This window comes from Vibrio intestinalis (assembly GCF_025195085.2).
GTDB lineage: Bacteria > Pseudomonadota > Gammaproteobacteria > Enterobacterales > Vibrionaceae > Vibrio > Vibrio intestinalis.
In genome coordinates this window covers 634388-749730 of the sequence record NZ_JANAVY020000001.1, presented here as the reverse complement: position 1 = coordinate 749730, position 115343 = coordinate 634388, and the positions used below count along the sequence as shown (strand labels likewise).

The following is a 115343-nucleotide window of genomic DNA, read 5'->3' as shown; positions in this document are numbered from 1 at the left end:
GTTCTAGAATTTAACAGCGACACGCGCGAAGGCCTAATCTCAGGTGAAGATGGCCAGCGTTACACGCTATCAGCTGATGACTGGCGTGGTCAAAGCCTACCTAAGCAAGGTAACAAGGTAGACTTTACAGTTGCTGATGGCGCAGCTCAATCTGTATTCCCTGAAGCTTCTTCAGGCGGTTCAGCAGGTTCTAAAAAACTAGTTGCTGCACTACTAGCATTCTTCCTAGGTGTATTTGGCGCGCACAAATTCTACCTAGGCTACACCAAACAAGGTGTAATCATGCTGCTACTATTCCTATTTGGTTTTATCCTATTAGGTATTCCTAGCCTTATCATCGCTGTGATTGCATTCATTGAATTCATCCTTTACCTAATCAAGCCTGATGATGAGTTTGAGCGTATCTACGTAGACGGTAAGAAAGCTTGGTTCTAATTTGAATTAAGTTCTAAAAGCAAAAAGCCAACGACATGTCGTTGGCTTTTTTCGTTTTTGACGCTGTGTTAAACGTTCGTCGCAGGTTGCTTGCTAGCTGGTTTGCGCTTTGGCTTATTATTGCTGCGCTGAGGGTTATTCCCTTTATTATGCGAGCCTTTGCCTTGTGGACCTTTACCTTGAGCGTCAGATTTATTTGATCCAAAGCGGCGCTTAGGTTTGTTTTTACTTGGCTGCTTATTCGCTTGATTACCAGACGGCTTGCCTGATTGATTCGCACCTTGTGATGACTTATCGCCGTCAGTTTTTACCTTTGGCTTTTTCGGCTTCTTAGGTTTTTTCGGCTTGATAGGGCGTGTGTCTAATTTCGACTCTGGCAGTTCGTTCGTTGGCTTGAAGCCCTCTAGCTCTAAGCGTGGTAACACTTGCTGAATTAGACGTTCAATACCAAACAGTTCTGCGGCTTCATCTGCGCACACTAATGAGATGGCTTTACCTACTTCGCCAGCTCGGCCAGTACGACCAATTCGGTGAACGTAATCTTCTGCAACATGTGGAATCTCAAAGTTAACCACTTGAGGTAACTGAGGGATATCGATACCGCGAGCCGCGATATCAGTAGCTACCAGCACACGCACTTCGCCCGATTTGAAGTTCGCGAGAGCTTTGGTTCGAGCCCCTTGGCTCTTGTTCCCGTGAATCGGCGCCGCGGTGATACCTTCATCATTTAAATAGTGAGCAAGGCGGTTTGCGCCATGTTTAGTGCGGCTAAACACCAACACTTGCTGCCAGTTACCATCTTTAATCAGTTTCACCAGCATTGGTGCTTTCTTGCGTTTATCCGCTGGGTAAATGCATTGTTCAACCGTTTTAGCGGTTGAGTTTGCCGGGTTTACTGAAATCTCGACTGGGTTGTTCACTAGGCCTTTCGCTAGCGCACGAATCTCGTCAGAGAAGGTGGCTGAAAACAATAGGTTTTGACGTTGACGAGGCAGTAGATCGAGAATCTTACGAATATCACGAATAAAGCCCATATCAAGCATGCGGTCAGCTTCGTCGAGGACTAAAACTTCAAGCTGAGAGAACTTCACTGCGTTTTGGCTATATAGGTCAAGCAAACGGCCAGGTGTCGCCACTAAGATGTCGCAGCCTTTACGTAGCTTAAGCATTTGTGGGTTAATTTTCACACCACCAAACACCACGGTTGAAGAAAGGCTCAGGTGACGGCTGTAGTGGAAGATGTTCTCTTGAATTTGCGCAGCCAACTCGCGAGTTGGAGTTAAGATCAGTGCACGTACGTGGTTACCTTTAGCGCGAGGTCCTTCACTTAAACGTTCAAGAATCGGTAGCGTAAAACCCGCAGTTTTACCTGTACCAGTTTGTGCTGCTGCCATTACATCTTGCCCTTTTAAAACAGCAGGAATTGCCTGTGCTTGAATAGGGGAAGGTTGCTGGTAGCCTTTTTCTTCAATCGCTCTAAGAATCGGGGTAGAAAGACCTAACGAGGTAAAACCCATAAATTACAATCTCAACATTATGTGGGGGACTGCTTACAAAAGTAGTAAGACAGAAAAGTGCGCCATTCTGAGGCTTTTGTGCGCAAGCATCAACCCATTATTGGTAAATCCGCAAAGTAAACGTTTGGGCTGAGAAGGAATGGTTCTGACAGGGATGATTCAATGGCTCAGTTGTGAGCGTGACTGGGCCATTGAATGTATTGATTGAGAAGGGGTTATGCCACGTCTTTGACTTCAGGCTCCGCTGGTTCAATAGATTTCAGTTTTGGCAGCGGATTACGAGATCCAACCGCCTCTTCAATGGAGTTGAATCCATCTTCTTTGAGCAACTTGACTAAGCCACGGTTGATTTCACTGATGCTTTGCGGGCCATCGAAAATCAGTGTGGTGATCATGTGCAGTAGGCTTGCGCCGGATGTGATCTTCTCGTAAGCATCTTTCGCGGTGAATATGCCGCCAACACCAATAATCGTCAGTTTTCCACGTGTACGGCGGTAAACATGGCGAATCACATTGGTTGAGATACGTTGTAACGGTAGACCACTCATTGCGCCTTTGTGGTACGGTAACTCTTCTTTAATGTACTCTTGGTTATGCGCAGGTTTAGCCAAGTTAGTGAGCACTACGCCATCGATGTTATGTTCCATGCAGCAATCAACAATGGTGTTGATTTCATCCAGCGTCATATCAGCAGCGAGTTTGACGTAGATTGGTCGACCTTCCACACGATGTTCGTTGACTGCAATGAGCAAAGCATCGAGATTGGCTTTGTCTACAAAGGGTTCGCCATCTTGAGTATTTGGACAACTGATATTGATGGTGTAATAGTCACCTATATCTTTAAATAGGCGCATGGTTTTGGTGTAATCATCAATCGAGTCTTGTAAATCGAACTCAGGGGTAATGTTCGATTTAGCTGCGTTTATGCCTACTCTAAGCGGGCCGAAATCCGTATCTTTTAAGCGTGAAGAAATCTTTTCAGCGCCTTGGTTGTTTAAGCCGTACCAAACTAAAATGGATTTTGACTTCACCATTCTAAATAGGCGCTTGCCCGGGTTTCCTGGACAAACTTCACCAGTGAATGAGCCAAGTTCAGCAAGGCCAAAGCCGATAGATGGGTAAATGCTTGTTAGCTCACCATCTTTATCAAAACCAGCAGAAAGGCCAACTGGGTTTCGATATTTGATACCATCAACCTCGGTGTTTAAGCTTTTATCTTCGTAGTTAAACAGCAGTGAGGTAAAGGATTTGGTGAGAGGGTTTGAGCCTAAAAATACACCGACACGTTTAAACATGTAGTGAGCGTTTTCTGGATCCATTAAGAAGATCAGTGGGCGTATGATGCGGTAGATTACTTTCAGCGTAAAGTTGCGCAATCCGACTATGAAACTCATCAGTTTCTCCTTACTTTCTTGTTTCACGTTGTTATTAAAATAATCGTGACCTGACTAATCACATTTAAATCTTAATAGTAATCATTCTCATTTTGATCTATATTTTGTGAAAACTGTGATATGAGGAGAGATTATGCGCAAGATGATGGCTCAGTTGATGAATAGAACTGCTGCACCAAGCTCATCGCCGAATACTCGCCCTAGGCAAAATCAAACCAAACAGTGGCATTCAAATGGCCATACCTATTATTTGCTTGATACGTTGAAGCTCTGTTATCAAAGCCACGCCGGGTTAGTGACTTATGAGCGAGTCTCTCAAGAGAGTATTGCGCCCTTATGTAGAGAGTTGTCTCGTGGCAATTGGGTTCGGCCAACATTGACGGCACATATGCCATCCTTGTTTACCTTATCGGTGTGTGGAGTCAGTTGGGAAGAGCACCAAGGCAGCACAAGAGTAAAAGCGGTGCCAGATGCGGCAGCAATGCGCTTTGAAGATATTGACCGCAGGGCGACTGAGGCAAAGTTTCAAAGTATTTATCGCCGCAGCGATGACGCCGTCACGCCATTTGCCGATATCGGTGAGTTTGATAAAGGGCTACGAAAAGTACACAACCTCTCAGTGAATGAGTTCTTAGAAATCCTACTGGAGTGCAATCAAGCGGTACCTGAACGGTTAAAACAAGTGCTATTGATTAAGCCAGACAACTTTGAATATCGATTTACACGCAGCGAAAGGCAGTTACTTGATCAGGTGAGCTGCGCAGTTACCCGTTAGCTGGCGTGTATTTATCTGAAAAGGGACAACAAAAAGGGGCGAGAACGCCCCTTTTGAATTTTGCGATTGGCTAAGTTAGTGCTTTTTCGCTTTTTTGGCACTTGGGCATGAACTACAGCCACTGCAACCCGGTTTTTTGAACAGCTTACGGTAGATGTAGTAGCCTGCTCCACCCACGGCTAGAGCAACGATGGCAATGTCCCAGAATTGTATTTCTTGACCATACATACTCGATTACTCCGTCATTTTAATTGGAATTTCTTTTGGCATTTTCCGCTTAAACCACCAATCTTTCATCGCAATAATGACTAAGCCCAATAAGCCAGTAAAGTAAGCGCCTGTCATCATTGCCACACCACTCAGGCTAAAGGCTGTACCTATGGTATAAACCGCAGTTGCTACCGCGAAACCAAGGGCTGTTGGTAAAAAGATCGATAGAAGCATCCATTTGTATTTACCTGTTTGAACTTTAATCATCATGACAGTTGCCAAACATGGTGGGTATAGAATGAAAAATAAGATCAGTGCCACTGCCGCCAGTTCACCGTGACCGCTTAGCTCTGATGATTCGCCCATTCGCTCTTCTAGCTTCTGGTTGCTGTCTTCATCTTGTTGGAATAGCACGCCGAGTGTCGCCACGCTGCTTTCACGAGCTGCAAAAGAAGAGAACAGCGCCACGTTAATCTTCCAGTCAAAACCTGCGTATTGCGTTACCGGTTCTAAACTGCGGCCCATGCTGCCAAGTAGCGAAGCTTCAAGGCGCTCTTCTTTCATTTCACGACGAATTTTCTTACGTGCTGACACCACTTTACGCAGCGCGCGGTGAGTTGTTTTTGCTTGTTTGTCTCCCTTCGCTGGCGCGATGATAGAGAAGAACAACTCGTCACGGGCTTTAAAGTTTTCGTTAACTTGCTTTGATGCCTCAGCACCTTTTGCGTTGAGCTTCGCGCGTTTGAAATCGGTGTAGAAGTTCACAAGCGCTGGAAGTGATTCGGTGGTGATGGATTCAGCGTAGTCGGTTTTCGCGATGGCACGCTCAAATTTGGTCACGGCTTTTTCTGCTTGAGCTTGATATTTCGCCTCACTCTCTTGAGGCACGCCTGGGAACTGCAGTAATACGAAAATCACCGTTGATACTGCCAGTACGATGGTGCCGACTTTCTTAATGTAAATCCAAGTACGTTCGATGGAACGGGTGATCACACTGCGTAAAGTTGGCATGTTGTAGCGCGGCAGTTCCATGACAAATGGCGATGGTTGCTGGTTACGTAATACGGTTGTTGTGAGAAGTTTGGCCACCAGAAGGGCTGCAATGATGGTGATGGTCGAGATGTAGAAAGTCATCAGCGACTTGTCTTCAACAAAGAAGATACCCAGCAGCAGCGTATACAGAGGGACTTTAGCCAAACAGTTCATAAATGGCACTGTCATGATGGTGGCTAAACGAGCACGGTTATCGGGAATGCCTTTGGTTGCCATGACGCCCGGCACCGCGCAGCCGCCGGCAAATACGCCAGCTAAGATCATCGGTAAGGTGCTTTGTCCGTGTAAGCCAAATTTGCTTAGAGCTTTATCGGCAATGAAGGCGATGCGCGCCATGTAGCCAGAATCTTCAATAATTGCAATTAGTGCAAAGAGAATTAAGAAGATAGGAATATAGTTCAGCAGTGTGTTGGCTGAATCAACTACCCAAAGTCCGAGTGAGCGGGTGTATGGGTCATGCAGGAAACCAGCATCAGGTAAGATGGCCGCGACAATTTCTCTAAACGAAGCCAGATATGGCCACCAATAGTTAGTGAGCTCGTAGCCATAAACGATGGCACTTTGGTAGATGATAAATACTGTTGCAATAAGAAACGCAGGTGCACCAAGGCGGCTTAGCACGACGCGATCAATTTTACTGGTGACAGAAGGCTTATCAGATTGGCTAACTTGCGTTAAACAGCTATCAAGTAGGTGAGCCACTTTCTTTTGGCGCTGAGCAACGATGTAGTCGTTGATTTGACCATCTAATTGCTCAATCAGTTGCCCTTGTTGGTTGGCTACGGTTTCTTCAATGGTTTGCCAGAATTGGCTGTCAGCATGCTTCTCTAGCCACTGTTTGGCTTCTTGATCGTTTTCAAGCAGGCGTAAGCTGAGCCAGCGCTTACTTGGTAGATCATCGATATTGGCCAAGGCTAACTGATTGCTGATTAATTCTATGCTTGCCTCAAGCTTAGGATATTCGATGTGGAAATCGCTCACTTTAGCGTGCGCAATTTCATTAGAAATTTCGGTTACCCCTTTACCTAAACGACCCACACATTCAATAACTGGCAGGTTAAGCTGTTTAGCTAGCGCTTGGGCGTCGATCTCCATGCCTTCTTTTCGCACCACATCCATCATGTTGAGTGCGACGACAACTGGCAGTTCTAGCTCTAGCAACTGAAGGGTCAAATGCAAAGAACGGCTCAAGTTGGCCGCATCCATTACGTTAAGTACGCAATCGGCTTGTTCTTCACGTAGCGCTTTACGGGCGACACGTTCTTCTAAAGAGAAGCTGGTCAGGCTGTAGGTGCCCGGTAAGTCGATAAGTTCAAATGCGCCAGCCGAGTTACTAAAGTAGCCAGTTTTCTTATCTACGGTTACGCCGGGGTAGTTTGCTACGTGCTGGCGAGCACCGGTAAGCATATTGAAGATGGTCGACTTACCAGCATTCTGCTGTCCGGCCAGTAGTATTTTTTTTCTTTGCATTGCTACAACTCCATTTCTGCGATGCTACGACAGGGTCTCGATCAACACGGTTTCAGCTTCTGCCGCACGGATAACCACATTGGTTCGGCCTACTTTGATTTCGATCGGATCACCGAGGGGGGCATAACGAACAAATTCGACTTCGGTCTGTGGAATGAGACCTAGATCAAGCAATCGTTGTCGTACCATACCTTCAGAAAAATGTGCAGAAATTACGCCAGTGTCACCTGGTTTCAGGCTCGTAAGTCTTTGTTTCATAATTGTTATCAGTAGTTTTCGGGCTTGGGGTAAAGGAGGGTGTTAACTCTCACATGCAAATGATAGTAAGAATCATCCGGTTTAAGTTTGATTTGGATCAATACGAGTGAAACTGATAATCGCTATCAATTCACACTCTGGTCAATTGGGGTCTGGATATGCACCTAATTGACAAAATTAAAGATAAAACACCATTACTCGACTACTTCACAGAGTGAGGATATCTCATGAAGAAATTAACTTTAGCTATGCTAATTGCCGCTGGCGTACCGAGCATCGCAATGGCTCATACACCTCTATTTTCTTGTTACGATTTCGGTGACAACACGATCCTATGTGAGGGCGGTTTCTCGGATGGCTCTTCGGCAGCAGGCGTAGAAATGTTAGTTCTTGATGCAGACGGCAAAGAGCTTATCAAAAGCGAAATGACTGAAGATGGCGAATTTGAATTCCAAAAGCCGGAAGGCCAATACAAAGTGGTATTCAACGCAGGCCCTGGCCATGCATTAGAAATTAACGGCGAAGATATCGTCGAATAATTAAAACATTTATATCTGTATATTTTTTAAGGGAACAAACAAATGAAAAAGATTTCACTATTGGCAGGTGCAGCAGCACTGGCAGTTTCTGCAGCGTCTCACGCGCACTTCCAATTACTGTACACTCCAACGTCACAGCTAGAAAAACCAGCAACTCTAGACATGAAACTTGTGTTCGGTCACCCAATGGATAACGGTCACGTTATGGACATGGGCGCACCAGAAGAGTTCTTCGTTGTATTCAAAGACGAAAAAACTGACCTACTGAAAAACCTAAAGCAAATTAAATGGTCTGGTCACGATAACCAAGCAGACGCTTACCAAGCAGAATACAAAGTACGCCGTAACGGTGACTACATCTTCGGTGTAGTACCAGCGCCTTACTACGAAGGTGGTGAAGACATCTACATCCAACAGATCACTAAGCGTTACATCAACAAAGGTGGTCTGCCTACTGGTTGGGATCAACCAATCGGTCTGAAAACTGAAATCGTGCCTAAGAACAAGCCTTACCAAGTATTCGCAGGCAGCACGTTCACAGGTCAACTTCTTTCTGAAGGCAAACCTGCAGCTGGCGTAGAGTGTGAAATCGAGTGGATCAACACTAAGATTGACTCTGCTGCGAACTCATTCGGTAAAGATACATTCCGTGAGCCACCTGCATCTGCAATCGTAGCGGTAACGGATGAGAACGGTATGTTCACTTTCGGTATCCCAACTGCTGGCAAGTGGGGCTTTGCATGTCTAGGTTCTGGTCCTGACACAGAGCACAAAGGTAAAGAACTATCTCAAGACGCAGTTCTTTGGATTGAAGCTCAAGAGCTTTAATAGCCAATCAACTTCATCTAATACAAAGCTGGCTTAGGCCAGCTTTTTGCCCTTTAGCATTAACCCAAAGGATGCTGTGATGAATAAAACAATATTTGCCATGATGGTGGCTTTGACGGCGACACCAGCAATGGCACATACCGCGTTAATGGCTTGCTATGACGAAGGCAACGGCTATATCACTTGCGAAGGCGGATTTAGCGACGGCGCAAGTGCTGAGGGCGTCGAGTTTCGTATTGAGCAAAATGGCTCTGTGGTGATGGAAACGAAACTTGATGAATTTGGCGAAGTTTACTTTGAGAAGCCAAAAGGTGATTTTACGGTACTGCTTAATGGCGGGGAAGGCCATGTAGTGCATGTCGATGGACGAGACATAACGGAGTAGTCGATGAGTCATTCTTCAGCGGTTATTTCAATTGAAAACTTAAGCCACAGCTATGGCGAGAAGAAGATCTACCAAGACCTTAATTTAACCATTGAGCCGGGAACTAAATTTGGCTTACTGGGCAAAAACGGGGTGGGGAAATCAACATTGATCAACTTGTTGATGGGTTACTTAAAACCTCAGCAAGGTGAATGTTTGATTTTTGGTGAGCCGGCGCACTACTTAACAGCGGATACGCGTGCTCGCATTGCTCTGCTTTATGAAGGGTTTATCAGCTATGACTCAATGAGCGTCGAGCAAATTGAGCAGTTCTTTTCTTCTTTCTATCCTCGTTGGCAAAAACGATACTTTAATGAGCTGGTCGCGCTGATGGATATCAGCATGCAACAGCCTCTTTCTTCGCTTTCTTTCGGACAAAAATCTCAAGTCGTACTTGGCCTATTGTTGGCTCAAGATGCTGACTTACTAATCCTCGATGATTACTCGATGGGGTTGGATGCAGGCTACAGACGTTTGTTTGTTGATTACCTGTCAGACTACCTCGAAGGGACAGATAAAACAGTACTGATTACCACTCATGTTATGAGTGATTTGGAGTCACTGGTTGACCAAATTGCTATCGTCGATCGCTCTACAGATGTTTATCAAAGCAGTATGCAGTCTTTCAATCAGCAGTTTGCTTGTTACCAAGCAGCTAATGAAGTAAAGGCGCAATCCAGTGCGAAAATTCATCGGGTTGAACACTATCGTAATCAACATTTGGTCTACTCTTTTGCGCCTATCGAAGAGTTGCAACAAGAGCTAGGCATTAATCTTCAGCCAGTAGAGATGAACTTCGAACAGCGCTTTTTAGGTTATGTAGGGAAATACTGATGAGACTAAGTGCAATCTATCAAAAAGAGTGGTTAAAGCTGCGTCGGGGATTTGCCGCTTTGCTTATCGCTAGCCTATTTGTGGGTGGTTATTTTGTGTTTGATTTGATGGGGCAATTTGCCAACATCGAACCAGAATCAATGATGTGGTACCGCTTAGTTCACTTACAAGATAAACCTTATTCATGGTTGAGTTATGGGTTTATTTTTATCGCCGTTATTGTGGCTTGTTGTCAGTACATACCCGAAGTCCAAGGCAATAAAGTGCGTATATTGGCCCATCTACCTTGGTCTTTGAACAAAGTAGTGGCTCAGCACGTTATCGCGGGTTGTGTGGTGATATTCATTGCCAATGCGATCATTATTAGTTTTGCCTTAGGGGTAATGAATCATTATTACCCGATAGATTTAGTTTGGCTAACGGCGCAAGATTTACTTTATGGGCAGCTTGCGGCCATGGCCGCTTATTTAGGCTTAACAGCAGTCATAGTGGAAAGCAATTGGTGGCGTAAAGCGATAAAAATCGTCGCGACGTCATTGACGGTTATTCTATTATTTAAGCCGCATTTCGAATGGCTAGACTTGCTCTATTCTGCGTTGATTTTCTGGTTATTATTACTGGTTAAAGACAGCTTCTTGAGTGTGAAAACTCGACGTATAGAGTGGGTGGGTTTTACCGCTTCGTTGCCTGTGATTATTGCCGCTTTGTGCGTATCAAATAGCTGGGATTTCTATCAAAAATACGCAGTGCAACATACGAAGTTTTATTTGTTTCACTCGGCGATGTTGGGCGATTTTGTTTTTCAAAGAAATGCGGAAAATCATCAGTTTTTCTATGGAACCACCCAAGTAGATTTAACCAAGCAGGAATTTGAACAAGCGCTGCCGTTTGTTTATTGGAAAAACTTGGACATTCAAGGAAAGCTACCAATTACGGTTGGAGAAATCACCTACAATAAACAACAAATTCGTACCTCACGTTTAAGTTTGCAATACGATCCTACTCGTTTAGAGCAATTAGAAGTACCGCTTTACCCATTATTTAACCCTGACAGCGCCCTTGGTGCTATTCGTTTTCCTGAGCAAGTGTTTGTCACTCATGCTCAGCAGTTAACGGTTTATGATGCAGAAACCGCAAAGGTAAATGCCGAATTAACTCAGGAGCTTAATCAGTTAGCACAACAACAAGGTATGCACTTCCCAATTCAACATGTCTGGGGTAAAACCACTAACATGAAGCCATTTGATTGGGGGTACTTTATCTATGATGCACAGGGTAGCTTGTTTAATTTAAAACGTGGCGATGACGTTGTTTCATTAACTAAGGTCGATATTGCTTCCGATATTGATGAATTGGTTTATGTTCAAGTTTCGGAAAACCGCCATAAAGCGTTTTACGGTTATGCGGTTGCTCAAGATAGCCAAGTTTATTTGATTTCGTATCCAGATTATCAATTTATTCCGCTGGCTCTTGATGAGTTCGATCACCATACCATGTCATTCCAACTGTTGTCGGATCCATTGAATTATTTGGTGCGCTACGATGACGGTGACCAATATCATGCGGTGACTTTCGATAAGCAGTATAAAAAATTGGCCAGTACCCAATTTGAATAAACTAAAGGCGCTACTTAGCGCCTTTTTTATTAGCTAATTTGTATTTTTACATATTGTTTATAACAAATTGGTCTTTAAGTAATTTATAAAACTATCTTTACCCATTGGTCATAATTTGTATAATTGCCATCTCAAATGGAAATGATAACTATTACCAATGAAAAGACTCGCTTATCTAATGCTTATTTTGCCTTTCGCTAACTCAGCGCTCGCTCAATTCGACTCTCTTGAACAAAGCTTTACAGTGGACAAGCACAAGGTCGTGCCGATTACCCTTGAAAAGGGCCAGTATCTTCGCGGTGGGGTGCAAAGTGATCTCGCTTTAAAGTCAGCCTCTATTGTTAATAGTCAAGGTGAGGTTGTAAAGCCGATTATTGGCCTAGGAGAGCGAGATGGTGAGTTATTCTGGCTAGTGGACCAAAGTGGTGACTATCAGTTGCAGTTGGTGACTGCTGGGCAAACAAGCCAAATTGATGTTGAGATAGCCGCGAAAGCGCTTAAATCTGATCAAACGGTTAACCCGAAAGAAGCCGTGATCAGTACTCGGCTAAAACAAGTGCAAGCTGAAATCGCTCAGGGTAACACTGACGCAGAGCCGGCATTTTGGCATTCTATCGCTAAATCAGGCACCCCGTTGATAGAGCCACAACCGGATGGTAGCGCAGTCTTGACCTTTTTGTGGAAGGGGAACGAGAGCAATGTCCGTTTGTTTGGCGCGCCTTATGATGGCCATGTCTACCTCTCTCGAATAGACAACAGCGATATTTGGCATAAGAGTTATCATGTACCTAATGGTAGCCGTCTCTCTTACCGCATTGCGCCAAACGTGCCTCAACTCAAGTCTGGAGATTGGCGAGAGCAGCGCCGTGCAGTGCTCGCGACATCAGCATTCGACCCTCTTAATCTAAGGCCTGTATTTGACGGTGATGATAAATTTGGCCCAGCATCCACAATAGAATATGGCGATGTGGTTTCGGATCAGTATACCCATGATATCGGAAATCCTGCGGGTTCTATCAGTGCTTACGAGGTGGAAAGCGAGATTCTATCCAATAGCCGTAGCGTAAAAGTTTACCAGCCACACACAAGTTATGACTTACCTAAAGACGCGCCGCTGCTGATTGCTTTCGATGGTGATCAATACCTCAGCCGTGTACCTACGCCCATCATTTTAGATAACTTAATCGCAGCGGGAAAAATCCCGCCAATGCGGGCGCTATTTATTAACCATCCACAAAAGCAATTGCGTGGAAAAGAACTGCCACCAAACCCTAAGTTTGCTCAATTTATGGCAACAGAACTCATACCTTGGGCAAAGCGTGAACTACAAATCGAACCTTTGGCACGTGATACCGTCCTTACGGGCTCAAGCTATGGTGGGTTGGCGTCCATGTATGTCGCTCAGCAATATCCGCATGTATTTGGCAAGGTGCTGAGCCAATCGGGTTCTTTTTGGTGGGGGCCGTCAAAATTTAGCGCTGAGTGGCTAACCGATGAAATTGAAGATAAGCCCAAGAATACGATTCAAATTTATATGAATGCAGGTGTGTTTGAACTTCAACCCGAGCACGCCAACATCATCGATACCAATCGAAAACTCTATAAAGTGCTGCAGGAGAAACAGTACAAGGTTGAATTTGAAGAACTGGCAAGCGGGCATGATTACTACAGTTGGCGTGTCACCATAGCCAACGGCCTAATACATCTATTCAAATCATAAGTGACCACTTAAAAAGGAATATTATTGTGTTTAAATCAAAACCCAGTGTAGTGGCGGCTGCACTGGCACTTAGCATACCTTCAGTTTATGCAAACACTAGCTCAAGCGACGTTTCGGAAGTGATGGTTGTTACGGCAACGAAAACTGAGCAATCGATCCAAGATGCGCCAGCATCAGTAACGGTTGTAACAAGTGAAGAGCTCAATCGTTTACCAGCAACGGACATCACTACAGCACTACAAAATGTAGCCGGTGTACGTATTTCTAAAGCAACCGGAAGCGAGCCAAAGATTGTCATTCGTGGCCTAAAAAACCAAAATTCAGCAAATGATAACTTTGCATTAGTGCTGGTTAACGGTCGTCGTGTTACTTCGAGCGAAACGCTGATTCGTGGCGCAACGTTCGACCTATCCAGTGTCCCTATGAGTGCGATTGAGCGAGTCGAAGTGATTCGTGGTCCAATGTCGGCGCTATACGGTAGTGAAGCGATTGGTGGTGTAGTAAACATCATTCTTAAACAGCCTACGAACGAAACCGAAGGCGCATTCTCTGTTACTTACAGCACCCCAGATGACAACAGTCCAGACGCGTCTAACCAAGGTGACGATGGCGAGTTTACTAACTTCCGTGGTTATTTGAGCGGCGCATTAGTGGACGACAAACTGCTGTACACTGCGTCAGTTGATCTCAGTGATCGTAACCGTTGGAATCCAGAGAATGCCGGTCCGACATTCCAATCTCAATCAGAGCAGCAACGCTCAAGCTTTAACACTAGTCTTATTTGGCTTGCGTCTGAAAGCACTACCGTAACATGGGATGCCGGATATTCTGATGATGAGCGTGTCGAAGGTACTTCAAGTTCTGAAAACCTCTACGATACGCAGAAGTTTACATCAGGTCTTGAGCTACGTAATGATTGGTCATGGGGTAGTAGCGACATTCGTTACTTCTATGAGCGCACGCATATCGATGAACAGGCTGCTCACCCAGCGGTAGGCTCAGGTGAAATTGAGCAAATAAACCATACCCTTGATGGCAAAGTGGCAGGAAGTATTGGTGATATCCATTATGTCACTGCTGGCTTTGATGTTTCTCACACAGATTTAGAAAATGAGCGTAGCTACTCACAGCAACCATCAGTACAGCAAAGTGCGTTTTTCCTACAAGATGAAATCAGCTTTACTGATGATTTAGCGCTGACGTTAAGTGGTCGATTTACTCATCATGACCAGTTTGGTAGTGATTTAAGTCCTCGTGCTTACCTAGTTTTCAATGCTACTGAAAATCTCACCTTTAAAGGTGGCTATGGTGAAGGCTTTAAAGCGCCAACCATGTTCCAATCGGATGAAAACTTTAGTCTGATTAGCTGTGGTGGTGGTTGTTACCTGATTGGTAATAAAGATCTAGTACCGCAAACGTCGAAAACGTATGAGTTTACGACCTTATACAGTCAACCGACTTGGTACGTGCAAGGTACGATCTTCTTCAACCAAATTAACGATTTGATTGATCGTGATACCACCACTCAAGTTGGCACTGCACCAGACGGTAAACCTCAAATTCAATATGTAAACTACTCTCGCGTAGAGACTCAAGGTATCGAGTTAGAAACGCAGTTTGACGTAACGGATAGCATTTATGTGTCAGCCGCTGCGACTTATATTGACTCTGAAGATAAAACTACCGGTCTTGAGATGCTTAACTCACCAGATTGGTTAGCAAATGCAAACATCAACTGGGCACCAAACTATGATTGGAATCTATTTGCGGGTGTGAACTACACCGGTAGCCAGTTTAACGAGCAGCGCAATGTTCCACGTTACGAGCTTGATGGTTACTCAACAGTAAACCTTGGTGCAAGCTATGCCGTAACGGATGTGTTTACCGTTAAAGCGGGTATTACTAACTTGTTTGATGAGCGTTTAGATGAGTCTGAACTTCAATACGAAGAGCAAGAGTTTGGTCGTACTTACTATCTAACAATGGATCTTCAGTTCTAATCTTTATTGGTTGATAAGAAGTGTAAAACGCGCGGGGAAACTCGCGCGTTTATTCGTTAATTGTCATAAAAAATTCATTTTATATGCATTGTAGAAATTACAAAAATTCATCATATTGTAATCATGGTGTAATAAATCGACATTAGCGAAGAGGTAACTATGCAACAACAAGAAATGATTCAACCTTCTAATTTTGGTGTAATTAGCCGAACTAGCCTTTTCTCTTTGGTTGGTATTTTAGGCGTCTTTCTACTCGTATAATTGTTCACAACTCAGCTGTGAATAAGCTTATCAAGCGTGTGGGTACTAACTTATTGTCATTATTTGGCTAGATCCCACAAACTTGACTATGCTAACTTGCCACTACAAAGACCTATTCACGGATTGTATATGGCAGACCTTTCATCACTACGTATCTCACATCGTTTTAGCCAGCTTCCTGCTGCATTTTATTCCCATGTTCAACCTCAGCCGTTGGATAACACTCAATGGATTGCATGGAATGGCTCATTCGCCACCGAATTCGGCTTGCCTGCTCAGCCGCCAACAGATGCTCTCAAGCACTGGCTAGCTGGCGAAGTGACTACAGAACGTTTTAACCCGTTGGCGATGAAATATGCAGGTCACCAGTTTGGCGTTTACAATCCCGATCTCGGCGATGGCCGAGGTTTATTACTTGCTGAGTTGACCAACAATCAGGGCGAGGTGTTCGACCTGCATTTGAAAGGGGCGGGTTTAACACCTTATTCAAGAATGGGTGATGGCAGAGCCGTACTGAGATCAACCATTCGCGAATATTTGTGTAGTGAAGCCATGGCGGGTTTGGGGATTGCCACTACGCGCTCATTGGGAATGCTCAGTAGCGACACACCAGTATTCAGAGAGAAACAAGAATCTGGTGCGCTGCTACTGCGTATGGCGCAAACTCATATCCGATTTGGCCACTTTGAACACTTTTTCTATACCAATCAACTGGCTGAATTACGTTTGTTAGCTGACAAAGTTATTGAATGGTATTGGCCGGAATGCCAAAACGCAGAGCAGCCTTATCTCGCGATGTTTGAGAGTATTGTTGAGGCAACGGCTAAGATGATAGCTGATTGGCAAGCGGTCGGCTTTTGCCATGGAGTGATGAACACCGATAACATGTCGATACTCGGTCAAACGTTCGATTATGGGCCATTTGCCTTTCTTGATGATTATGATCCCCACTACATCTGTAATCACTCTGACTACCAAGGTCGCTATCGATTTGACCAACAGCCAAGAATCGCATTATGGAATTTGTCTGCTTTGGCTCACTCGCTATCACCGTTAATTGATAAGAGTCTGCTTGAGCAAGGTCTGGCGCAGTATGAAGTCAAACTAGGGCGCTTTTTTAGCTTTAATATGCGTGCAAAGTTGGGCCTACAAACCAAGCAGCAAGGTGATAGTGAGTTGTTTCAATCGCTATTTGATTTATTGCAGCAAAACCAAACCGACTACACTCGCTTTATGCGTCAGTTATCTATGCTGGATGGCGGTGAACGGGCGCAGCAAGCTGTATTGGATCTATGTGTCGATAGAGAGTCGGCCAGCAGTTGGCTTAATCGTTATATGCAGCGCTGTGAGCTAGAGCCGACGTCAGCCACTGAGCGTTGCGCAGCCATGCGTTTGGTCAACCCGAAATATATATTACGCAACTATCTTGCTCAGTTAGCTATCGACAAGGCAGAGCAGGGCGACTTTAGCCAAGTGCATACTTTGGTGACAATTTTATCTCAGCCATATCAAGAGCAACCAGAGCACTCTGCTTACGCTAACCTCCCGCCAGATTGGGGCAAAAGCATGGAGATTAGCTGCTCGTCGTAGGTGCATCCAAATATGAGCAGTTATCCACTCATCCAAGCTTTTTAGATGGGTGGATATCCACCCAAAACAGTGCTTGTTCGACGTTTGAAAGTGTTGAATAGATAAAGGACTAGATTGTTTAAGTTAATTAAAACAAAGGTTTAATTAAGTTTTGCCTAGGTTGGCTTAGTAATTGCCCTTATTGAACTATCAATCCCCAGTGATGGGGGTGTTCATTCAATAAGGAGAATAATAATGTTTAAGCCTTTGACCCTACTGTCTGTATCTGTTCTTGCTGCCACTAGCTTCAATGCATTGGCTAACTGTGATCCCGGTGAAACCGTGATTAAGTTTAGTCATGTGACCAATACAGATAAGCACCCGAAAGGGATTGCGGCTTCACTGCTTGAGCAGCGCGTAAATGAAGAGATGAACGGTAAAGTCTGTATGCAGGTTTTCCCTAACTCGACTCTTTACGATGATAATAAAGTGCTAGAAGCACTGTTAAATGGCGACGTGCAACTTGCTGCCCCTTCTCTGTCAAAGTTTGAAAAGTTCACGAAAAAATACCGTATCTTCGACTTGCCTTTCTTGTTTGAAGATGTGGATGCTGTTGATCGCTTCCAAAACTCAGAATCTGGCGACAAGCTGAAAAACGCAATGAAGCGCCGTGGCCTGCAAGGCTTAGCGTTTTGGCACAATGGCATGAAGCAGATGTCTGCCAACAAACCTCTTATTACCCCACAAGATGCAAAAGGTCTTAAATTCCGTGTGCAAGCATCAGATGTGCTAGTGGCTCAGTTTGAACAATTGGATGCCAACCCACAGAAGATGTCATTCAAAGAAGTGTATGGCGGTCTACAAACTAAGGTTATTGATGGCCAAGAGAACACATGGTCAAACATCTACGGTAAGAAGTTCTTTGAAGTACAAGACGGCATTACCGAAACCAACCACGGCATTCTTGATTACCTAGTGGTGACCTCAACTGATTTTTGGAGCAAGTTACCAGAAGATCAGCGTGAGCAACTGAACACTATTATTCAAGAAGTCACTCAAACCCGTAACTCAGAATCTACCCAAGTGAATATCGCCAATAAGAACAACATTATTGAAGCGGGTGGTGAAGTGCGTCAGCTCACCTCAGAGCAGCGTCAACAGTGGGTTACTGCGCTGCAACCTGTTTGGAAGAAGTTTGAAAAAGACATCGGTTCGGATCTGATTCAAGCCGCACTGGATTCTAATAATAACTAGTCACTCCCCCTTTGGGCTCTCTTATCGGGAAGAGGGCCCACTTTTCTCTTTTATCCCGACACTGTTTTTCAAATAACAATGAAAGAAGCGATTTACTATGGAACAGTCAATTTTCGCCCGAGTGGGTAGGGTAACTGATGCGATTGAAGAGACGCTGATAGCGTTTTTTCTTGGCGCGATGACTTTGCTAACGTTCGCCAACGTTATTTTTCGTTATGTGTTTAACGACAACATTCTTTGGGCACTTGAGCTCACGGTATTTATGTTCGCGTGGATGGTGCTTGTGGGTGCATCGTATGGTGTGAAGAAGCATTTTCATATTGGTGTCGATGTGATCATTAATATGGGCTCAGAGAAAACGCGTAAGGCTTATGCACTAGTTGCGGCTGCGTGCTGCCTTGCTTTTTCTACCTTACTACTCATCGGTTCTTGGAATTATTGGTATCCATTTGCGACTGATCGCGCTTGGTATGAAACCGATGATATTCCAATGCCAGAAATGTTGCAGTTTCTAGCAGACTGGCTCAATGAAGGCGAACGCTACGAAAAAATGCCGCGCTTTATCCCTTATATGGCTTTGCCGATAGGTATGGCCTTACTCACATTTAGATTCGCGCAAGCAACATGGCAAATAGCAACCGATCAAGTTGACCGTCTGATTGCAGGTCACGAAGCGGAAGAAGATCTTGAAGCATTAAAAGCGGAAATGGCCGAAGCTGGTGAAGCAATGGCTGAAAGCTCAACGGATACAACCAACAAGAACAAGGAGCGCTAAACCATGGATATTTTGTTTTTGTTCATCATGGTGATTGGCTTCATGCTGATTGGTGTGCCAATTGCCGTTTCGCTCGGCTTGTCGAGTATTGTTTTTTTGATGATTCATTCCGATGCGTCCCTGGCGTCGGTCGCGCAAACCCTATTTAACGCTTTCGCTGGTCATTACACTTTGTTAGCCATTCCATTCTTTATTTTGGCCTCCAGCTTTATGTCTACTGGTGGGGTAGCAAAAAGAATCATCCGCTTTGCGATTGCGATGGTGGGTTGGTTCCGCGGTGGCTTGGCGATGGCATCGGTAGTCGCTTGTATGATGTTTGCTGCGCTTTCGGGCTCGTCACCTGCAACGGTGGTAGCCATCGGTAGTATCGTGATCGCTGGTATGATCAAGAACGGCTACTCAAAAGACTTTGCTGCTGGGGTTATCTGTAATGCGGGTACGCTCGGTATTCTTATTCCACCGTCGATCGTAATGGTGGTATATGCAGCCGCAACGGATGTATCGGTCGGCCGTATGTTCTTAGGTGGGGTTATTCCGGGTTTGTTAGCTGGGGTGATGCTGATGATCGCCATATACATTGCGGCGCGTGTAAAGAACCTGCCTAAACAGCCTTTTGTTGGCTGGCAAGAGATGTTTGATTCGGCTAAAGATGCGAGCTGGGGATTATTGCTGGTGGTGATCATCCTTGGTGGTATTTATGGCGGAATTTTCACACCAACGGAGGCAGCAGCGGTTGCTGCGGTGTATTCGTTCTTTATCGCGAATTTTGTTTATAAAGACATGGGACCTTTTGCAGATAAAGAAAATACCAAGCCCGCACTGGTGAAAATTTGCCAAGCTTTTGTTCACCCAGATACCAAGCACACCCTGTATGAAGCGGGTAAGCTAACCATTATGCTGTTGTTCATCATTGCCAATGCTTTGATCCTTAAGCATGTGTTAACTGAAGAGCGCATTCCTCAAATGATCACAGAGTCAATGCTTTCGGCTGGTCTTGGGCCAATCACGTTCTTGATTGTGGTGAACGTGTTGCTGCTGATTGGCGGTCAATTCATGGAGCCATCGGGCTTATTGATCATCGTTGCACCTTTGGTGTTTCCTATTGCGATTGCACTTGGTATTGACCCGATTCATCTAGGTATCATGATGGTGGTTAACATGGAGATAGGCATGATTACGCCACCTGTAGGGCTTAACCTGTTTGTCACCGCGGGTGTGGCCAAGATGTCTATGATGCAAGTGGTGAAAGCCGCACTGCCATGGGTGGCTGTGATGTTCTTGTTCTTGATTATCGTGACTTATGTACCTTGGGTATCCACATGGTTACCTACCACTTTGATGGGGCCTGAAATCATCACCAAGTAATGATTAGATGATGGAGAGATTTGAACTCATCAACGTACGGTTGGTGGGTCAAATTTCTTCATCAATGGTTTTTCCTCGTCTTAGCCTCGGGTCACCCGAATGCCTTCTTTCATAAAACCGCCACTTCGTTGTGCGGTTTTTTCGTCTGTCTTTGCCAGAGCGCTGCTCAGCTTGATAGACGCCATCGACTTCGACTGCCTCAGCAATGATTGGGGTTTTAGATTTATCATTCATCGCGCGTTCTCAGCAATAGGGCCATTAAACTAAGTATTGGCGAATTTGTGCAAAAGGCCAAAATGGGGGGCGAGATGGAGATGAAAAAAAGAACCCAGCAGCGGAAGAGTATGCTGCTGGGGGAATCACTTTTAGCGGTTAAAAGCAAAGAAGAGTCGAGTTATGAGCTTGTAGGAGTCGTTCTTACAGCTAAAAACTCAACGTGCTCGCAGTGGAGCAGATACCGAGAGCCATCCTGTCATAATGACCATGAAAAAAACGTGAAATTTAACGCTCCATAATTCCAAATGGGAGACGTTAATGGGCTAAATCTCTAATAAAAATAAGTGTTTGTTGAGTCGCGATACAAAGATTGGCAGGATAGACACACTTTGATATCTGATAACATCAACAACATGAACAAGTTACTTCTGGTTGCGGGATGGCTTTTACTATCTTTCAGCGCGGTTGCGCAGTCGAATAATCTGCAAGTTGAACCGCAGTTCGTCTATCAAGACTTGGTTGGCGGTCCGTACTTTGATGAGTGGTCTGTCGCAGGCGATATAGAGAACAACAGAGATTTAGTGCTCTATCGCGCAGGAAAATCGGGTGAGCTAAAGGTTCCGGTTACAATGGATTGCCAATCTGGTCGTCTATCAGCATCAGGCAATGGCCTTTTGTTTGCTTACGAAAGTATTTCAGCGCAGGCTGCTGAAGAGTATTTTCCGCAGGGAATGACACAAGCGCTCTATGAATTAGTGTGCAATTAACGGAATAAACAAAATGAAGTACCAAGCAATAAAGGAATATACCGACCTACCTGAGAAGCCTATCAGAGTGGAAAAAGGCGAGCAGCTGACCTGGACTGAACAGTCTGATCCATTGGGAGATTGGCCGAATTGGGTCTATTGCCAAGGGCGAGATAAAGCTGGCTGGGTACCGAAACAAATTTTGCGTTTAGAAGGTGATAGCGCATTTGTTGAGGCAGACTACTTTGCGCATGAACATCTTCTCGTGGTAGGGGATGAGCTGCTAGCGCAATACGAGCTTAATGGCTGGATTTGGTGTGAGCACTTGAACCGAAATGGCGAGTTAGGTTGGGCTCCGTTGAACCATCTGAAAGTGGTGTCTTGAGCATACGGTTTGAAGCGATAGGTCGTAAAAAGTTAATTGATACTTGGAAAGTAAAATGACAATGAAAAAATGGACGGCTTTACTAGGTTTACTGCTAGTGTCGATGAGCACAATTGTAAATGCTGCGGGTGATACGGATGCATTTATTGATCGTGCGATATTAGGTTCCCACCCATTCACGTTGCAGTGGATTAATGACGCAAATGCGCTAAAGCCTGGCGAGATTATGTTTGTTCGAGATGGGAATGAATTAATCGCTAAAGGGTATCAAGAGGAGCCTGTTTCTGATGGCGTAAACTTCATGAAGTTAGAGGGTAAAGTGAAGGTCATTAATCCGCGAGAGCTTAGAATTACGGGCTCGTTGATTACGCGCGTTGATCATATTGCGGGTGGTGAAGTTCTTCTTCGTGAGGGGGAGTTTGTATTTAAGGCTCATGGTCAAAGACAATATTGGCGCATGCAAAATATGCGCGTTCATGAAGTAACGGATTACGTCGATATTCATTTTAAATGGTAACAAGCTGAGCGGTGGCAATAGTGACAAAAGGATTTGGTTACAAATGGATAGTATTGTTAGGTTTGCTAGCAACGCCTTATGGTGCAGTTGCGAAGACATTTCCTGACAGTTTAGTTTCGGCAGTCATGGAGCGAACTCAACACCAAGTTCGTTATGATGGCAGTTACCTGAGAATTGATTACCCCAACGGTGATGTGCCAGAAAGCATCGGCGTTTGTACTGATGTGGTTATTCGTAGTTATCGGACATTGGGCGTGGATTTGCAGCAATTAGTCCACGAGGATATGAGAGCAAATTTTGCTCAGTATCCTTCTAAGCGTATTTGGGGGTTAACTCGTCCTGATACCAACATCGATCACCGCAGAGTGCCTAATTTGCAGGCATTCTTTGAACGTCATGGTAAGTCGATTCCAGTCTCGCAACAAAGCTCTAGTTACAAAGCAGGTGACATAGTCACTTGGATGCTTCCGGGTAATCTTCCCCATATTGGCATTTTAGTGAGTGAGAAGTCTTCTGATGGTCAAAGATCTTTGGTGGTACACAACATTGGAGCAGGACCTGTAATGGAAGATATGTTGTTTGACTATAAGATTACAGGTCATTATCGATATGAGCCTTAAACCGTTTCTGTTTTGCAAAAGACGATCATTGGTAGGATTACCATGGCGTGGTTTTGTATTCGGTAGCTTCCTTTTGAGTAGCCTGCTATTTAGCGGTCGATGTTTAGCCGAGAGTGAATCCCTCACTGCAGTTAATTTTCAATGGTATCTCGATAATCATCAGCAAATTGTTGAAACCATTCAAGATGGCCAATCGGCAGAGGTTATCCCTATTGTGAATACTCTAGGCTCGATTTGGCAACGCAAGGATGGTGCTGTCTGGGTTGAAGTCGCTCCTGCTATTGCGCAAGCGTTAATGCACCAAAATGAGCTGATGTTGACTTGGTTTATTGCTCACCCCACCGCTTGGCAAGAGTGGCAGAGCAATATGACCAATGCCTTGTTTACCAATTGGGATGGCTCTGACCAACAAACCCAGCAGTTAGAAGCATTGCGTCAAACCATGCTGGATAAATTGGCTAAGTTGACCAAGTCTCCGACTAGTGAACAGCAGTCAGCAATGAATCAAACCTTACACGCGCTTATTTCTGCTTCATCAGTTCGTGTTATTGACTGAACATTCATTGGTTTGCTTTGTAGTCTTGTTTGTCTAAACCATATTTTTGCATTTTGTCGTATAGGGTTTTTCGCGCCACTTGCAACACTTCGAGCGTCTCATTAATTTTACCCTGATTTTGATTGAGTGCTTGTTCGATAGTGAGCTTTTCAAACTCGGCAACTTGTTGAGCAAGGGATAATTGTTCGTTGTTACTGCTAGGCTGGCTTAGGTCGCCTAAGTTTCCGAGTAGGACAAACCGTTCAGCGCAATTTCTGAGTTCACGAACGTTGCCCGGCCAATCATGGCTAATTAGAGCTTGTAGATCTGCGCTAGGCAGCGAACTTGCATCTTTGCCAAAACGTGCAGCCGCGACCAATAAAAAGTGATGAAATAGCGCGGGTATATCATCTATGCGTTGCCTTAATGGCGGAAGGTCTAAGGTGACTACGTTTAAGCGATAATACAGGTCTTCTCTGAAATCCCCTTGGGCAGCGGCTTGTTTCAAATCGACTTTCGTCGCTGCTATGACTCGAATATCAATAGGGCGTAATGTATTAGAGCCCACACGCTCTATGCTGCGCTCTTGCAGTACGCGCAATAGGCGAATTTGCGCCTGCATCGGCATCGACTCAATTTCATCAAGGAATAAAGTGCCTTTGTCGGCATGTTCAAACTTACCGATTCGCCGGCTATCTGCGCCAGTAAATGCGCCTTTCTCGTGCCCGTACAGTTCACTTTCTATTAGGTTTTCAGGCACTGCGCCGCAGTTGATGGCGACGAAATTTTCTTCTCTGCGAGAGCTTTGTTCGTGAATCGAACGTGCGAACAACTCTTTGCCTGTGCCTGTCTCACCAAACAGCAAAATGTCTGCGTTGGTATCTGCGATGTGAGTGATGGTGTCACGTAAGTTCTGAATTGATTGATTGTCGCCGATGATCCGTGGTCCGAGTGTTTGGCTCGCTTTTAAACTGCGTTTAAGCGCTTGGTTTTCCAGTGTTAAAGCGCGTTTGTCTAATGCGCGTCTGGTGGTATCAATTAAACGATCAATCGGAAATGGCTTCTCAATAAAATCGTAAGCGCCATTATGCAGTGCATTGACCGCCATCTGAATATCACCATGGCCGGTAATGAGAATGACCGGCACATCTGCATCTTGATGTAACACACTAGAGAGTAGGTTTTCACCTGATAGCCCGGGCAAGCAAATATCAGTAATCACCACTTTCGGCATTCCTTGCTGTTTGATGGCCAGTAACGCCTCTTCTGCATTCGCAAAAAACTGGGCAGAAATATCTTCAAGCTCAAAGCTCTGTTCAATGGCAAGTCTGATATCGCTCTCATCATCGATAAAAAATACGTCTTCCATTGCTAATCCTTTATTGGCTGTTTTGCAGTGGGGAGGGTGACTGTAAATCTAGCCCCGCCGAGTGGTGAGAGTCCGTAACTCAGTGACCCGCCCATTGCCTGCATAATTTGTTGTGAAATCGACAAACCAAGCCCTAGGCCATTTTTCTTGGTGGTGTAAAACGGCTCAAATAATTTGTTTTGTTGCTGCATAGATAAGCCTTCACCGTTGTCATCGATATGAATCTTCACTTGCGAAGCTTCAATTTGGCTGTGAATTTGTATTGCTCGCTCAGGTTGGTCGTCCATGGCCTGTATGGCATTGGTCAGCAGGTTGATGATTACTTGCTCAAATTGGATTGGATTGACGTCCACTTGAACTGGTTGCTCATCAAGCGACATAGTGAGTTGAATTTGATTTGATTTTAATTGCGGTGCAATTAAATCTCGTGCAGCAATGATCAGTGGTGTGAGCATAACAACTTGCGTCTCACTAGCATCGGATTTGCGGGCAAAAGATTTAAGTTGCTCGCTGATTTTTGCCATGCGGTCGGTTAAGGCTGAAATGCGCGCTAAGTTGTCATCGACTGTGTCATGTTTGCCTTTTACTAAATAGCGTCTGCCGTTATCTGCGAAGCTTAGAATCGCCGCGAGCGGGTTATTAAGTTCATGGCTGATACTCGCCGACATTTGCCCAAGTACCGCTAGCTTAGCCGCTTGAACCAACTCATCTTGAGTTTGCCTCAACGCCTGCTCGGTTTTAATTCGCTCGTTGATCTCGGCATGCAGTTCAGCGGTGCGCTCCATCACTTGAAACTCCAGCTTTTGCTTTGCTTCAGATTGCAGTTGTTCAAATTGGCGCTTTTTCAGGTGTCTCTGATAAAAAAGTTGCAGCGATAAATAGGCAATAACAAATAACAGCGTGGCAAATAAAATAAAACTCTGTACAGACCACAATATGGTGCGTTTGGGGGTTAACACCCGAATGGTTAACGCCACATTGGCCAGAGGTTTGGAGGAGACAATATAGTCGCCTTGCCAACCCCCTTGGTGACGGTTAGTGAGCTCTGTGTGCGTGTCGTTAGATATCTCACCGGATAGCCCGATAGAATTAAGAGGGGCATCTAAGTATTGGCGTGATTGATAAATACGTTTTTTTTGAATCTCGCTAAGAGCGGTGAGGCTATGAAATAACCACTGACTTTTGCTCGACATAAAGATCACTTGGTTTGGGTCAGTGGCAACAAACAAACTGCGTTCGCTACTCCAGTTATCTTCAATGCGTGATAGATCCATTTTGATCACGATAACCCCAATAATTTCGGCGGCATAAACCACGGGGTAGGAGTAGTAATAGCCTCGCTGCCCAGAGGTAGAACCAAGCGCGTAATATTGACTGCTTTGGCCTTGAATGGCTTGAGAGAAGTATGGTCGCCATGCAAAATTCTTACCGACAAAACTGCGGGATAAATTCCAGTTGCTAGCGGCAATGGTGTTGCCTTGAGCGTCTAATAGGTAGCTATCCGCGGCTTTTATTACTTGATTTACATCGCTTAAATAGCGATTGGTTAAATCCACTTGGGCGGAATTGCTTGGGTGATTAAGGGCAGCGATAATTTCGCTGTCTTGAGCAAGTAATTGTGGCAGATGCGCATACTTATCGAGCTGGGTTTGAATGTGGCTTGCGAAGCGTTCTAGCTCGGAATCGTGTTGTTCAAGTTGGCTTTGGTAACGCGCGCTCCAAACCCAACTTGCACCGAGTAAGGTACAAATAATAAACAGGGTAAACAGGTAGATATTGGCACGCCGAATCGTCACTCTGTCCTCCTGACTTTATTATTTGAGTTTAGATAGATTACTGGCTTTTGTTACTAAGGTGTTGTGATAGGTTACGAAAATGGGCGCTAAAACCGGACTTAGATCTCCTTTTACTATTCGAAGTAAAAAAAACGCTAGTTTCTCTTGAAAAAGCCATTAATGTCCCCATTTCTGACAACGTTACTGTTTAATCCGTTCGTTTTTGGAGCAGTTAACTGAGAATTTAGGATAATCCCGGCATGTTATCGGTGATTGGCTCGACAGCACTGGCGTAGGTCGTTAGAATGCTGCGTCTAAAATTATATCCTGAGACTAATCGGAGATACCTTTTACTCTTTGCAGAGAAGATATCGCTAATTAGTTTGCCAACAAGCTTAGATTTTGTTGGTGATTCTCTAAATTGAATGGTGCTCTTTGAGTACAAACAAGGATGCAGCTACCACGCTTAAAGTCGGTAGCTCATACGCTCAGCAACCCTGAGCCAGTATTGAGGTTAATGAATAATGCAAGTTACTGTTGAAACGCTAGAAGGCCTAGAGCGCCGTCTTAACATTACTGTTCCAGCTGCAAACATCGAAGATGCAGTTACAGCGGAACTACGCAACATCGCTAAGAACCGTCGTTTCGATGGTTTCCGTAAAGGTAAAGTGCCTCTAAAAATGGTTGCGAAGATGTACGGCAAAGCAGTACGTCAAGACGTGATGGGCGAAGTAATGCAACGTCACTTCATCGAAGCGATCGTTAAAGAGAAAGTAAACCCAGCAGGCGCACCTACTTTCGCACCAGTAGAAAGCAAAGAAGGCGAAGACCTAGTTTTCACTGCAACTTTTGAAGTTTACCCAGAAGTTGAGCTAAAAGGCCTAGAAAACATCACTGTTGAAAAACCTGTAACTGAAGTAAACGATGCTGACGTTGAAGAGATGATCGACACTCTACGTAAGCAGCAAGCGACTTGGGCAGAAGTTGAAGAAGCAGCTGAAGACGGCAAACGCGCAACTATCGATTTCGTTGGTTCAATCGACGGCGAAGAGTTCGAAGGCGGTAAAGCTGAGAACTTCCCTCTAGAAATGGGCGCTGGTCGCATGATCCCTGGTTTTGAAGACGGTATCGCAGGCAAGACTGCTGGTATGGAATTCGAAATCGACGTAACTTTCCCAGAAGATTACCACGCAGAAGCGCTTAAAGGTAAAGCAGCTAAGTTTGCAATCAAAGTAAACAAAGTTGAAGCGCGTGAGCTACCAGAACTAAACGAAGAATTCGTTGCTAAGTTCGGTGCTGAAGGTGGCGTTGAAGGTCTTAAAGCTGAAGTTCGTAAGAACATGGAACGCGAACTTAAGCAAGCTGTTAAGAACCGCATCAAAGAGCAAGCTCTTGACGGTCTAGTAAACGAGAACGACCTAGACGTTCCTGCTGCACTTATCGACCAAGAAATCGGTACGCTACGTCAGCAAGCTGCACAACGTTTCGGTGGCAACCCAGAAGCTGCTGCACAGCTTCCACGTGAGCTATTCGAAGAGCAAGCTAAGCGTCGCGTAGTTGTTGGTCTTCTATTAGGTGAAGTAATCAAGTCTGAAGAGCTAAAAGCTGACGATGAGAAAGTAAAAGCAATCATCGAAGAGATGGCAACTGCATACGAAGATCCATCAGAAGTTGTTGCTTACTACGAGCAAAACGAGCAGATGATGAACAACATGCGCAACGTTGCTCTAGAAGAGCAAGCAATTGACGCAATCATCGCTAAAGCACAGGTTACTGAGAAAGCAGTTAGCTTCAACGAGCTAATGAACCAACAGCCTGCACAATAAGCAATATCTTGCGTAGAAAAGTTGACTAAACGTTAACTATTCTGCTAACAATGGTCCGTATGATATGTATCATCCGGGCCATTTATTTTAGGGACATCAGAATATGAACTACCAAGAACAAAATGCAATGTCACCAATCATGAACGCACTCGTACCAATGGTCGTTGAACAAACTTCCCGTGGTGAACGTTCTTATGATATTTACTCGCGACTGCTAAAAGAACGAATCATTTTCTTGACTGGTCAAGTGGAAGACAACATGGCTAACCTTGTGGTTGCTCAGCTGCTTTTCCTTGAATCAGAGAACCCAGACAAAGATATCTTCCTATACATCAACTCGCCAGGCGGCAGTGTAACAGCGGGTATGTCTATCTATGACACCATGCAGTTCATCAAGCCAAACGTAAGTACGCTATGTACTGGCCAAGCTTGCTCAATGGGTGCATTCCTATTGGCTGGTGGCGCACCAGGTAAGCGTTTTGCGCTGCCAAACTCTCGAGTGATGATTCACCAACCGCTAGGTGGCTTCCAAGGTCAAGCGTCTGATATCCAAATTCACGCGCAAGAAATCCTAAGCATTAAAGAGAAGCTAAACACGCTACTTGCTGAACATACTGGTCAACCGCTAGAAGTGATCGAAAAAGACACTGATCGCGATAACTTTATGTCAGCAGCTCAAGCAGCGGAATATGGCATCATTGACCAAGTTTTAACCCATCGCGGTTAATTGGTTTCTTTTTGAGTGATAATTGCTCAGATTGAGACGGATATATACTCAATTCTGAGGGGCAATTTAGAGTAAATTGTTATACACTCAGATCGTAAAGAGAAAAGGCTAAGAGGTTAGCGAATGACAGATAAAAGCAAAGAGGGCGGTAGTAGCAAACTGTTGTACTGTTCTTTCTGCGGTAAGAGCCAGCACGAAGTTCGCAAGCTGATCGCCGGCCCGTCAGTCTACATCTGTGACGAATGTGTCGATCTATGTAACGACATTATTCGCGAAGAGATCAAAGATGTGCTTCCTAAGAAACAGTCTGAAGCGTTACCAACGCCGAAAGACATTCGTGAGCACCTAGATGATTATGTGATTGGCCAAGATTACGCTAAAAAAGTGCTAGCCGTAGCCGTTTATAATCACTACAAGCGTTTACGCAATGGTGATACAACGAGCGAAGGCGTTGAGCTAGGTAAGAGTAATATCCTACTAATCGGCCCAACGGGTAGTGGTAAAACACTATTGGCTGAAACATTGGCTCGTTTCCTTGATGTACCGTTCACAATGGCAGATGCAACCACACTAACCGAAGCTGGTTACGTGGGTGAAGATGTAGAAAACATCATTCAGAAACTGCTACAAAAATGTGATTACGACGTAGCGAAAGCTGAACGCGGCATCGTGTACATTGATGAAATCGACAAGATTTCACGCAAAGCTGAAAACCCATCGATCACTCGTGACGTATCGGGTGAAGGTGTTCAGCAAGCGCTATTGAAACTGATTGAAGGTACGGTAGCTTCTGTTCCACCTCAAGGTGGTCGTAAGCACCCTCAACAAGAGTTCCTACAAGTTGATACATCTAAGATCCTATTTATCTGTGGCGGCGCATTCGCTGGCCTAGATAAAGTGATCGACCAACGTGTAGCGACGGGTACTGGTATCGGTTTTGGCGCAGAAGTTCGCTCAAAAGACGAAAGCAAAACTGTGGGTGAGTTGTTCACGCAAGTAGAACCAGAAGATTTGGTGAAGTACGGTCTGATTCCAGAATTCATCGGTCGTCTACCTGTAACAACAACACTAGCAGAGCTAGATGAAGACGCACTGCTTCAAATCCTTTGTGAACCGAAGAACGCATTGACTAAACAATACGGTGCTCTATTCGAGCTAGAAAATTCTGAGCTTGAGTTCCGTGAAGACGCACTGCGCGCGATTGCTAAAAAAGCAATGGAGCGTAAAACAGGTGCTCGTGGTCTGCGTTCAATCCTTGAAGGTGTTCTATTGGAAACAATGTATGAACTGCCATCTATGGATAACGTAAGCAAAGTGGTTATTGATGAGTCAGTCATCAAAGGTGAGTCTGATCCGCTGCTGATTTACAGCAACGCAGACAACCAAGCCGCAGGCGCTGAATCGTAATTTAATGCGATTAAACAAACAGAAAGTTAAAGGAGCTAAGCAATTAGCTCCTTTTTTTTATTCCTCCATTGAAACCAACCAATTAGTCCCCATATACTCACTTAAGTAATACGTTAAACGTTATAGCGGAAGAGAGAATAATATGAACTTGGAACGTTCCGAACGTATCGAGATCCCTGTACTGCCTCTTAGAGACGTCGTTGTTTACCCGCACATGGTAATTCCTCTGTTTGTTGGCCGTGAAAAGTCGATTGCTTGCTTAGAAGCCGCAATGGATAACAACAAACAAGTGCTTCTTGTCGCTCAAAAAGAAGCAGACACCGATGAACCTTCAAAAGATGACCTATTTGAAGTAGGTACAGTTGCTACGATTCTACAGTTGTTGAAACTACCAGACGGCACAGTAAAAGTGTTGGTTGAAGGTCAGCAGCGTGCAAAAATTAATCAATTTATCGAAAATGATTTCTTCTTAGCTGATGCTGAATATTTGGTAACAGCCGATCTAGACGAGCGCGAGCAAGAAGTTATTGTTCGCAGCGCGATCAACCAGTTTGAAGGCTTCATTAAGCTTAATAACAAAATTCCGCCAGAAGTACTAACCTCGCTTAACGGCATCGATGAAGCTGCCCGTTTAGCGGATACTATCGCAGCGCATATGCCGCTGAAATTGGTTGATAAACAGAACGTACTTGAGTTGTTGGATGTGACAGAGCGTCTTGAGTTCCTTATGGGACAGATGGAATCTGAAATTGACATCCTACAAGTTGAGAAACGCATTCGTACTCGCGTTAAAAAGCAGATGGAAAAATCTCAGCGTGAGTATTACCTGAATGAGCAAATGAAAGCCATTCAGAAAGAGCTGGGTGAAAGCGAAGATGGCGTTGATGAATTCGAAACTCTAAAACAGAAGATCGAAGAGTCAAAAATGCCTCAAGAAGCGCGCGAAAAAACTGAACAAGAACTGCAAAAGCTGAAGATGATGTCTCCGATGTCAGCTGAAGCGACAGTAGTGCGTGGTTACATCGATTGGATGCTAGGCGTACCTTGGCACAAGCGTTCTAAGGTTAAGAAAAACCTAGCTAAAGCAGAAGAAGTGCTTAATGAAGACCACTATGGTCTAGAGCGTGTTAAAGAACGCATTCTGGAGTACTTGGCGGTTCAAAACCGAATCAACAAGCTTAAAGGTCCAATTCTTTGCTTAGTTGGTCCTCCGGGTGTAGGTAAAACTTCGCTTGGCCGCTCTATTGCTGCGGCTACCGGTCGTAAATACACCCGTATGGCGCTAGGTGGTGTACGTGATGAAGCGGAAATCCGCGGTCACCGTCGTACTTACATTGGTTCTATGCCGGGTAAACTGATCCAGAAGATGTCGAAAGTTGGCGTGAAAAACCCGCTATTCCTTCTAGATGAGATCGACAAAATGTCTTCGGATATGCGTGGTGATCCATCATCAGCGCTACTTGAAGTACTAGACCCAGAGCAAAACAACGCGTTTAACGATCACTACCTAGAAGTCGATTACGATCTATCTGACGTCATGTTTGTCGCAACGTCTAACTCGATGAATATCCCTGGTCCATTATTAGACCGTATGGAAGTGATTCGTCTATCTGGCTACACAGAAGATGAGAAGCTAAACATTGCTAAGCGTCACCTTGTCGATAAGCAAGTAAAGCGTAATGGCCTGAAGCCAAATGAAATTACCATCGAAGATTCAGCTATCATCGGTATTATTCGTTACTACACGCGTGAAGCGGGTGTACGTAGCCTAGAGCGTGAGATTTCTAAACTGTGTCGTAAAGCAGTGAAGAACATCCTGCTTAAGCCTGAGTTGAAGTCTGTTGTGGTAACAATGGACAACCTAAAAGAGTACTTAGGTGTTCAACGCCATGACTACGGTAAGGCGGACGATAGCAACCGTATTGGTCAAGTAACTGGTCTTGCATGGACAGAAGTTGGTGGCGATCTACTGACTATCGAAACTGAATCTATGCCAGGTAAAGGCAAGTTGACTCAAACCGGTTCGCTTGGCGACGTAATGAAAGAGTCTATCCAAGCAGCGATGACGGTTGTGCGTTCTCGCGCTGAGAAGCTAGGTATCAACTCAGACTTCTACGAAAAGCGTGATATCCACGTGCACGTACCTGAAGGTGCAACACCGAAAGATGGCCCAAGTGCGGGTATCGCAATGTGTACTGCGCTGGTTTCTAGCTTAACGGGTAACCCTGTGAAAGCAGAAGTGGGTATGACAGGTGAGATTACCCTACGAGGTGAAGTTTTACCTATCGGTGGTTTGAAAGAAAAACTGCTTGCAGCACACCGTGGCGGCATCAAAACTGTACTGATTCCAAAAGACAACGAACGTGATTTGGAAGAGATTCCTGAGAACGTGATCGCAGACTTGAAGGTTATTCCAGTGCAGTGGATCGACGAGGTACTGAGTGTTGCGCTTGAAAAAGACCCTACGGGTGTCGAGTTTGCTGCTGGAAAATAGTGATGTGCAGCAAAAATAAGTAAAAGATTACGCTGATTAGCCCAAAAATGCTTGTCAGCGTTTTTTTTGGGCGCTAAGTTTAGCGACTGTAGCTTGAAGCCTTGATAAATAAGGGTTTGAGCTTGATTTGAAACTAAATGGAACAAAATAGCTGTCTAACAAAATAATAACAGACAGCGCAAAGGGGAATCACAGTGAATAAAACTCAATTAGTAGAAAAAATCGCAGCAGATGCAGATCTATCAAAAGCTTCAGCTGGCCGTGCACTAGACGCATTCATCGAAGCTGTTAGCGGTACTCTACAATCTGGCGATCAAGTTGCTCTAGTTGGCTTCGGTACTTTCAGCGTTCGTACTCGTGCAGCACGCACAGGTCGTAACCCTAAGACTGGCGAAGAAATCCAAATCGCAGAAGCTAAAGTACCATCTTTCAAAGCTGGTAAAGCGCTAAAAGACGCTTGTAACTAATTCAGACACACTACGATCACGTAGTTTGTCAGAACCTTTTTAATTTATGCGCATCCTACTGATGCGCATTTCTTTTTCTGATATCATCGCGCTATTGAATTTTAATTTGAATGAACACCGCAATCGACCGAATTTAAAGGCGAGAGCGGCTCATACGCGGAGAGTAACTTAAGTATGATGGATCGATTACGCGAAGGCGTTAACAGCATCGCGGTTAAAATTATCCTAGGACTGATTATCCTATCTTTTGTATTTGTAGGTGTCGGTAACTTAGCTGGCGGCAGTAACAACGTTGCAGCGAAAGTTGGCAACACGCAAATCAGTCGTGGTGACTTCGAGCAAGCTTACCAAAACGAACGTAACCGCATGCAATCACAGCTCGGTGAATACTTCTCAAACCTACTTGCAGATCCTGCCTATGTAGAGACTTTCCGTAAGTCAGTACTTGACCGCATGGTTAACGACGCACTGATTGAACAACATGCACAGTCTTTAGGTTTACGTGTTAGTGACGAGCAAGTACGTGAACTGATGCTAGAACTGCCACAGTTCCAAATGGATGGTGAGTTTAGCCCTGAGATTTACCAAACTACTCTACGTCGTTACGGTTACTCTCCAGAAGGTTACGCAGAGCTATTGCGTCGCAATCTAGTTCGTAACCAATTGCTAAGTGCAATCGAAACAAGTGATTTCTCACTGGCTGGCGAAGTAAACTCGCAAGCTAAGCTGATCATGCAAACGCGTGAAATCCAGGCGATTAACCTTAGCCTTTCTGATTTTGCCGCTAAAGTTGAGCTGAGCGAAGAAGAAATCGCAGATTACTACCAACAGAACTCTGAGCGTTACACTCGCCCTGAGCAAGTTAAAGTAGCGTACATTGAGCTTTCTGCTGAGCAGTTGAAGCAATCTGTTACCGTGACTGACGAAGAAGTAGAGACGTACTACCAAGAGCATCTTGATAAGTACTCTACGCAAGAGCAGCGTAAAGTAAGCCACATCCTTGTTGAAGGCGATGACGAAGCTAAAGCGCAAGCGATCCTTGATGAGCTAAACGCAGGTGCAGATTTTGCAACTCTAGCGCAAGAGAAGTCTGACGACATCGGTAGCTCAGAAGAGGGTGGTTCTTTAGGCTTTATCGAGCGTGACGTTATGGACCCTGCTTTTGAAGATGCGGCATTCGCTCTACAAAACGTTGGTGATGTAACTGGCCTTGTGAAATCTGAGTTTGGTTACCACATCATCAAGCTTGATGAACTGCAAGAGCCAGTGGCTAAGCCACTCGCAGAAGTTGCAGCTGTAATTAAACAAGAGCTTGTTGATCAAAAAGCAGTAGATCAGTTCTACGAGCTGCAAAGCACGCTTGAAAAAGTGGCGTTTGAATCAGCAGACTCTCTAGATGATGCAGCGCAAGCAATCAACGCTAAAATCCACACCACAGACTTTATCTCTCAAGTGGATGCTCCAGAGCTTCTTAAAACACCTGCTGTACTTCAAGCAATCCTAAGTCCAGAAGTGAAAGAAGATGGCCTTAACTCAGAAGTGACTGAAGTATCGCCAGAGCATGTGATTGTTGTTCGCGTAGAAGATTACCGTGATGAGACTGTTTTACCGCTTGAAGAAGTTCGTGAACAAGTTGTCGCTCAGCTAGCGAAAGTGAAAGGCGAGCAAAATGCGCTTGAGCTTGCAAACAAAGTTGTAGCGGATCTAAATGCTGGCAATGAGTCAGTATTGGCTGATAACTCGCTAGTGTTTGGCGAAACTCAAATGGTTGACCGTAGCTCTCCACTTGCAAACGCCGTATTTGCAATGCCAAAACCAGTAGATGGTAAGGTGCAATATGCTCAGAGCAAGTCGCTGAATGGTGATATTGTAATTGTTAAGCTTGAACAAGTATCAGACATGTTCATGACTCAATACAATGACCAAATCGCTTCACAGCTAATGCAGATGAACGCTCAGCAAAACCTATCTGGTTTGATTAGCATCCTGCGTCAAACTATCGATATTGAATATTATGTTGTGACTCAGTAAGTGATTACTGTGTAAGTAACAATAATGTCAAAACGGACTGCTTAGGCAGTCCGTTTTATTTTGGTCGAAATCCACTAATAAATATCTTGTAGAACATTAGGATGTAAGTTCTGAAAATAACGATAAGGACTTCCTATGACTATGAAAGCGCTACTTCTTTCTGCCTTATTGGCAATCTTTGCTCCTCTCTCCGCCTATGCCGATGAACAACCTGTCGATCCCAAATATGATGGCATAGAAATCGTCGTTAACGTCAATCAAGCCAGCGCGCAAGAGCTTGCTGATTTACTAAAAGGCATTGGGCTTAAAAAGGCGCAAGCGATAGTTGATTACCGTGATGCAAATGGCCCTTTTAAAAAGCCAGAAGAGCTTGCGAAGGTGAAGGGAATAGGAGAGGCAACCGTTGCTAAGAATATCGCCAGAATTGAGCTCTGAGGCAGTTCAATTCGCGACTGGTTAGATACCTTAAAGATTACTAGCGAGTAGATACGAAAAAGGCAGTGGATAACCACTGCCTTTGTGTTTCTGTGTCTAGCGATTAGAACGTGTAGCTTGCTTGTACACCGATTAGCCAGATAGAACCAGATACTTCACCTTCGAAAGAGCCACCGAACGTATCTGCACCTAATACTGCTGGATCTGTTTCGTGCATTTTCGCATCTTTTGCCATGATGTAAGTAAAACCAGCGTCTAGGCTTAGTTGCTCAGACCATTGGTAACCCGCACCAATGCTCAACCAAAGACGATCCGTCTCTGGGATAGTTGCAGTACGGTGCTCTTCGCTTACTGCCGATTCATCGTAAGCAATACCCGTACGTAGAGAAAGCTTAGAATCTACTTGATAAGTAGCGCCAATCGCGTAACGGAAGTTATCTTCCCAGTTTTCTTCTTTAATTAGCTCGTTAGTACCGTCAGGGAACTCTGCACGAAGCTCTTTAAAGCTGCTCCAGTCAGTCCAGTTAATGCTCGCGTGGATAGCGACTTTATCGTTTAGCTGATGGTAGCTTGCTAGTTCTGCCGTTGCTGGTAGAGCTAGGTCGAGGCTGCCATTTTTATGAGCTTGAGGATCTGTTGGGTTAAAACCAAGACCTTTTGCGTAGCCTTCTAATGTCAAATCTACTTCAGATTTGTAAGTAAAGCCTAGGCGGTTTGTATCATTGATTTGCCAAACCGTACCTACTTGCCAAGCCCATGCCGTGTCATCACCAGCCATGTATTTTAATGGCGTGCCAGCTAGGCCTGTAATATCAGGCATGTTTTTAGATGCTTGAGCTCCGAAGTGGCCTTCTGCATCAATGTAGCGCAGACCCGCGCCAATGCTAACTGCTTCTGTCAATTGGTATGCTGCGTTGATGTTCGCTTCAATAGAGTAAACGTACGCTTCGTTTCCATGGTTAGCTGCGCCAAAGTCTGAACCTAACGCTGTTTCCATACCGTAGTTGGTGCCTAGCGCAAAGCCAATCGCAACTTTTTCATTGTATTTGTGTGAAATGTAAAGGTTCGGAATCACAGCATCATGGGCGAAATCGTCAGATTTAGCTTCGTATGGTTGCGCAGGAAGTCTTGGATCAGGTGTGTACATAGACGTACCGCTGATATCAATGTTTGGGTCAACATAGATAGCACCTGTTGAAATCTGAGTACCTTCTAGGTCCATCAGTAGTGCAGGGTTACGCCACTGTGAGCTTGCGTTGTCAGCAATTGCAGCTTCACCTGCGTATGCGCGGCCAAGGCCTGTTGCTGAGTATTCTGCTAGCTGAAAGCCTGCAGCGCTTGCTGTACCAGTTGTAGCCATTAGACCACACGCTACTGCGATCGATAGGAGAGACTTGTTTGATTTCATTATAATGTTCGCTGAATGTAGTTGTAATTCGTGCCGCGATGATAAGTTTAGAGTTATTACTTTAGAAATAGAAAACAGTGTATATGATATTTTCAGGATAAAAATTTAATAAATCGATTGTAAATAGTTAATATAACTGCTTTTGTGGTATGACCAGTTTCTTTTTCAGCGAACAATTGTTTTGTGAAATTCGACCTTTAACTTACAGGTGTTCGCTTAGTTTCCATTATGAGGTGTGCGCTGAAATGATGGAGAGGAAATTAGAGGTATAAAAAAGGGCCGGATAAACCAGCCCATTGAATACAGAGTTTAAGCGGTGCTTAGAAGCTACGGCTATATTGTAGACCTAGCAGAATTGCGTCTGCGTGGGTTGTGCCACTGATAGAAGTAACTTGGTACGTAGGAACACCAATACCAGATGCACCAGTTGGAAGAGCAATAGTTTCATTAACTTCAGTATCGTCGCCCATCAAGTAAGTAAAGCCGAAGTCAATGTTTGATGAACTATCGATGTGGTAAGTAAAGCCTGCAGAGAACCACTGGCGATCTGAGTCAGGTACTGAGATTGACGTTAGAGCATCTTGTGCGCTGGTGTCATACATGTAACCTGTGCGTAAAGTCCAATCGTTGTTTAGGTAGTAAGTACCACCAATAGCGTAGTGCCAACCGTCTTGCCACTGGTAATCTTTTTGATAAAGAGGACCATTTGCTGCCAAGCCAGACTTAGTAGGATTTAGGTTGTCAAAATCAACAACGTCGAAGTCGCTCCAACCGATGTATTGGATTGAGTAGTGAACAGCGAATTTAGTGTTTTCGATTTTGTGGAAACCTGAAAACTCTGCCATATCTGGTAGAGGAAGTGTGATCTTTTGACCCGCATCATCTTCAGCTTCAAATTCTGGGCTGTAGCGGTAAGAAAAACCAAAGCGGTTGTTCTCGTCAAGTTCAAAAACGGTACCTACGTTAAAGCCTACAGCCCAACCGTCAGCTGCATCAACATTTAGTAGGTATGAAGCGCTATTCGATTGTGGAACTGCACGTTTAAATGTGCCTTCACCGTAAATAAGGTCTAGGCCAGCACCAAAGCTCCACTGTTCATTTAGACGGTAAGAGCCAGCAACGCCAAGGTTAAAACTTTTAACGTCTGTTAGGCCGCCAAATTCAGATGCAGCATAATCACCAGAAAACTCTGTCTTCGTACCAAAGTTTGAGTAGGCATTGACACCCCAAGCAAACTTGTCATTAACAGGTACGATTAGATGAATATTAGGTGCAATAGAAGTATCACCCGCGTCATCATAGTTTGCGTCTACTGAGCTAGGTGGTGGCGACGCAAGTGGTGTACCAGCAGCATCAAGATAAAGAGTGTTATATTTTGCATCTTTAACTTCAATCATTGAAGTGATGCTTTCAAAACCGAGCGATAGCTCCATTTTGTCAAATAGTGCCATTGCAGCAGGGTTACGTGCCATCACTGATGCGTTATCTGCGATAACGGCGTCACCAGCAAAAGCGCGACCAATACCGGTAGCGGATTGTGCGTTTAATTGGAAACCTGCGGCGAGAGCTTGTTGCGATGCAAGTGTAATGGTTACTGCTAACAGCGATTTCTTAAACAGACGCGTGTTATTCATGTTGCTTTTCCTTTTTGTATTCGCCTCTATTTGGGCGTTTTATTTGAGCAATTGCTCAGTTGGGGCTGATCCTAGTGCTTAGTATAGTTTATAGAAATCCGACCATTGCCTAATTAGATGATAAAATTGCGGAAATGATGTGTATTTGGCAGGAAAATGCTGTTATTTGCGTCGTTTTAGAGTTTTGACTCTAGATTTTGTGGAATATAAAGGCCTAAGTGGAGAGCTTAGGCCTTTCGTTGAGGGTTACATCGGTTTAAGAATGTTGACGATGTTTTTGGCGATGTTAGTAACATCTTCGCCGTCATTACCTACAATGATTAAGCTAAAATCATCTAATGGTTCGATCACGCCAGATAGGCCTTGATCGGCGAATGTTTCAACTTTAGAACTAGCAATTCCGGTGAGAAACAGCGTCACTTTGCCGTGCTGTCCTTTAAATACCATATGTAAGGCATTTGATTCGCCGAAACCACAGTGGTTTAAATAATAAACGTGGTAAGGGAAGTTTTGCCCTAGCTGATGAGCAAAGGGGGCCATTTTGGTATTGATCTGCAGTTTGCTCACTTCTTCATCGAGATTGTTGATGAAGGGTTGCTCGTCAAATACATGCTGAACCGCAGTCGTTGCTAAACTCGCTTGCGCAGAGGGCACGACAATGTTTCCCCAATTGACTTGGCTCACCATCAAACCTGCGGCGAAAGATGCGGCTAGCGCCATGCTGCGTTTAAAGAAGTTGGGTTTGACAACATTGTTTTGCTGACGAGAGCTTTGGTTGAACAATATTTTGTCCGCTAAGTCTTCAGGGACATCGACATTCATCGCTTTGGCGATTTGTGCATCGAGTTCGAGAATATCTTCCGCAAATTTGTTGTTATTTTCATTGGCACGCATCGTATCGACAATATCACTATCCCGACATTTGGGATCGGACATAATTCGACGGCGGAATTCTAACTCATCCATTGTGCGCTCCTTTATGATTGTCATCTGAATCTAACATCTCTTTTAGCTGATTCCTTGCTCTAAACAGACGTGTCATTACGGTATTTTTATTTAGCTCGAGGATTTGGCTAATCTCTTCGCCACTAAACCCTCCGACTACTTGCAAAAACAAAGGTTCTCGATAATCCACTTCCAGTTTCATGATCTGGGCGTGTACCCATTCAGACTGATGGTGTGGGTCGTCACTGACTTTCGCTTCGTTTGAGTGGTCGTCAATATCAACCAAATCAAACTGCTTACGTTCGAAGCGGCGCGCATTTTCACGACGCAAGATGGTAATAAGCCACGATTTTGCTGCTTTATCATCTTGTAAGCTATCGAGTGATTTCCATGCCCTTAAGCAAGTTTCTTGCACCAGATCTTCAGCGATCGTCGGGTCTTTACATAACCAGTAGGCATAGCGGTAAAGATCTCGGTGATAAGCTCTCACAAGAGCTTCATATTTTCTTTGTCTGTCCATATCTAAATCGACCGGACGTTCGGATTTTTTCTTCCCAAAAAAATCAATAATGGCCACAAAAGCCTCCAAATATTACTTGGGGTATGAGTTAATCAGCAGAAAAAGGCAGTTAGGCAAACTATAACTCTCTGTTTTAAAGTAACTAAAACGATTACCTTACCGATTAAGTCAGAAATCGAATGAAAAATTGATCTAATTCAAAATATGACCCAACTCAGCGGTTATAGTACACCTTGTCATCTAGTTAGTGTTTCACTAACAAGTTGAGCAAGATGACACTTCCTTTTGAAGGCTGACTTTACTTTCTCCTAATCAGGAAACTGATTATTTTCAATTGGCGTAAGTTAATTGCTTTATACATTCCAACCACACAGATTTGTGTGGTTTTTTTTTGCCAAAAATTCTTTGAATAGTATTACATTCAGTTCACACACTCTTCTAAATATAGTGAAATTCTAAGCTGATACAATCTTGTTTTTCATTTACTTAGCTATGCTAATGATCATCAAATCACATTTATTCAAACGTATGTTTGATTGCATTAACATTTTGGTTACAATGTTTCTGGTCAGACCTCTAAGGATTAAGGAGCGCCAATGGGCAAGCAGCAAGTGACGACTCGCAATGGAGAAAGGGTCGCAATCGTAGCAGGATTGCGCACACCATTTGCACGTCAAAGCACGGAGTTTAGCCAAGTTCCAGCTGTGGACTTGGGTAAAATGGTGGTAAGTGAAATGCTTGCCCGTACAGATATTGATCCTGCAATTATTGAGCAAGTGGTGTTTGGACAAGTAGTGCAAATGCCTGAAGCGCCAAACATTGCCCGTGAAATTGTGTTGGGTACCGGAATGAACATCCATACCGATGCGTACAGTGTGACTCGTGCATGTGCGACCAGTTTTCAAGCGGCGGTTAACGTTGCTGAGAGCATCATGGCTGGCACGATTGATATTGGTATTGCGGGTGGTGCCGATTCTTCCTCTGTATTGCCTATCGGCGTATCGAAGAAAATGGCAGCCAATTTACTTGCCTTGAGTAAAGCCCGTTCGATGAAGCAAAAGCTAAGCATACTTAGCTCATTCTCTTTAAAAGATTTAATGCCCGTTCCCCCTGCTGTAGCCGAGTATTCAACCGGCTTATCTATGGGGCAGACGGCCGAGCAAATGGCCAAAAGTCATGGGATTAGCCGTCAAGAACAAGATGAATTAGCGCACCGTTCTCACTCACTCGCTTCTCAAGCTTGGAAAGAGGGCAAGATTGCCGGTGAAGTAATGACGGCCTTCCCTGAACCTTACAAAAAGTGGTTAGCAGAAGATAACAACATCCGTCATGACTCAACCCTTGAGGGGTACGCGAAGCTTCGACCTGCATTTGACCGTCAATATGGCAGTGTTACTGCGGCTAACAGTACGCCGCTTACTGACGGCGCAGCAGCGGTGATGCTAATGCGAGAAGGCAAAGCAAAAGAACTGGGCTTAGAGATCCTCGGCTACATTCGTTCTTATGCGTTTTCAGCGATAGGGGTAGAGCAAGATATGCTAATGGGGCCATCGTATGCCACGCCAATTGCCCTTGACCGCGCAGGCATCGAGCTCAGCGATCTTACTCTAATCGATATGCACGAAGCGTTTGCAGCTCAAGCTCTGTCAAACGTAAAAATGTTCGCTAGTGACAAGTTTGCGCAAGAAAAGCTTGGCCGCGCTAAAGCGATTGGCGAAATAGATATGGATAAGTTTAATGTGCTTGGTGGTTCAATTGCCTACGGACACCCATTCGCGGCAACAGGCGCAAGAATGATGACGCAAACACTGCGAGAGCTCAAACGACGTGGTGGCGGTTTAGCATTGAATACTGCCTGCGCAGCAGGTGGTTTAGGTGCAGCAATGATTTTGGAGGTTGAGTAATGAGTGATTTGAAAGCGTTTAACCTCACCATTGATGACAACAACATTGCTTGGCTTGCCATCGATGTTCCAAATGAAAAGATGAATACCTTACAGGCTGCCTTTGCCGATGAAATGGAGCAAGTGTTCGCTGAAATTGAGCAGCACAAAGGGGCATTGCAGGGTTTGATCATTCACTCTGGTAAGCCAGATAACTTCGTCGCAGGCGCAGACGTGCGCATGTTGGATGCGTGTAAGTCGGCGCAAGAAGCGCAAGCGTTAGCTGAAAAAGGTCAGCAGATGTTCCAAAAATTGTCTGATTTGGCCTTCCCTGTTGTTGCTGCGATTCATGGCCCTTGTCTAGGTGGCGGATTAGAGCTTGCGCTAGCGTGTGATTATCGCGTTTGTAGTGATGACGACAAAACGCGTATCGGATTGCCTGAAGTTCAGTTAGGGTTACTGCCAGGATCGGGTGGTACGCAAAGATTACCAAGGCTAATTGGCCTATTACCATCATTGGATATGATCTTAACGGGTAAACAGCTACGCGCGAAAAAGGCTAAAAAACTTGGCGTGGTGGACGCTTGTGTGCCAAATACCATTTTATTGGAAGTGGCGAAGCAGTTCGTCGAGCAAAAAGACAAAGCCAAGCGTAAAACGACCACTAAAGAAAAGCTGATGGCTCAAACGGGCTTTGGCCGTAAAGTGATATTTGAGCAAGCTGCGAAAAAGACTGAGCAAAAAGCGCGCGGTAACTACCCGGCAACAAGTGCAATCTTAGAGGTGATTCGTCATGGCTTAGAGCATGGTTTTGAAGCGGGCCTTGAGAAAGAAGCGCAGCAATTTGGTGAGTTGGTGATGACCAATCAATCCAAAGCACTGCGTTCTATCTTCTTCGCAACAACAGAGATGAAGAAAGAGAACGGCGCAGATGCTGAACCACACGCCATTAACCGCGTTGCGGTATTAGGTGGTGGCTTAATGGGCGCGGGTATTAGTCATGTAACGGTCGCTAAAGCCAAACTGCCTGCACGCATTAAAGACGTTTCCAATGATGGGGTGCTGAATGCGCTTAACTACAACTACAAGTTGTTCGAGAAACAGAAGAAGCGTCGAATCCTTTCAAAAGCTCAGCTTCAAGCCAAGATGAATCAACTGTCTGGCGGTATTGATTTCACCACGTTTAATCATACTGATGTGGTAATCGAAGCCGTGTTTGAAGATCTGAATTTAAAACAGCAAATGGTGGCGGATGTAGAACAAAACGCCAAAGCTGACACTATTTTCGCAACCAATACGTCGTCGTTACCGATTCATCAGATTGCCGAAAAAGCGCAGCGCCCTGACAACGTGGTTGGTTTGCATTACTTTAGTCCAGTAGAAAAAATGCCATTAGTGGAAGTTATTCCTCACGAGTCAACGTCTGAGGAAACCATTTCAACTGTGGTTGACTTAGCTCGTAAGCAAGGCAAGACGCCAATTGTGGTGAAAGACCGTGCTGGTTTCTACGTAAACCGAATTTTGACACCATACATGAACGAAGCGGCGCAAATCCTGCTGGTTGGTGAGCCGGTTGAGCATTTGGATAACGCTTTGCTTAATGCAGGTTTCCCTGTCGGGCCAATTGCATTGCTGGATGAAGTTGGTGTTGATATTGGCGCGAAAATTATGCCGATCTTGGTGGACGAACTTGGCCCGAGATTCCAAGGCCCTGATGTGTTCGAGACACTGCTTAATGATGGCCGTAAAGGTCGTAAAAGCGGTAAAGGCTTCTACACCTACAATGGCAAAAAGAAACAGGTTGATAAGAGCGTTTACAAACTGCTCAAGATAGAGCCAGAATTTAAATTGACTGAAAAAGAAATAGCGATGCGCTGTTTGCTGCCAATGCTCAATGAAGCCGTTCGTTGTTTGGATGAAGGAATCATTCTCAGCGCGCGTGATGGCGATATTGGGGCAATATTCGGTATTGGTTTCCCGCCATTCTTGGGTGGCCCATTCCGCTATATGGACCAGTTAGGTATCAAGCAAGTTGTCGAGATCATGAACGAACACGCTGCTAAGTACGGCGATCGTTTTGCGCCTTGTGATGGTTTATTAACTCGGGCCAGTGTTGACGCTGCGTTCTACGATTAGTGTTTAACGAGGTTTTTATTAGGCGAGCATGATGCTCGCCTTTTTTTGTGAGTGAGCTAACTAATGCAACTTATTGGAATTGAGTGAGTTGAATATAAACCTTACCATGCAAAGATGTACTAGTTGAGTAGGACAAGGAGTCTCATGAAAAACACATTCAATCACACCACCCCAGACGCACAAGGTTATTTCGGCGAATATGGTGGTAGTTTTATCCCACAAGAGTTGCAGAAAGTGATGGATGATATTACGGCTGCATACAATGAATGCCGTAAAGACCCTGAGTTTCAAACTGAACTAGCAAGGCTGTATAAGCACTTCGTGGGCCGTCCAAGTCCTATTTTTCATGCGCAGAATCTATCAGCCAAATATGGCGCGGAGATTTATCTAAAACGTGAAGACCTCAATCACACTGGTGCACACAAGATTAACCATTGCCTTGGCGAAGCTTTGCTCGCGAAGAAAATGGGTAAGAAGAAGCTGATTGCAGAAACGGGTGCCGGACAACATGGCGTGGCGTTGGCAACAGCCGCTGCACTTGTTGGGTTGGAGTGTGATATCTACATGGGCGAGGTAGATATTGCTAAAGAGCACCCTAACGTTGTGCGCATGCGAATTCTAGGCGCAAATGTTATCCCTGCGACTCATGGACGTAAAACCTTGAAAGAAGCTGTTGATGCGGCGTTTGAAGCGTATTTGAAAGACCCAATCAATCAACTTTATGCCATTGGCTCTGTGGTTGGCCCGCATCCTTTCCCTATGATGGTACGCGACTTTCAATCCATTATAGGTAACGAAGCTCGTGAGCAATTCCAAGAGATGACGGGCGAGCTACCGAACAGTTTAGTGGCGTGTGTTGGTGGTGGTTCAAATGCAATGGGTTTGTTTAGTGCGTTTTTAGAAGATCAAGACGTTGCTATACATGGTGTAGAGCCTGCTGGTCGATCAATCGAGCAAGTTGGTGAGCACGCTGCAACCTTAAGCCTTGGCGAGCCGGGTGTCATGCATGGCTTTAAGTCTTACATGCTAAAAGATGATCAAGGTGAGCCGCAGGAAGTCTACTCAGTGGCAAGTGGTCTAGATTATCCGTCCGTGGGGCCTCAACACGCTTATCTCAAAGATCTCGGCCGTGTAAACTATGGAACAGCTGACGACAAAGAAGCCATTGACGCCTTCTTTGAGCTATCGCGTCTAGAAGGCATTATTCCTGCGATTGAATCATCACACGCTGTGGCTTACGCATTGAAGTTAGCTAAGCAGGGCGAAAAAGGCTCAATACTGCTTAATCTGTCTGGTCGTGGTGACAAAGATATCGATTTTGTGGTTGAAAATTATGGCAAGCAATATGGTATTGAATCGCTGATTTAAGCGGTTTTTACTTTGTAAACAAAGCTGGCTGACATGCCAGCTTTTTTATTGCGCCTAGTTTGTTGATTCGAATGGTATTTGTATCTATTTAATAAACACAGTTATTATCAATAGAGCTCAACAATAAATAGTAAAAGGAAAGACTATGGATGCACTTGACCTGTTACTTAACCGCCGTTCGATAGGCAAACTGTCAGCGCCTGCTCCAGAAGGCCAAGCGTTGGAAAACATCATCCGCGCAGGGCTAAGAGCGCCCGACCATGCTGGCCTCACTCCTTGGCGTTTTGTCATTTCGCAAGGTGAAGGGTTACAAAAACTGGCCAACATTTTAGTCGAAGCCGCTAAAGCCGATAGCTGTGAACCTGAAGTGATTGAAAAAGTCAGCAATGCGCCGTTTCGCGCACCGATGGTGATCACGGTGATTGCTAAAGTTACCCCTCATGAAAAAGTGCCTGCAATCGAGCAGCATATTTCGGCGGGATGCGCGGCTCATGCGATGCAAATGGCTGCGGTAGCACAAGGGTTTCAAGGGTTTTGGCGTTCGGGTAAATGGATGTTTCACTCTCATGTTCGTCAGTCATTTGGCCTAGAAGGCGAGGATGCCATCGTTGGTTTCTTGTACCTAGGTACGCCGGGCTGCACGCCATTGAAAGTCCCTAATCGAGATTTGTCTAAGTTTGTCGAATTCCTTTAATGGTCATGCAATAAAAAACGGTTGGCAAAGCCAACCGTTTATAGGGACACGTTTGTAGAGACAGATGTGATGTGAATTTAGTGGATGTTGTAAGCAATCACAAAGTCGATGAACAGACGAACTTTCTCGGGTAGATGATCTTTGTGGTTGTACAGCATGTAGATATCACGCGGGTTTGCGCTCCAATCCTTCAATACCTGAATCAAGCTACCATCTTCGATAAATTCGCGGATCATCACATCCGGCATCAAAGTAATGCCTAAACCGTCAGAACAACTACTGCGCACAACATTCAAAGCATTAGCCTGAAAACGACCTTTGTCATTGTTGATAACCGTTTCACCGCTTTCATTAATCAATTGCCATTTAAGCAGTGGGTGACCTTTGAGTAGCGAGTGGTTGTGCAACTCTTCTGCATGGGTTGGTGCAGGGTAGGTTTTCAAATAGTCAGGGCTAGCCACCAAGATGTCTTTAACCGAGCTAATCTTGCGAGCAATTAGGCTGGAATCTCTTTGCGGGCCAACACGGAAAATCACGTCCCACTCAGTAGGATCAAGTTGGTCTGCGTGGTTGCTGGTGGTCAGTTCAATGTTGATATCTGGGTACTGTTTCATGAATTCATTGAACATCGGCATCATCATACGCTTGGTTAGGTTTGATGGTGATGAGATGCGAATTTTACCCGCTGCACCGCGACATTCGTCGGAAATTTCTTCCGCCGCAGAAGAGAGTCTTTGTAGCAGAGGAGAGCATTCGTTGTAGAATCTTTCCCCCGCTTCTGTCAACGACAGTTTACGCGCATGACGGTTCAATAACCTTAGATTTAGTGAGTCTTCTAGGGCTTGGATTCGTCTTGTAATGGTTGCAACAGGGATCATGGTCTTGCGCGATGTTGCTGTGTAACTCCCATTTTCGACAACGAGTCGAAATAGGTTTAGATCATCTAATTTCATGTTTCAGACACATATATTTATGAATTGTCATTAATCTATATCCTTAATGTGCGCTAAAGATTGAGTCACATCAACAAGTAATGCGATCTTTCACATTTCATACATACAAAAAGTGGCAAGCTGTAAGTTCACTATTTCTGTAGAAACATTCTCTCAGCGTCGCTTTCTATAAATCTGGTTAGCTACTATATTTAGGTTGGCTTGCCGAATAAATTATTCAATAACTATAAAAAACTAAATAACGAATCTCCAGTTTTCAGGTTGTGTGAGGCTTTTATGCATAAGATTATTGATGCTCAAGTTGTTCCTGCTGAGCATGTTTCAGCGCATAAGAAACGTATTATGTTAGTTGACGATGATCCGATCTTTCGTCGCATCACAGATGCCTTTCTTGTCAGTCAGGGATATGAAGTACTTCAAGCGGAAGATGGGTTAGAAGGATTGCGCCTGTTGCGTGATTTTGAGCCTGATGTAATTTTGTGTGATCTCGCAATGCCAGTGATGAATGGTATCGAGTTCGTTGAAGAAGTCAGTTTAGAGTACCCATCTTTGCCGTTAATAGTGGTGTCAGCCACAGAGGAAATCTCAGACGTCGCAAAAGCGCTGCGTTACGGGATTAAAGATTTCCTCACCAAGCCTATTAGTAAGTTTGAGCATTTATCAGAGGCGATTGAAAATACGCTCGAAGATTCTGATAACCACATGTGCGACCAACGCGACTTCTCTAGTCAGTGGTTTAGAGTTGAGAGTGGGGATATGCCAGAAGAGCAAGAGCTGCATTGGCATTTAGATTATCTACAGCAAAACCCAAGTGCGGCTAAAGATTTACTGCATGCACTATTACCAGAAAAAGACACCTCGCAAGGAGATTGGAAATGCAGTTATCGACTGCTGCAATCGACTGAAGTGATGCCTTTGGTATTTGATTATGCGTGGCTGATCAACGGGCAGTTTGCTTTCTACCTTGTGGATTCTCAAGCAGACAATGGCGCGGCAACAACCTTGTTAATTCGCGCATTATTTCACGACTATTTGCGTAATCTAAAATCGTTTAATGCTGAGCTTAAAGATCTGGCTGAGCTGATTGAAAAGGGCATTGAATGTTCTGACTGTGCAGCGCCTGTCAAAGCTTTGTTTGGCGTGGCAGATTTAGCTGAAGGGACAATTTCAATTTTGCCAGCAGGCTTAGATGCTAACTTTAGCAGTGAGATATATGCGCAGCATATTGATGCTGGGGTTTCACTCGGTGAAAAATGCCGTCAAAACCCAATCGTTGATGGATTGTCTATTACCCGCGCGAGCAATCTTAGTTTAAGTCGAATCGGTACTAGTAGCTTTAGTTTAGAGTTACAAAAGAAAAAGCACTAAACCAAATAGAGTCTAAGAGAGCAGCCGCAAGGCTGCTTTTTTGTTACTCGTTATCGAACCATCATGTGTTCCCTCATCGTACTTAACGATTTACCCTCACTTTTCGTCCGTGTTTGCTCAACGATGAATCGACTATAGTTTGACCATAACGATAAAATACCAGTACCAATTCAGTTGGGCTGCAATATTTCATTACAGTGAGGTAAGCGAACATGACAGACAAAGATTTCAAAGAACCTTATAATATTCTCTACTTTTTGGGATTCATTTTGGTTCTACTTATCCCAATGTTGCCAGCAATATTAACTTGGCTTCGTGTGCTTAATGGCTACGCGAGCTATTAAGATTGGAGCACACCATTACCATTCGTCTCATAGCCCTGAATATAGTGGGCGGCCTTAGTTTGTTGCTTGGATTCCTTGGTATCTTTTTACCTGTATTGCCGACGACTCCATTCGTGCTGCTTGCCAGTGCTTGCTTTATGCGTAGTAGCCCTCGCTTTAATCAGTGGCTAGTGGCGCATAAAACCTTCGGCCCTATCATTGAAAACTGGCACCAACACCGTGCGGTGACGCGTAAAGTAAAGTTGCGCGGGGCCATCGCTATGGTGGCGAGCTTTAGTTTCTCTATTTATATTGTCCCGCATTTCTGGTTAAAGATTATGCTAGTAGTGATGTTAGTGGTGCTACTTAGCTGGTTTATTCGTTTACCTGTGATAGAGCGCCTTGCTGAGCAAGAAGAAAATCACTAAGATTGGTAAGAAGTGTGCCTGCTTCATCGGAAGCAGGCGTTTGTTTTTTCGCCCCTAGATCGCTCGCAGGCTAATTGTCTTCAAAGCAGAGTTGGGGAGTGTGAACAATCCTTATCTGCGTCACATTAGCCGTAACCAATACGACTGCGCAGCCAATCTTAAGAAAGAAATTATGACGACTGAAACAATCTCACAGATCAAAGCAAGCATTAAAAGCATTCAAGACTACCCAAAACCAGGCATCCTTTTCCGTGATGTAACCAGTTTGATGGAAGACCCAAAAGCCTACCAAGCAACGATTCAGCTGCTAGTTGAAAAATACAAAGACATGGGCTTTACCAAAATCGTAGGTACTGAAGCGCGTGGTTTCTTGTTCGGTGCTCCGCTTGCTCTTGAGCTAGGTCTTGGCTTCGTACCAGTACGTAAACCAGGTAAACTTCCTCGTGAGACAGTTGCTCAAAGCTACGAGCTTGAATACGGCACTGACACATTAGAGATTCACGTAGATGCAATCTCAGAAGGTGACAAAGTGTTGGTTGTTGATGACCTACTAGCAACAGGCGGCACAATTGAAGCCACCACTCAGCTAATCCGTAAACTTGGCGGTGAAGTTGAGCACGCTGCATTTGTTATCAACCTTCCTGAAATCGGTGGTGATAAGCGTCTAGAAAAACTAGGCCTAAACGTATACAGCATCTGTGAGTTTGAAGGTCACTAATCGGAACGGTTCATGAGTTATCTTGCTTTAGCGCGAAAGTGGCGACCAACTAAATTCAAAGAAGTAGTTGGTCAAGCCCATGTTTTAACAGCCCTTGAAAATGCCTTAGAGCAGAATCGACTGCACCATGCTTATCTATTTAGTGGTACGCGCGGTGTGGGTAAAACCACCATTGGTCGATTATTTGCCAAAGGGCTCAACTGTGAAACCGGTATTACCGCCAACCCTTGTGGTGAGTGTGATACCTGTAAAGAGATAGACGAAGGTCGCTTTGTTGATTTACTAGAAATCGATGCGGCATCTCGCACTAAAGTTGAAGATACTCGTGAGCTATTAGATAACGTGCAGTACAAACCTGCACGTGGTCGATTCAAAGTTTACCTGATCGATGAAGTTCACATGCTATCGCGCCACAGCTTCAACGCTTTGCTAAAAACGTTAGAAGAGCCGCCAGAGTATGTGAAGTTCTTACTTGCGACCACTGATCCGCAAAAACTGCCGGTAACGATTTTGTCTCGTTGCCTACAGTTCCATCTTAAGCCAATCAGCGTTGATGACATTCACCAGCAGCTTGAAGTGATACTGCAAGCCGAGGGAATGACATTCGAGCAGCGTGCGCTCGGTATGATTTCTCATGCTGCTGATGGCAGTATGCGTGATGCTTTAAGCTTAACTGACCAAGCAATTGCCCTTGGCAATGGCCAAGTTCAAACCGAGCTGGTTTCTCACATGCTGGGCACGCTTGATACTGATCATGCTATTCATTTATTGGAAGCGATCAGTCATAAGCAGCCTCAGATTGCCATCGAAGCCGTACACCAATTGGCGCAAAACGGTGTCGATTGGGATGGGTTATTGCAGCAACTTGCTAGTCAATTGCATCGAATTGCTATGTATCAAGCACTGCCAAGTACGCTTGATAAAGGTCAGCCAGATGCTGAAAAAATTGAGCTATTGAGCCGAGCACTGCAACCGCAAGATGTTCAGCTCTACTACCAAATCGCTTTAAAAGGCCGCCAAGACTTACCGCTTGCCCCTTCTGAACGTGTTGGGCTTGAGATGGTTGTATTACGCATGATGGCCTTTAGACCAGCGGCAACAACATCGGCGAATATTATTTCTACCCAAGTGAGTGCTCCTGCTCAGTCAGCTTCGCCAGCAGCGACGGCTCAACCAGTAGCGAAACCGGCGCAGCCTCAACAGGTTAAGCAAGAAGTGATGGCGAATGCGTCAAGTACACCGCAGCGCGCACCTGTCGCTCCTGTGTCTGCGCCGCCATCAGCACCTGAGTACGATTTAGCGCCGCCGCCAGAGCATTACAGCGATCAGTATGACGCGGTTCACCCGTCAAATATGCCGACTAACGATATGTCATCAGCGGGTATGCCATCGCAGCAAGCGCCACTACAAGCGCAACCGGCGGCAAGACCAGCGACTCAAGCGACGTCTCAGCCTGCTTCACGCGTTAGTGGCTTGCGCCATCAATTGCGCTCGCAGCGTAATGGTTTGTCTGGTAATCAAGCTTCGCCGGCTTCAGGGGCACCTGCAAAAAAGCCTAATGCGACATCTGCAAATAAGAAAGAGTCTGTACTTGACCGTGTTGCTCAAAAACACGCAGGTTCAGCGCAGGTGTCGCCATTAAGCAACGGTTTGCCAAGTGCACCACCTGTTGAAGAGCAAGATCAAGCGTATCGCTGGAAACCTTCTTCACCGCAAGCTCAGCCGAAGAAGAAAGAGCTGACTCCAACGCAAATTAAACAAGCATTGGAGCATGAAAAAACGCCTGAAATGGCGCAGAAACTGGCGGATGAATCTGTGGTTCAAAATGAATGGGCGGCGTTGATCGCTCGTTTAGATACTGCCAAGTTAACCGAGCAGCTTGCGCTTAACTCTCACTATCAGAAAAATGGCTCATCTATTTTGCTAACACTGCGTCCGCAGCAAGCGCACCTAAATACCGACCGTGCACAGAGCGAATTACTGCAAGCGCTCAACACGGTATTGAACGAAGAGTGCCATTTGAGTGTCGAAGTAGGTGAGAGCGGACAATCTCCGCTAGAACTGCGCGATGCTTTGTATCAAGGCAAGCTTCAACAAGCGTTTGATAGTTTAGAGTCTGATGAAAACATTAAGTTTATCGAGACGCGCTTTGCTGCAGAGCTAGATAAAGAGAGTGTTAGACCCATCTAACACAGACAGATAAAGAATCATGGGGGTTGAAAGTAACACTTTCGACCCCATCTAATAACGAAACAAGCTAACCCAGAGAGATAAACATGTTTGGTAAAGGCGGAATGGGCAACCTAATGAAGCAAGCCCAGCAAATGCAAGAGCGTATGCAAAAGCTTCAAGAAGAAATCGCTAATATGGAAGTAACTGGCGAGTCTGGTGCTGGCCTAGTTAAAGTGACTATCACTGGTAGCCACAGCGTACGTCGCGTCGAGATCGATGAGAGCTTGATGGAAGACGACAAAGAGATGCTAGAAGATCTAATCGCAGCAGCATTCAACGATGCAGCTCGCCGTGTTGAGGAAACTCAAAAAGAGAAAATGGCTGGCGTAACTGGCGGTATGCAATTACCACCAGGTATGAAGATGCCGTTCTAATCGACAAGGTTAGTTAATGCGTACCAGTCATATGCTGGAACAATTGATGGAGGCCTTACGTTGTCTACCTGGGGTTGGCCCCAAGTCGGCGCAGCGTATGGCCTTTCATTTGTTACAGCGGGATAGAAAAGGCGGTTTGCAATTGGCGGATGCTCTGAGTCAAGCAATGACTGAGATAGGCCACTGCAATGAATGCCGAACGTTTACTGAAGAAGAAACGTGTCACATTTGTACTAATCCTAAGCGTCAGGAAAATGGGCAAATTTGTGTGGTAGAAAGCCCAGCTGATATTGCTGCTGTCGAAGCTACTGGACAATACTCCGGCCGCTATTTCGTTTTGATGGGACACTTGTCGCCGTTAGATGGCATTGGCCCTAGTGATATTGGCTTGGATGTGCTGGATTACCGTTTACGTCGAGGCGATGTTAAAGAAGTGATTCTTGCCACCAACCCAACCGTAGAAGGCGAAGCTACGGCACACTATATTGCTGAGCTTTGCCATGAACACCAAGTAGAGGCAAGTCGTATTGCTCATGGTGTTCCTGTTGGCGGAGAACTAGAGCTGGTGGACGGCACGACGTTATCACACTCTTTACTTGGTAGACATAAGATCTAGTGTCTTATTAAATATCTTTTTATAAATAAGCCCATCCTAGCGATGGGCTTATTTTTTATCAGAATAATAATAGTTTTATCTATTAATATTATTAACATAACTCGAGCTATGTTGATAGTTTGAGATGGGTTCAAGAACGGATATTACAATATAATCGGCTATATATATTTGATTTTTATAATAAGTTTGGATTTTAAATTTGTTTTATGATGTTGTTTTTATTAAGTTTGTTATGGGTTTTGTTTGTTTTTTGTGCAGGCGTGATTTGCGAGATTAATAGTGATTTTTCCTGATTTGATGTTAGACAAATAGTTCCAATTAGTTTATCAAAATAAATGAAATTGGAATTTATAAAGTATGCAGTCTTATATTTCCTTTTGTATTTAATTTATATTTTAAATAATAAATGTTTACAGAAAGGTTAATAAATGAAGAAACAAGGAAGAACCTTTACCCTTAAATTAGCGACCGTTTTAACGTCAGTATTATTGGGTAGCATCGGTGCGAGCGCTATGGCAGCACCAAAACAGCATCCTCACGTGGATTTTGGCGTCATTAACCAAGATCGTATGATTATGATGCTCAAGAAAACAGGAGTCATTCCAGCACAGGCAAATGAAACAGAGGCGGTTAAAGCCTTACATCAGTACCTTGCGATGACTCATACCCAGTTGCCAGAAAAAGGACAATTGGCCAACTTAGAAGAAAAGCGCAATCAGCGCTTACTTTCTTTGATGGAAACCCAACCAAATCAGCAAGTTGCTGCGCCGTACGCTTTGCCGGATTCAAACCAGCAATGGAATGGTCCAGTCACTCAAGACAAGATACTCGCTATTTTGATTGAGTTTCCCGATTACCCAGCGAATAAAGTTACCCCTGAAGAAACCTCAAATTATTATGAGAATTACGCGCCGAGTCATTATCAGGATATGCTATTCAACCGCGCTGGTTACGTAGGGAGCAATGGCGAGAATCTTATCTCTATGGTGCAGTTCTATGAGCAGCAGTCGGGTGGTTCATATACTCAAATCGGTGGTGTTGGGGGGTGGTATCAGGCCAAACATCCGGCTGCGTTTTATGGGGCGCAACAAGGTTCTGCTCGAGATGTGAACGCACGTGATTTAGTTCGCGAAGCACTGCTCGCTGCAGCGGCTGATCCAAATGTTGATTTGTCCGATTACGATTTAGAAGATCGTTACGATATTGATGGTGATGGAAATCTGCGCGAACCTGATGGTCTTATCGACCACATCATGATTTTTCACTCAGCGGTCGGTCAAGAAGCAGGTGGCGGTCATTTAGGCTCTGATGCGATTTGGTCTCACCGTTGGAATCTTGGTGGTGTATTCCCTATTAATGGTACATCTACACCAATTCCGAACTGGGGCGGTCAACTTGCTGCGTACGATTATACAATTCAGCCAATCGATGCTGCTGCCGGTGTTGCTGCGCACGAATATGGTCATGACTTAGGTTTACCCGATGAATACGACACCGTTTATGGTGAAGACGAATGGAACAGTGTTCCCGGAGAACCAGTGTCATATTGGTCTATCATGTCGTCTGGTTCTTGGGCAGGGTTTATCCCGGGAACTGAGCCGACAGGCTTTAGTCCATGGGCAAGGCAGTTCCTGCAGAACTCTCTAGGAGGCAATTGGCTTCACGGTGAGGTGTTAGAATTTGCTGATCTTAATAGCCAGCCATATGCAGTGAAGCTAGACCAAGCGGCAGGAAAAGGGGGTAACCATGATTTCCTGCGTATCAATTTACCACCTAAGAAAGTCACATTGTCGGATGTTATTGGTACTCAGTCTTTCTACTCACTGCGAGGAGATAACCTAAACACTAACCTGAATGTGACGGTGAAAATTCCGAATGCCGCTAGTGCGACTTTAAATTTTAAGGTTAAGTACGACATCGAACCTGATTTTGATTTTGGCCGCGTTTTGGTAAATGGAACACCAATAGCCGGAAACATCACGACTACTCATGATCCACATGCAATTGGCTATGGTATCGGTTTTACTGGAACATCAGCAGATTGGGTAGATGCGAGCTTTGACTTGAGTGCTTTTGCCGGTCAAAACGTAACAATCAGTTTTAACTATCTAACCGATGGTGGCTATATTCAAAATGGTTTTTGGTTCGATGAGGTTCGCATCGTAGCTGATGGTCAAGAAGTGGCTTACTTCAATGGGGAAACCGTAGAACCAGAGCTCACTTTTGCAGGTATGGTGCTTAATGATGGGTCATTTGATTATGAGCATTACTACTTAGCTGAGTGGCGTCAGCATAAAGGCGTAGATAAAGGTTTAGCGCATATTAACCGTAATCAGCACATTATGAGTTTTGACCCGGGCTTGGTACTTTGGTATGTGGATACTTCGCACACAGATAACGGTGTATCTGGCCATCCGGGAGAAGGTTGGTTAGGTGTGGTGGATGCCGATAGAAACCCACAGGTGTGGGATGACGGTACACCAGCGACTTCCCGTTACCAAGTTCGCGATGCTGCCTTTAATACCGCAGTTGGGACACCAATCACCATGGTGGACAAACAAGGTCGAGTATTAACAGACCCTTATGTCGTCGCGAACCCACAGTTTGCGGATTGGGAAGATTACTCGAACCCGACCAGACCAGCGACTGGCCGCTTAACTCCGCATTATGGCATTGTACTGGAAGTGGTTGATCAGGCGACTGATGGCAGCAGTGCAACGGTTAACGTTATGAAGATTTGGTAATTAATACGAAGAAGCCCGCTAGTGATAGCGGGCTTTTTATTATCCTGCACGGGGGGTACAGGAGCATAAACTCGATTAGCTAAACGCTACGAATGGAGAGATACACAGTAGGATACCTGTCGCAATGATTAGGTAGAGTGAAGCGCCTTTAAACTTATGTAGAGATGGCACTTGGTACACAAGGTAAGCCGGAATCAAACAGCCAATTAGACCGAAGATAGGGCTACATACTGACGTGAAGCTTAGTACAGGAAGGTTCAGTACAATCGCGCCCCAAGACATTAGAATTGCGAATAGGATAATGCCTTTAGTCACAAGATCTTTGTTGATGCTCTCTTCTGGCATTACTTTCTTAAGTGCTAGCATTGCTAGGCCTTGGCAAGAGTCGCGGAAGCCTAGGTAAACGCCGAAGAATGCCGTCATTACAGAGAAGATGTTTAGCATTAGGCTCAGTAGTTTCAGCGTTGCACCGTCCATACCTTGCGCCACCATTGCTAGTGCAGAAATGTTCTCTTCAGCCGCTTTTACCGCTTGTTCATGTGACATTGCAAGAGTGAACGAGATCGCGTAGAAAAATACGGTTACAAACAGGATGCCGAAAGCAATCTTCATAGCACGCATCGCTTTGAAGCGCGCAACTTCGATAGATTTTTCACGAGAGCGGTATGAGATAACCATTGGGCTTAAGCTTTGGATAAACAAGATTGAAGTCAGTGTAAATGGCAGTAGCTCAATCGCATCTTTAAGGCCAGCGCCTGTTTCTGGAATCGCGCCAACATTTGCGAAGTCCCATTTCTCAACCATCATGAAACCAAGCAGCGCAACGGTGAATAGCTTAGTTAATACAAGACCGGTACTGATTTTAAAGAGAATCTTTTCACCGCGAGACGCGATAGCTACCAAGGCAACCACTAAAGCCAAACCATAGAATGGGTTTTCAGACAATAAGCCTTCGGTTACCCCAAAGCTTTGCAGGAATGAAGCTGAGTCATTGTTGATGGCGGTGGAGTAAACAAATACCCAAATCACTAGCATAACAAAGTAGAGAACACCCAGTAGCGCGCCCCATTTGTTACCTAGGTACCCAGAAATAACGCCTGCGTAATCTTGGCACTTTGGCGAGGTAGAAAGTGTATTGATGAAAAGGCGTTGGAAAAGATACATCGCAGGGTAGCCAATTACCGCAGACGCTAGGAATACCCATAGGCCTAGCACACCCACTTTAACGGGTAAGAATACGATACCGGCACCAATCGCCATACCAATACTCATGATTACCCAGCCCCAGTCTGTGCTGTCTAATTTAATTGCTTGTTTCCACTCTTGTTCGCTCATGCCTGCTTTAATGTGCGGCGGCTCTTTGCCTAGAGGGAGGTTCTCTGTAGGTACATTCACGCTCATTTGTATTTTCTCGTGTAGTTATGAATTTTTCTCAAATCTAGTTGAGTAAAATTAATTGATCAATCAAATTAATCTGAGTTCATATAAATTTGAGAAGTTGGCGATATTTTTCAAATTTAGACGAGAATTAGATCGTTTTTGTGATCTGAGTAGGTTGTTATGCTCGGATAAAGTTGAAAGAATGCAGGTGTGGCACGTTGTTGTGTTACGTAATTGTAGATAAATAACTAAAATATATGTGAGGAAATGATGAGAAAAGTGATCAATTCAGAGAAAGCTCCAGCTGCGATTGGCCCTTACTCTCACGGCACGTCATTTGGCGAGTTTATTTTTACGTCAGGTCAGTTACCGGTAAATAGTGAAACGGGGAAAGTGGTTGAAGGTGGTATTACTGCTCAAAGCCAACAGTCATTAACGAATTTGAAAAATGTACTAGAAGCCGGCGGTGGCAGCATTGAAAGCGTACTGAAAACCACGTGCTATCTAGCGAACATTGAAGACTTTGCTGAATTCAACAAGGTGTATGCAGAGTTCTTCAAAACAGATTGCCCAGCGCGTAGCTGCTTTGCAGTAAAAGATCTGCCGCTTGGCGTATTAATTGAAGTTGAAGCGATCGCTTGTAAAGCGTAAGCACGGAGTTTGATCATGAAACAGCAGTGGCAACAATATATCCAAATTATCAAGCAAGTCGTTAAACCTGCTTTGGGATGTACCGAACCCATTGCTGCTGCATATGCAGCAGCAGTAGCGAGCAAAGAGCTAGGGAATAAAACTCCTGACCGTATTGAAGTGCGAGTGTCGGACAACCTGTACAAAAACTCGATGGGGGTTTATGTACCAGGAACAGGAAAAGTCGGCCTGAAAATCGCGTCAGCGGTAGGTGCTTTAGCGGGCAATCCTGATGCAGAGCTTGAAGTGTTGGCTAAAATCGACGCGCAAGACGTTGCCGCTGCACAAGCTCTGATTGACCAAGATAGAGTGACGGTATCACGCATTGATACCCAAGAGTTCATCTACTGTAGTGTGACCATGACTGCAGGTGATGACACAGTAAGTATCACTATTAGTGGTGGTCATACTAATGTCATCAACAAAACACTCAATGGTGAAATCACTTTTGAAGCGCCACAAGATCAACGCGTTGCCACGGCTTCAGTGTGTGAAGGCGTTAATATCTCAATCAAAGAGATCTATGACTTTGCGATGCAAGCTGAGTTTGAAGACATCCGCTTTATCCTACAAGCGGCTGAATTGAATACTCAGTTGGCGCAAGAGGGCATTATTCATGCTTATGGCTTAGAAATTGGCCGCACTCTTAAAACCAACATTGAGCAAGGTTTGTTAGGTAACGATTTAATGAGCCGAATTCAGATGATGACGTCAGCAGCGTCGGATGCGCGTATGGGCGGTGCAACACTACCAGCAATGAGTAACTTCGGCAGTGGTAACCAAGGCATCGCAGCAACCATGCCAGTTGTGGTGGCTGCAGAAGTATTAAATAGCTCAGAAGATCAGTTAGCTCGCGCACTTATTATGAGTCATCTTGGTGCTATTTACATCAAATCTCACTACCCACCATTATCCGCATTTTGTGGTAATACAGTGACCAGTGCAGCCGCAGCGATGGCACTGGTTTACCTAGCAGGTGGCAGTTTTGAGCAATCATGCTTTGCGATTCAGAACGTCATCAGCGATAGCTCAGGCATGGTCTGTGACGGTGCGAAATCTTCTTGTGCGATGAAAGTATGTACTTCATCGACGACAGCAGTACGCTCTTATTTGATGGCGATGAATAACCATTCAGTTCAAAATCAAGGTATAGTAGGGCAAGAAGTAGAGCAAACCATTAAAAACGTTGGCTCTATGGTAAGTTTAGGTATGGCATATACCGATAAATCAATTATCGATATTATGTCTGCGTAAAATCATTTAAACGCTAAGGTAAGGCACGTTGGAACTTAAAAAACTGACCAAAAGCGACCTCGATATCTTGAACTCTATGAGAAACGTCGTCGACGGTATCGCTCGAATGTATGGTGAACACACCGAAGTAGTATTGCATAGCTTAGATGCCGAGCTACCCAAGATAATAAAGATTGCCAATGGTCATGTTACTGAACGAGATGAAGGTGCGCCAATCACTAACTTAGCGTTAATGAAGCTGAAAGAGGGCAAGGACGTTTCGGACTCTTATCTGACTAAGACGAGTTGCGGAAAGGCCTTGCACTCTATTACCACCATCGTTAGAAACCCAAAAAATAAGCCAATTGGTTTGTTGTGTATTAACGTGGATATGGGCGCGCCAGTGCACTCTTTCTTACGAGCAATTTTACCGCCGAATGGGGATTGCTGTAATGAAACGCCATCGCCAGAAACCTTCGCTCGCAATATTGATGAGACAATCGAAAGTACCATTGATACGGTGAAAGAAGAGGTGTGGAGTAACGAGGCTATTTCGCCATCGAAACGTAACCGTGAGGTGGTCACAAGGCTGCATGGCTTGGGCATCTTTAAGATCAAAGATGCAGTGTTAACGGTTGCCAATCAACTGGGTATCTCGCGAGATACTATCTATCTCTACTTAAGAGAATTAGGTTAACTGTTCCAGCTCGGTGATGTTGTCTAAGGCTTGCTTATTGGTTGTACCACACACCACTGGGCAAGGCTTAAATTGGTGGCATACCTTAGGGCGTTCAGGCTGGCCAAATAGCTTGCACAAATTGTCTTCATTGAGCTGAATACAGCGCACACCAGCAGGCTTGCCTTTTGGCATGCCAGGAATGGCAGAAGAAATACTTGGTGCAATGCAGCATGCGCCGCAACCTAATCGACATTCCATAATAATCAGCCCCCAGAAAATAAAGGGGGCTATTATGATGATTTTTGTTGAAATTGGAAGAGGCGACTAGCCCTTCAAGAATCGGTTATAAACAAACAGCAAGACGAACGCACCAACAGTCGCGGTGACAATACTGCCAATGTTGATGCCATCGGCACCACCAAAGCCTAGTAAGCCTCCTAAGAAGCCACCAACAAACGCGCCAGCGATCCCGAGTAGCATAGTGGCTATCCAACCACCTCCATCTTTACCCGGCATTAACCATTTTGCGAGCGCGCCAGCAATTAAACCGAGAATAATCCAAGAAATAATGCCCATGTTCTCTCCTTAATAGAGCTGGATACGTACTAAGCATAGAACATGGTGAGCAGTTTGAGACTTGCACTTTGACAGTGACAAGAGTATAAATCGCACCCTTACAACAAAAGCTAAACTAATAAGCTGACCCAATTAAAACACTGAAGTACTGAGTCTATGAGCGAACAATTCTGGCAAACCAAAACCCTAGAGCAAATGAGCGAGCAAGAGTGGGAATCTCTGTGCGATGGGTGTGGTAAATGTTGCCTACATAAACTTATGGATGAGGATACCGATGAGATTTACTACACCAACGTTGCGTGTAGCTTACTGAACAGCAAAACGTGTTCATGTAAGGATTACCCAAATCGCTTCAATTACGATGAAGAGTGCACCAAGCTCACTCGTGAAGATATTGAAGATTTCCAATGGCTACCTCATACCTGCGCTTATCGCTTAATGGCCAATGGTGAAGGCTTGCCAGAGTGGCATCCATTGATCACTGGCTCAAAATCGGCCATGCATGCAGCAGGTGAAAGCGTGCGCAATAAAGTGGTTTATGAGATTGATGTGGTAAATTGGGAAGATCACATCCTAAATCATCCCAACCGCTAGAACTGGATATTTTGCTACAAAGCCCTCTATTTAGAGGGCTTTGTTATTTTTAGCACTAGGTGTGAAATGACGAGCAGAAAACTCACGCCTGATTGTTTGCTGGTATACACTCAATATTGACGCCTTTTTGATGCTAGATTTATAACTTATTGATAGGCTTCGCGTTATGGCTTTATAAGTGAGGATTCTATGTTGCCACGCCTAATATTGATTGTGTTGTTTAGCTTATGTTCTGTGTTTGCCCATGCGGAGCAAAACGAACAAGAGATTAACCCTTCTAAAACCGAGTTAGCCATCAACTCAATTAACAGTGATATTGCCGATTTATCCCGCAGTTTAACCACTGCCAGTGGTGATGATCGTGATGCCATTCAACTGCAACTGTTTCACAAAAATGAAGAGCTACGTGCGAAGCTGGCGCTTGCGGTTCAAAGTGGCGATTTGCCAGAGGCTTTCTTACTGACTCAAATTCAGAAGCAGAAGAAATACACTCAAGGTGCAACTCAGTATCTGGATGAGAAAATCGGTCAGCTGAGTGAGGAGATCAACAAGGCGAAGACAGAAGAAAAGCTAGCACTGATTAACGATATCCGAGAGTTGCAAAACTACTTAGATTCGATGTATTCGTCGAGTTGGCAAAACTATACGTGGTTGAACAAACTCAATAAGCCTGACGCTAAGTTAGAACAGCAACTGCGCGAGGCAACCAACAGTCGTTTACGTTTGTTGTCCGCCTCGGTTGAGTATTTTAATCAGCAGAATGATTTCACCGCGAACCAATTAGCGTCTAGCCCAGAGTCTGAAAAAGCGAGCATTCAGCTTAATCAATTGATTATTAAGCAGCGATTGGATATTGCCACCACAAGCTTGCGTGCTTTGATTCCCATTGGTGACAACTTAGGCATTGAAACTGCTGAATATAAGCGCTTAGTGTTTGAAGTGACGGGCAGTATTACCCAAGACTTACTCAACGGTAAGGTGATTGTTTCTATCATTTCTAACTGGTCATCGGGTGCGTTTAATTGGTTGGCAGAAAACGCGCCGCAGCACTTTTTCCAGTTGTTAGTGTTCATCTTCATTTTATTGTTCACCAGTGCAATTGCCCGTTTGGCGCGTAAGATTGTTTCGAAAACCGTGGTGTCGAAAAACCTCAAACTGTCACAGTTGATGCAAGACTTCTTTGTTTCGATGTCGAGTAAAGCGGTTTGGGTTATCGGTATTATGGTAGGCCTTTCGCAGATTGGTCTAAACCTAGCCCCAATCCTGACTGGTTTCGGTATTGCGGGTGTGATTATCGGTTTTGCGTTGCAAGACACCTTGTCCAATTTCGCGGCAGGTATGATGCTACTGATCTATCGCCCATTTGATGTGGGAGATTTCGTTTTTGCTGGTGGCGTTGATGGCAAGGTAAGCCATATGAGCTTAGTGAACACCACGATTCGAACCTTTGATAACCAAATCATTATTGTGCCAAACAGCAAAATTTGGGGCGATGTGATTAAGAACGTGACCCATGAGCGCATTCGCCGCGTGGATATGGTGTTTGGGATTGGTTATGCCGATGATTTACTGAAAGCCGAAAGCGTATTAACAGATATTGTTACTGCTCACCCTGCGGTATTACGTACTCCAGAACCAATGATCAAAGTGCATACCTTGAACACTTCATCGGTGGATTTCATTGTTCGCCCATGGGTGAAGACCGACGATTACTGGGATGTATATTGGGACGTAACCAAAGAAGTGAAATTGCGCTTCGACCGTGAAGGAATTTCGATTCCATTCCCACAACAAGATGTGCATTTGCACATGGTTGGGAAACAGGAGTAATCAGCAAAAAAAGAGCGCATCGGCGCTCTTTTTTATGCGGTGTTGATTGCTATAAAGCTAGGGTTGAAAGCTAGTTGACCATGCTCAATAGATAATCACCGAGCACCGAGTGATGCATGATTTTCGAAACGGGCAAGATTTTCTCGGCAGGGCCCCATGCAAACACGTTTACTGGCGTATGGGTGTGTGTACCTGTTCCCCAAACTGTGTTGGTTGCCGTTGCTTGTTCACGCGCTAAGATGTTGCCACGGTCGTTATAAGGGAAGAAAGCATCAAAGTCGTTAATAGCAGGTACTTGTTCTTTCGATAGGTATTTGTGACCAGCTAGACGATATGGGTTTGGCTTGCTCTTTAATACGTTTTCAGCTTGTTTGGCCGTGATAGGGAAATCACTGCTCGCGTTAACAATCTCAGCTAATTTTTCCGGAGTTTGCTGCGCTTTATCGAGTTTTTGAAACTCGCTGATCATGCCGTAGTAGCTTTGTTTTTGGTTGTATAGACCATCAAGAATTTCAAACTGACCAAAATTGAAGTTCGGCGCGTAAGGGCGATCTTTAAATGCTTTTCCTGAACGTTGCTCTGGTTTTGGCAGATCTTGCGATGAGTAGCTAAAGCCGAACGAGCCTGTTTCATGATCGGCGGTGACAATGATTATGGTATCGTCACGGCCTTGCGCCCACTCGTACACAGAGTTAACGGCTTCATCGAACTTGATCATTTCATGCAGCATAGTGCCCGCGTCGTTGCTGTGTCCTGCCCAGTCAATTTGACCACCTTCAACCATCAAGAAAAAGCCATCGTCGTTTTTAGATAATAGATCAATGGCTTTGACTGTCATTTCTTTCAACGTTGGCTGAGTGCGGCTTGGGTCATTTTTAGTTTGGCTGTATTTAATGCCGTCATTCATTCCTGAGTAGGCGAATAAGCCTAGTAACTTATCGCCTTTGGCTTGTTCAAGCATCTTGCGGTTGAACGCCAAGTTGTAGCCAGAATCTTGCGCTTCGAGCAGTAAGTTTCGCTCGTCTTTACGTTTTGATTTTAGATAGACGTCGCCGTGAGTCAGGGTTTTCAGTTGCTGATAAGTGTCGCCCTTATCATTGGTTGATTTAGGAATCCAATGACGAATACCGCCAGAGAGCATGACATCCACACCTGTGTTAAGCATGTCTGAGGCGATGTTGTTTTCTAACGAACGATGCGGCTGGTGGGCAGCAAAAGCGGCGGGTGTTGCGTGGGTAAGGCGGGTATCAGAAACAAGCCCAGTGGCTTTGCCAAGGCGTTTTGCTTTCTCAAGGACTGTTTCTACGTGATTGCCTTTTGAATCGATACCAATCACTTCAGAGGCGGTGTATTGGCCTGTCGCCAGCATGGTAGCTGAACAGGCGGAGTCAACCACTATGGCATCTTCAGGGTGGGTCAAAGAAGAACCAATGACGCCATCATTAGCAAGTTTAAACAGTGCGGTTGGCTGTTTTTTGTAGATAGAGTTAGGCGCTTGATTCGCGTAGGTTTCAAGTAGGCCAACTTGTTGAGGCCCCATGCCATCACCAATCATTAGGATGACGTTTTTGATTTCAGCCGAGGCGGCGCTGAACGTAATGGTGGTTGTTGCCACTGCAGCAACGAGCGGTTTGATTAGGTGCTTCATTTTATATTCCTTCTCCATAAAAGCGGGGTCAGTTAATCATGGAGTGATTGCACTATTGTTACTGCAATGGAAACTTCACCCATCTGTCATAATACGCTGCTTTAAAACAAAAAAAGCCCACATGGAGTGGGCTTTGACTTACGGAAGGAGAATAGGCTAACGAATTATGCCGCGCCGTTAATTACCGCATTGTTAAATTCGATTCGAGCTTGCTGTGCTTGCTCAGAGGCTTGCTGTTTAGCATCTTGAGCTTTGCTCACGTCATCAAGCGCGGCTTGAAGCTCGGCTTGTAGCTCTGCTGGCAAGTGGTGGTCAGCAAACTCTTCCGCACCGCTGTGCTCTAGTGCGAAGGCACGAATACGTTTTTTCACTCTCATCAAATGAGCCATGGCTTCACGTTCGCTTTCTGCTGCATCTTGAGCCGCATCACGGTTTTTCTCAAAGCGCGCCAGCGCAATACCTTCAGAAGACCAAGGGTCCATCTCTGGTAGTTCTTCAATATTGATGGTTGGCTCAACGTAATCTTCTTGATGACGTAAATCTAACGACGTTGCACGTACCGCAGAAATCATCAGCATCACAGAGATACCCAGTAGCGGCAAACCGCCAACAATCGCCGCTGTTTGCAGTGTACTTAGCCCACCCATAAACATCAGTACGGTTGGCAAGAACGATAGAGTAAACGCCCAGAATAGACGGTTCCAACGCATTGGTTCTTCAGATACGTTGTTTTGAACGACCGATGCCAAGATGTAAGAGATAGAGTCAAAGGTTGTCGCAGTAAAGATCACGCAAAGTAGAGTAAATACCGCGATAACGAGCGTGCCCATTGGCAGGGCTTCAAGCATTGAGAAGATCGCTTTAGTCGCACCTTGTGTATTAAGAATGCCTACGATATCCAACTCACCGGAAAGCTGCAGTGACAAGCCGTAGTTGCCTAGAACCATGAAGAATAGGAAGCAACCTAACGAGCCAAAGAAGATAGAGCCAGAGACCATTTGCTTGATTGTTCGGCCACGGGAAATACGCGCGATGAACAAACCCATACTCGGTGCAAAAACTAGCCACCATGCCCAGTAGAAAATTGTCCAATCTTGTGGGAAGTGGGTATTCTCAAATGAGCCGTAGCCACCGAACGGTTCTGCCCATGTAGCCATCAAGAAGAAGTTAGACAACATGCGACCGATAGAGTCTAAGCCTGTTTCAAGCATGAAAATTGTAGGACCAACCGCAAGTACGAAAGCCAATAGACCCATCGCGCCCCAGAAGTTAATGTTGCTCAGTAGCTTGATGCCTTTTTCCATGCCCGCATAAGAGGAGTAACCAAAAATTGCGGTACAGACTAGCAGTACAACGATTTGGCTAAAGGTGGTTTGCGGAATACCAAACAAATAGTTTAGGCCTTCACCAATAAGAGGAGCGGCAAGGCCAAGAGTGGTTGCTGCGCCGCCTAGTAGGCCGAAAATGAATAGCACATCAACAATTTTACCGACGGCGCCTTTACTGCGTTCTTCACCAATGGCTGGCATAAGCGCGCTAGACACTTTCAATACAGGTTGTTTACGTACATAGAAGAAGTATGCGATAGGTAGGGCTGGGATAAGGTAAATTGCCCATGCAATTGGGCCCCAGTGGAAAATACCGTATGTGGCAGCCCAGCGAACGGCTTCTTCACTCCCCGGTTCTAATTGAAATGGTGGTGATTGGTAATAGTATGCCCATTCAATGCAACCCCAATAAAGGATACTTGCACCGATACCACCACAAAACAGCATCGCTGCCCAAGAAGAGGTGGCAAACTCTGGTTTTTCGTCAGGGTCACCTAGCTTGATTTGTCCCATGTCGCTGAACACAACATAGATCATAAAGAAGAAGGCACATAGACCAAGAGCCAAATATAGGAAACCGAGTTTATCGGTCATAAAGGTTTTAGCCACAGCTATCCAATCTGCCCCTTGTTCAGGGAATAAGATTAAAGGGATAACAACAGCCAAAAGAAGGGTAATTGCACCAAAAAAGGTCGGCTTGTCGATAAGCGCGAAGGAATTTTTCACGACAAAGTTCATCCATTAAAAAGTATCTGACCATTATGTGGGGTCAGGCTTTTTAGGTACAAACAGACAATTTTGTCGTGAAGATAAATGGAAATTTTGTGGTACTTGCTTGATAAAAATATCAAGCAAGCATCAATATCAAACCACCAATGGTTGCCGCAGCGGAAACTAATTGCCCTGCAGAATATGAATCGTCTTCCTCTTCTTTTACCTTATCTGGGTGATCCATACCCAGCGCTCCATGAGCAAAGGACTCAACCTTATCGCCGACAGATTTTTCAGGTTTTGCCGCTGAGCTTTCTTTTTCTATTTCTTGTAAAGCGGCAAGCAAGGCTTTGCCTTCTTCAGATAGCGTCACTTTATTCTGCTCTACTTTTAGTGGCGCAGGGCTGTTCGCTGCTTCAGTTGGCTTGGCTTGAGGCTTGACTTGTTGGGCTGGTGTCAGCTTGGCTGGCTCCATTCCTACTGGTGTCATAACTATCTCCTGTAACGGTCCTCAACTAATGTATCGACCAGCATGACTAAAACTTTGATGAATTATTCGCTGATTGAATCAAAAGTTATTTAGCAAAAACCAAGCCACTTTTTGTCCACTAGTATTTGTACGCTTACTGGCAGTGTAACTTTTTGTGTCTGTGATTGATGGAGTGGTAAGCCTTAAGCTGATTCTCTTCTTTTACGTAACGCTGTGGTGGCGCAAGCACAGCCAGTTGATAATCTGTGCTCTCTTGGCTGAGAGTGGTGACAGGGGTAATCACAACCACGTCTAGTTGAGGGTTACGGCGAAGAATAGAAGCTTTGATGCCTAAGCCATTTTCGGTGTGGAATTTACCAGCAATGTGCATAACTTGTTGGTTGGGGAACTTGGTGAGGTGATTGACGATACTTTCTGCCATCGTCTCATCCCATGTGATCTGCGCGGCGTAGTGTTTTTCGGTTTGCTCAGGCTTGCCGTGATGCATTGAAGCCATGAACTTTGATTTATAGGGAGAATCTTGGGTGTTGATCTGATTTGCCACCCAGCTGCGGTGCGTAGAATCTAGCTTTTTGAGATATTCAATACCTTCACGGCCAATACAGCGCACAATAGATTTTGGCGCATTAGAAGCAATGACCGACATTTGGTTACGCTTGGCGAGTTCAATTAAAGGGCGATAATCACTCTCATAGTTTGGCCATGCTTGCGTTTGTTTGATAAAAGTTTGCTCGCCAATTTCACCGGCTAGGTAATTATCGATCACCGCTTGATAAGGGCGTGAAAACTGCTCCATAGATAAGGCAATCGGGCGATTGTTCTTGCTAAGCTGTTTGAGAAGATCGGTCTGGAATCGATGCACCGCACTGTGGGTGTGCCATTCACCTACTAAAATTACGTCCGCGCTAGTTATGGTGCTTGGCAGGCTTGTAAGCTCTATTACTTGGCCTTTCGGCGTTGCAAGTTGATAGTCATAGAAGCTAACAATGGCTTGGGAAGATTGTGATGGAGAAGTGGCCGCGCAAGCGGTGAGTGTAAACGCGCCAAGGGCAATGGATAAAAATTTGCTCATAGTAAGGCCTCTAATAACCATCCTAGTTAAGTGTAGAGTACGAAGTTAACCAAACAGAGTTCATTGATGTGGTTAACGTACTCTCACTTTTTAGAGAGTAATAGAGACCTTAGTGATGCTCAACGTTTATTCCGCTGATGCTGGCTGTTTACGATAAACGCGAATCATAAAATCGACTTCGCAATCAAACTGCGGAGTTGATTTAAGCATGTCACGCAGCTCATCGCTGGCTTTCCAAGCGAAAGGCGTCATCTGTAATAGATCAAATCCGTGGCCCTGTTTAAGCGGCATAACGTAATTGAGTATCTCTTGATGCTCTAACTCAAACCCTTCGATCTGCTCTGGCTTTTCGTCATGCAGTCTGACGTCTTGGTAGATATGTTCACGCAGTTGATAAAGGTGACGGCCAGCCGGAGAAACAGTAATCACAACGCCGTTATCTTTAATACAGCGCTGCAACTCTTGCGCTTTACATGGCGCATAGATACGTAGAATCGCGTCTAAGCTTTGGTCAGAAAAAGGCAGGCGATGGCTAGAAGCCACACTGAATTGGCAATTGTGGTAGCGTTTTGATGCGTAACGGATAGCCACTTTAGAGATATCCAAACCAAACACTTGCGCTGACGCTGATTGTGCCAACAACTGCTGAGCTACTTCATTCGTGTAGTAACCTTCACCACAACCAATATCAAGCAGCTGATGCTCGGTACCTTGAACAAATTGAGCACACAGTTGGGCGATCTTCTTCTTCATCGGCTGGTAGTAATCGCATTCAAGAAAGCGGCGACGAGCTTGCATCATCTCTTTGTTATCACCGGGATCTTTAGAGCGTTTATGATGCGCGGGCATCAAGTTCACATAGCCTTCTTTAGCTAGGTCAAACGAGTGGTTATTAGCACAGCGATATGTGCGATCTGAAAATGTCAGCGATTGATGACAAAGCGGGCATTGGTACGGCATGGAAATCTTAACCTATTTTAACTGGGGTGGAGTGTAGCAAAAAACGGCCAGGATAGATAAATAGATATGATCTTGAGCCACGTTTAATCATTTAGTTGTTTAATTTGCTGTTTGTACCTTAGCCAAAAGTTAACTCTGTGTTTTGCTTCAAGTTTTGCCTGAAATAGATAGTGCTATCATCAGCCTTGTCTATATGTAAACAATTGCAATGCATAGGAGTGTGCCGTTAACGTGTTCAATCAACAGAGAACCGTTAATGAGAAGATTGGGAAATCATAACTATAAACAAACAATAGTAATGGTATTTGGGCTCTATTTATGGATTTAAGCAAAATGACGCTAAAGCGGCTGCTGACATTAATTATTGGCGGCATATTAGTTGTCACTGTACTCGGCGTTTCGCTGTTTAGTTACAACACTTTTCAAAACTACAATCTCGAAGAATCCGTTAACTTCAGAAAACAACAAGGCTTGTCTGTCTCGATTCAGGTTGATCAATATGTCACTAATATTGAGCAACGTTTGGGTGCGATCAGCGAGGCAATGCAATATCAAAATGGTCAGGTGTTAAATGAAGCGACCATTTTTAACATGCTCAAGGACTTAAATAAGACCGTTGGCGCTAGTGCAACGTACATCGTCTTTGATAATGGCTCATCTCTAGAACATACCGGTGAAAAATTTAGCGGGATGAGCTTGGGAGGGGAGTGGTTCTCTGGACCGAAATCAGGCAAGCCATTCGTACTAACGGAACCGAGTGTCGATCAGATCTCTGGCAAATTACTTTCATCTTTAACAGTGCCAGTGATGAAAGATGGTGTCTTCATCGGTGTTGCAGGTACAGATATTTCATCTGACGTTTGGCTTAAGTTGGTTGAAGAGAACGTGCCTGATGGCCAACTGTTCTTAATTGATGGCAACGACAACATCTTGTTCACTCAATATCCTGACTTGCTGAGTAAGAACATTTATGAAGTTAGACCAATGTACCAAGATTTTGATGGCTCACACATCACTTACCAAATTAACGGCAGTGATGAGCATATTGGTACCAAAAATGGCCCTAACCCACATGGACTAACCGTATTCACTTACGAACCGATGGTGGAAATCCTCGCGCCAAGTAAAGAAATGCTGCAGTTCTCTTTGTGGTCAGCTCTTGCATTCATCCTAATCAGTTTAGGCGTGATATACATGGTGATTCAAAAGCTCATCTATGTACCTATTGGTGGCGAACCAAAACACATCCAGCACATCATTGAACGCATAGCAGAAGGGGATTTAACCGTTGATGCGAAGGCGAAAGGTAATGACACGGGTGTCTATGCCGCGACGGTATCTATGGTAGCAAACCTAAGAGCGATGGTTGGTCGTATTAACACTCAGTCTAATCATATTGAGAGCACGTCCTCAGAGTTAGCGAACCTTGCGGAAAATACCCGCAGCAGCTCGACTGACCAAATATCGCAAATGGAACTGACTTCTACCGCGATGAATGAGATGGTCTCCACTGTTGAGGAAATTTCTCGCAATGCACAACATGCTTCTACATCGGCGACCGATGCATTTGAACACGCGCAGCTTGGTGCTGAAGTGACAACCGAAACTTCGGAAGTGATTAACAAACTCGGTCAAGATATCGAGCTAGTGGCTGAAACCATTACTGAGCTAAAACATGAAACGGGTAACGTTGCTAATGTATTGAACGTGATTCGTGACATTGCGGAACAAACCAACTTATTGGCACTTAATGCGGCAATTGAGGCGGCACGTGCAGGTGAGCAGGGGCGTGGCTTTGCGGTTGTAGCAGACGAAGTACGCTCTTTAGCGAGTAGAACTCAAAACAGTATTGAAGAAATCAACCAGACGATTGGTAAGCTGCAAACAGTGGCGGAAACGGCGGTAGATTCAATGGTGCAAAGTCAGAATCAAACCCAAGGTGCGATTGAAATGGCAAGCAAAGCGAGAGACTCGTTAAGCTCCATTTTAAGCTCTGTGGATATGATTCAAGACATGAACGCGCAAATTGCGACAGCAGCGGAAGAGCAAAATGCAGTGGCGCAGGAAATAAACCAATCTGTGGTGGCTGTGAATAGCTTGGCGACTCACACTAATGACAATGCCATGCAGACGGAAGAGTCGACTAGAAATCTGTCGTTGGTGGTAGAAAGCTTAGCGGAGATTACCAATAAGTTTAAAGTGTAGCTCAGCTGGGACTTAGCCGAGTTGGGGGATGACTCAGAACGGGCTGATTAAGGTATATAGCTAAAACTAAAAACACAAAGGCAGTAGTATGAATATACCACTGCCTTTTTTATCGTTTAATCTCGCTTGTTAGTTAAGCGCGTCGCTTAGCTTGCAGAGATAACTGTGCTTAGTGCGTAGCTTTCATCAGGTTGAAGGGTAATACCTTCATTGATGCTAGGCGCGTGTACTGTGGACTCAACACAAAGCATGGTTTGGTAACCATCATCTTGCATGTCACCCATACCTTGAGCGCCAGCCGCCCATGGGTTCCAAAGTACTGCAGAGTTGTGGCCGTGGTTTTCAATGTTGATTACACGGTTGATAACAGGGTCTGACACTTTAATTACCGCTTCAGGTTTTGTGTAAACACGGTCGATAGTGTCAGTCAGCACTAGTGTTTCACCGCCTTGGCAAACCTTATCTTCAAGCAAGCTGTCGATGTATTCGTTACCCATGCCGGTCGTCTGTGCCTTTTCAATATCACCTACGTTTAGGTAGGTGTGCAATGCACCAGAGAATGTCCATGCATCGTCGTCGATATTGGTTACTTTTAGAGTAACTTTAAGCTCATCACCAACTTCAACAAGAAGGCGTGCATCAAACATATGTGGCCAAATGTCGTGAGTTTCTTCACTTGGGAATAGGGCAAGTTCGACAATAACGCCGTTGTCATTTTCACGGTGTTCAACCAGTTCCCACACTGTGCTGCGAGCGAAGCCATGAGCAGGCGCAGCAATGCGACCAAACCATGGCCAACAAACAGGAATACCACCACGAAGCGCTTTAGCGCCATCGAATACTGCTTCTTCGCTCATCCAAATCAGATCTTGTTGACCTGCAGGTTGGTAAGAAACCACATGACCACCAAACAGCGAGATACCAGCGGTCGCTTTGTCGTGGATGATGCGAACGATTTTTACGTTGTCTTTTTCTACAATTGTTACGTTGTCAGAGAGAACCGTATGGGCAGGGAGTGAGACTAAATCCATCGTTTAAGTCCTTTTGTTAGTCAAATGCCAACAGAAATTTTGGATACAAAAAAGGCGACTATAAAGTCGCCTTTTTAAAAGTCATACGCTAATTGCGCATCCTAAGAAATTACTTAGAGATGTGAGCGATTAGGTCTAGAACTTTGTTTGAGTAACCGATTTCGTTGTCGTACCAAGATACAACTTTAACGAAGTTATCAGTTAGAGCGATACCAGCTTTAGCATCGAATACTGAAGTTTGAACTTCACCGATGAAGTCTTGAGAAACAACTTGGTCTTCAGTGTAGCCTAGAACGCCTTTTAGTTCGCCTTCAGAAGCTTCTTTCATTGCTGCACAGATAGCTTCGTAAGATGCGCCTTTCTCTAGGTTAACTGTTAGGTCAACTACAGAAACGTTAGCTGTTGGTACGCGGAAAGCCATACCAGTTAGTTTGCCGTTTAGTTCTGGAAGAACAACGCCTACAGCTTTAGCAGCACCAGTTGAAGATGGGATGATGTTCTGAGAAGCACCACGACCACCGCGCCAGTCTTTAGCAGAAGGACCGTCAACAGTTTTTTGAGTTGCTGTAGTAGCGTGAACTGTAGTCATAAGACCAGAAACGATACCGAACTTGTCGTTAAGAACTTTAGCAACAGGTGCTAGACAGTTAGTAGTACAAGAAGCGTTAGAAACGATGTCTTGACCAGCGTAAGTGTCTTGGTTAACACCCATAACGATCATTGGAGTTGCGTCTTTAGAAGGACCAGTTAGAACAACTTTCTTCGCGCCAGCAGTGATGTGCTTACGTGCAGTCTCGTCAGTTAGGAAAAGACCAGTAGCTTCAGCAACAACGTCTACGTCGATTGCATCCCACTTAAGATCTTCTGGGTTACGCTCAGCAGTAACACGTACAGTCTTACCGTTAACGATTAGGTTACCACCTTCAACTTCAACAGTACCGTTGAAACGGCCGTGAGTTGAATCGTACTTAAGCATGTATGCCATGTACTCTACGTCGATTAGGTCGTTAATACCTACTACTTCGATGTCGTTACGCTCTTGCGCTGCACGGAAAACGAAACGGCCGATACGGCCGAAACCGTTAATACCTACTTTGATAGTCATTATAGTTGCTCCACAACTTAATTTCTGATTAAAGATAACTGGTAGTAAAATTACAGAATCCAGTAAACATCTGCAACAGATAATCGGACTTAACTTGTTTAAAGTCAAAAAAAACAGACGCTTTTTTTCACAATTAGTCGCAAACGGTTATCTTTTAGACGGATCGTAGATTTTTATCCTATCCAGTTGACGTAAAATGTTATTGGCGACTCAAATCCTATCCTGGATTTTGCATCGCGCTATCTCGGTGAGAAAGTATGTGCTACAAAGGCTGCTTGGTGCAAGTTTTTCACTGAAATTTAGATAATAATAAAGTAAAAAATGGAGAAGTAATCAGATGGAAAAGAAGTCGAAAAGCGTCGTGAAGTCAGATGAATACTGGCGTGAGACGTTATCTGATGAACAGTATCGAGTCTGTCGACTGCAAGGAACAGAAGCCCCTTTTAGTGGCACGCTGCTGCATAACAGAGAAAGTGGCATTTATCACTGTACTTGTTGTAATGCTGAATTATTTCAATCAGATAATAAGTATGATTCAGGATGTGGCTGGCCGAGTTTTGATGCGCCTATTGATGCGCAGGCGATTCGCTATTTAGAAGATCTAAGTCACGGAATGAAGCGAATCGAGATTCGTTGTTCCGCTTGTGATAGCCACCTAGGCCACGTTTTTAATGATGGCCCGCCATCTACCGGTGAACGTTACTGTGTTAATTCGGTGTCGTTAATTTTCAACAATCCACAAAAAAGCGGTGAATAATTCACCGCTGATTGTTTTATCCTTTCAATTTGAATCTGGCGTTATTGATAGTTTGCAAGCATACCCGCTCGGAATGCACCATCTTCAATAGCGTCTTGGACTTCACTCGCGACATCATCCAGTTGATCGTATTTTTCTTGATCAAATCCGTACATAAGTTGGCGGCCACTGGCTGAAGCAATCGCAACATCAAAGCCGCTTGCGACTTGCGCCCAAATATACGCTTGTTCTTTACGATTCAAATTAAAGTTAATGCTCGCTAGGGATTTTAGAATCTCAGTATTAACTTTCTTGCCGTCAGATAGCTCAAGCGCACGGTGCAGTAGGTAAACGGTTTTTTCTGCATCTCGTGAGGTATAGAAAGTAGCAAGTGCGTATTGCATCTCTGAGGTTTCAAGTGCTGGCGAGCCTTCCATTCTTAGGAACAAACGCTGAGCTTGATCATCGCCTTCTTGACTCCATAAGAAGTAAAGAGCTTGAGGGGAGGTTGAGCGCTTAAGCTCTTGCACCAATCGAGTTTTCTCTTCACCCGCATGCATTAAAGCCGTAAAGCGTTTGTCTTTACGGTTGTTTTGATCGATAGGTTGGATTTGCGCGGCAAGAGAGAGGCATTTCTCATACTCGGCAAGAATATGGTATTCCTCAATTTTGTTTTCATCAGTCGGCTGTTTTAGAACTTCAAAACGGTGCCAAACCAAATCAGTACGTGGAACACGGCATTGGCCATCGTCCATATTGAGAAGCTCACAGCGTAAGGCTGGGTTGTCAGAACAGAGTTGCTCGGTGTTTTTTCTTCCTTCAAAACACCCAACAAGCGCAAAGCTTAAGCCTATCGTGGCGGCCAATGTTAGTTTATTCATAATTCAATGCTTGTGATCAATTACACTTATTAAAAGGAGTCTTCTTGACTCCGTTATTGAGCCAGTTATGTTTTGCTCAAACGATAATGATAAGGAAACATCATGGATGCCGAGCAATTAGTCAACGCCATTACTCCGGAAGCCTATCAACGCCTGCTTTACGCGGTGGAAACCGGGAAATGGCCAGAAGGTGAAACTCTTACTCAACAACAACGTGATTCTTGTATGCAAGCTGTGATGCTTTATCAGTCTAAACATAATAGTGAAGCTGAGCATATGACAGTGGCACAAGGCGGTGAAATTAGCTTTAAATCGAAAGCAGAACTCAAAAAGCAGTTTCACGCTGATCAGGGCGATATTGTACGAGTAAATCCAAATAAGGCAGACTAAAAACTCTGTATTCAAGATAGCACAGTTGCTGAGTTTTTCTTAAAGCAACAATGGCTTATCGTTTATGGGTTACATATTAAAAAGGTAGATGAGTGATCATCTACCTTTTTTTTCGATTTATCCGCAGCACTTCTTAAATTTTTTACCGCTGCCACAAATACAAGGATCGTTTCGGCCAACTTTCACGCTGTGAACAGGTTCGTTTAAGCGAGAGTCTTGCTCTGGTTGCGGAAATTCGCCATCAATGTAATACCACAAACCATCTTCACGCACGAAGCGAGATCGTTCTTCAAGGCAGTATTGTTTATCGTCTTGGTTGAAGTAAGCCTTGAACGTGACAAACCCTTCGTCGGCAAGAGTGCTTGGCTCTGCACTGACAACCTCAAGCTTGGCCCAATCACTATCAATGGACTCCGCAATGGCTTCTCGCTGTTGTTCTGCTTGGCAGCTCGGATGATAAGTGTTAACAACAAAGTCCACTAAGCCTTTTACATGGGCGCTGTAGCGAGAACGCATTAGCTGATCAGGAGTTTTTGCTTGGGAGTGATCTCGATGGATAGGGGAGCAGCACTGTTCGTAGTCATTAGCTGCGCCGCAAGGGCATGAATTCATGGGGATACCGACATTAGCCTCAGTAGAATGATGCTAAGTGTATTGAGCTAGTTAGGGGATGTAAACCTTTACAGCTCGACGTCGAGCAGTTCGGCAGTCCATTTCACTGACTCTTCGTAAGCCTTTGCAATTTGGTCTTCGTTAAGTTTGAGCTGCTCAGTGTAGATTGCCGCTTTATCCCACTCTGCTTTCTCATAGGCTTTAACTAGCCGCAGCAAAGTGCCTAACTTGCCCTGATGCTCTAACAATGCGTTAGTCACTGTTTCTTCAATGGGCATTTCGTCGACGATTTGTTTGAGCGGTCGGTCAAGCAGTGAATCGAGCAGAGAAAACATACCGGTCAAAAAGGCTTGCGACGACGATACCTTCATTGAAGGGCATTGCGCGATCATTTGGCAAAACTTAGCTCGCTGCATTGACAAGGTATAGAGGTAGTCTGGTTTATCGTCTTTAGTAGTTGAAATGGAAACTAATGAGATGAACTTTCGCAATCGCTCTTCACCTAAATAAATAAGCGCTTGGCGGAAAGACTCAATCTTTTTGGTAATTAGGTACGAAGAGTTTACAAAGCTAAGTAGCTTGTATGACAAGGTGACATCTTTGGCTATTAAGTCTTCAATTTTAACCAGGTCAAGTTCGCTGTTCGCCACTTCGGTAATGAGCTGAATGACAGTCAAAAGCGAGGGCTCTAGCGACTTTTTTTGGATGACCTCCGGTTTGCTAAAGAAGTAACCTTGGAAGTATTTAAACCCAGCCTGTTTAGCCTGTTCAAACTCTTGTAAGGTTTCCACTTTTTCAGCCAGAAATTCAATTTTGGTTTTTGCGAGTTTTTGTATGTAGAGCTTGGCTTTTTCGATCGGCACGATACGAATATCGAACTTGATGATCGACACATAAGGCAAAAATGCGCGCCATTCTTTACTAGGGACAAAATCATCCAGCGCTATTTTGTACCCTTGTTTGGCTAATGAGCGAACCGCGTTAAGCAGTTCTTCAGTTGGCTGACAATCTTCTAAAATTTCCACCACCAAGCTTTTCGCTGGGAATAGGGCAGGCACTTCGTTAATCAAACTTAAGTAGGGAAAGTTTACAAAGCCAAGTTTGTCGCCAATGGCATCTTGCTGAGCAGTTAAGAAATGATCGGAGAGAAGTTGGCTAGTCGCTAAGTTAGGATCAATATCTGGAAAGGAATTATTGGGCCCATCTCGGAACAAAAGCTCGTAAGCAATCGTTTTCTTATCGATGTCTAATATGGGCTGTCGCGCGAAGTAAGAGTATTTCAAGATATACATCAACCTAGGTTTTATCTAAGCGAATGATAAGCGATATAACAATTATTACTTTGAACTAGTTCAAACTAACATTGTTCGGTATCAAAAGAACGGGTCTCAAGCTCTTGTTTTTCCGTGTTACAGGATAAAATTGAACCGTGTTCGTACCAATCACCAAGTACAATTCGCGTCATGTTTTGGCCGTTTGAATCAAAATGATGCACATTTGGCCTATGAGTATGACCATGAATCATCAGATCGACCTGATGCTGTTGCATTACCTTGGTCACTTCACTTGGAGTGACATCCATAATATCAAGGCTCTTATTCTTTTTGTCACTGCGCGCGCCCATCTGAATCTTACGCACGATTTTTCGCTTGATAAACATTGGAATGCGGTTGAAAAGCCACTGTAACCAAGGTTGATTGACCTTAGCGCGAAACTCTAGGTATTTAGTATCTAGAGTGCAAAGTGTGTCACCGTGCAAAAGCACTGCTTTTCGGCCATATAAGTCAATGACGGTCTCATCATCGAGTAGTTTAATACCGGTCTGTTTAGCAAAACGCTTGCCGACTAAAAAGTCACGATTACCTTTAGTGAAATAACAAGGTACGCCGCTATCGGTTAGATGTTTGAATTCAGCACGAATCATATTCGCAAAGTCACTTTTATCATCATCACCAACCCAAAAATCGAATAGATCACCCAAGACGTACAAAGCATCTGCGTTAATCGCTTCTTCGCGCATAAAATTGATGAAGCAACGGTTAATTTCAGAAGTATTTGGAGAGAGGTGTAAATCAGCAATGAAAAGAGTGGTCATGCAGAACCTGTAATAAACCAGCGTTAGTTAGAAGTGTAAGCTAAAAGAGCCCTTAGATAAATGAAAGGGTGCCGAAGCACCCTTATCTAGACTGGTTCGAATTATTCTTCGATTGTTGCACCAGTGATTACCACGTCTTCTAGTGGTACGTCTTGGTGCATGCCGTAAGAACCTGTGCTAACACCTTTGATTTGGTTTACTACGTCCATGCCTTCAACGACTTCAGCAAATACACAGTAACCCCAACCGTCTAAGCTTTCGCTACGGAAATCTAGGAAAGTGTTGTTGTTTACGTTGATGAAGAACTGAGAGCTAGCAGAATGCGGTTCCATAGTACGAGCCATTGCAAGCGTACCTACTTTGTTGCTTAGGCCGTTGTTTGCTTCGTTTTTGATTGGCGCGCGTGATGCTTTTTCACGTAGACCAGACTCCATACCACCACCTTGGATCATGAAACCATCGATTACACGGTGGAAAAGAGTGTTGTCGTAGAAACCGTCACGGCAGTACTGTAGGAAGTTTGCACAAGTTTCAGGCGCTTTCTCTTCGTTAAGCTGAACTTTGATGTCACCAAAATTAGTGTGAAGGGTGATCATGATTATGTCCTTTACATTGGTTTTTATATGAGTCTAAGAGTTTGCTGAGCAATTAGCTCAACAATTAAAGTTGATTCTATCTTAACTTTTGCCGCATTAATACGTGAAAAGCAGTAGATTAGATTTGAATATCAGCGCTTATGGAGCCTTTTTGAACATTTCAGGGATTACTTAACCGATGTCAAATTGATATACTCGATCATTCATTTTATTTCACCCACTTAAAGATAGAGATCATGTTAAAGATATATAACACACTCACAAGACAGAAAGAGGAATTCAAACCAATCAATGCTGGCAAAGTTGGCATGTATGTCTGTGGGGTAACCATCTACGATCTCTGTCACATCGGCCACGGCCGCACCTTCGTTTCTTTTGATGTTGTTTCTCGTTACCTACGTTACCTAGGTTACGATCTAACTTTCGTCCGTAACATCACTGACATCGATGACAAAATCATCAAACGTGCAAACGAAAACGGTGAAAGCTGCGATTCATTGACTGAACGCCTAATCGGTGAAATGCACGCTGACTTTGATGCGCTAAATATGAAGCGCCCGAACGTTGAGCCGCGTGCAACTGAATACATTGCTGAGATCATTGCGTTAGTTGAAAAGCTGATTGAACGTGGTTTTGCTTACGTTGCTGATAACGGCGATGTGATGTTTGAAATCGCGAAATACGACGAATACGGCAAACTGTCTCGTCAAGACCTAGAACAGCTGCAAGCGGGCGCGCGCGTTGAGATTGAAACGGCGAAACGTAGCTCACTAGACTTTGTACTATGGAAGATGTCTAAACCAGGCGAACCAACGTGGGAATCGCCATGGGGCCCGGGTCGTCCAGGTTGGCACATTGAGTGTTCAGCGATGAACTCTTCTATTCTAGGTAACCATTTCGATATTCACGGCGGTGGTTCGGATCTGACGTTCCCACACCATGAAAACGAAATCGCGCAATCTTGCTGTGCACACGGTACTAACTACGTGAACACGTGGATGCACAGTGGCATGGTAATGGTTGATAAAGAGAAGATGTCTAAGTCTCTTGGTAACTTCTTCACCATTCGTGACGTGCTATCTCACTACGATGCAGAGACCGTTCGCTACTTCTTGATGTCTGGTCACTACCGCAGCCAATTAAACTACAGCGAAGAGAACTTAAACCAAGCGCGTGCTTCGCTAGAGCGTCTATACACCTCTCTACGCGGCCTTGATCTTTCAGTTGAAGCAGCAGGTGGTGAAGAGTATGTTTCTCGCTTTGCTGAAGCGATGAATGATGACTTCAATACTCCAGAGGCTTACTCAGTGCTGTTTGATATGGCACGTGAAATTAACCGCCTGAAAACTGAAAACATTGAACAAGCAAGCGCACTGGGAGCACTAATGCGTGAACTCGCAGACGTGATTGGTATTCTTCACCAAGATCCAGAAGCTTTCCTTAAAGGCGATGCTGGCAGTGATGATGAAGTGGCTGAAATCGAAGCACTAATCAAACTGCGTAACGATTCTCGCGCAGCGAAAGATTGGGCAAACGCAGATATGGCGCGCGATAAGCTGACTGAAATGGGTATCGTGCTGGAAGATGGCGCGGAAGGGACGACTTGGCGTCGTAAATAATCGCGTTAAGCATTACTTTTAAAGGGCTGAGCATTCAGCCCTTTTTGTTAGATTTATAATTATTAGATTTATAACTTTTAGAGCGGGAAACAACCAGTGGCACAAATGTACTTTTATTACTCTGCAATGAATGCGGGTAAGTCCACAACTCTTCTTCAATCGTCTTTCAACTATCAAGAACGTGGCATGAACCCAGTGATTTTTACTGCGGCTCTTGATGATCGCTACGGTATTGGCAAAGTAAGTTCACGTATTGGTTTGCAATCTGACGCGCAGCTATTTAATGCGGAATCCAACTTGTTTGATGATATTGCGGCACTTAATGCGGAAGAAAAGCGTCACTGTATTTTGGTTGATGAGTGTCAGTTCTTGAGTAAAGAGCAGGTTTACCAATTAACAGAAGTGGTGGATAAGCTTCATATTCCAGTATTGTGTTACGGTTTAAGAACAGACTTTTTGGGCGAGTTGTTTGAAGGCAGTAAATATCTTCTGTCTTGGGCTGATAAGTTGATTGAGTTAAAGACTATCTGTCACTGTGGCCGTAAAGCCAACATGGTGATTCGTACTGACGAAAATGGCGTGGCGATTGCGGAAGGTGATCAAGTTGCGATTGGTGGTAATGACCGCTATGTATCGGTTTGTCGTCAGCACTATAAAGAGGCGTTAGGCAAGTAAACACGCTTTCTTACGCACAACAAAAACCGGAGCCATTGGCTCCGGTTTTTGTTGTATTCGGCTAATCTTGTTTGCGTTAAGCAAGCTTGAGATTAACGAGCACGGAAGACGATGCGGCCTTTTGATAGGTCGTATGGAGTCATCTCTACAGTTACTTTGTCGCCAGTAAGGATACGGATGTAGTTCTTACGCATTTTACCAGAGATGTGAGCAGTAACTACGTGGCCGTTTTCTAGCTCAACACGGAACATTGTGTTTGGTAGAGTATCAAGGACAGTGCCTTGCATCTCAATTACGTCTTCTTTAGCCATTTAATCCTCTTTATTAAAATGGATACTTTCGACCGGCTTCTTGCGCCGATAAAAATGAATTAAGTAAAGTTGGGGCGTATTCTACCCTTGCCAAGTCTGATTTACTAGCCTTTGATGGTGCTGAAAACGGACTTTGTAATTCATTGCTGAACATTCGTCGATTTGATACCCAAGATATAACCACTGTTTTCCGAGCTTGCGGCAGTATTCTAGCTGTAAAAGGACGCCAAATGTCCCGAGAGAAATTTCGTAATCGGGATCAAAAAAGGTGTAAAACGCACTCGCACTGTTCGACAGAACATCGGTAACGGCAATGCCTATCAGCTTATCTTGATCATAAAAATGCAAATACTGAGTATTGAGCCATGAACATGCCGAGAATTGATTGAAGCTATCATGGTTCGGCGGATACATGGAACCATTACGGTGACGCTTTTCGATGTAGCGTGAGTAAAGGTCTTGCCACTCTTGGTCCATGCTTTCTTTGAGCTGCCAATGATAGCTTTTACATTTGCTAAGAATGCGTTTTTGGCTGCGAGATGGCGTAAAGTTGGGTACCGAAATACGGATAGCTTGGCAAGATTGGCAACGCTCACAATGTGGCTTGTAAATGGTGTCGCCGCTGCGTCTAAATCCATTAGCGAGTAGCACTTCGTAACTCGATGTGCAGTGTAGCGATGGGTCTAAGGCTACCGCCACACGCTCCTCTCTATCGGCAAGATAGCTGCATGGGTGGCTGGTCGAGAGGCCAATTCTAATCTGCTGTAAGTCAGAACTCATTTCAGGTGATGCTCTGGATGATCAAGCCATTGTGGGACAAAGCAGTGCTCCTCTAGTGATTTTTCTCTTAAGGATAGCAGGCTTTGCATGAAGTCATCGCGTTCAAGCTCTGTTGCTCCTAACGACTCGGTGTGTGGATTGAGCACTTGGCAGTCTATTAGCTCACCACCGTGACGGCTAAAATGAGCACAGAAGTACCAAAGCGCTATCTTAGATGCATTGGTAGCGGTACTAAACATGGATTCACCGCAAAACAGTCTGCCCACTGAAATTCCATATAAGCCACCAACAAGCTGGTTTTCTTGCCATACTTCTACTGAGTGACATTTGCCGAGTTTAGCGAGAGCTTTATACGCGTTACGCATATCTTCGTTGAGCCATGTTTCTTCAGCAGGGCGTAAAGATGCGCAATAATCAATCACTTGCTCGGTAGCGCGATTAATACTGACCGAATATTGGTGTTTTCTTTGAAACTTTTTAAGACTTTTTGCCGGTGTGAATGTCTTAGGATTAAATACCGCGCGCGGAGAAGGGCTCCACCATAAAATAGGTTCACCGGGGCCATACCAAGGAAAAATCCCATTTTGGTAGCCATTTAAAATCCGCTTTGGGTTAAGATCGCCACCAAAGGCAAGCAAACCGTTCGGATCTTCTAATGCCCCATAAGGGGATGGAAAAGCAAAGCTATCGCTTTCGAGTTCGGTCAGATAAATCGCCATGATGAGGAACTAATTATGTTTAAAAACTGGCTATGGATATTATTGATTTTTCCCTTGTTTGCCAATGCGGCGTACGAGAGAAATGTAGCAAGACCTGTTAATGAAGTTGTGTTTGGTAAAGTTGATTCGGTTCGCTACCTTACTCAGCAAGACATTGTCAAAGCTGAGAGTAACGGCTGGGAGACGTTTTTAGGCGCTGTGGTCGGCGGCCTAATTGGTAACCAATTTGGCGGCGGTTCAGGTAAAGAAGTTGCTACGGCGGTCGGTGCGGTAGCAGGTGCGAGTATTGCACGCAATCGCGCTAACCAAGTGTATCGAGTCGAATATAAATTGGTCGAACTATTAATTGAAACTGAAGATAAGCGGCTGATTAACGTAATACAAGATGTCGATAGCGCGATGCTGTTTGCGCGAGGAGACAGGGTGCGTATTCTTTACTTTAACGATGGTGTTCGAGTCGATAAAGAGTATTGATTCCCTCTATATATAGAAGGCAAATTACCCGCTAAAAAAATAGTCGCGGCGAAAGCCTTTTTAGCTCTGGTTTTAAGTAAGGTTTTTCGATAGTCTGAAACTACGAAGAATTTTTCATCGCTCTTATGGAAGTGAGCGAGCAAGGAATAGTAGTTTTTAATGGAAAGCCTTACGTTACAACCAATTAATAAAGTCGATGGTGAGGTTAACTTACCGGGTTCAAAAAGTGTCTCAAACCGTGCTTTGCTTCTAGCCGCGCTGGCAAAAGGCACAACACGTCTTACTAACCTGCTAGACAGTGACGACATTCGTCACATGCTTAACGCGCTTACCCAACTAGGGGTTAGCTATCAGCTTTCTGCCGATAAAACCGAATGTGAAGTGGAAGGCTTAGGCGGCGCATTTGATAGCACTGATTCTTTAGAGCTTTTCTTGGGGAATGCTGGTACGGCAATGCGCCCGCTAGCGGCAGCCTTGTGTTTGGGCAAAGGCGAATACGTGCTAACGGGTGAGCCACGCATGAAAGAGCGCCCAATTGGCCATCTTGTGGATGCGCTTAAACAGGCGGGTGCACAAGTTGAATATCTAGAGAACGAAAACTACCCACCGCTTAAGATTCAAGGTACAGGTCTTGCTGGTGGCACAGTGGATATTGATGGCTCGATTTCCAGCCAGTTCCTAACCGCATTTTTGATGTCTGCACCGCTGGCGAAAGACGATGTGACGATCAACATTGTTGGTGAATTGGTCTCTAAGCCTTACATCGATATTACTCTGCACATCATGGCTCAATTCGGCGTTGAAGTAGACAATCGCGATTACCAGCAATTTGTCATTAAAGCAGGTCAGCAATATATTGCTCCGGGTGATTTCCTTGTTGAAGGTGATGCCTCTTCTGCCTCTTACTTTTTGGCTGCGGCTGCGATTAAAGGCGGCGCGATTAAGGTAACAGGCATTGGTAAAAACAGCATCCAAGGTGATATTCAATTTGCTGATGCGTTAGAGAAAATGGGCGCGCAAATTGAGTGGGGCGATGACTACGTTATTTCACGCGCGGGTGAGCTAAACGCGGTGGATATGGACTTTAACCACATTCCTGATGCAGCGATGACCATTGCAACCACGGCACTGTTTGCCAAAGGTACGACAGCCATTCGCAATGTGTACAACTGGCGCGTAAAAGAAACAGACCGATTGTCAGCAATGGCGACTGAGCTACGCAAAGTGGGCGCTGAGGTAGAAGAGGGTGAAGATTACATCATCGTTACTCCACCAAGCCAATTAACGCATGCTGCGATTGATACCTATGATGATCACCGCATGGCGATGTGCTTCTCATTGGTTGCTCTGAGCGATACACCAGTAACGATCAACGACCCTAAATGTACGTCGAAAACATTCCCAGATTACTTTGATAAATTGGCAGCGCTAAGTTGCTAGAGTGAGAAATCGGAATCAAGATAAAAGCCAGAGCAATTGCCCTGGCTTTTTGTTGTTTGGGATAAGGGTTACTTTTCTAAAGTAAACTCTTTTGATAGATGGTGCGCAAGGTATTTAAACATATTGAACACAGCGGTCGTGTTCATCGTTGGTAGACCGTTGTCATCTAGGAAGTAGTTGCCTTTAAAAACCAACACGCCTTCTTTTTCTTCTACGCTGTCAGCGCGCATGCCTTCGATAAAATCGTCGTGCTCTTGGATGATTTGGTTGGCAATTAATAGCAGATCAAACTGAGAAATAGCTTTTTTTTCGCTCATGACTTATACCTGTTGATAGGGCGATAATTGCTGGCGATTGTATGCCTTCATTGGTTAAATTTCCAATAACTTGGGTGATTTTTCTTTTGAGCCGGAAAGAAAATGTTTTGTGACGGGTAACATAAATCTGTCTTCTGCGTTGGCAGAATTGTAATCGTCGCGTTTAGTATGTGGCACTTCTTGATACACAATGAATTCTCGGCCTCGTCCTTTCTATCATTGTCACTGCAGAGATTCGCTCTTATCGAGGTAATCGTCGATTTGTCGAGCAGTCAAAAGTTAAATTAAAAAAAGATATTGATCTTCTCGCCATCTCGCTCGATAGTAAAAAAGAAGCAATATTTGAAGTATGTTGTGCGCTATTTGTATTAAGCTATAGCGCATAAGTCATTAAAGGACACTTGAGTCAGTTATGGGTAAGTCACTCGTTATTGTGGAGTCGCCAGCCAAGGCGAAGACCATCAATAAATATCTCGGAAAAGACTTCATCGTAAAGTCTAGTGTGGGTCACGTGCGTGATCTCCCGACTGCTGGGCAGAGCACCGGCCAAAAAGCGGCAGCAATTTCAACCAAAGGCATGAGCCCGGAAGAAAAAGCGCGCATCAAAAAAGAAAAAGATCGTAAATCGCTTATCAAAAAGATGGGCATCGATCCTTACAATGGCTGGGATGCTAACTATCAGGTACTGCCGGGCAAAGAGAAAGTGGTTGCCGAGCTACAGAAACTGGCGAAAGACGCAGACAGCGTTTATCTCGCAACCGATTTAGACCGCGAGGGAGAGGCTATCGCTTGGCACCTTCGTGAGATCATCGGCGGCGATGAAGAGCGATACAAACGCGTAGTGTTTAACGAAATTACGAAAAACGCGATTCAGCAAGCTTTCCAGAAACCTGGTGAGCTAAGCATGGATGGTGTTAATGCTCAGCAAGCACGTCGCTTTATGGACCGTGTAGTGGGCTTTATGGTTTCGCCATTACTTTGGAAAAAAGTAGCGCGCGGCCTATCGGCTGGTCGTGTTCAATCTGTAGCGGTTAAGCTACTTGTTGAGCGTGAGCGCGAAATCAAAGCGTTCATTCCAGAAGAGTTCTGGGATGTACACGCAAATACTAAGACTCAAGATAAAACTGACTTCCGTTTGCAAGTTGCACAAAAAGACGGTGTTGCATTTAAACCAGTTAACGAAGCTGAGACAAATGCCGCGCTATCTGTACTTGAGAAAGCAAAGTACGAAGTGTGCAAACGTGAAGATCGCCCAACTTCAAGTAAACCTTCAGCGCCATTTATTACTTCAACATTGCAGCAAGCGGCGAGCACGCGCTTAGGCTACGGTGTTAAGAAGACCATGATGTTAGCGCAGCGTTTATATGAAGCGGGTTACATCACTTATATGCGTACCGACTCGACTAACTTGAGTTCGGAAGCGGTTGAAACGGTTCGCGGATTTATCGAAAGCGAATTTGGTGAGGCATACTTGCCAGCAAGTCCAAACCGCTACGGCAGCAAAGAAGGCGCACAAGAAGCGCACGAAGCGATTCGTCCTTCTGATGTGAGCGTAAAAGCGGACGACCTAAATGGTATGGAAGCAGACGCGCACAAGCTCTACTCACTCATCTGGAATCAGTTTGTTGCTTGTCAAATGACACCTGCAAAATACGATTCAACCACAGTGAGTGTGAAAGCCGCGGAATACACGCTAAAGGCGAAAGGTCGCATCCTTAAGTTTGATGGTTGGACTCGCGTACAGCGCCCACTAGGTAAGAACGAAGACCAAATTTTGCCAGCGGTTGAAGTGGGTGACACAGTGTCACTAGAAAGCCTTGAGCCTAAGCAGCACTTTACTAAGCCACCAGCTCGCTTTACAGAAGCGGCATTGGTTAAAGAATTAGAGAAGCGAGGCATTGGCCGCCCTTCAACTTACGCATCAATCATTTCAACTATTCAAGACCGCGGTTATGTGAAAGTTGAGCAGCGTCGTTTTTACGCTGAAAAGATGGGTGAGATTGTTACTGACCGTCTAGACGGCAGCTTCAACGAGCTAATGAACTACGAGTTCACTTCTCGCATGGAAGAAAAACTAGACCAAATTGCTGAAGGTGATGCAAATTGGAAAGGCGTGCTAGATAACTTCTTTACTGATTTCTCTGGTGCTTTAGAGCACGCAGAGCAAGATGAAGAACACGGCGGCATGAAGCCAAACCATATCGTTTACACCGATATTGAATGTCCAACTTGTTCTCGTGAAATGGGTATCCGTACTGCTTCAACAGGCGTGTTCCTAGGTTGTTCTGGTTATGCATTGCCGCCAAAAGAGCGTTGTAAAACCACCATCAACTTGGGCGATGAAGATGGCATTATCAATGTTCTAGAGGAAGACGTAGAAACTGCAGCACTACGAGCTAAGAAGCGTTGTCCTATCTGTGAAACGGCGATGGATGCTTATCTCATTGATGACAAGCGCAAGTTACATGTATGTGGTAACAACCCGAACTGTGAAGGCTATGTGGTAGAGCATGGCGAATACAAGGTGAAAGGTTACGATGGCCCAGTTGTCGAGTGTGACAAGTGTGGTAGCGACATGGTGCTGAAGAACGGCCGTTTCGGCAAATACATGGATTGTACCAGTGAGACATGTAAGAACACGCGTAAGATTCTGAAGAACGGCGAAGTTGCGCCACCGAAAGAAGACCCAGTACATATTCCTGAGCTTCCATGTGAAAACTCAGATGCGTACTTCGTACTTCGTGATGGTGCATCAGGCCTGTTCTTAGCGGCAAGCACTTTCCCTAAATCGCGCGAAACGCGTGCACCATTAGTGGAAGAGTTGGTTCGTTTTAGAGACCGTATTTCGCCTAAGTTCCATTACTTAACGGATGCGCCAGCAAAAGACCCTGATGGTCTGCCAATGGTGGTACGTTTTAGCCGTAAGTCGAAAGAGAACTATGTTCGCTCTGAGGTAGACGGTAAGCCATCAGGTTACACAGCGTTGTACATTGATGGTAAGTGGGAAATCACTGACAAACGCAAAAAGCCGGCGAAGAAAAAATAACCACTCAAGCTAAATTTGAGAGTAAAAAGCAGCGAATTATCGCTGCTTTTTTTATGTCTGTAGATTGGCGTTTTTAATTAGTATTTTGAGCGAATAATCATCGTTATCAATAAATTATAAAGAACGTAGTTCTGCAAGCTATTCACCGTAGCACCGTTAATTGCTAGTCACAAAAGTGACATCTGCCAAATGTATGATAAAAGCTGCAACATCAAGGCGAGCAAGGTCATGCCCTTGTATTTGTGATGTTAAAAAGCTGTATGCTTAGCTGCTCATAATGTGATCTGGGTCAGGTGGTTGAAAAGCAACCTGTGAGCGTCGTGAGGTATAGCGTATTTTAAATTGTATTCTTTCTCAGATGCGATAACTTAATAAACAACGGCTTGCACAAGAAAGGGTAGAAATTGCCCAATATAATAAAAAGCGCCTAATGAATTTGGGTATACCCCAATACAAGGAAAAAGATGGTCTAGCAATTAGATTATCTAGGCAAAAAAATAATATGGAGAATAACGAATGGCTGGTGTTTTAGGAATGATCCTTGCTGGTGGAGAGGGCTCCCGTCTACGCCCTTTAACTGAATCCCGCAGTAAACCTTCGGTTCCTTTCGGCGGAAGCTACCGCCTTATTGATTTCGCTTTAAACAACTTTATCAACGCTGATTTAATGCGCATTTATGTGCTGACTCAGTTCAAATCCCAATCGCTGTTCCATCACTTGAAAAAAGGCTGGAATATCAACGGTATTACCGACCGATTTATCGACCCAATCCCTGCGCAAATGCGTACCGGAAAGCGTTGGTATGAAGGCACGGCAGATGCTATCTACCAAAATATTCGCTTCATGGAATTGGCTGAACCAGACCAAGTTTGTATTTTCGGTTCTGACCACATCTATAAAATGGATATTAAGCAAATGCTGGATTTCCATAAAGACAAACAAGCGTCTTTGACGGTTTCTGCGCTGCGTATGCCTTTATCAGAAGCGTCACAATTTGGTGTGATTGAGGTCGATGCGGAAGGCCGCATGATTGGTTTTGAAGAAAAACCTGAGAATCCTAAATCTATCCCGGGGGATGCAGAGCACGCGTTGGTTTCAATGGGTAACTATATCTTTGAAGCTCAAACGCTGTTTTCTGAACTGATTGAGGATGCGGATAAACCAGACTCAAGCCACGATTTTGGTAAAGATATCATTCCAAATATGTTCCCGCGTGGCGATGTGTTTGTTTACGATTTTAGCACCAACAAAATCACGGGTGAGAAAGAAGAAGTGTATTGGCGCGATGTAGGTACTATCGATGCTTACTGGCAAGCGCATATGGACTTGTTAGAGAAAGACGCCCCGTTCTCGCTCTACAACCGTACATGGCCATTACACACCTACTACCCACCATTGCCGCCAGCGACGTTCACCGATTCAGATAACGGTCGCGTGCAAATCATTGATAGCTTGGTTTGTAATGGTAGTTTGGTGCGAGGCTCTCGTATCGAGAAGTCTGTATTAGGCTTCCGCAGTAACATCGCATCGACATGTGATATCAGTGAGAGTATCTTGCTAGGTGACGTAAAAGTAGGTGAGGGCTGTGTGTTACGTCGCGTGATCGTCGATAAAAACGCAGACATTGCCCCAGGCACACAAATTGGTGTCAACCTACAAGAAGACCGCAAGAAGTACCATGTGTCGGACGATGGCATTGTAGTCATCGCTAAAGGAGAAAAAGTTGGCTACTGAGAATTTATCGATTCTATTTGTAGCCTCGGAAGTTGAAGGACTAATCAAGAGTGGTGGCTTGGCTGATGTAGCCAAGGCACTGCCTGAAGCCCTCCGAGCGCTAAATCAAGATGCAAGAATTTGTCTTCCTGCCTACAGTAAAATCCCAAATATTAATGATGCGCCTATCGTGCTTGATACCAAGCTAGATTTTGCGCCTTATACCCCTTATCAAGTTCGCGAGCTCTCTATCGGTGAAACGCCTGTCTACGCCATTGCGTGTCATCAATACTTCAGCCGCGAAGATATGTACTCGGAATACAACCAAGCCTATCCAGACAACGGTGAGCGATTTGCGTTTTTTAGCGCCGCGAGCTTGGATATGCTGCCTAAATTAGGCTTTCAGCCTAACATCGTCCATGCCAATGATTGGCATACTGGCTTTGTGCCATTTTTCTTGAAACATCGTTATCATGCTAATCCATTCTTTGCCAATACTAAGAGTGTTATTTCAATTCACAATGCGGTGTTTAAAGGCGTATTTAGCTACGAAGAGCTGCAATCAGTGCCTGAAATGAAGCAGCGCTTTGCCCCTGATGCAGAGGTAAGCTCTACTCATGTGACGATGCTCAAAGCGGGTGTGATGACGGCAGACAAGATCAATGCTGTAAGCCCTACCTACGCACAAGAGCTAAAAACTGACCTTGGTAGCCACGGTATGGCGCAAGAGTTCCAATACCGCGCTGATGACTTAGTCGGCATTCTTAATGGCTGTGACTACTCGGCATGGAGCCCTGAAACCGATAGCCTCATTCCGATGAACTACAAGGCCAATCGTCAAAGCATGACTCGCGGTAAAAATGCGTGTAAGAAAGCGTTGCAACAACAGGTGGGTTTGCCTGAACGTGACGTGGCAATGTATGGCATGGTGTGTCGTCTAACCAATCAAAAAGGCGTGCATTATTTGCTGCCGATTTTGGAGCGTTTTTTAAAGCACGATGTGCAGATGACCATCGTCGGTACTGGTGACCCTCTGTTAGCGTCTCATCTTAAACACATCGCAGCGGGTTACCCAGATAAGATCGTGTTTGTTGAGGCGTACGATAATCAACTCGCGCACTTGGTGGAAGCGGGCTCAGATTTCTTCTTGATGCCTTCAGAATTCGAACCGTGTGGATTAAATCAGATCTATTCAATGGCCTATGGCACGTTGCCGATTGTGCGCGGTGTCGGTGGATTGAAAGACAGTGTGGTTGATTACGAGCAGCAACCTGACCAAGCGACAGGCTTTATTTTCAATGAGCCAGATCCAATTGAATTGCTGCTGGTGTTGCAACGTTCACTGCTTTTATACGCTCAGCAACCGCAAGAAGTGAAGCGCTTGCAGTTGTATGCCATGGAACAAGAATTCTCGTGGCAACGCGCTGCAGATGAGTACTTATCCCTTTACCACAGTGCGTTTCGCTTCTAAAGCGCGATACATTACTCAATAATTAGGCGTCTATTGACGCCTTTTTTTACACTTTTATCGTCTTGACTCCACATAAATTGACCTAAGCTGAATTAAGGATTCACAACTTTGTGATAGTCTGCTTTTCTTTTTCCTAAATAATATTCGAATAATAATAGATGTCGACGAGTAACGAACTACTGTTTCATAAAACCTATCCACACCCAGACAGCAAAGAGTGGGTTGTCTTTGTACATGGTGCTGGGGGCAGTTCATCTATTTGGTTTAAGCAAATCAAAGCGTACAAGCAACATTTTAACTTGTTGCTGATTGATCTTCGTGGTCACGGAAAATCCAACCAGTTGCTAAAAGAGCTAATGACCAATCGCTATACATTTAAAGCGGTGACGATGGATATTTTAAAGGTATTGGATCATCTTAAAATCCAATCGGCTCACTTTGTGGGTATGTCTTTGGGTACCATCATTGTTCGTAACCTAGCGGAACTCGCGACTGAGCGAGTTAAATCTATGGTATTGGGTGGGGCGGTGACTCGCCTAGATACTCGCTCTCAGGTTTTGGTTAAGGTAGGCAATATGTTTAAACACATCGTGCCTTACATGTGGCTGTACAGCTTATTCGCTTATATCGTGATGCCGCAACGCACTCAAAAACAATCACGTCACCTATTCATTCGTGAAGCGAAGAAGCTGTGTCAAAAAGAGTTTAAACGTTGGTTTAGATTAGCTTCTGAAGTAAACCCATTAATGCGTTACTTTAAAGAGAAGGAGATTCCCGTCCCGACTCTTTATCTGATGGGTGACAAAGATTATATGTTTATTAAACCTGTCAAAGAGATGGTGGCTGCGCATCGTAAGAGTCAGCTGCATGAAATCGAAAACTGCGGCCATGTGTGCAACATTGAACGCCCAGATGAGTTTAACCACCATTCGATCAATTTTATTCAACAGCAGGTCGTGAGTTAATCGCAGCCGGTTCAGAGTAAGACGCGCCACATTGCCAGCAAATCGCGAACTGCGCTTCATTGCTTTCGCCACATTGATGGCATTGCCATGGATGTTGTTCGTGGTTGGCGTGTTGAAATTGTTCGATAAGCGTTTTGGATTGAGCACTTTGGTTTGGATCTAATAGCCAAACATAAGGCTCGCTCGCTTCTCCAAAAGGGAGTTCTCCCTGAAGACCAAAAATACCTTCACCTCTTACTTCACAATCTATGTTATGCGAACGCAAAAGCTCACAGACAATGTGAGCTTCTGGCGGGTTTGCGGCAGAGTATATTTTCACTAAGCGCCTCCATTTTGCGTCTCAGGCGATTGTTTGAATTTTGCCATAACCCATTTGGCAACGATAGGGAATAGGCCCAGCAGCGCAAATGAAGCAAGTACAGAGGGTGAAACAATACCAGACAAGGATTCGATTTGAGCCAGTTGCGTACCTGCGTTCAAGTACACTGCCGTGCCCGGTAACATACCGATTTGGCTAACAAGATAGAAGCGTGCGGTTGAGATAGGGGTGAGGCCCATCAAAAGGTTGATTAGGAAGAATGGGAACACTGGAATCAAGCGCAGCGAGAATAAGTAGAAAGCACCATCGCGCTCAACCCCTTGGTTGATGGCGTTTAGCTTGTCACCAAATTTGCCTTGTACCCAATCGCGTAGCAAGAAACGGCTGCTTAAAAAGGCCAGCGTTGCACCGAAGGTACTAGCAAATGACACCAACAGTAAACTGGTCCAAAATCCAAATAGGGCAGCGCCAAGCAAAGTCACGACCGCAGCGCCGGGAATCGAAAATGCGGTAATCGCGACATACGCTGCAAAATAAATTGCGGCTGCGACAAGGAAGTTTTCACTGATGAAATCTGCCAAAGCAGCTTGTTGTAGCTTGGCATTTTCAAGAGTGAACTGATCGCCAAACTGAGTGATGAGCAGTGCGATTAGTGCAATAAGGATAATCCCTAGTATCAGTTTTTTGTTCATCTTTCCCTTCCCCTAAGCTTTATTCTTTCGTTTACAGTTTGGTCTATGTTGGTATTAAGCATCAAGTTTACTAATCATTCTTTTTTGACTGCTTAAAGTATAAGAACTTCAAAGCCATAAAAAAATTTCAAAAAAAAGCCAGCGATAGTCGCTGGCTTTTGATGCGGTAGTTGAGAGGTTAATCCAATCTGTCTAAAAGCTCATCACGTCGGTCTTTAGGAATCACCGACCAGTGAGTGCGATTAATAGCCCCTTCAAGAGCCCAAAGAAGCTCAAGGCTTACTTCGTTATCATGGCTGGCTTTAATTGCCTTAAACGCCTCAACAGAGCCTGTTTGCTCAAGGTTAGCAACGGATTCGATACCTGCTTTTTTCAGCATACGTTCGGTGGCTAAACGTAAGTTTGGCAGATCTTTAATGCGCGTTGGTTTTGCCTTAGCTTGGGTGGTTTTCTCTTTCTTCGCTTGAGAAAGAGCGCCGCGAGCGACTTCAAGGGTTGCTGCGCTATCTTGATACCATTCATCATTCAATGCAAAATACTTGGTTACCACAGGGAAACCGCGTTTGTGATAGATATAAGGTTCAAGTTGTTGCTGTTTGAATTCAACAGCTAAAGTGTCATCTGCTCGAATGTGGAGCTTGTCATGTACGACGAGTGCAAACATAGTGTCGTCTGCGAAAATGCCAAATCCACCAAACATGGAGCGAGATTTGATTCGTCCTAGCGGCTCAAATAGACGCATAGAATCTTTAAGTGTAGGTTTATCCATTCTGTACTTTCTCGGTGTATGAGTATACGCCACCAGATCAGGTCCGAGAGAATAGCAAAGAAATGCAGAAAGGTGTCAGTAATCGGTTAACGTTTGCATTTTTTACCATCGGTAACCCCGCTGCCGTGCATATTTCATGTGTAGGCCGGTGGCTTTGCGTCCCATCTTTTCAGAATGGTTTGCCCTGTGCGTGACTTAATTTGCTCTGCTACAGATTAAAAAATCATGTTGTTCGAAGTGCATATACTATGCAGCAAGCGTGATCTTAATGCAAGATTAACAGCCCAAAAAAACGACAAAGCCGACATATGTAATGTCGGCTATTATTTTATAATTCAGATGTTTATTTGATTTTAGCGACGGTGCTGCGCTCTACAATCTCAGGATGCATCTCAAAAACGCGTTTTTCGTGCTCTTTATCTTTAATGCGCTCAAGCAAGATTTCAAACGCATTTTTACCCACACGACGTTTCGGTTGGTGAACCGTGGTTAGTGGTGGTGAGAAGTATTCAGCCAGCTCGATATTATCGTAACCAATCACAGACATATCCTCAGGGATACGAATGCCTTTTTGCTGTAGGCGGCTCATAAGGCCAAGTGCCATGGTATCGTTGAAACAGAAGATAGCAGTAGGGCGCTTGTCCATTGCCACGATTTTGTCAGCGGCTAGCACAGCCGTGTCACACTCAAAGTTGCCTTCTAGGATCCAGTCTTCATCAACCGCTAAGTTAGCTTCGCCCATTGCGCGTTTAAAGCCTTGAATACGCTCTTGGCAGGCAGCTTTTTCAAAGTGACCGCTTAGGCAGGCGATATCAGTGTGACCATGTTCAATCAGGTATTTAGTCGCTAGGTAGCCACCTTCTTCTGAGTTATCGATGATCTTGTCTGCTTGTGAGCTCTCTGGGCCCCAGTCCATAACAACTTTAGGAATGTCTTTCTGGCGATCTAGCATTTCGCTTAGTTCTTCCGTTAGGTCAGAACACATAACAAGAATGCCGTCTACGCGTTTTTCAGCCAGCATGCGGATGTAGTCACGTTGCTTCTCGTAGATACCGCCTGTGTTACACAGGATTAGCGTGTAGCCTTGACGGTAACAGTAGCTCTCTACACCATCGATAACTTCAGAGAAGAACAAGTTAGTCGATTGAGTCACTAACATACCGATAGTACGAGTCGTGTTACATTTTAAGCTACGAGCAACAGCGCTTGGTGCGTAGTTCAGTTCTGTTACTGCTTCCATTACGCGCTCTTGAGTGGCTTCAGCCACAAAACGAGTTTTGTTAATCACGTGAGAAACAGTGGTAGTTGATACGCCGGCTAAGCGTGCTACATCTTTAATAGTGGCCATAAGGTCTGTCCTATCTATAGCTGCCACGTAGGTATATAACTTAATACCTACCTGAAAAAGTAAATGTTTATAGGTTTAAAATAAACGGTCACTTACTTGTTCAGATTGGCAAAGAATCATATTGGCAGTAAGTATTAGAAAAACAAAAACCGCTCTTTTACAGCGGTTTGTTTATATGTACTCAAGACAATTAAATTAGTAATTATTGATAAAGGTACCTGAGTACATTTTGATTTTTATCGTTTGCGGTCACGATTCTAGACCGCATTGCTCAAAGGAGCAACGAAAATAACCCGTCACCTGTACGGTTATAGCGTGTTTGTGACCGAGTTACTCTTCACCAAGCAAATAACTGCAATCCAACTCTAAGAACGCAACCAATAGAGCGGTTACCGCAGCGTAGAAGCCAAATTCATCGAATTTTTGGCTCTTGGCGCTAAATTGAGGAACCCAATTTAAAATGTGCTGACGAATAAATGCTTCTTGCTCATGCAGTGCTTCTTCTATATGGCGCTCTTGCTCAAGTTCGTTTGAACGAATAATAAGATTGCCCAGAAGGTCTAGCTCGATGGCAATATGATCCGCTGGCTCGTTAAGGTTTTTATTTACCGCTACGCCATGCTTTGCCAGTAATTCATCCATCTGCTTAGCTGGCTCATCGTTAAGTAGGCCAGTCTTACCCACGTACATTGACGCATAAGGTAACGCTGAGTCCTTATCTGACTTTAAGAATAGGTCACAAAAGTCTGCCGCTAGCTCTAATTGTGCGTCTTCACGGTCAATAAGGCGATTTAATGCATCGATCAGTTTGTCTGTGGCTGGTTTAAGGCTTGGGTTTTCGCCCAATCCAGACAGAAAACCTCGGATTTCAGGGCTTTGATATTGCTCTAAATCGGCTTCAGTCAGCTCTTTGGCAAACAGACTAGAGAACCACCAGTAGATTTCAGCGCGTTTTTCATTAAACGCTTTTAGCTCTTGCATCAAACATGCTCCAAATAATTGTACTGCTATTATTTTAGCGGACAAAAGTGAATAGCGATAACACACATTATGTAAGAGCGTGAGTAAAAATGGCGATTTATGAACGGATGGGCTAATTTTGTTTTGAATCAATAAAAAATCATCTTTCTTGATTTTAATTTAACAAATACTAGAAATGTTACTGATTATGAATAGAATACACTTGATAACATTTCCCAATGTAGAATAAGTGGTTTAGATGAGCTATCACGTATTAGTAGTAGAAGATGACGCAGTAACTCGCAGTAAGCTCGTTGGTTACTTTCAAAATGAAGGTTATGCCGTAAGCGAAGCGCAAAGTGGCGAGCAGATGCGTGAAACTCTACAAAATAACGACATTGACCTAGTGATGCTTGATATCAACCTTCCTGGAGAGGACGGCCTGATGTTAACGCGTGAACTACGCAGTCAGTCAGACATTGGAATTATCCTGGTAACAGGACGCACGGATAGCATTGATAAGATCGTTGGCCTAGAAATGGGTGCAGACGATTACGTAACCAAACCGTTTGAGCTTCGTGAGCTATTGGTTCGCGTTAAGAACTTGTTATGGCGCATTTCTGCTGCTCGTAACTCAGATTCTGCCGCGGAACAAAGTAAAAACGATGGCAACACAGTGCGTTTTGGTGAGTGGACGTTTGACGTTCAACGCCGTGCGTTAAGCCGCAATGGTGAGCCAGTTAAGCTGACCAAAGCAGAATATGAATTGTTAGTGGCACTCTCTTCTTACCCGAACCAAGTGCTTAGCCGTGAACGTATTCTGAATATGATTAGCCACCGAGTAGATGCGCCAAATGATCGTACGATTGATGTATTGATTCGTCGTATGCGCGCTAAGATGGAGTTCGACCCTAAGAACCCACAAATCTTCGTGACTGTACACGGTGAAGGCTACATGTTCGCAGGCGACTAACTTAAGTCTCGAATCAATAAAAAAACCGAAGCAATGGCTTCGGTTTTTTTGTTTCTGCTTGAGCGTTAAAGCTGGCTTTCAGCTGATTCAATGCTCTTATCTTCATAGTCTGAAGCCCAGTCACGTAGGCTTTGCCAAGCCTTGCCTAGGGTTTCATGCCAGTAGCGTTCAGTCTGTTCTAGATAAATCGCTTTTGGCGTGTACTTACTCCAAAACTGATGAATTTCATTTTGCGCAAGGTAGTTGGTCGGCGCAGGGTATGGCTGCATGCCTGCTGCATGAAACTCGTTTAACGCGCGCTCCATGTGACTTGCCGAAGTGACTAAAACAAGCTCTTTGCGTTGTACAAACGCAGCCGCTTGTCTGGCCTCTTCCCATGTATCTTTTGCGGTTTCAAGCAAAATGATGTCTGACTTAGACACACCCAGTGCCAGCGCCACTTTAGCCATCATTCTTGCGTTACTGACTTCAGAGCCACCTGAGTAGCCAGAAAGGATCAGTTTAGAGCCCGGGTAGATACGCATAATGCGAATACCTTCAGCAAGGCGCATTAAAGCGGTGCGACTTAACTCTGAAGTTGGCGGGATTTGGTCATCAACGACGTGACCACTGCCAAGAACCATAATGTAGTCAATGGATTTATCGACTGGTAAAAAGCCTGTGTATTGACGCTCTATCGGTGCAAGCAAACGAGAAGCGACGGGTTGGAAAGAAATTAGGAAAATCCCAATAAAGGAGAAAAGTACAACAAAGCAGCCTGTTTTCTGCTTTCTCGTAAACATAATCAACATTAGCCCGAGAAAACCGATAATCAGCATAGCTGGTAAAGGCATGAGCAACGAAGATACGACTTTTTTCAGCTCAAACATACTTAAATAGTCCGAAAAAACACCAGTTGATGATAATTTAAGAGAATCCCTCTTTATATCTGCCTTTCTTGTGACAGAATAGCAGCACGATTAGACATAATACCCCAAGCTGCTGTGACTGAAGACCGCAATTTCGACGATATTGCCCACAAATTTGCAAAAAATATTTACGGCTCTGACAAAGGCGAGATTCGCCAAGTCATTGTCTGGCAAGATCTTGAGCAAGCCCTAGACATGTTAAACGCTGACCAGACAACACTTCAAGTGTTGGATGCCGGTGGCGGTTTGGCACAAATGTCGCAAAAGATTGCCAAACTCGGACATCAAGTGGCGTTGTGTGATCTATCTTCTGAAATGCTGCAGTTAGCAGAGCAAGAGATTGAAAAAAACCAGCTGCTTGAGCAGTATCGGCTGATTCATTCTCCGGTGCAGGAGATTGATGCACATTTAGACCAACCCGTGGACTTGATGATGTTCCACGCGGTGATGGAATGGTTAGCCGATCCAAAGCCTGCACTTGAGAAAGTGTTAGAGCAGGTAAAACCGGGCGGCATCGCTTCAGTGATGTTCTATAACCATCATGGGTTAGTCTACAAAAACGTAGTGTGTGGCAATATTCCACATGTGTTAGATGGCATGCCGCACCGCAAGAGATTTAAATTACAGCCGCAAAAAGGCTTAATCCCCGCAGACGTCTATCAGTGGATTGAAGACGCAGGGTTTGAAATTTGCGGTAAATCTGGCATTCGCTGCTTTAGTGACTACATCGGGAATATGCAGTACATGGGCGATTACCAGCTAGAAGATGTATTGGCTTTAGAACAACAACTATGTCGACAAGAGCCGTACCTCTCACTAGGCCGATACATTCATGTATGGGCAAGAAAGAAACATGAACAGGAATAACAATGAGTGAGATGACTCTCAACGTTGCTGAGCAGCCAATTGATGAATTGGTTGGCTGGGTAAAGCAGCACGATTTCTCATTGAACCTTAGCAACGAAAGATTGGCTTTCTTGATTGCTATCGCAGTGCTTAGCAATGAAAGGTTTGATGAAGAATTGGGTGAAGGTGAACTCCACGATGCGTTTACTATCGTCACTCGATTATTTGAAGATACGGGCGAAGCGTCCGCATTTCGTGCCAACAACGCAATCAATGAAATGGTAAAGCAGCGTTTGATTAGCCGCTTTACCAGTGAAGTGACTGATGGCGCGAGTATCTATCGCTTATCGCCGCTGGCGATTGGTATTACCGATTACTACGTTCGCCACCGTGAATTCTCTAAGCTTAAACTTTCTATCCAGTTGTCTATGGTGGCGGATGAAATGGCCAAAGCCATTGAAGCGGCGCAAAAAGGCGGTACGCCAGGCCACTGGAAGAAGAACGTTTATGGCGTTTTAAAATACTCAGTGGGTGAGATCTTTGATCAAATCGATCTCAACCAACGTGTGATGGATGAGCAGCAGCAATCGGTGAAAAACCAAATTGCAGAACTGCTGAACAAAGATTGGCGTGATGCCATCAATAACTGTGAAGCCTTGCTATCCGAAACATCCAACACACTAAAAGAGCTACAAGACACCCTCCAAGCAGCCGGTGATGAGTTACAAACTCAAATCCTAGATATTCAAGAAATTATCTACGGTGATGAAGAGCTCGATTTCGTTGAAGAAACCTTATTTGGTTTGCAGATGAAACTCGACCGCATTACCAGCTGGGGTCAACAAGCGATTGACCTTTGGATCGGTTATGACCGACACGTACATAAGTTTATCCGTACTGCGATTGATATGGATAAGAACCGCGCCTTTAGTTCGCGTTTACGCCAGTCGGTAAAAGATTATTTCGATACGCCTTGGTTCTTAACCTATGCCGATGCTGAACGTCTGTCAGACTTGCGTGATGAAGCGCTAGTACTGCGTGACGATGAAGTAACAGGCCAAGTACCAATGGAAGTGGAATACGAAGAGTTTCAACAGGTCAATGATGAGTTGTCAGAGCGTATTGGTGACATGCTTAAAGTACATAAAGAGCAGGGTACGCCAATTGATCTGGGTATCGTTCTGCGCGATTACTTAGCGCAACATCCACACACTCATCACTTTGATTTAGCACGCATCGTTGTCGACCAAGCGGTACGTCTGGGTTATTCAGAATCCGACTACCAAGCGGTTCAGCCTGATTGGCAAGCGATCAACGAATTTGGTGCAAAGGTACAAGCAAATGTCATCGACAGATATTAATGAATACATGTCAGAGAATCTGGCAAAAGCAATTTCTAACCCTTTGTTCCCAGCGCTAGATAGCATGCTGCGAGCAGGGCGTCATATCTCCACGGAAGATTTAGACAATCACGCGTTACTGGCGGATTTCGAAACTGAACTGGCACTGTTTTATCAGCGTTACAACACTGAGTTAGTGAAAGCGCCTGAAGGCTTCTTCTACTTGCGTCCACGCTCTACCTCTTTGATTGGCCGTAGTGTGCTTTCAGAGCTAGATATGCTGGTGGGTAAAGTTCTGTGTTTCCTTTATTTAAGCCCTGAGCGTTTGGCTCACGAAGGTATTTTCACTAATCAAGAAATGTACGATGAGCTGCTTCAGCTTGCTGATGAAACTAAGTTGATGAAGTTAGTGACCAACCGTGCAACTGGTTCAGATTTAGATAAAGAAAAGCTGTTTGAAAAAGTGCGTACTTCGCTGCGTCGTCTGCGTCGTTTGGGCATGGTGATTAACATCGGTGAGACGGGCAAGTTCCGTATCAGCGAAGCGGTATTTCGCTTTGGTGCGGATGTTCGTCTTGGTGACGACATGCGTGAAGCACAACTGCGCTTGATTCGTGATGGTGAAGCCGTAGTGCACACCAAAGAGCCTAGCCAAGGCAGTTTATTGAATGAAGAAGATCAAACCGACGATCAAGAACAACAAGAATTAGAAGGTGAAGCATGATTGAAAGAGGTAAATATCAATCGCTGACCATGATCAACTGGAACGGCTTCTTTGCTCGCACCTTTGATATTGATGGTCTAGTTACCACGCTTTCTGGCGGTAACGGTGCTGGTAAGTCGACCACAATGGCGGCGTTCATTACAGCATTGATTCCTGACCAAACGTTACTGCACTTCCGTAACACTACGGAAGCGGGCAGTAGCCAATCTTCACGTGATAAAGGCCTTTACGGTAAGCTACAACCGGGCGCATGTTATGCCGCTCTGGATGTTGTTAACTCGCGTAATCAGCGTCTGTTGTTTGCAGTGAAATTACAGCAAGTGGCTGGTCGTGATAAGAAAGTGGATATCAAGCCTTTTGTTATCCAAGGTCTACCAAGCCATGTGAAGCCTACCGATCTATTGATTGAAAGCGTGTCAGACACGCAAGCTCGCGTACGTCAAATTAATGATGTTAAAGAGAGTGCGCTGCAATACGAAGGTGTTCAGTTTAAAGCCTTCCCATCGATAGTCGATTACCACGCGCAAATGTTTGAATTCGGCGTTATTCCGAAGAAACTACGTAACTCATCGGATCGTTCTAAATTCTATCGTTTGATTGAGGCCTCTCTATACGGTGGTATCTCAAGTGCGATTACTCGCTCATTACGTGATTACTTGTTGCCACAAAATGGCGGTGTGAAGAAAGCCTTCCAAGATATGGAATCAGCGCTGCGTGAAAACCGCATGACGCTAGAGGCGATCAAAACTACGCAAGCGGATCGCGATTTGTTCAAACACTTGATTACTGAATCGACTAATTACGTGGCCGCAGATTACATGCGCCACGCTAATGATCGCCGTAACAAGCTAGAGCAGACGCTATCACTGCGTTCAGAGCTATTTGGCTCTCGCGAGACATTGCTAGAGCAGAACAACCTGCTGAACCGAGTTCAAGAAGAACTTGAGCTGCTAGTTGAAAGTGAATCAGCATTAGAACAAGACTACCAAGCGGCTTCAGACCATCTGCAATTGGTGCAAAACGCATTGCGCCAACAAGAGAAGATCGAGCGCTACCAAGAAGATTTGGAAGAGCTAAACGAGCGTCTTGAAGAGCAGCTAATGGTGGTTGAAGAGGCGCAAGAGCGCGTTCTGATGGCTGAAGAGCAAGCCACCGTTAGTGAAGAAGAAGTTGATAGTCTAAAAACTCAACTTGCTGATTACCAACAAGCGTTAGACGTGCAGCAAACTCGTGCGTTGCAATATCAACAAGCGGTTCAAGCGTTAGATAAAGCAAAACAACTGCTTGATGACGACTCGCTCACGGCTGAAAGCGCACAATCTTTAGTCAGTGAGCTAAAGAATAAAGAAGCAGAGCAAACCACTGAACTTCTTGCGCTTAAACACAAATTAGATATGTCTTCGGCTGCGGCTCAGCAGTTTGAAACCGCACTTAAATTGGTGCAAAGCATTGTCGGTGATTGCCCACGTAATCAAGCGTCCGAGCATGCCAAGCAAGCTATTAACCAAGCTCGTGATGCTAAGCAATTAGCGCAAAATGAGCAGCAATGGCGTGCGCAGCATCGTGACTTAGAGCGCTCTATTGCCCAGCAGCGTCAAGCTAAACAATTGGTTGATGAGTACCAAAAACAACACCAAGCACAGCTAACCGATGAGCTAAGTTTTGAGCAAGAGCGTGAGCGTCACGCAATGCAAATCGAAACGCTAGAAGCGGCTCAGGAAGAAGTACGCGAGCAGCGCAGCGAGCAGCGTCGCCTAGAGCAAGATGCAACCGTTGAAATCAACAAACTCGAAGCCATCGCACCAACGTGGATTGCGGCAAGTGACGCACTAGAAAGTTTGCGTGAACAAAGTGGCGCTGAGCTGCAAGATAGCCAAGCTGTCATGTCTCACATGCAGACGGTTCTTGAGCAAGAGAAGCAGCAATCTATCGCGAAAGACAAGTTAGCTGAACGTCGCACCTTCCTTGATGGCGAGATTGAACGCTTAGCTTCACCGGGTGGCTCAAATGACCCACGCCTGAAAGGTTTGGCCGATACGCTAGGCGGTGTACTGCTTTCTGAAATTTACGACGACATCACGATTGATGATGCGCCATATTTCAGTGCTATGTATGGCCCTGCGCGTCACGCGATTGTGGTTTCTGATCTTTCTGGCATCGAAGAGAAGCTGGTGGAACTGGATGACTGTCCAGAAGACCTTTACATTATCGAAGGTGATGTAGATGCATTCGATGACAGCAGTTTTGATGCTGAAGAGCTAGAAGGCGCAGTTTGTGTTCGTATGAACCAACGTCAAATGCGTTACTCTCGCTTACCTGAAATTCCATTGTTTGGCCGCGCTGCGCGTGAGCAACGTTTAGAACTGTTACGCAACGAACGTGAAGAAGTGGTCGAGCAGCACGCCAAAGCCGCTTTTGATTCACAGAAGTCTCAGCGTCTATACCAAGCGTTCAACAACTTTGTTGCTAAGCACATTCAAGTCGCGTTTGAATCAGATCCTGAGCAAGCGCTGCAAAAAGCGCGTGATACGCGTAATCAAGTTGTGCGTCTGCTGTCGGATCTCGACAACAAAGAGCAGCAGCAACGCAGCCAGCTACTCTCAAGCAAGCAGGCGATTGCGTTACTCGACAAACTTGCGCCGACTATGGCGTTGGTAGAAGACGAAACATTAGCAGAGCGTTTCGCTGAACTTGATGCGCAGTTAGAGCAGCTTTCTCAAGCAAAAGCGTTTATCACGCAGCATGGCAAAGCCGTGCAAGAGCTAGAATCGATTGTCTCTGCATTGGATGCCGATCCAGAGCAGTTTGATGCGCTAACCGCGAACTATCAACGTGCAGACCAAGAGCTGCAAACGCTGAAAACAAACTTGTTTGCGTTGGCGGATTTGGTTGAGCGTCGTCATTACTTTGCTTACTCAGATTCCGTTGACCTATTGAACAAGAGCAGTGAGCTAAGCGAACAGCTAAAAGCGAAACTGGTTCAAGCCGAATCGGCGCGTACACGTGGCCGTGAAGAGTTAAAACAAGCGCAAAGCCAGATGAACCAATATAACCAAGTATTGGCATCATTGAAGAGCTCACATCAAGCGAAACAAGAAACGGTTCACGAGTTCAAACAAGAGCTGCAAGAGTTTGGCGTTACTGCGGATGAAGGCGCACAAGAGCGTGCTCAGCGTCGTCGTGATGAGCTGCAAGAACGCTTGCATACCTCTCGCAACCGTAAGAGTGAATACGAACGTACCATCACTTCAACTGAGCTTGAAATGAAGAGCCTCGCTAAGCGCCTGAAGAAAGTTCAGAAAGAATATGCTGAGCTACGCACCTTTGTGGTTGCAGCGAAAGCAGGCTGGTGTTCAGTGTTGCGTCTAGCGCGTGAGAACGATGTAGAGCGTCGTCTGCACAAGCGTGAGTTGGCTTACCTATCAGCGGCAGAGCTGCGTTCAATGTCAGATAAATCATTGGGTGCACTTCGTCTTGCTGTGGCAGATAACGATGACCTTCGTGATGCGTTGCGCCTATCTGAAGATACGGCTCATCCTGAGCGCAAAGTACTGTTCTACATTGCGGTGTACCAACACCTACGTGAGCGTATTCGCCAAGATATTATTCGCACTGATGACCCAGTTGAAGCTATCGAAGAGATGGAAGTTGAACTGGCTCGCCTAACAGAAGAGCTGACCCAGCGTGAAAACCGTCTAGCGATCAGCTCTGATTCGGTTGCCAGCATCATTAAGAAGACCATTCAGCGTGAGCAAAACCGCATTCGTATGCTGAACCAAGGCCTATCGAATATTTCGTTTGGTCAGGTTAAAGGTGTGCGTCTAAACGTGAAAGTACGTGAAAGTCATGAAGTACTGCTTCATGGCCTAGCAGCGCAGCAAGAACAACATAAAGATCTGTTTGAAAGCTCGCGTTACACCTTCTCGGAAGCGATGGCGAAGCTATTCCAACGTGTGAATCCACATATCGACATGGGGCAGCGTTCACCACAAGTTCTGGGTGAAGAGCTACTCGACTACCGTAACTACTTAGAGCTAAGCGTGGAAGTTAGCCGTGGTTCTGATGGTTGGCTTCAAGCTGAATCGGGAGCACTGTCTACGGGTGAAGCGATTGGTACTGGTCAATCAATTCTATTGATGGTGGTTCAAAGCTGGGAAGAAGAGTCACGCCGTCTGCGTAGCAAAGACATTATTCCATGTCGCTTATTGTTCCTTGATGAAGCCGCTCGTCTTGATACAAAATCAATCTCGACCTTGTTTGAGCTTTGTGATCGTCTCGATATGCAGTTGCTTATCGCGGCTCCTGAGAACATCAGCCCAGAAAAAGGCACCACCTACAAACTGGTGCGTAAAGTGTTCAAAGATCATGAACACGTACACGTGGTGGGTTTGCGAGGTTTTGGACAAGAACCAAAAGCAAAAACTGAAGTTCAAGAGTTAATCGAAGAACTGTAATCGTTGATTAAATAGCGAAAGGGCACCAATTGGTGCCCTTTGTTTTATATTCGTAGTTAGCCACGTTACGTTTTGTTTTACTTCTCTTCGGCTTCTGCAACAAACTCTAGAATGTCCCCCGGCTGACAATCCAAATGTTTACAAATGCTCTCCAAAGTCGCCAATTTTACTGCTTTTGCCCGTCCGTTTTTTAATACTGACAAGTTTTGCTCTGTAATCCCAATTAATGCAGCGAGCTCATTGGAGCGCATTTTACGTTTGGCGAGCATAACGTCTAAGTTAATGATGATAGGCATAGAAAATCACTTTAAATAGTCAGAATTTGTTCATCGTATAGGCCTTTCGCTTCACGCATAACTTTGGCGATAAGACGAATCATAATACCGATGATCAGCAGTGTGATGTCACTATCCGTCAAACCGAAACTGACGGTAGTCTCTTCAAGGTTATAGGTTAACGCTGGGCCCATTAATAATCCAACAGCAAAACCGGAAAATACGTACAAGATGATGTAGTTAGCAATCTTGTGGTAACAATTTACATTGTCCATTGCGAAGATTTTACCATCTCGGTATAAGCGAAAAAGGGTGATCAGTTGCCAAATGATCATACTTGCGACTACTACAGTGATGTTTGATACAAGGAAGCCAAGTAGTGCTGGGCCAGTATCAAGAGGAAGCTCAATGTAGTATGGGAAGTCCGCCATAAAGAACTCGTTATTGGTATCAAAAATAGGGCCAAACCACATAACTGCGTTGAATACAGGGTTGATGATCAACACAGCCCATAGGCAGATTAGCAAGCGTTGGCTGATGTTTCGAATGCCAGATAGGTTATCCATTTATTATTCCTCGTATTGATTGGATGAGGGGATAATATGGATTTATAAAATAAAGATCAATAATAAATTATCGTAAAACGATAAGTATTTATTGTTTTGCGGTTTTGATTGTCAAAGAAAGATATAAAAAAGGCCGCGAGAATCGCAGCCTAGAAGGTCATTTATTGGCAGTGAGGTGAGTTACTAGCAAGGCTATAGCGGTGAGCCAAATTGCTTAGCCGCGTAGGCTACGCGCTCGGCAGGTTTTGGATATTCCGCCGGAGTACCCATCGCCTCGATATGCTTTAAGCGAGGAAGTAAGCCCGTACCGTTAGCAATTTGAATGGCCAATCCCGGGCGAGCATTTAACTCAAGCACCATTGGCCCTTCTTCTTTGTCGAGTACCATGTCGGTGCCCATGTAACCAAGACCAGTCATTTCCCAAGCGCTAGAGGCAAGTATTAATAAACGTTCCCAGTGAGGTACTTGCAAGGTTAATAAGTCTTTGCCTGTATCAGGGTGGTGAGTAATTGGTTGGTCAAATTGTACTGCGCGAATCGCACGGCCTGTGGCAATGTCTAATCCAACGCCTACTGCACCTTGGTGTAAGTTGGCTTTACCATCAGAGGCTGCCGTTGAGCAGCGCATCATTGCCATCACAGGGTAGCCTTTAAAGACAATTATCCGTACATCTGGCACACCTTCGTAGCTAAAGCCGTCAAAGCAGTCGTCGAACTTAATCAGGTTCTCAACCACGGCTACATCGTTCTTGCCACCAAGCGAGAAAAGGCCAGCTAGAGCATTACTGATATGGCGCTCTACGTCTTCTTTACCAATCGTTGAACCGGATGGCTTGGTGTATACGCCGTCTTTGTGCGAGGTAACCACCAAGATGCCTTTACCACCACTGCCTTGCGCTGGCTTAATCACAAAACCGGGCCATTCTTTTACCATGTTGTGGATGGTTATTACTTCGGCTTGGTTATTGATAACCCCAATCAGTTTTGGAACGGTCGCCCCAGCGGCTTGCGCGATGATTTTGGTTTTTAACTTATCATCGACCAGCGGGTATTTAGAGCGATCATTATAGCGACCAATGTAACTGTGGTTACGCTGGTTCATGCCCATAATACCCTTGTGACGTAGCTTATAGGGTGAAGTAAAGCGTGCTTTAATAGCTGAAAACATAGTTTAGTCCTCAGCTAATGGCTTAAAGCGACGCAGCTCAGTGATACGGTAACCCGTGTAAGTACCAAGCAGTAGAATACCGGCTAACACGATCAGCTGCAGGCCAATAAAGTTAAAGGTTAGGTGCTGTACGAATGGGTTAGTCATGGCTAAGTAAACCAGAACAGCCGTGAGTAGCGAACCACCACCTTGCATGATGACTTCTTTTGGTCCTTCTTCTTCCCACAGAATCGACATACGTTCGATCGTCCATGAAAGGATGATCATAGGGAAGAAGGTAATCGATAGACCTTCGGTTAAACCAATCTTAAATGCCACAACGGTAAAGATAGAAATGATCATAATTACCGTGATGATGACCGCCGATATTCGAGCAACCAGCAATAGATTGAGCCTTGATAGATAACTACGAATGACCAAGCCCGTACCGACAATCAGCAAGAAGCCTATGATACCGGTGACAAGCTGGGTTTGCACAAAGGCCACGGCAATCAGTACTGGCATGAAAGTGCCCGATGTTTTTAGACCAACAATCACACGCAAGAACACCACAATCAGCGCGCCAATTGGGATCAGCATGATCGTCTTAAACATGGCTTGCTCTTCTAGCGGCAAGCTGTGGATCGAAAGGTTCAGTAAGCCATCGGCTTGCACTTTATCCTTGGTTGCTTGTTGAGGAGAAACCTCTTGGGCAATCATAGAGAAGTGAACTTGGCTGTTGTTACCACCCATGATATCGAGCAGTGATACGTTGGACTCATCCCAAATTAAGATGTTTGGTGCGATGGTCTGCGCCGAAGTTTTTGGATTGAACAAGTGCCATTGGCCGTCTTGCCATACTTGATTCATATGTTGAATTGCTTGGCGGCGGCGGCCATCTTCTAGCTCAATAACTCCAACAATCTTGCTCGGAATCTTGCTTAGCGCCAATACTTTATCAACCGCTTCGACTTTGGACATATTGTTAAGCAGAAGTGCTGCGTTTTGGCTGTCGCCATCATTGATCTGTTTGATCAGTTCGCGGGCAAAGGTGATGTTATCAGCGGAGCGTTTGTTTGCGCGCTCAATAAGGGCAATAGCGGCCGCCTCTGCTGGGCCATCAAAAGTCGGCGGAATGATCTCTTCATTCGGTGGAATAGGGTCAACCTTCGCTTGTGGGTCAACTAAGAACTGAGCTTTGTAGTAAATGGTTTCAGAGCCGGTAGCGTGGCGCACAGACCACTCTGCGCGGCGACCAGCATCTGAGTTAACATAAGCCACACCATAACCCGGTGAGGAAGAAGATTCGCTCACGAGCGTGAATCCCGTTTGTGTATCTGGAACGGCCAATGATGCTTTAACAGGTTTAGCTTGTGCGTCAAATTCGACACGCGCTTCAATATCCCATACTTGGCGGGTTTCGCCTGGCGTCCATGGCACACCGTAGTTTTGGTGTCTAAAAATACTGAGCGTAATGCCGACGATGATGAGCAGCACCACGGAAATATAAAACGGGACTTTCGAGGTCATAAATAGCCTTACTTTTTCTGTTCTTCTGCTGACTGAACGTATTTTTTGCTGACATCAACTACTGCGATATCGCGAATAAACTCACGACCTAACAGGATAGGGTTACTCATTTGAGAGCGGTCAGCCAAAGTAAACTGAGCCTTTTCGTGAATGCTGCCCACTTTTACCCAAAGCTCGATAACGGCGCGGCGTTCGACTTCTTCGTTAGTTGATTGACGAATCTTCACAAAGCGAATCACAGGTGCTTCGATCCAGTTATCGTCACTCAGTGGTGTAGAGCCATCAGAAAGGTGGAAGCGCACCCAGTTTTTACCGTTACGCTCAAATTGTTCAATGTCGATGGCGTTAAGAGAAGAGGTTGCAGCGCCAGTATCTACGCGCGCTTCGAAGGTTTGGTCGATGGCATCAATAGTGACTTTTTCTATTTCACCGAGCACCACACTTTGAGAGGTTTTTGCCGGAGCGGCTTTCACAATCGGCGCTGCGGTTTGTGTGTCATGGCTTTTGATGCGGGCAAGTGTAGTTTTATGGTAAGAGCGAGCTTGAGAGTCTAGCGAGGTGACTTGTTTCTCTAAGCGCTCAATCTGCTGAGCTTGAGAGACTAACTGCTGGTTGAGCGACTCTAGTTGGGTTGAAATATTGGTCTCGACCGCGTTGATGGCGGTGAGAGTTTGTTGGGTGTTTTGTTCACTGTTGGTTAACGTGCATCCGGAAAGAAGCGCGATAGCCAAAAAAGGGGTTAATCGGATCAACATTCAAACGCCTACAGTTATTGTTATTAGTGCCGATGAAGCTCGTTTCATCAACTAAATGATAATAGTATGAGTTAATTAACGTTTTGAGTTTAGACCAAGCCGAGCAAAACCACATCAATTGGTGATAACTGCTGAGAGACTCTGCCACAAATATCGTGCAGAGAAGGGCCAAACTGCAAACAAAATAAGGATGCAAAAAATGCATCCTTATTTTTTAGGATAGATTAAACATCTGGCCAGAATTGTACGTTAAATCAATGTCAAATGTGTAGGAGTGATTCAACTTTAGCGACCAATTATCTCGTGTAGAGAGAAAATCATGATCAAATTTATGGTTTCGTCGCCACTAGGATTGCTCGACGCGGCGCTGGGTAACCTTCCACAGTCTTTGATGGGTCGTTCGGGTCAAGGTAATCAGGCAGTGAGTTGTGTGTCATCCACTCTGTTGTGCGCTGCTCGCCAGTAGACGTTACGTTTTCGTCAACGATGCGCACATCTTCAAAGCCCACTTGTTCTAGCCATACTTTCAGCGCTTTTGCTGATGGGAAGAAGTAAACATTGCGCATTTGAGCGTAACGATCAATCGGAACAAGCACTGAGGTTTCGTCGCCTTCGATGACTAAGGTTTCAAGCACCAGTTCACCGCCAGAAACAAGCTGATCTTTTAACTGAATGAGATGGTCGAGTGGCGAGCGGCGGTGATAAAGCACACCCATGCTAAATACTGTGTCGAAAGCTTCTAGTTTAGGTAGTTGTTCAATGCCAAGTGGCAGTAAGTGAGCGCGTTGGTCATCTCCCAGCAGTTTACGAATGGCTTCAAACTGAATGAGGAATAGGTGTGATGGGTCAATACCCACTGTTAAACGCGCACCTTCACCCAGCATTCGCCACATGTGATAGCCGTTACCACAGCCTACATCAAGCACACTTCGGTTTTTTAGTGGAGAGATATGCGGAAGCACGCGATCCCATTTCCAGTCACTGCGCCACTCTGTATCAATATGAATGCCGTGCACTGTATATGGGCCTTTACGCCATGGGTGGAAAGTACGCAGTAAGTTTTCCAGTTTCTTTTGTTCACCAGTGTGGAACGGGGTGTCATTGGTCAGAGTGACAGAGTTTTTGATGTCAATCTGATCAGGCGCACCTTGTGGAATTTTGTTCAGTGCTTTAACCCAACGACCAAAGTCACCGTGCTCTGCGTTTTGCCAATCCGTTAGCTGCTGAGGTAATACATTTAGCCATGGCTGAAGACGGGTGTCTTGGGCAATAAGTTGGTAGAAATTTGCAAAGTCAAACATAGTGAGTTTATCGCTGAGTTAATTATGTAAAAGTGTCATTTTGCGTTTCCCCTATATTGAGGAAACAGGCTACGTCATCGTACTGATTGAACGTCGATTATTTTATCGCGAACATTGAGCCAAAGTTAAAGCATTGGAACCAAACATCAAAGCTGGTGAAACCGATTTTCGCAAAGCGCTCTTTGTGTTCTTTTTTAGAATCTGGGCGCATGACGTTTTCAATCGCGCTGCGTTTTTGGCTGATTTCTAGCTCGCTGTAGCCGTTTGCTCGTTTGAAATCGTGATGAAGGTCGATCAAAAGCTCATTCGATACTTGGTCTTCAAACACATACTTTTCAGACAAAATAAGAATGCCACCTGGGCGCAGGCCAGCGTAGATTTTCTCTAGCAGGATGTAACGATCTTCTGGCGATAGGAATTGTAGGGTGAAGTTCAATACCACCACAGAAGCATTTTCAATTTCGATGTTGCGAATGTCTGCTTCCACTACATCAACTGGGGTATCGCTGCGGTAAGCGTTAACATGCAGCTTGCAGCGCTCAACCATTGCTGACGAGTTATCGACCGCGATGATCTGGCAACCTTCTTGGTTGATATGACGGCGCATAGAAAGCGTCGCTGCACCTAAAGAGCAGCCAAGATCGTAGACGTTGCTGTGCGGCTTGACGAAGCGCTCCGCCAACATACCAATCGCCGAGATAATGTTGCTGTAGCCCGGCACAGAACGTTGAATCATATCCGGGAAAACTTCCGCTACACGCTCATCAAACGTGAAATCACCAATTTTGTCGATTGGCGCCGAAAAAATGGTATCTGGATTGCTTTTTGGATTCATAACTCGTTTCTCATTCTGCCTAGCAATATTTTTAGCTGGGCGACAGACATTAAAAAAGGCGCGTATTTTAAGAGAAAAACAGCGCCATGTCATGCTTTATACCTAAGCCTGCCAGTTTGGCTAAAACATGTTGATTTGATTGTTGCCCGCCAGAGCCGGAAATTCCGCCAAATCGGGCAGGGCAGTCTGTTTTTGCAGTTGTTGATAAAGTTGTAACGCAAGCTCTGGCGCGACCACATTGTCAGAAGTATGGATCATGATATACGGTGTCATGCCTTGCTCAATCCACTGCGGTAATTTACTCAGCCATGGTTTGAAAAACTCGATATTTTTCTCCGCTTCAGGGTAGCCGATAAAGCGAATCATCGGCTGCTTTGCCGTAGCGATAGCATGGACGGGCACGCGAGGTTTTTTCTGCTGCGCATCAAGCAATGATTCGTAATGAGGGTGTTCGGGCTTTGCCACTTCAGAAAACACTGGCCGGCTATCCATAATGATGCGGTCATAGCCTTTTTCAATCAGCCATTGATTAAGTGTTTTTTCTGCGTCCCCTTTAGCAAAAAATTCAGGGTGTCGAACTTCAACGCCAATCGGAAAACTCGGCGGGAAGAGCTCACAGAAACGTTTTAACTGGGGCAAATGCTCGGGGCCAAATGCCGCGGGCAATTGAATCGTCCATTGGCCAATTCGGTCATGCAAAGGTGCCATGATTTGCATGAACTCTTTTAGTTGTGCTTGGCAGCCGCGCAGCATTTGCTGGTGAGTAATCGCTTTGGGTAGCTTGAAGGTAAATCTAAATTGCTCGTGGGTGGCGTCTTTCCAATTATTCACTGTCTGGCTGTTAGGTGTCGCATAGAAAGTGGTATTGCCCTCTACAGTGTGAAATACCTGAGCATATTTAGCTAACCTTTGTGCAGGCTTAGTGCCAGAGCCATAAAAGCCCTGTTGCCAGTTGTTGTGTGACCACATAGTCAAGCCAAGTCGAAGCGGTAAAGAGTCCATCATCAGTCAGTCGTCAATTTCCTTGGGTATACTCTACGAGAGTTTTGTAGATTGGAACAGTTTCGAGCTATAATCGCGCCAACTTTTCTTGCTTGGGTTAGTTTTTTGAACACTTGTTGTGCTAAAAAACGCCAAAGCAAGATAAATCGCAATAAATTGTATGTTGAGTGGTCGATTTTCCATGACTTTCAGCGTATAAATGGAACTTTGATCTGTCGGAAAAAGATGTTCGGCAGATGGTATTAACAATATTAGAGAGATTGGGAATTTCATTATGCGTACCCATTACTGTGGTCACCTGAACAAGTCCCTTGCAGGACAAACTGTAGAACTTTGCGGCTGGGTTAACCGTCGCCGTGATTTAGGCGGTCTTATTTTTATCGATATGCGAGATCGTGAAGGCATCGTTCAGGTAGTTGTTGATCCAGATATGGCAGATGCGTATGAAGTGGCTAACACACTTCGTAATGAATTCTGTATCAAACTAACGGGTGAAGTACGTGTTCGTCCAGACAGCCAAGTAAACAAAGACATGGCAACGGGTGAAGTTGAGATTCTGGCTAAAGGTCTTGAAATCATCAACCGCAGCGATGTTCTGCCTCTAGACTTCAACCAAAAGAACTCTGAAGAGCAGCGTCTAAAGTACCGTTACCTAGACCTACGTCGTCCTGAAATGAGTGACCGTATTAAGCTACGTGCAAAAGCATCGAGCTTTGTTCGTCGTTTCCTGGATGACAACGGCTTCCTAGACATTGAAACACCAGTACTAACTAAAGCGACGCCAGAAGGTGCACGTGATTATCTAGTACCGAGCCGCGTTCACAAAGGTTCGTTCTACGCGCTTCCTCAGTCTCCACAGCTATTCAAACAGCTGTTAATGATGTCTGGTTTTGACCGTTACTACCAAATCGTTAAGTGTTTCCGTGATGAAGACTTGCGTGCTGACCGTCAACCAGAATTCACTCAAATCGATATCGAAACCTCATTCATGAGCGCAGAACAAGTTCGCGCAACCACTGAAAAAATGGTTCGTGACATGTGGCAAGAGCTGCTAAACGTTGATTTAGGCGAGTTCCCAATCATGCCATTCTCTGAAGCGATGCGTCGTTTCGGTTCTGACAAGCCTGATCTACGTAACCCACTAGAGCTAGTAGACGTTGCTGACCTAGTGAAAGACGTTGAGTTCAAAGTATTCTCTGGTCCTGCTAACGACGAGAAAGGCCGTGTTGCAGTAATCCGCGTACCAGGTGGCGCTAAGCTAACTCGTAAGCAGATTGACAGCTACGGCGAGTTCGTAGGTATCTACGGCGCGAAAGGTCTAGCATGGATGAAGGTTAACGACCGTGCAGCAGGCATGGAAGGTATCCAGTCTCCAGTGGCTAAGTTCCTAAACGAAGAAGTGATCAACGGTATTCTAGAGCGCACTGGCGCAGAATCTGGCGACATCATTCTATTTGGTGCAGATAAAGCTAACATTGTATCTGAAGCACTAGGCGCACTGCGTCTGAAACTAGGTAATGACCTAGAGCTAACAGATGAGTCTGCATGGGCACCGCTATGGGTTGTTGATTTCCCAATGTTTGAAGAAGACGACGAAGGTAACCTACACGCAATGCACCACCCATTCACATCTCCTCTAGGTGTGACAGCAGAAGAGCTAAAAGCGAACCCTGCAGCTGCAAACTCTAACGCATACGACATGGTTCTAAATGGCTATGAAGTTGGTGGTGGCTCTGTACGTATCCACAACGCAGAAATGCAATCAGCGGTATTTGATATCCTAGGTATCGAAGCAGACGAGCAACAAGCTAAGTTTGGCTTCCTACTAGATGCACTTAAGTTCGGTACACCACCGCACGCAGGTCTAGCATTCGGTCTTGACCGTCTAGTAATGCTGCTTTGTGGTACAGAGAACATTCGTGACGTTATCGCGTTCCCGAAAACAACCAATGCTTCTTGTTTACTAACAGACGCGCCAAGTCTTGCTAACCCAGCATCACTTGATGAGCTGGCAATTGCAGTAACCGTTGCAAAAGAT

Annotated in this window: 104 protein-coding genes and 1 riboswitch (2 of these 105 running past the window's edge); of the genes, 58 read left to right on the top strand and 46 right to left on the bottom strand. The window is 44.9% G+C overall.

Annotation, left to right across the window (positions count from 1 at the left end; translation table 11 throughout):
* Window positions 1-435, top strand: partial view of a TM2 domain-containing protein gene (locus MU515_RS03270; RefSeq protein WP_260258941.1) — the 3' portion only. Its footprint begins 12 nt before the window's first position; the window shows 435 of its 447 coding nt (coding positions 13-447); its start codon lies beyond the left edge, outside the window; it ends in the stop codon at window positions 433-435.
* A 68-nt stretch (window positions 436-503) separates the two neighbouring features.
* Here MU515_RS03270 and MU515_RS03265 read toward each other — a convergent pair whose 3' ends face one another.
* Both MU515_RS03265 and MU515_RS03260 read right to left on the bottom strand, forming a co-directional pair.
* The gene (locus MU515_RS03265; RefSeq protein WP_260258940.1) at window positions 504-1952 is read right to left on the bottom strand and encodes a DEAD/DEAH box helicase; all 1449 of its coding nucleotides are present in this window, start codon (window positions 1950-1952) and stop codon (window positions 504-506) included.
* 215 nt (window positions 1953-2167) lie between these two features.
* The gene (locus tag MU515_RS03260) at window positions 2168-3346 is read right to left on the bottom strand and encodes a quinone-dependent dihydroorotate dehydrogenase (protein WP_260258939.1); all 1179 of its coding nucleotides are present in this window, start codon (window positions 3344-3346) and stop codon (window positions 2168-2170) included.
* Between the two features lie 133 nt (window positions 3347-3479).
* Here MU515_RS03260 and MU515_RS03255 point away from each other — a divergent pair, with 133 nt between their 5' ends.
* Window positions 3480-4121 carry a hypothetical protein gene (locus MU515_RS03255; RefSeq protein WP_260258938.1) on the top strand — a complete coding sequence of 214 codons (642 nt, stop codon included), beginning with the start codon at window positions 3480-3482 and terminating at the stop codon, window positions 4119-4121.
* A gap of 75 nt (window positions 4122-4196) precedes the next feature.
* On the opposite strand, the gene MU515_RS03250 is transcribed toward MU515_RS03255, so the two are convergent.
* The 3 genes from MU515_RS03250 to MU515_RS03240 are packed head-to-tail and all read right to left on the bottom strand — an operon-like array spanning window position 4197 to window position 7112.
* Entirely contained in the window at window positions 4197-4349 is a 153-nt protein-coding gene (locus MU515_RS03250) for a FeoB-associated Cys-rich membrane protein (RefSeq protein ID WP_260258937.1), read from the bottom strand.
* Between the two features lie 6 nt (window positions 4350-4355).
* On the bottom strand, window positions 4356-6854 hold the full coding sequence (feoB, locus tag MU515_RS03245; protein WP_260258936.1) for a ferrous iron transport protein B: 2499 nt from the start codon (window positions 6852-6854) through the stop codon (window positions 4356-4358).
* A gap of 24 nt (window positions 6855-6878) precedes the next feature.
* Window positions 6879-7112 (bottom strand): FeoA family protein, encoded by a 234-nt coding sequence (locus tag MU515_RS03240; protein ID WP_260258935.1) that lies wholly within the window; start codon window positions 7110-7112, stop codon window positions 6879-6881.
* A 227-nt stretch (window positions 7113-7339) separates the two neighbouring features.
* On the opposite strand from MU515_RS03240, the gene MU515_RS03235 reads away from it, so the two are divergent.
* From MU515_RS03235 to MU515_RS03185, 11 genes are all read left to right on the top strand, one after another.
* On the top strand, window positions 7340-7651 hold the full coding sequence (locus MU515_RS03235; protein ID WP_260258934.1) for a hypothetical protein: 312 nt from the start codon (window positions 7340-7342) through the stop codon (window positions 7649-7651).
* Window positions 7652-7693: 42 nt separating this feature from the next.
* A complete protein-coding gene (locus MU515_RS03230) occupies window positions 7694-8479 on the top strand; it encodes a DUF4198 domain-containing protein (RefSeq protein WP_260258933.1) in 786 nt (261 codons plus the stop codon).
* A gap of 79 nt (window positions 8480-8558) precedes the next feature.
* Window positions 8559-8864, top strand: coding sequence for an alkaline phosphatase family protein (locus MU515_RS03225; RefSeq protein WP_260258932.1), 306 nt, complete (start codon window positions 8559-8561; stop codon window positions 8862-8864).
* Between the two features lie 3 nt (window positions 8865-8867).
* Window positions 8868-9737, top strand: coding sequence for an ABC transporter ATP-binding protein (locus MU515_RS03220; RefSeq protein ID WP_260258931.1), 870 nt, complete (start codon window positions 8868-8870; stop codon window positions 9735-9737).
* Window positions 9737-11353 carry a DUF4857 domain-containing protein gene (locus MU515_RS03215; RefSeq protein WP_260258930.1) on the top strand — a complete coding sequence of 539 codons (1617 nt, stop codon included), beginning with the start codon at window positions 9737-9739 and terminating at the stop codon, window positions 11351-11353. The genes MU515_RS03220 and MU515_RS03215 overlap by 1 nt, the downstream gene beginning before the upstream one ends.
* A 157-nt stretch (window positions 11354-11510) precedes the next feature.
* The gene (locus MU515_RS03210; RefSeq protein WP_260258929.1) at window positions 11511-13073 is read left to right on the top strand and encodes an alpha/beta hydrolase; all 1563 of its coding nucleotides are present in this window, start codon (window positions 11511-11513) and stop codon (window positions 13071-13073) included.
* 26 nt (window positions 13074-13099) lie between these two features.
* Window positions 13100-15073, top strand: coding sequence for a TonB-dependent receptor domain-containing protein (locus MU515_RS03205; protein ID WP_260258928.1), 1974 nt, complete (start codon window positions 13100-13102; stop codon window positions 15071-15073).
* 390 nt (window positions 15074-15463) lie between these two features.
* Window positions 15464-16924: a protein adenylyltransferase SelO gene (locus MU515_RS03200; RefSeq protein ID WP_260258927.1), complete on the top strand. Its 1461-nt coding sequence runs from the start codon at window positions 15464-15466 to the stop codon at window positions 16922-16924.
* Window positions 16925-17158: 234 nt separating this feature from the next.
* On the top strand, window positions 17159-18157 hold the full coding sequence (locus tag MU515_RS03195) for a TRAP transporter substrate-binding protein (protein ID WP_260258926.1): 999 nt from the start codon (window positions 17159-17161) through the stop codon (window positions 18155-18157).
* A gap of 97 nt (window positions 18158-18254) precedes the next feature.
* Window positions 18255-18932 (top strand): TRAP transporter small permease, encoded by a 678-nt coding sequence (locus MU515_RS03190; protein WP_260258925.1) that lies wholly within the window; start codon window positions 18255-18257, stop codon window positions 18930-18932.
* A 3-nt stretch (window positions 18933-18935) separates the two neighbouring features.
* The gene (locus tag MU515_RS03185; protein WP_260258924.1) at window positions 18936-20297 is read left to right on the top strand and encodes a TRAP transporter large permease; all 1362 of its coding nucleotides are present in this window, start codon (window positions 18936-18938) and stop codon (window positions 20295-20297) included.
* Window positions 20298-20345: 48 nt separating this feature from the next.
* Here the strand turns inward: MU515_RS03185 and MU515_RS03180 are convergent, their stop codons facing one another.
* Window positions 20346-20531 carry a hypothetical protein gene (locus MU515_RS03180; RefSeq protein WP_260258923.1) on the bottom strand — a complete coding sequence of 62 codons (186 nt, stop codon included), beginning with the start codon at window positions 20529-20531 and terminating at the stop codon, window positions 20346-20348.
* A gap of 395 nt (window positions 20532-20926) precedes the next feature.
* Here MU515_RS03180 and MU515_RS03175 point away from each other — a divergent pair, with 395 nt between their 5' ends.
* Genes MU515_RS03175 through MU515_RS03155 form a run of 5 tightly spaced genes read left to right on the top strand, consistent with a single transcriptional unit; the run spans window position 20927 to window position 23337 of the window.
* The gene (locus MU515_RS03175) at window positions 20927-21280 is read left to right on the top strand and encodes a hypothetical protein (protein ID WP_260258922.1); all 354 of its coding nucleotides are present in this window, start codon (window positions 20927-20929) and stop codon (window positions 21278-21280) included.
* A 13-nt stretch (window positions 21281-21293) separates the two neighbouring features.
* Entirely contained in the window at window positions 21294-21644 is a 351-nt protein-coding gene (locus MU515_RS03170) for an SH3 domain-containing protein (RefSeq protein WP_260258921.1), read from the top strand.
* Between the two features lie 55 nt (window positions 21645-21699).
* Window positions 21700-22161: a hypothetical protein gene (locus tag MU515_RS03165; protein WP_260258920.1), complete on the top strand. Its 462-nt coding sequence runs from the start codon at window positions 21700-21702 to the stop codon at window positions 22159-22161.
* 20 nt (window positions 22162-22181) lie between these two features.
* On the top strand, window positions 22182-22781 hold the full coding sequence (locus MU515_RS03160) for a DUF1287 domain-containing protein (protein ID WP_260258919.1): 600 nt from the start codon (window positions 22182-22184) through the stop codon (window positions 22779-22781).
* 28 nt (window positions 22782-22809) lie between these two features.
* A complete protein-coding gene (locus MU515_RS03155) occupies window positions 22810-23337 on the top strand; it encodes a hypothetical protein (protein ID WP_260258918.1) in 528 nt (175 codons plus the stop codon).
* Window positions 23338-23341: 4 nt separating this feature from the next.
* Here the strand turns inward: MU515_RS03155 and MU515_RS03150 are convergent, their stop codons facing one another.
* On the bottom strand, window positions 23342-24685 hold the full coding sequence (locus MU515_RS03150; RefSeq protein WP_260258917.1) for a sigma-54-dependent transcriptional regulator: 1344 nt from the start codon (window positions 24683-24685) through the stop codon (window positions 23342-23344).
* 2 nt (window positions 24686-24687) lie between these two features.
* On the bottom strand, window positions 24688-26481 hold the full coding sequence (locus MU515_RS03145) for a sensor histidine kinase (protein WP_260258916.1): 1794 nt from the start codon (window positions 26479-26481) through the stop codon (window positions 24688-24690).
* A 503-nt stretch (window positions 26482-26984) separates the two neighbouring features.
* Here MU515_RS03145 and tig point away from each other — a divergent pair.
* The 7 genes from tig (at window position 26985) to MU515_RS03110 (ending at window position 35847) form a co-directional block, all read left to right on the top strand.
* A complete protein-coding gene (gene tig / locus MU515_RS03140) occupies window positions 26985-28286 on the top strand; it encodes a trigger factor (RefSeq protein WP_260258915.1) in 1302 nt (433 codons plus the stop codon).
* Between the two features lie 103 nt (window positions 28287-28389).
* Window positions 28390-29013: an ATP-dependent Clp endopeptidase proteolytic subunit ClpP gene (gene clpP, locus MU515_RS03135; RefSeq protein WP_260258914.1), complete on the top strand. Its 624-nt coding sequence runs from the start codon at window positions 28390-28392 to the stop codon at window positions 29011-29013.
* A 123-nt stretch (window positions 29014-29136) separates the two neighbouring features.
* Window positions 29137-30420: an ATP-dependent protease ATP-binding subunit ClpX gene (clpX, locus tag MU515_RS03130; protein ID WP_260258913.1), complete on the top strand. Its 1284-nt coding sequence runs from the start codon at window positions 29137-29139 to the stop codon at window positions 30418-30420.
* 142 nt (window positions 30421-30562) lie between these two features.
* On the top strand, window positions 30563-32914 hold the full coding sequence (lon, locus tag MU515_RS03125) for an endopeptidase La (RefSeq protein WP_260258912.1): 2352 nt from the start codon (window positions 30563-30565) through the stop codon (window positions 32912-32914).
* Between the two features lie 194 nt (window positions 32915-33108).
* Window positions 33109-33381, top strand: a complete 273-nt coding sequence (locus MU515_RS03120; RefSeq protein ID WP_260258911.1) for an HU family DNA-binding protein — start codon at window positions 33109-33111, stop codon at window positions 33379-33381.
* A 174-nt stretch (window positions 33382-33555) separates the two neighbouring features.
* Entirely contained in the window at window positions 33556-35412 is a 1857-nt protein-coding gene (ppiD, locus tag MU515_RS03115) for a peptidylprolyl isomerase (RefSeq protein WP_260258910.1), read from the top strand.
* Window positions 35413-35547: 135 nt separating this feature from the next.
* Complete coding sequence (locus tag MU515_RS03110) at window positions 35548-35847, top strand: ComEA family DNA-binding protein (RefSeq protein WP_260258909.1); 300 nt, start codon at window positions 35548-35550, stop codon at window positions 35845-35847.
* A gap of 103 nt (window positions 35848-35950) precedes the next feature.
* Here MU515_RS03110 and MU515_RS03105 read toward each other — a convergent pair whose 3' ends face one another.
* The 4 genes from MU515_RS03105 to MU515_RS03090 form a co-directional block, all read right to left on the bottom strand.
* Window positions 35951-37255 (bottom strand): outer membrane protein transport protein, encoded by a 1305-nt coding sequence (locus MU515_RS03105; protein WP_260258908.1) that lies wholly within the window; start codon window positions 37253-37255, stop codon window positions 35951-35953.
* A 320-nt stretch (window positions 37256-37575) separates the two neighbouring features.
* On the bottom strand, window positions 37576-38889 hold the full coding sequence (locus MU515_RS03100; protein ID WP_260258907.1) for an outer membrane protein transport protein: 1314 nt from the start codon (window positions 38887-38889) through the stop codon (window positions 37576-37578).
* A 246-nt stretch (window positions 38890-39135) separates the two neighbouring features.
* The gene (locus MU515_RS03095; protein ID WP_260258906.1) at window positions 39136-39855 is read right to left on the bottom strand and encodes a DUF3379 family protein; all 720 of its coding nucleotides are present in this window, start codon (window positions 39853-39855) and stop codon (window positions 39136-39138) included.
* A complete protein-coding gene (locus MU515_RS03090; RefSeq protein ID WP_260258905.1) occupies window positions 39848-40423 on the bottom strand; it encodes a sigma-70 family RNA polymerase sigma factor in 576 nt (191 codons plus the stop codon). The genes MU515_RS03095 and MU515_RS03090 overlap by 8 nt, the downstream gene beginning before the upstream one ends.
* 527 nt (window positions 40424-40950) lie before the next feature.
* Here MU515_RS03090 and fadI point away from each other — a divergent pair.
* The 4 genes from fadI to MU515_RS03070 all read left to right on the top strand — a co-directional run bounded on the left by fadI (window position 40951) and on the right by MU515_RS03070 (window position 46434).
* A complete protein-coding gene (gene fadI / locus MU515_RS03085; RefSeq protein ID WP_260258904.1) occupies window positions 40951-42258 on the top strand; it encodes an acetyl-CoA C-acyltransferase FadI in 1308 nt (435 codons plus the stop codon).
* Window positions 42258-44372, top strand: coding sequence for a fatty acid oxidation complex subunit alpha FadJ (fadJ, locus tag MU515_RS03080; RefSeq protein ID WP_260258903.1), 2115 nt, complete (start codon window positions 42258-42260; stop codon window positions 44370-44372). The genes fadI and fadJ overlap by 1 nt, the downstream gene beginning before the upstream one ends.
* 144 nt (window positions 44373-44516) lie before the next feature.
* Window positions 44517-45740, top strand: coding sequence for a tryptophan synthase subunit beta (gene trpB, locus MU515_RS03075; RefSeq protein WP_260258902.1), 1224 nt, complete (start codon window positions 44517-44519; stop codon window positions 45738-45740).
* Between the two features lie 145 nt (window positions 45741-45885).
* Complete coding sequence (locus tag MU515_RS03070; RefSeq protein ID WP_260258901.1) at window positions 45886-46434, top strand: NAD(P)H nitroreductase; 549 nt, start codon at window positions 45886-45888, stop codon at window positions 46432-46434.
* A 77-nt stretch (window positions 46435-46511) separates the two neighbouring features.
* On the opposite strand, the gene MU515_RS03065 is transcribed toward MU515_RS03070, so the two are convergent.
* Window positions 46512-47387, bottom strand: coding sequence for a LysR family transcriptional regulator (locus MU515_RS03065; protein WP_260258900.1), 876 nt, complete (start codon window positions 47385-47387; stop codon window positions 46512-46514).
* 276 nt (window positions 47388-47663) lie between these two features.
* Here MU515_RS03065 and MU515_RS03060 point away from each other — a divergent pair, with 276 nt between their 5' ends.
* The 7 genes from MU515_RS03060 to MU515_RS03030 all read left to right on the top strand — a co-directional run bounded on the left by MU515_RS03060 (window position 47664) and on the right by MU515_RS03030 (window position 56190).
* The gene (locus MU515_RS03060) at window positions 47664-48755 is read left to right on the top strand and encodes a response regulator (RefSeq protein WP_260258899.1); all 1092 of its coding nucleotides are present in this window, start codon (window positions 47664-47666) and stop codon (window positions 48753-48755) included.
* Between the two features lie 385 nt (window positions 48756-49140).
* Entirely contained in the window at window positions 49141-49506 is a 366-nt protein-coding gene (locus tag MU515_RS03055) for a YbaN family protein (protein ID WP_260259180.1), read from the top strand.
* Window positions 49507-49678: 172 nt separating this feature from the next.
* Entirely contained in the window at window positions 49679-50224 is a 546-nt protein-coding gene (gene apt, locus MU515_RS03050) for an adenine phosphoribosyltransferase (protein ID WP_260259179.1), read from the top strand.
* Between the two features lie 12 nt (window positions 50225-50236).
* Entirely contained in the window at window positions 50237-52414 is a 2178-nt protein-coding gene (gene dnaX, locus MU515_RS03045; protein ID WP_260258898.1) for a DNA polymerase III subunit gamma/tau, read from the top strand.
* Between the two features lie 86 nt (window positions 52415-52500).
* Window positions 52501-52830, top strand: coding sequence for a YbaB/EbfC family nucleoid-associated protein (locus MU515_RS03040; RefSeq protein WP_006959389.1), 330 nt, complete (start codon window positions 52501-52503; stop codon window positions 52828-52830).
* A 16-nt stretch (window positions 52831-52846) separates the two neighbouring features.
* Window positions 52847-53446 (top strand): recombination mediator RecR, encoded by a 600-nt coding sequence (gene recR, locus MU515_RS03035; protein WP_260258897.1) that lies wholly within the window; start codon window positions 52847-52849, stop codon window positions 53444-53446.
* Between the two features lie 428 nt (window positions 53447-53874).
* On the top strand, window positions 53875-56190 hold the full coding sequence (locus MU515_RS03030) for an immune inhibitor A (protein ID WP_260258896.1): 2316 nt from the start codon (window positions 53875-53877) through the stop codon (window positions 56188-56190).
* Between the two features lie 75 nt (window positions 56191-56265).
* Here MU515_RS03030 and MU515_RS03025 read toward each other — a convergent pair whose 3' ends face one another.
* Window positions 56266-57525, bottom strand: coding sequence for an amino acid permease (locus MU515_RS03025; RefSeq protein WP_260259178.1), 1260 nt, complete (start codon window positions 57523-57525; stop codon window positions 56266-56268).
* A 315-nt stretch (window positions 57526-57840) separates the two neighbouring features.
* On the opposite strand from MU515_RS03025, the gene MU515_RS03020 reads away from it, so the two are divergent.
* From MU515_RS03020 to MU515_RS03010, 3 genes are read left to right on the top strand one after another with little or no spacing between them, the layout of a single operon-like run.
* A complete protein-coding gene (locus MU515_RS03020; protein ID WP_260259177.1) occupies window positions 57841-58221 on the top strand; it encodes a RidA family protein in 381 nt (126 codons plus the stop codon).
* A gap of 15 nt (window positions 58222-58236) precedes the next feature.
* Window positions 58237-59514: an L-cysteine desulfidase family protein gene (locus MU515_RS03015; protein ID WP_260258895.1), complete on the top strand. Its 1278-nt coding sequence runs from the start codon at window positions 58237-58239 to the stop codon at window positions 59512-59514.
* Window positions 59515-59542: 28 nt separating this feature from the next.
* On the top strand, window positions 59543-60190 hold the full coding sequence (locus MU515_RS03010; RefSeq protein WP_260258894.1) for a helix-turn-helix transcriptional regulator: 648 nt from the start codon (window positions 59543-59545) through the stop codon (window positions 60188-60190).
* Here MU515_RS03010 and MU515_RS03005 read toward each other — a convergent pair.
* Together MU515_RS03005 and MU515_RS03000 are read right to left on the bottom strand one after the other, a co-directional pair.
* On the bottom strand, window positions 60182-60430 hold the full coding sequence (locus MU515_RS03005) for a YkgJ family cysteine cluster protein (protein WP_260258893.1): 249 nt from the start codon (window positions 60428-60430) through the stop codon (window positions 60182-60184). The genes MU515_RS03010 and MU515_RS03005 overlap by 9 nt on opposite strands.
* 66 nt (window positions 60431-60496) lie before the next feature.
* Window positions 60497-60748: a GlsB/YeaQ/YmgE family stress response membrane protein gene (locus MU515_RS03000; RefSeq protein ID WP_260258892.1), complete on the bottom strand. Its 252-nt coding sequence runs from the start codon at window positions 60746-60748 to the stop codon at window positions 60497-60499.
* A 156-nt stretch (window positions 60749-60904) separates the two neighbouring features.
* Between MU515_RS03000 and MU515_RS02995 the strand changes: the two genes are divergently transcribed.
* Entirely contained in the window at window positions 60905-61342 is a 438-nt protein-coding gene (locus MU515_RS02995) for a YcgN family cysteine cluster protein (protein ID WP_260258891.1), read from the top strand.
* Window positions 61343-61531: 189 nt separating this feature from the next.
* Window positions 61532-63172, top strand: coding sequence for a mechanosensitive ion channel domain-containing protein (locus tag MU515_RS02990; protein ID WP_260258890.1), 1641 nt, complete (start codon window positions 61532-61534; stop codon window positions 63170-63172).
* 70 nt (window positions 63173-63242) lie between these two features.
* On the opposite strand, the gene MU515_RS02985 is transcribed toward MU515_RS02990, so the two are convergent.
* The 5 genes from MU515_RS02985 to rlmA all read right to left on the bottom strand — a co-directional run bounded on the left by MU515_RS02985 (window position 63243) and on the right by rlmA (window position 69381).
* Window positions 63243-64820: an alkaline phosphatase gene (locus tag MU515_RS02985; RefSeq protein WP_260258889.1), complete on the bottom strand. Its 1578-nt coding sequence runs from the start codon at window positions 64818-64820 to the stop codon at window positions 63243-63245.
* Window positions 64821-64984: 164 nt separating this feature from the next.
* Entirely contained in the window at window positions 64985-66874 is a 1890-nt protein-coding gene (locus MU515_RS02980) for a BCCT family transporter (protein ID WP_260258888.1), read from the bottom strand.
* Between the two features lie 121 nt (window positions 66875-66995).
* Entirely contained in the window at window positions 66996-67349 is a 354-nt protein-coding gene (locus MU515_RS02975; protein ID WP_260258887.1) for a hypothetical protein, read from the bottom strand.
* 133 nt (window positions 67350-67482) lie between these two features.
* Window positions 67483-68421: a ChaN family lipoprotein gene (locus MU515_RS02970; RefSeq protein ID WP_260258886.1), complete on the bottom strand. Its 939-nt coding sequence runs from the start codon at window positions 68419-68421 to the stop codon at window positions 67483-67485.
* 126 nt (window positions 68422-68547) lie between these two features.
* Window positions 68548-69381, bottom strand: a complete 834-nt coding sequence (gene rlmA / locus MU515_RS02965) for a 23S rRNA (guanine(745)-N(1))-methyltransferase (RefSeq protein ID WP_260258885.1) — start codon at window positions 69379-69381, stop codon at window positions 68548-68550.
* A gap of 318 nt (window positions 69382-69699) precedes the next feature.
* Between rlmA and MU515_RS02960 the strand changes: the two genes are divergently transcribed.
* Window positions 69700-71586, top strand: a complete 1887-nt coding sequence (locus MU515_RS02960) for a methyl-accepting chemotaxis protein (RefSeq protein ID WP_260258884.1) — start codon at window positions 69700-69702, stop codon at window positions 71584-71586.
* Window positions 71587-71732: 146 nt separating this feature from the next.
* On the opposite strand, the gene MU515_RS02955 is transcribed toward MU515_RS02960, so the two are convergent.
* Both MU515_RS02955 and gap read right to left on the bottom strand, forming a co-directional pair.
* On the bottom strand, window positions 71733-72617 hold the full coding sequence (locus MU515_RS02955) for a D-hexose-6-phosphate mutarotase (RefSeq protein WP_260258883.1): 885 nt from the start codon (window positions 72615-72617) through the stop codon (window positions 71733-71735).
* Between the two features lie 109 nt (window positions 72618-72726).
* The gene (gene gap / locus MU515_RS02950; protein ID WP_260258882.1) at window positions 72727-73722 is read right to left on the bottom strand and encodes a type I glyceraldehyde-3-phosphate dehydrogenase; all 996 of its coding nucleotides are present in this window, start codon (window positions 73720-73722) and stop codon (window positions 72727-72729) included.
* Between the two features lie 337 nt (window positions 73723-74059).
* On the opposite strand from gap, the gene msrB reads away from it, so the two are divergent.
* Entirely contained in the window at window positions 74060-74479 is a 420-nt protein-coding gene (msrB, locus tag MU515_RS02945) for a peptide-methionine (R)-S-oxide reductase MsrB (RefSeq protein ID WP_260258881.1), read from the top strand.
* 41 nt (window positions 74480-74520) lie between these two features.
* Here msrB and MU515_RS02940 read toward each other — a convergent pair whose 3' ends face one another.
* The gene (locus tag MU515_RS02940; protein WP_260258880.1) at window positions 74521-75339 is read right to left on the bottom strand and encodes a DUF2989 domain-containing protein; all 819 of its coding nucleotides are present in this window, start codon (window positions 75337-75339) and stop codon (window positions 74521-74523) included.
* Window positions 75340-75441: 102 nt separating this feature from the next.
* Between MU515_RS02940 and MU515_RS02935 the strand changes: the two genes are divergently transcribed.
* Window positions 75442-75729, top strand: a complete 288-nt coding sequence (locus tag MU515_RS02935) for a YeaC family protein (RefSeq protein WP_260258879.1) — start codon at window positions 75442-75444, stop codon at window positions 75727-75729.
* A 117-nt stretch (window positions 75730-75846) separates the two neighbouring features.
* On the opposite strand, the gene MU515_RS02930 is transcribed toward MU515_RS02935, so the two are convergent.
* The 4 genes from MU515_RS02930 to MU515_RS02915 all read right to left on the bottom strand — a co-directional run bounded on the left by MU515_RS02930 (window position 75847) and on the right by MU515_RS02915 (window position 79032).
* The gene (locus tag MU515_RS02930; protein ID WP_260258878.1) at window positions 75847-76341 is read right to left on the bottom strand and encodes a YchJ family protein; all 495 of its coding nucleotides are present in this window, start codon (window positions 76339-76341) and stop codon (window positions 75847-75849) included.
* A gap of 68 nt (window positions 76342-76409) precedes the next feature.
* A complete protein-coding gene (locus MU515_RS02925) occupies window positions 76410-77624 on the bottom strand; it encodes an EAL and HDOD domain-containing protein (RefSeq protein ID WP_260259176.1) in 1215 nt (404 codons plus the stop codon).
* A gap of 74 nt (window positions 77625-77698) precedes the next feature.
* The gene (gene lpxH, locus MU515_RS02920) at window positions 77699-78436 is read right to left on the bottom strand and encodes a UDP-2,3-diacylglucosamine diphosphatase (RefSeq protein WP_260258877.1); all 738 of its coding nucleotides are present in this window, start codon (window positions 78434-78436) and stop codon (window positions 77699-77701) included.
* 101 nt (window positions 78437-78537) lie between these two features.
* Window positions 78538-79032 carry a peptidylprolyl isomerase gene (locus MU515_RS02915; protein ID WP_260258876.1) on the bottom strand — a complete coding sequence of 165 codons (495 nt, stop codon included), beginning with the start codon at window positions 79030-79032 and terminating at the stop codon, window positions 78538-78540.
* A 236-nt stretch (window positions 79033-79268) separates the two neighbouring features.
* On the opposite strand from MU515_RS02915, the gene cysS reads away from it, so the two are divergent.
* Complete coding sequence (gene cysS / locus MU515_RS02910; RefSeq protein ID WP_260258874.1) at window positions 79269-80651, top strand: cysteine--tRNA ligase; 1383 nt, start codon at window positions 79269-79271, stop codon at window positions 80649-80651.
* A gap of 96 nt (window positions 80652-80747) precedes the next feature.
* Window positions 80748-81326: a thymidine kinase gene (locus MU515_RS02905; RefSeq protein ID WP_260258873.1), complete on the top strand. Its 579-nt coding sequence runs from the start codon at window positions 80748-80750 to the stop codon at window positions 81324-81326.
* A gap of 92 nt (window positions 81327-81418) precedes the next feature.
* Here the strand turns inward: MU515_RS02905 and infA are convergent, their stop codons facing one another.
* The 3 genes from infA to aat form a co-directional block, all read right to left on the bottom strand.
* Entirely contained in the window at window positions 81419-81637 is a 219-nt protein-coding gene (infA, locus tag MU515_RS02900; protein ID WP_001040192.1) for a translation initiation factor IF-1, read from the bottom strand.
* Between the two features lie 81 nt (window positions 81638-81718).
* On the bottom strand, window positions 81719-82417 hold the full coding sequence (locus MU515_RS02895) for an arginyltransferase (protein ID WP_260258872.1): 699 nt from the start codon (window positions 82415-82417) through the stop codon (window positions 81719-81721).
* Window positions 82414-83136 (bottom strand): leucyl/phenylalanyl-tRNA--protein transferase, encoded by a 723-nt coding sequence (gene aat / locus MU515_RS02890; protein WP_260258871.1) that lies wholly within the window; start codon window positions 83134-83136, stop codon window positions 82414-82416. The genes MU515_RS02895 and aat overlap by 4 nt, the downstream gene beginning before the upstream one ends.
* Before the next feature lie 15 nt (window positions 83137-83151).
* Here aat and MU515_RS02885 point away from each other — a divergent pair, with 15 nt between their 5' ends.
* Together MU515_RS02885 and aroA are read left to right on the top strand one after the other, a co-directional pair.
* Window positions 83152-83610 carry an outer membrane lipoprotein gene (locus tag MU515_RS02885; RefSeq protein ID WP_260258870.1) on the top strand — a complete coding sequence of 153 codons (459 nt, stop codon included), beginning with the start codon at window positions 83152-83154 and terminating at the stop codon, window positions 83608-83610.
* Between the two features lie 159 nt (window positions 83611-83769).
* Window positions 83770-85050, top strand: a complete 1281-nt coding sequence (gene aroA / locus MU515_RS02880) for a 3-phosphoshikimate 1-carboxyvinyltransferase (RefSeq protein WP_260258869.1) — start codon at window positions 83770-83772, stop codon at window positions 85048-85050.
* Between the two features lie 68 nt (window positions 85051-85118).
* On the opposite strand, the gene MU515_RS02875 is transcribed toward aroA, so the two are convergent.
* On the bottom strand, window positions 85119-85367 hold the full coding sequence (locus MU515_RS02875; protein WP_260258868.1) for a YciN family protein: 249 nt from the start codon (window positions 85365-85367) through the stop codon (window positions 85119-85121).
* Window positions 85368-85779: 412 nt separating this feature from the next.
* On the opposite strand from MU515_RS02875, the gene topA reads away from it, so the two are divergent.
* The 4 genes from topA to MU515_RS02855 all read left to right on the top strand — a co-directional run bounded on the left by topA (window position 85780) and on the right by MU515_RS02855 (window position 92562).
* A complete protein-coding gene (gene topA, locus MU515_RS02870; RefSeq protein WP_260258867.1) occupies window positions 85780-88413 on the top strand; it encodes a type I DNA topoisomerase in 2634 nt (877 codons plus the stop codon).
* A 516-nt stretch (window positions 88414-88929) separates the two neighbouring features.
* Window positions 88930-90147, top strand: coding sequence for a glucose-1-phosphate adenylyltransferase (glgC, locus tag MU515_RS02865; protein ID WP_260258866.1), 1218 nt, complete (start codon window positions 88930-88932; stop codon window positions 90145-90147).
* On the top strand, window positions 90137-91597 hold the full coding sequence (gene glgA / locus MU515_RS02860) for a glycogen synthase GlgA (RefSeq protein ID WP_260258865.1): 1461 nt from the start codon (window positions 90137-90139) through the stop codon (window positions 91595-91597). The genes glgC and glgA overlap by 11 nt, the downstream gene beginning before the upstream one ends.
* A gap of 158 nt (window positions 91598-91755) precedes the next feature.
* Window positions 91756-92562: an alpha/beta fold hydrolase gene (locus MU515_RS02855; RefSeq protein ID WP_260258864.1), complete on the top strand. Its 807-nt coding sequence runs from the start codon at window positions 91756-91758 to the stop codon at window positions 92560-92562.
* On the opposite strand, the gene MU515_RS02850 is transcribed toward MU515_RS02855, so the two are convergent.
* The 5 genes from MU515_RS02850 to torD form a co-directional block, all read right to left on the bottom strand.
* On the bottom strand, window positions 92537-92881 hold the full coding sequence (locus MU515_RS02850; RefSeq protein ID WP_260258863.1) for a DUF2007 domain-containing protein: 345 nt from the start codon (window positions 92879-92881) through the stop codon (window positions 92537-92539). The genes MU515_RS02855 and MU515_RS02850 overlap by 26 nt on opposite strands.
* A complete protein-coding gene (locus tag MU515_RS02845; RefSeq protein WP_260258862.1) occupies window positions 92881-93573 on the bottom strand; it encodes a TVP38/TMEM64 family protein in 693 nt (230 codons plus the stop codon). Before MU515_RS02845 ends, MU515_RS02850 begins: the two co-directional genes overlap by 1 nt.
* Before the next feature lie 178 nt (window positions 93574-93751).
* On the bottom strand, window positions 93752-94342 hold the full coding sequence (locus MU515_RS02840) for a TfoX/Sxy family DNA transformation protein (RefSeq protein ID WP_260258861.1): 591 nt from the start codon (window positions 94340-94342) through the stop codon (window positions 93752-93754).
* 107 nt (window positions 94343-94449) lie between these two features.
* Window positions 94450-94536: riboswitch (cyclic di-GMP riboswitch) on the bottom strand.
* A gap of 149 nt (window positions 94537-94685) precedes the next feature.
* Complete coding sequence (gene purR / locus MU515_RS02835) at window positions 94686-95690, bottom strand: HTH-type transcriptional repressor PurR (protein WP_260258860.1); 1005 nt, start codon at window positions 95688-95690, stop codon at window positions 94686-94688.
* A gap of 330 nt (window positions 95691-96020) precedes the next feature.
* Window positions 96021-96671 carry a molecular chaperone TorD gene (gene torD, locus MU515_RS02830; protein WP_260258859.1) on the bottom strand — a complete coding sequence of 217 codons (651 nt, stop codon included), beginning with the start codon at window positions 96669-96671 and terminating at the stop codon, window positions 96021-96023.
* A 238-nt stretch (window positions 96672-96909) separates the two neighbouring features.
* Between torD and torR the strand changes: the two genes are divergently transcribed.
* On the top strand, window positions 96910-97623 hold the full coding sequence (gene torR, locus MU515_RS02825) for a two-component system response regulator TorR (protein ID WP_260258858.1): 714 nt from the start codon (window positions 96910-96912) through the stop codon (window positions 97621-97623).
* A 65-nt stretch (window positions 97624-97688) separates the two neighbouring features.
* On the opposite strand, the gene elyC is transcribed toward torR, so the two are convergent.
* A complete protein-coding gene (gene elyC / locus MU515_RS02820) occupies window positions 97689-98492 on the bottom strand; it encodes an envelope biogenesis factor ElyC (protein ID WP_260258857.1) in 804 nt (267 codons plus the stop codon).
* A gap of 96 nt (window positions 98493-98588) precedes the next feature.
* On the opposite strand from elyC, the gene cmoM reads away from it, so the two are divergent.
* From cmoM to mukB, 4 genes are read left to right on the top strand one after another with little or no spacing between them, the layout of a single operon-like run.
* Complete coding sequence (cmoM, locus tag MU515_RS02815; protein WP_260259175.1) at window positions 98589-99398, top strand: tRNA uridine 5-oxyacetic acid(34) methyltransferase CmoM; 810 nt, start codon at window positions 98589-98591, stop codon at window positions 99396-99398.
* Window positions 99399-99400: 2 nt separating this feature from the next.
* Window positions 99401-100738, top strand: coding sequence for a chromosome partition protein MukF (gene mukF, locus MU515_RS02810; RefSeq protein ID WP_260258856.1), 1338 nt, complete (start codon window positions 99401-99403; stop codon window positions 100736-100738).
* Complete coding sequence (gene mukE / locus MU515_RS02805) at window positions 100719-101441, top strand: chromosome partition protein MukE (RefSeq protein ID WP_260258855.1); 723 nt, start codon at window positions 100719-100721, stop codon at window positions 101439-101441. Before mukF ends, mukE begins: the two co-directional genes overlap by 20 nt.
* Window positions 101438-105895, top strand: coding sequence for a chromosome partition protein MukB (mukB, locus tag MU515_RS02800; RefSeq protein ID WP_260258854.1), 4458 nt, complete (start codon window positions 101438-101440; stop codon window positions 105893-105895). Before mukE ends, mukB begins: the two co-directional genes overlap by 4 nt.
* Before the next feature lie 77 nt (window positions 105896-105972).
* Here mukB and MU515_RS02795 read toward each other — a convergent pair whose 3' ends face one another.
* From MU515_RS02795 to MU515_RS02760, 8 genes are all read right to left on the bottom strand, one after another.
* Window positions 105973-106191: a helix-turn-helix domain-containing protein gene (locus tag MU515_RS02795; RefSeq protein ID WP_260258853.1), complete on the bottom strand. Its 219-nt coding sequence runs from the start codon at window positions 106189-106191 to the stop codon at window positions 105973-105975.
* An 11-nt stretch (window positions 106192-106202) separates the two neighbouring features.
* Entirely contained in the window at window positions 106203-106736 is a 534-nt protein-coding gene (locus tag MU515_RS02790) for a DUF2975 domain-containing protein (protein WP_260258852.1), read from the bottom strand.
* 192 nt (window positions 106737-106928) lie between these two features.
* Window positions 106929-107891: an alpha-L-glutamate ligase-like protein gene (locus MU515_RS02785; RefSeq protein ID WP_432816130.1), complete on the bottom strand. Its 963-nt coding sequence runs from the start codon at window positions 107889-107891 to the stop codon at window positions 106929-106931.
* A 15-nt stretch (window positions 107892-107906) separates the two neighbouring features.
* The gene (locus tag MU515_RS02780; RefSeq protein WP_260258850.1) at window positions 107907-109412 is read right to left on the bottom strand and encodes an inactive transglutaminase family protein; all 1506 of its coding nucleotides are present in this window, start codon (window positions 109410-109412) and stop codon (window positions 107907-107909) included.
* 8 nt (window positions 109413-109420) lie between these two features.
* On the bottom strand, window positions 109421-110167 hold the full coding sequence (locus tag MU515_RS02775; protein WP_260258849.1) for a putative ATP-dependent zinc protease: 747 nt from the start codon (window positions 110165-110167) through the stop codon (window positions 109421-109423).
* 329 nt (window positions 110168-110496) lie between these two features.
* Window positions 110497-111468: a tRNA 5-methoxyuridine(34)/uridine 5-oxyacetic acid(34) synthase CmoB gene (gene cmoB, locus MU515_RS02770; RefSeq protein ID WP_260258848.1), complete on the bottom strand. Its 972-nt coding sequence runs from the start codon at window positions 111466-111468 to the stop codon at window positions 110497-110499.
* Window positions 111469-111565: 97 nt separating this feature from the next.
* The gene (cmoA, locus tag MU515_RS02765; RefSeq protein WP_260258847.1) at window positions 111566-112303 is read right to left on the bottom strand and encodes a carboxy-S-adenosyl-L-methionine synthase CmoA; all 738 of its coding nucleotides are present in this window, start codon (window positions 112301-112303) and stop codon (window positions 111566-111568) included.
* A 120-nt stretch (window positions 112304-112423) separates the two neighbouring features.
* The gene (locus MU515_RS02760; RefSeq protein ID WP_260259174.1) at window positions 112424-113305 is read right to left on the bottom strand and encodes a DUF72 domain-containing protein; all 882 of its coding nucleotides are present in this window, start codon (window positions 113303-113305) and stop codon (window positions 112424-112426) included.
* Between the two features lie 274 nt (window positions 113306-113579).
* Here MU515_RS02760 and aspS point away from each other — a divergent pair, with 274 nt between their 5' ends.
* Window positions 113580-115343: the 5' portion of an aspartate--tRNA ligase gene (aspS, locus tag MU515_RS02755; RefSeq protein WP_260258846.1), read on the top strand. 27 nt of this gene lie beyond the right edge of the window; only the first 1764 of its 1791 coding nucleotides appear in the window; the start codon lies at window positions 113580-113582; its stop codon lies beyond the right edge, outside the window.

Excerpts from the sequence above, each read along its gene's own strand:
- MU515_RS02960 (WP_260258884.1), top strand. The coding sequence starts at position 69,700 with ATGGATTTAAGCAAAATGACGCTAAAGCGGCTGCTGACATTAATTATT.
- msrB (WP_260258881.1), top strand. The coding sequence starts at position 74,060 with ATGGAAAAGAAGTCGAAAAGCGTCGTGAAGTCAGATGAATACTGGCGT.
- MU515_RS03095 (WP_260258906.1), bottom strand. The coding sequence starts at position 39,855 with ATGGATGAGTTAGAATTCCGCCGTCGAATTATGTCCGATCCCAAATGT.
- MU515_RS03200 (WP_260258927.1), top strand. The coding sequence starts at position 15,464 with ATGGCAGACCTTTCATCACTACGTATCTCACATCGTTTTAGCCAGCTT.
- clpX (WP_260258913.1), top strand. The coding sequence starts at position 29,137 with ATGACAGATAAAAGCAAAGAGGGCGGTAGTAGCAAACTGTTGTACTGT.
- MU515_RS02885 (WP_260258870.1), top strand. The coding sequence starts at position 83,152 with ATGTTTAAAAACTGGCTATGGATATTATTGATTTTTCCCTTGTTTGCC.
- MU515_RS03060 (WP_260258899.1), top strand. The coding sequence starts at position 47,664 with ATGCATAAGATTATTGATGCTCAAGTTGTTCCTGCTGAGCATGTTTCA.
- MU515_RS03020 (WP_260259177.1), top strand. The coding sequence starts at position 57,841 with ATGAGAAAAGTGATCAATTCAGAGAAAGCTCCAGCTGCGATTGGCCCT.
- MU515_RS03070 (WP_260258901.1), top strand. The coding sequence starts at position 45,886 with ATGGATGCACTTGACCTGTTACTTAACCGCCGTTCGATAGGCAAACTG.
- MU515_RS02955 (WP_260258883.1), bottom strand. The coding sequence starts at position 72,617 with ATGGATTTAGTCTCACTCCCTGCCCATACGGTTCTCTCTGACAACGTA.
- trpB (WP_260258902.1), top strand. The coding sequence starts at position 44,517 with ATGAAAAACACATTCAATCACACCACCCCAGACGCACAAGGTTATTTC.
- aat (WP_260258871.1), bottom strand. The coding sequence starts at position 83,136 with ATGGCGATTTATCTGACCGAACTCGAAAGCGATAGCTTTGCTTTTCCA.
- MU515_RS03165 (WP_260258920.1), top strand. The coding sequence starts at position 21,700 with ATGACAATGAAAAAATGGACGGCTTTACTAGGTTTACTGCTAGTGTCG.
- MU515_RS03110 (WP_260258909.1), top strand. The coding sequence starts at position 35,548 with ATGACTATGAAAGCGCTACTTCTTTCTGCCTTATTGGCAATCTTTGCT.
- purR (WP_260258860.1), bottom strand. The coding sequence starts at position 95,690 with ATGGCCACTATTAAAGATGTAGCACGCTTAGCCGGCGTATCAACTACC.
- rlmA (WP_260258885.1), bottom strand. The coding sequence starts at position 69,381 with ATGCCGTACCAATGCCCGCTTTGTCATCAATCGCTGACATTTTCAGAT.
- clpP (WP_260258914.1), top strand. The coding sequence starts at position 28,390 with ATGAACTACCAAGAACAAAATGCAATGTCACCAATCATGAACGCACTC.
- torR (WP_260258858.1), top strand. The coding sequence starts at position 96,910 with ATGAGCTATCACGTATTAGTAGTAGAAGATGACGCAGTAACTCGCAGT.
- MU515_RS02970 (WP_260258886.1), bottom strand. The coding sequence starts at position 68,421 with ATGAGCAAATTTTTATCCATTGCCCTTGGCGCGTTTACACTCACCGCT.
- MU515_RS03255 (WP_260258938.1), top strand. The coding sequence starts at position 3,480 with ATGCGCAAGATGATGGCTCAGTTGATGAATAGAACTGCTGCACCAAGC.
- MU515_RS02975 (WP_260258887.1), bottom strand. The coding sequence starts at position 67,349 with ATGACACCAGTAGGAATGGAGCCAGCCAAGCTGACACCAGCCCAACAA.
- MU515_RS02985 (WP_260258889.1), bottom strand. The coding sequence starts at position 64,820 with ATGAAGCACCTAATCAAACCGCTCGTTGCTGCAGTGGCAACAACCACC.
- MU515_RS03185 (WP_260258924.1), top strand. The coding sequence starts at position 18,936 with ATGGATATTTTGTTTTTGTTCATCATGGTGATTGGCTTCATGCTGATT.
- MU515_RS03235 (WP_260258934.1), top strand. The coding sequence starts at position 7,340 with ATGAAGAAATTAACTTTAGCTATGCTAATTGCCGCTGGCGTACCGAGC.
- MU515_RS03180 (WP_260258923.1), bottom strand. The coding sequence starts at position 20,531 with ATGAATGATAAATCTAAAACCCCAATCATTGCTGAGGCAGTCGAAGTC.
- mukF (WP_260258856.1), top strand. The coding sequence starts at position 99,401 with ATGAGTGAGATGACTCTCAACGTTGCTGAGCAGCCAATTGATGAATTG.
- cmoA (WP_260258847.1), bottom strand. The coding sequence starts at position 112,303 with ATGAATCCAAAAAGCAATCCAGATACCATTTTTTCGGCGCCAATCGAC.
- aroA (WP_260258869.1), top strand. The coding sequence starts at position 83,770 with ATGGAAAGCCTTACGTTACAACCAATTAATAAAGTCGATGGTGAGGTT.
- MU515_RS03190 (WP_260258925.1), top strand. The coding sequence starts at position 18,255 with ATGGAACAGTCAATTTTCGCCCGAGTGGGTAGGGTAACTGATGCGATT.
- MU515_RS03250 (WP_260258937.1), bottom strand. The coding sequence starts at position 4,349 with ATGTATGGTCAAGAAATACAATTCTGGGACATTGCCATCGTTGCTCTA.
- MU515_RS02760 (WP_260259174.1), bottom strand. The coding sequence starts at position 113,305 with ATGGACTCTTTACCGCTTCGACTTGGCTTGACTATGTGGTCACACAAC.
- elyC (WP_260258857.1), bottom strand. The coding sequence starts at position 98,492 with ATGTTTGAGCTGAAAAAAGTCGTATCTTCGTTGCTCATGCCTTTACCA.
- MU515_RS03230 (WP_260258933.1), top strand. The coding sequence starts at position 7,694 with ATGAAAAAGATTTCACTATTGGCAGGTGCAGCAGCACTGGCAGTTTCT.
- MU515_RS03175 (WP_260258922.1), top strand. The coding sequence starts at position 20,927 with ATGAACAAGTTACTTCTGGTTGCGGGATGGCTTTTACTATCTTTCAGC.
- MU515_RS03220 (WP_260258931.1), top strand. The coding sequence starts at position 8,868 with ATGAGTCATTCTTCAGCGGTTATTTCAATTGAAAACTTAAGCCACAGC.
- MU515_RS02930 (WP_260258878.1), bottom strand. The coding sequence starts at position 76,341 with ATGAATTCATGCCCTTGCGGCGCAGCTAATGACTACGAACAGTGCTGC.
- feoB (WP_260258936.1), bottom strand. The coding sequence starts at position 6,854 with ATGCAAAGAAAAAAAATACTACTGGCCGGACAGCAGAATGCTGGTAAG.
- mukB (WP_260258854.1), top strand. The coding sequence starts at position 101,438 with ATGATTGAAAGAGGTAAATATCAATCGCTGACCATGATCAACTGGAAC.
- MU515_RS03105 (WP_260258908.1), bottom strand. The coding sequence starts at position 37,255 with ATGAAATCAAACAAGTCTCTCCTATCGATCGCAGTAGCGTGTGGTCTA.
- MU515_RS03065 (WP_260258900.1), bottom strand. The coding sequence starts at position 47,387 with ATGAAATTAGATGATCTAAACCTATTTCGACTCGTTGTCGAAAATGGG.
- MU515_RS03225 (WP_260258932.1), top strand. The coding sequence starts at position 8,559 with ATGAATAAAACAATATTTGCCATGATGGTGGCTTTGACGGCGACACCA.
- MU515_RS02780 (WP_260258850.1), bottom strand. The coding sequence starts at position 109,412 with ATGACCTCGAAAGTCCCGTTTTATATTTCCGTGGTGCTGCTCATCATC.
- MU515_RS02845 (WP_260258862.1), bottom strand. The coding sequence starts at position 93,573 with ATGAACAAAAAACTGATACTAGGGATTATCCTTATTGCACTAATCGCA.
- MU515_RS02940 (WP_260258880.1), bottom strand. The coding sequence starts at position 75,339 with ATGAATAAACTAACATTGGCCGCCACGATAGGCTTAAGCTTTGCGCTT.
- cysS (WP_260258874.1), top strand. The coding sequence starts at position 79,269 with ATGTTAAAGATATATAACACACTCACAAGACAGAAAGAGGAATTCAAA.
- topA (WP_260258867.1), top strand. The coding sequence starts at position 85,780 with ATGGGTAAGTCACTCGTTATTGTGGAGTCGCCAGCCAAGGCGAAGACC.
- MU515_RS02795 (WP_260258853.1), bottom strand. The coding sequence starts at position 106,191 with ATGCCTATCATCATTAACTTAGACGTTATGCTCGCCAAACGTAAAATG.
- MU515_RS02775 (WP_260258849.1), bottom strand. The coding sequence starts at position 110,167 with ATGTTGATCCGATTAACCCCTTTTTTGGCTATCGCGCTTCTTTCCGGA.
- MU515_RS03025 (WP_260259178.1), bottom strand. The coding sequence starts at position 57,525 with ATGAGCGAACAAGAGTGGAAACAAGCAATTAAATTAGACAGCACAGAC.
- MU515_RS02935 (WP_260258879.1), top strand. The coding sequence starts at position 75,442 with ATGGATGCCGAGCAATTAGTCAACGCCATTACTCCGGAAGCCTATCAA.
- ppiD (WP_260258910.1), top strand. The coding sequence starts at position 33,556 with ATGATGGATCGATTACGCGAAGGCGTTAACAGCATCGCGGTTAAAATT.
- MU515_RS03100 (WP_260258907.1), bottom strand. The coding sequence starts at position 38,889 with ATGAATAACACGCGTCTGTTTAAGAAATCGCTGTTAGCAGTAACCATT.
- MU515_RS02990 (WP_260258890.1), top strand. The coding sequence starts at position 61,532 with ATGTTGCCACGCCTAATATTGATTGTGTTGTTTAGCTTATGTTCTGTG.
- fadI (WP_260258904.1), top strand. The coding sequence starts at position 40,951 with ATGGGCAAGCAGCAAGTGACGACTCGCAATGGAGAAAGGGTCGCAATC.
- fadJ (WP_260258903.1), top strand. The coding sequence starts at position 42,258 with ATGAGTGATTTGAAAGCGTTTAACCTCACCATTGATGACAACAACATT.
- MU515_RS02915 (WP_260258876.1), bottom strand. The coding sequence starts at position 79,032 with ATGATCACCCTTCACACTAATTTTGGTGACATCAAAGTTCAGCTTAAC.
- gap (WP_260258882.1), bottom strand. The coding sequence starts at position 73,722 with ATGACTATCAAAGTAGGTATTAACGGTTTCGGCCGTATCGGCCGTTTC.
- MU515_RS03000 (WP_260258892.1), bottom strand. The coding sequence starts at position 60,748 with ATGGGCATTATTTCTTGGATTATTCTCGGTTTAATTGCTGGCGCGCTC.
- cmoB (WP_260258848.1), bottom strand. The coding sequence starts at position 111,468 with ATGTTTGACTTTGCAAATTTCTACCAACTTATTGCCCAAGACACCCGT.
- lon (WP_260258912.1), top strand. The coding sequence starts at position 30,563 with ATGAACTTGGAACGTTCCGAACGTATCGAGATCCCTGTACTGCCTCTT.
- MU515_RS02995 (WP_260258891.1), top strand. The coding sequence starts at position 60,905 with ATGAGCGAACAATTCTGGCAAACCAAAACCCTAGAGCAAATGAGCGAG.
- MU515_RS03015 (WP_260258895.1), top strand. The coding sequence starts at position 58,237 with ATGAAACAGCAGTGGCAACAATATATCCAAATTATCAAGCAAGTCGTT.
- recR (WP_260258897.1), top strand. The coding sequence starts at position 52,847 with ATGCGTACCAGTCATATGCTGGAACAATTGATGGAGGCCTTACGTTGT.
- MU515_RS02840 (WP_260258861.1), bottom strand. The coding sequence starts at position 94,342 with ATGGATAAACCTACACTTAAAGATTCTATGCGTCTATTTGAGCCGCTA.
- MU515_RS03210 (WP_260258929.1), top strand. The coding sequence starts at position 11,511 with ATGAAAAGACTCGCTTATCTAATGCTTATTTTGCCTTTCGCTAACTCA.
- MU515_RS02895 (WP_260258872.1), bottom strand. The coding sequence starts at position 82,417 with ATGAGTTCTGACTTACAGCAGATTAGAATTGGCCTCTCGACCAGCCAC.
- apt (WP_260259179.1), top strand. The coding sequence starts at position 49,679 with ATGACGACTGAAACAATCTCACAGATCAAAGCAAGCATTAAAAGCATT.
- lpxH (WP_260258877.1), bottom strand. The coding sequence starts at position 78,436 with ATGACCACTCTTTTCATTGCTGATTTACACCTCTCTCCAAATACTTCT.
- mukE (WP_260258855.1), top strand. The coding sequence starts at position 100,719 with ATGTCATCGACAGATATTAATGAATACATGTCAGAGAATCTGGCAAAA.
- MU515_RS03195 (WP_260258926.1), top strand. The coding sequence starts at position 17,159 with ATGTTTAAGCCTTTGACCCTACTGTCTGTATCTGTTCTTGCTGCCACT.
- MU515_RS02855 (WP_260258864.1), top strand. The coding sequence starts at position 91,756 with ATGTCGACGAGTAACGAACTACTGTTTCATAAAACCTATCCACACCCA.
- MU515_RS02790 (WP_260258852.1), bottom strand. The coding sequence starts at position 106,736 with ATGGATAACCTATCTGGCATTCGAAACATCAGCCAACGCTTGCTAATC.
- MU515_RS03170 (WP_260258921.1), top strand. The coding sequence starts at position 21,294 with ATGAAGTACCAAGCAATAAAGGAATATACCGACCTACCTGAGAAGCCT.
- MU515_RS03040 (WP_006959389.1), top strand. The coding sequence starts at position 52,501 with ATGTTTGGTAAAGGCGGAATGGGCAACCTAATGAAGCAAGCCCAGCAA.
- MU515_RS03265 (WP_260258940.1), bottom strand. The coding sequence starts at position 1,952 with ATGGGTTTTACCTCGTTAGGTCTTTCTACCCCGATTCTTAGAGCGATT.
- MU515_RS03150 (WP_260258917.1), bottom strand. The coding sequence starts at position 24,685 with ATGGAAGACGTATTTTTTATCGATGATGAGAGCGATATCAGACTTGCC.
- dnaX (WP_260258898.1), top strand. The coding sequence starts at position 50,237 with ATGAGTTATCTTGCTTTAGCGCGAAAGTGGCGACCAACTAAATTCAAA.
- infA (WP_001040192.1), bottom strand. The coding sequence starts at position 81,637 with ATGGCTAAAGAAGACGTAATTGAGATGCAAGGCACTGTCCTTGATACT.
- torD (WP_260258859.1), bottom strand. The coding sequence starts at position 96,671 with ATGCAAGAGCTAAAAGCGTTTAATGAAAAACGCGCTGAAATCTACTGG.
- glgC (WP_260258866.1), top strand. The coding sequence starts at position 88,930 with ATGGCTGGTGTTTTAGGAATGATCCTTGCTGGTGGAGAGGGCTCCCGT.
- MU515_RS03215 (WP_260258930.1), top strand. The coding sequence starts at position 9,737 with ATGAGACTAAGTGCAATCTATCAAAAAGAGTGGTTAAAGCTGCGTCGG.
- MU515_RS03260 (WP_260258939.1), bottom strand. The coding sequence starts at position 3,346 with ATGAGTTTCATAGTCGGATTGCGCAACTTTACGCTGAAAGTAATCTAC.
- MU515_RS02875 (WP_260258868.1), bottom strand. The coding sequence starts at position 85,367 with ATGAGCGAAAAAAAAGCTATTTCTCAGTTTGATCTGCTATTAATTGCC.
- tig (WP_260258915.1), top strand. The coding sequence starts at position 26,985 with ATGCAAGTTACTGTTGAAACGCTAGAAGGCCTAGAGCGCCGTCTTAAC.
- MU515_RS03005 (WP_260258893.1), bottom strand. The coding sequence starts at position 60,430 with ATGGAATGTCGATTAGGTTGCGGCGCATGCTGCATTGCACCAAGTATT.
- MU515_RS03240 (WP_260258935.1), bottom strand. The coding sequence starts at position 7,112 with ATGAAACAAAGACTTACGAGCCTGAAACCAGGTGACACTGGCGTAATT.
- MU515_RS03030 (WP_260258896.1), top strand. The coding sequence starts at position 53,875 with ATGAAGAAACAAGGAAGAACCTTTACCCTTAAATTAGCGACCGTTTTA.